The sequence below is a fragment of the Streptomyces sp. JH002 genome (assembly GCF_050916115.1).
In the GTDB taxonomy this organism is placed as follows: Bacteria; Actinomycetota; Actinomycetes; order Streptomycetales; family Streptomycetaceae; genus Streptomyces; species Streptomyces xiamenensis.
Map to the genome: position 1 here is coordinate 6128796 of NZ_CP087989.1, position 113952 is coordinate 6242747.

Annotated in this window: 99 protein-coding genes and 4 pseudogenes (1 of these 103 cut by a window edge); 55 read left to right on the forward strand and 48 right to left on the reverse strand. The window is 71.0% G+C overall.

Going from position 1 to position 113952, the window contains the following annotated elements:
• The 4 genes from H7827_RS28155 to H7827_RS28170 all read left to right on the forward strand — a co-directional run.
• A protein-coding gene (locus H7827_RS28155; protein WP_432747830.1) for a fatty acid desaturase family protein crosses the window boundary here: on the forward strand, positions 1-869 show its 3' portion. It extends 250 nt beyond the left edge of the window; 869 of the gene's 1119 nt are visible here — the last part of the coding sequence; the start codon falls outside the window, past its left edge; the stop codon is at positions 867-869.
• 43 nt (positions 870-912) lie between these two features.
• The gene (locus H7827_RS28160; RefSeq protein ID WP_386541893.1) at positions 913-1095 is read left to right on the forward strand and encodes a hypothetical protein; all 183 of its coding nucleotides are present in this window, start codon (positions 913-915) and stop codon (positions 1093-1095) included.
• A 201-nt stretch (positions 1096-1296) separates the two neighbouring features.
• Entirely contained in the window at positions 1297-1689 is a 393-nt protein-coding gene (locus tag H7827_RS28165; RefSeq protein WP_030738511.1) for a roadblock/LC7 domain-containing protein, read from the forward strand.
• Positions 1690-2594: 905 nt separating this feature from the next.
• On the forward strand, positions 2595-3374 hold the full coding sequence (locus H7827_RS28170) for a DUF6397 family protein (RefSeq protein WP_432747831.1): 780 nt from the start codon (positions 2595-2597) through the stop codon (positions 3372-3374).
• Between the two features lie 14 nt (positions 3375-3388).
• On the opposite strand, the gene H7827_RS28175 is transcribed toward H7827_RS28170, so the two are convergent.
• Positions 3389-5902 (reverse strand): DEAD/DEAH box helicase, encoded by a 2514-nt coding sequence (locus H7827_RS28175; RefSeq protein ID WP_386541890.1) that lies wholly within the window; start codon positions 5900-5902, stop codon positions 3389-3391.
• Positions 5903-6028: 126 nt separating this feature from the next.
• Between H7827_RS28175 and H7827_RS28180 the strand changes: the two genes are divergently transcribed.
• Positions 6029-6814, forward strand: coding sequence for a metal-dependent hydrolase (locus H7827_RS28180; RefSeq protein ID WP_432747832.1), 786 nt, complete (start codon positions 6029-6031; stop codon positions 6812-6814).
• 112 nt (positions 6815-6926) lie between these two features.
• Here the strand turns inward: H7827_RS28180 and H7827_RS28185 are convergent, their stop codons facing one another.
• Complete coding sequence (locus H7827_RS28185) at positions 6927-8744, reverse strand: ABC transporter ATP-binding protein (RefSeq protein WP_432747833.1); 1818 nt, start codon at positions 8742-8744, stop codon at positions 6927-6929.
• A complete protein-coding gene (locus H7827_RS28190) occupies positions 8741-10513 on the reverse strand; it encodes an ABC transporter transmembrane domain-containing protein (protein ID WP_432747834.1) in 1773 nt (590 codons plus the stop codon). Before H7827_RS28190 ends, H7827_RS28185 begins: the two co-directional genes overlap by 4 nt.
• Before the next feature lie 199 nt (positions 10514-10712).
• Here H7827_RS28190 and H7827_RS28195 point away from each other — a divergent pair, with 199 nt between their 5' ends.
• The 3 genes and pseudogenes from H7827_RS28195 to H7827_RS28205 all read left to right on the forward strand — a co-directional run bounded on the left by H7827_RS28195 (position 10713) and on the right by H7827_RS28205 (position 12973).
• A complete protein-coding gene (locus H7827_RS28195) occupies positions 10713-11081 on the forward strand; it encodes an ArsR/SmtB family transcription factor (RefSeq protein ID WP_030738523.1) in 369 nt (122 codons plus the stop codon).
• A 15-nt stretch (positions 11082-11096) separates the two neighbouring features.
• Positions 11097-11653: pseudogene (locus tag H7827_RS28200) on the forward strand (DUF6886 family protein).
• 720 nt (positions 11654-12373) lie between these two features.
• A complete protein-coding gene (locus H7827_RS28205) occupies positions 12374-12973 on the forward strand; it encodes a hypothetical protein (protein WP_432747835.1) in 600 nt (199 codons plus the stop codon).
• A 431-nt stretch (positions 12974-13404) separates the two neighbouring features.
• On the opposite strand, the gene H7827_RS28210 is transcribed toward H7827_RS28205, so the two are convergent.
• From H7827_RS28210 to H7827_RS28220, 3 genes are all read right to left on the reverse strand, one after another.
• On the reverse strand, positions 13405-13998 hold the full coding sequence (locus H7827_RS28210; RefSeq protein WP_432747836.1) for a lytic polysaccharide monooxygenase auxiliary activity family 9 protein: 594 nt from the start codon (positions 13996-13998) through the stop codon (positions 13405-13407).
• 202 nt (positions 13999-14200) lie between these two features.
• On the reverse strand, positions 14201-14503 hold the full coding sequence (locus H7827_RS28215) for a hypothetical protein (RefSeq protein WP_432747837.1): 303 nt from the start codon (positions 14501-14503) through the stop codon (positions 14201-14203).
• 360 nt (positions 14504-14863) lie between these two features.
• Positions 14864-15883: a hydroxyacid dehydrogenase gene (locus H7827_RS28220; RefSeq protein WP_432747838.1), complete on the reverse strand. Its 1020-nt coding sequence runs from the start codon at positions 15881-15883 to the stop codon at positions 14864-14866.
• A 156-nt stretch (positions 15884-16039) separates the two neighbouring features.
• Between H7827_RS28220 and H7827_RS28225 the strand changes: the two genes are divergently transcribed.
• Both H7827_RS28225 and H7827_RS28230 read left to right on the forward strand, forming a co-directional pair.
• Positions 16040-17137: a LacI family DNA-binding transcriptional regulator gene (locus H7827_RS28225; protein ID WP_432747839.1), complete on the forward strand. Its 1098-nt coding sequence runs from the start codon at positions 16040-16042 to the stop codon at positions 17135-17137.
• Between the two features lie 344 nt (positions 17138-17481).
• On the forward strand, positions 17482-19467 hold the full coding sequence (locus H7827_RS28230; RefSeq protein WP_432747840.1) for a glycoside hydrolase family 31 protein: 1986 nt from the start codon (positions 17482-17484) through the stop codon (positions 19465-19467).
• 189 nt (positions 19468-19656) lie between these two features.
• Here H7827_RS28230 and H7827_RS28235 read toward each other — a convergent pair whose 3' ends face one another.
• Positions 19657-21255, reverse strand: coding sequence for a phytoene desaturase family protein (locus H7827_RS28235; protein ID WP_432747841.1), 1599 nt, complete (start codon positions 21253-21255; stop codon positions 19657-19659).
• A gap of 122 nt (positions 21256-21377) precedes the next feature.
• Between H7827_RS28235 and H7827_RS28240 the strand changes: the two genes are divergently transcribed.
• From H7827_RS28240 to H7827_RS28250, 3 genes are all read left to right on the forward strand, one after another.
• The gene (locus H7827_RS28240; protein WP_432747842.1) at positions 21378-23225 is read left to right on the forward strand and encodes a DUF2264 domain-containing protein; all 1848 of its coding nucleotides are present in this window, start codon (positions 21378-21380) and stop codon (positions 23223-23225) included.
• Positions 23226-23319: 94 nt separating this feature from the next.
• Entirely contained in the window at positions 23320-25152 is a 1833-nt protein-coding gene (locus H7827_RS28245) for an ABC transporter ATP-binding protein (protein ID WP_432747843.1), read from the forward strand.
• 114 nt (positions 25153-25266) lie between these two features.
• The gene (locus H7827_RS28250; RefSeq protein WP_432747844.1) at positions 25267-26127 is read left to right on the forward strand and encodes an alpha/beta hydrolase; all 861 of its coding nucleotides are present in this window, start codon (positions 25267-25269) and stop codon (positions 26125-26127) included.
• Here the strand turns inward: H7827_RS28250 and H7827_RS28255 are convergent.
• A complete protein-coding gene (locus H7827_RS28255; protein ID WP_432748074.1) occupies positions 26124-26756 on the reverse strand; it encodes a TetR/AcrR family transcriptional regulator in 633 nt (210 codons plus the stop codon). The genes H7827_RS28250 and H7827_RS28255 overlap by 4 nt on opposite strands.
• Before the next feature lie 39 nt (positions 26757-26795).
• On the reverse strand, positions 26796-27197 hold the full coding sequence (locus H7827_RS28260; RefSeq protein WP_432747845.1) for an NUDIX hydrolase: 402 nt from the start codon (positions 27195-27197) through the stop codon (positions 26796-26798).
• Between the two features lie 96 nt (positions 27198-27293).
• Here H7827_RS28260 and H7827_RS28265 point away from each other — a divergent pair, with 96 nt between their 5' ends.
• Entirely contained in the window at positions 27294-27980 is a 687-nt protein-coding gene (locus H7827_RS28265) for an NERD domain-containing protein (RefSeq protein ID WP_432747846.1), read from the forward strand.
• Between the two features lie 21 nt (positions 27981-28001).
• On the opposite strand, the gene H7827_RS28270 is transcribed toward H7827_RS28265, so the two are convergent.
• Both H7827_RS28270 and H7827_RS28275 read right to left on the reverse strand, forming a co-directional pair.
• Positions 28002-28430 (reverse strand): PPOX class F420-dependent oxidoreductase, encoded by a 429-nt coding sequence (locus H7827_RS28270; RefSeq protein ID WP_046722618.1) that lies wholly within the window; start codon positions 28428-28430, stop codon positions 28002-28004.
• A 14-nt stretch (positions 28431-28444) separates the two neighbouring features.
• A complete protein-coding gene (locus H7827_RS28275) occupies positions 28445-29524 on the reverse strand; it encodes a DUF2332 domain-containing protein (protein WP_386539685.1) in 1080 nt (359 codons plus the stop codon).
• Positions 29525-29727: 203 nt separating this feature from the next.
• Between H7827_RS28275 and H7827_RS28280 the strand changes: the two genes are divergently transcribed.
• Both H7827_RS28280 and H7827_RS28285 read left to right on the forward strand, forming a co-directional pair.
• Positions 29728-30399, forward strand: a complete 672-nt coding sequence (locus H7827_RS28280; protein WP_432747847.1) for a ThuA domain-containing protein — start codon at positions 29728-29730, stop codon at positions 30397-30399.
• Positions 30400-30455: 56 nt separating this feature from the next.
• A complete protein-coding gene (locus tag H7827_RS28285; protein WP_030738566.1) occupies positions 30456-31448 on the forward strand; it encodes an aldo/keto reductase in 993 nt (330 codons plus the stop codon).
• A 124-nt stretch (positions 31449-31572) separates the two neighbouring features.
• On the opposite strand, the gene H7827_RS28290 is transcribed toward H7827_RS28285, so the two are convergent.
• From H7827_RS28290 to rhaI, 7 genes are read right to left on the reverse strand one after another with little or no spacing between them, the layout of a single operon-like run.
• The gene (locus H7827_RS28290) at positions 31573-32139 is read right to left on the reverse strand and encodes a TIGR03086 family metal-binding protein (protein ID WP_432747848.1); all 567 of its coding nucleotides are present in this window, start codon (positions 32137-32139) and stop codon (positions 31573-31575) included.
• A 43-nt stretch (positions 32140-32182) separates the two neighbouring features.
• The gene (locus H7827_RS28295) at positions 32183-32818 is read right to left on the reverse strand and encodes a LutC/YkgG family protein (protein ID WP_046722612.1); all 636 of its coding nucleotides are present in this window, start codon (positions 32816-32818) and stop codon (positions 32183-32185) included.
• Positions 32815-34269, reverse strand: a complete 1455-nt coding sequence (locus H7827_RS28300) for a lactate utilization protein B (protein WP_432748076.1) — start codon at positions 34267-34269, stop codon at positions 32815-32817. The genes H7827_RS28295 and H7827_RS28300 overlap by 4 nt, the downstream gene beginning before the upstream one ends.
• A gap of 26 nt (positions 34270-34295) precedes the next feature.
• Positions 34296-35051, reverse strand: a complete 756-nt coding sequence (locus tag H7827_RS28305; RefSeq protein WP_030738577.1) for a (Fe-S)-binding protein — start codon at positions 35049-35051, stop codon at positions 34296-34298.
• On the reverse strand, positions 35051-36559 hold the full coding sequence (locus H7827_RS28310) for a rhamnulokinase (protein ID WP_432747850.1): 1509 nt from the start codon (positions 36557-36559) through the stop codon (positions 35051-35053). Before H7827_RS28310 ends, H7827_RS28305 begins: the two co-directional genes overlap by 1 nt.
• 25 nt (positions 36560-36584) lie before the next feature.
• Entirely contained in the window at positions 36585-38624 is a 2040-nt protein-coding gene (locus H7827_RS28315; protein ID WP_432747851.1) for a bifunctional aldolase/short-chain dehydrogenase, read from the reverse strand.
• Between the two features lie 5 nt (positions 38625-38629).
• Positions 38630-39790: an L-rhamnose isomerase gene (rhaI, locus tag H7827_RS28320; RefSeq protein ID WP_386539678.1), complete on the reverse strand. Its 1161-nt coding sequence runs from the start codon at positions 39788-39790 to the stop codon at positions 38630-38632.
• A gap of 159 nt (positions 39791-39949) precedes the next feature.
• Here rhaI and H7827_RS28325 point away from each other — a divergent pair, with 159 nt between their 5' ends.
• From H7827_RS28325 to H7827_RS28335, 3 genes are all read left to right on the forward strand, one after another.
• Complete coding sequence (locus tag H7827_RS28325) at positions 39950-40270, forward strand: L-rhamnose mutarotase (protein ID WP_030738589.1); 321 nt, start codon at positions 39950-39952, stop codon at positions 40268-40270.
• A 56-nt stretch (positions 40271-40326) separates the two neighbouring features.
• Entirely contained in the window at positions 40327-41349 is a 1023-nt protein-coding gene (locus H7827_RS28330; protein ID WP_386539676.1) for a LacI family DNA-binding transcriptional regulator, read from the forward strand.
• A 93-nt stretch (positions 41350-41442) separates the two neighbouring features.
• Positions 41443-41865, forward strand: coding sequence for a secondary thiamine-phosphate synthase enzyme YjbQ (locus tag H7827_RS28335; RefSeq protein WP_432747852.1), 423 nt, complete (start codon positions 41443-41445; stop codon positions 41863-41865).
• 510 nt (positions 41866-42375) lie between these two features.
• Here the strand turns inward: H7827_RS28335 and H7827_RS28340 are convergent.
• Together H7827_RS28340 and H7827_RS28345 are read right to left on the reverse strand one after the other, a co-directional pair.
• Positions 42376-43032 (reverse strand): response regulator, encoded by a 657-nt coding sequence (locus H7827_RS28340; RefSeq protein WP_432747853.1) that lies wholly within the window; start codon positions 43030-43032, stop codon positions 42376-42378.
• Entirely contained in the window at positions 43029-44159 is a 1131-nt protein-coding gene (locus H7827_RS28345; protein WP_432748077.1) for a sensor histidine kinase, read from the reverse strand. Before H7827_RS28345 ends, H7827_RS28340 begins: the two co-directional genes overlap by 4 nt.
• 226 nt (positions 44160-44385) lie before the next feature.
• On the opposite strand from H7827_RS28345, the gene H7827_RS28350 reads away from it, so the two are divergent.
• The 11 genes from H7827_RS28350 to H7827_RS28400 all read left to right on the forward strand — a co-directional run bounded on the left by H7827_RS28350 (position 44386) and on the right by H7827_RS28400 (position 53659).
• Complete coding sequence (locus tag H7827_RS28350) at positions 44386-44934, forward strand: GlcG/HbpS family heme-binding protein (RefSeq protein ID WP_432747854.1); 549 nt, start codon at positions 44386-44388, stop codon at positions 44932-44934.
• A 33-nt stretch (positions 44935-44967) separates the two neighbouring features.
• Positions 44968-45567: an ankyrin repeat domain-containing protein gene (locus H7827_RS28355; protein ID WP_432747855.1), complete on the forward strand. Its 600-nt coding sequence runs from the start codon at positions 44968-44970 to the stop codon at positions 45565-45567.
• Entirely contained in the window at positions 45564-46661 is a 1098-nt protein-coding gene (locus H7827_RS28360; protein ID WP_432747856.1) for a hypothetical protein, read from the forward strand. The genes H7827_RS28355 and H7827_RS28360 overlap by 4 nt, the downstream gene beginning before the upstream one ends.
• 162 nt (positions 46662-46823) lie before the next feature.
• Positions 46824-47639 carry an ABC transporter ATP-binding protein gene (locus tag H7827_RS28365; RefSeq protein ID WP_432747857.1) on the forward strand — a complete coding sequence of 272 codons (816 nt, stop codon included), beginning with the start codon at positions 46824-46826 and terminating at the stop codon, positions 47637-47639.
• Positions 47636-48391 (forward strand): ABC transporter permease, encoded by a 756-nt coding sequence (locus H7827_RS28370; protein ID WP_432747858.1) that lies wholly within the window; start codon positions 47636-47638, stop codon positions 48389-48391. Before H7827_RS28365 ends, H7827_RS28370 begins: the two co-directional genes overlap by 4 nt.
• Positions 48388-49191 (forward strand): ABC transporter permease, encoded by an 804-nt coding sequence (locus tag H7827_RS28375; protein ID WP_432747859.1) that lies wholly within the window; start codon positions 48388-48390, stop codon positions 49189-49191. The genes H7827_RS28370 and H7827_RS28375 overlap by 4 nt, the downstream gene beginning before the upstream one ends.
• Positions 49192-49225: 34 nt before the next feature.
• Positions 49226-50305, forward strand: coding sequence for an ABC transporter substrate-binding protein (locus tag H7827_RS28380; RefSeq protein WP_432747860.1), 1080 nt, complete (start codon positions 49226-49228; stop codon positions 50303-50305).
• Between the two features lie 39 nt (positions 50306-50344).
• Positions 50345-51718: an allantoinase AllB gene (gene allB, locus H7827_RS28385; protein ID WP_432747861.1), complete on the forward strand. Its 1374-nt coding sequence runs from the start codon at positions 50345-50347 to the stop codon at positions 51716-51718.
• Between the two features lie 8 nt (positions 51719-51726).
• On the forward strand, positions 51727-52611 hold the full coding sequence (locus H7827_RS28390) for a hypothetical protein (protein WP_432747863.1): 885 nt from the start codon (positions 51727-51729) through the stop codon (positions 52609-52611).
• Positions 52608-53234, forward strand: coding sequence for a GntR family transcriptional regulator (locus tag H7827_RS28395; protein WP_432747864.1), 627 nt, complete (start codon positions 52608-52610; stop codon positions 53232-53234). The genes H7827_RS28390 and H7827_RS28395 overlap by 4 nt, the downstream gene beginning before the upstream one ends.
• A 23-nt stretch (positions 53235-53257) precedes the next feature.
• A complete protein-coding gene (locus H7827_RS28400) occupies positions 53258-53659 on the forward strand; it encodes an allophanate hydrolase-related protein (RefSeq protein ID WP_432747865.1) in 402 nt (133 codons plus the stop codon).
• 302 nt (positions 53660-53961) lie between these two features.
• Here the strand turns inward: H7827_RS28400 and H7827_RS28405 are convergent, their stop codons facing one another.
• From H7827_RS28405 to H7827_RS28440, 8 genes are all read right to left on the reverse strand, one after another.
• On the reverse strand, positions 53962-54663 hold the full coding sequence (locus H7827_RS28405; protein WP_432747867.1) for a class I SAM-dependent methyltransferase: 702 nt from the start codon (positions 54661-54663) through the stop codon (positions 53962-53964).
• A gap of 76 nt (positions 54664-54739) precedes the next feature.
• Entirely contained in the window at positions 54740-55249 is a 510-nt protein-coding gene (locus H7827_RS28410; protein ID WP_432747868.1) for an NUDIX hydrolase, read from the reverse strand.
• A 555-nt stretch (positions 55250-55804) separates the two neighbouring features.
• A complete protein-coding gene (locus H7827_RS28415) occupies positions 55805-56872 on the reverse strand; it encodes a hypothetical protein (RefSeq protein WP_432747869.1) in 1068 nt (355 codons plus the stop codon).
• Positions 56873-56909: 37 nt separating this feature from the next.
• Positions 56910-57452, reverse strand: a complete 543-nt coding sequence (dcd, locus tag H7827_RS28420) for a dCTP deaminase (protein ID WP_030738661.1) — start codon at positions 57450-57452, stop codon at positions 56910-56912.
• The gene (locus H7827_RS28425; RefSeq protein ID WP_432747870.1) at positions 57449-57982 is read right to left on the reverse strand and encodes a dCTP deaminase; all 534 of its coding nucleotides are present in this window, start codon (positions 57980-57982) and stop codon (positions 57449-57451) included. Before H7827_RS28425 ends, dcd begins: the two co-directional genes overlap by 4 nt.
• On the reverse strand, positions 57979-58917 hold the full coding sequence (locus tag H7827_RS28430; RefSeq protein ID WP_432747871.1) for a hypothetical protein: 939 nt from the start codon (positions 58915-58917) through the stop codon (positions 57979-57981). The genes H7827_RS28425 and H7827_RS28430 overlap by 4 nt, the downstream gene beginning before the upstream one ends.
• A gap of 30 nt (positions 58918-58947) precedes the next feature.
• Positions 58948-60015, reverse strand: a complete 1068-nt coding sequence (locus H7827_RS28435) for a cytidine deaminase (RefSeq protein WP_432747872.1) — start codon at positions 60013-60015, stop codon at positions 58948-58950.
• 15 nt (positions 60016-60030) lie between these two features.
• Complete coding sequence (locus tag H7827_RS28440; RefSeq protein WP_052385481.1) at positions 60031-60915, reverse strand: class I SAM-dependent methyltransferase; 885 nt, start codon at positions 60913-60915, stop codon at positions 60031-60033.
• A gap of 1060 nt (positions 60916-61975) precedes the next feature.
• On the opposite strand from H7827_RS28440, the gene H7827_RS28445 reads away from it, so the two are divergent.
• The 5 genes from H7827_RS28445 to H7827_RS28465 all read left to right on the forward strand — a co-directional run bounded on the left by H7827_RS28445 (position 61976) and on the right by H7827_RS28465 (position 68383).
• Positions 61976-62731 carry a tyrosine-protein phosphatase gene (locus H7827_RS28445; protein ID WP_432747873.1) on the forward strand — a complete coding sequence of 252 codons (756 nt, stop codon included), beginning with the start codon at positions 61976-61978 and terminating at the stop codon, positions 62729-62731.
• A gap of 52 nt (positions 62732-62783) precedes the next feature.
• A complete protein-coding gene (locus tag H7827_RS28450; protein ID WP_432747874.1) occupies positions 62784-64421 on the forward strand; it encodes a nucleotidyltransferase family protein in 1638 nt (545 codons plus the stop codon).
• Between the two features lie 36 nt (positions 64422-64457).
• Positions 64458-65687, forward strand: coding sequence for an MFS transporter (locus tag H7827_RS28455; protein WP_432747875.1), 1230 nt, complete (start codon positions 64458-64460; stop codon positions 65685-65687).
• Between the two features lie 166 nt (positions 65688-65853).
• The gene (locus H7827_RS28460) at positions 65854-66582 is read left to right on the forward strand and encodes a D-Ala-D-Ala carboxypeptidase family metallohydrolase (RefSeq protein ID WP_432747876.1); all 729 of its coding nucleotides are present in this window, start codon (positions 65854-65856) and stop codon (positions 66580-66582) included.
• 673 nt (positions 66583-67255) lie between these two features.
• Complete coding sequence (locus H7827_RS28465) at positions 67256-68383, forward strand: FAD-dependent oxidoreductase (RefSeq protein ID WP_432747877.1); 1128 nt, start codon at positions 67256-67258, stop codon at positions 68381-68383.
• Positions 68384-68471: 88 nt separating this feature from the next.
• Here the strand turns inward: H7827_RS28465 and H7827_RS28470 are convergent, their stop codons facing one another.
• From H7827_RS28470 to H7827_RS28480, 3 genes are read right to left on the reverse strand one after another with little or no spacing between them, the layout of a single operon-like run.
• Entirely contained in the window at positions 68472-69341 is an 870-nt protein-coding gene (locus tag H7827_RS28470) for a carbohydrate ABC transporter permease (RefSeq protein WP_432747878.1), read from the reverse strand.
• The gene (locus H7827_RS28475; RefSeq protein ID WP_432747879.1) at positions 69338-70285 is read right to left on the reverse strand and encodes a carbohydrate ABC transporter permease; all 948 of its coding nucleotides are present in this window, start codon (positions 70283-70285) and stop codon (positions 69338-69340) included. Before H7827_RS28475 ends, H7827_RS28470 begins: the two co-directional genes overlap by 4 nt.
• A gap of 38 nt (positions 70286-70323) precedes the next feature.
• Positions 70324-71607 (reverse strand): ABC transporter substrate-binding protein, encoded by a 1284-nt coding sequence (locus H7827_RS28480; RefSeq protein WP_432747880.1) that lies wholly within the window; start codon positions 71605-71607, stop codon positions 70324-70326.
• A gap of 284 nt (positions 71608-71891) precedes the next feature.
• On the opposite strand from H7827_RS28480, the gene H7827_RS28485 reads away from it, so the two are divergent.
• Both H7827_RS28485 and H7827_RS28490 read left to right on the forward strand, forming a co-directional pair.
• Positions 71892-73097 (forward strand): ROK family transcriptional regulator, encoded by a 1206-nt coding sequence (locus H7827_RS28485; protein ID WP_432747881.1) that lies wholly within the window; start codon positions 71892-71894, stop codon positions 73095-73097.
• A 269-nt stretch (positions 73098-73366) separates the two neighbouring features.
• Positions 73367-76510, forward strand: a complete 3144-nt coding sequence (locus H7827_RS28490) for a ThuA domain-containing protein (protein ID WP_432747882.1) — start codon at positions 73367-73369, stop codon at positions 76508-76510.
• Positions 76511-76682: 172 nt separating this feature from the next.
• Here the strand turns inward: H7827_RS28490 and H7827_RS28495 are convergent, their stop codons facing one another.
• Positions 76683-77909 carry an erythromycin esterase family protein gene (locus tag H7827_RS28495; RefSeq protein WP_432747883.1) on the reverse strand — a complete coding sequence of 409 codons (1227 nt, stop codon included), beginning with the start codon at positions 77907-77909 and terminating at the stop codon, positions 76683-76685.
• Between the two features lie 58 nt (positions 77910-77967).
• Here H7827_RS28495 and H7827_RS28500 point away from each other — a divergent pair, with 58 nt between their 5' ends.
• The gene (locus tag H7827_RS28500) at positions 77968-78717 is read left to right on the forward strand and encodes a TioE family transcriptional regulator (RefSeq protein WP_432747884.1); all 750 of its coding nucleotides are present in this window, start codon (positions 77968-77970) and stop codon (positions 78715-78717) included.
• A 52-nt stretch (positions 78718-78769) separates the two neighbouring features.
• Here the strand turns inward: H7827_RS28500 and H7827_RS28505 are convergent, their stop codons facing one another.
• Both H7827_RS28505 and H7827_RS28510 read right to left on the reverse strand, forming a co-directional pair.
• Positions 78770-79093, reverse strand: a complete 324-nt coding sequence (locus H7827_RS28505; RefSeq protein WP_432747885.1) for an SDR family oxidoreductase — start codon at positions 79091-79093, stop codon at positions 78770-78772.
• 154 nt (positions 79094-79247) lie between these two features.
• Positions 79248-80264, reverse strand: coding sequence for a zinc-dependent alcohol dehydrogenase family protein (locus H7827_RS28510; protein ID WP_432747887.1), 1017 nt, complete (start codon positions 80262-80264; stop codon positions 79248-79250).
• A gap of 210 nt (positions 80265-80474) precedes the next feature.
• Here H7827_RS28510 and H7827_RS28515 point away from each other — a divergent pair, with 210 nt between their 5' ends.
• Together H7827_RS28515 and H7827_RS28520 are read left to right on the forward strand one after the other, a co-directional pair.
• On the forward strand, positions 80475-81359 hold the full coding sequence (locus H7827_RS28515) for a helix-turn-helix transcriptional regulator (RefSeq protein ID WP_432747888.1): 885 nt from the start codon (positions 80475-80477) through the stop codon (positions 81357-81359).
• A gap of 292 nt (positions 81360-81651) precedes the next feature.
• Positions 81652-82464 (forward strand): hypothetical protein, encoded by an 813-nt coding sequence (locus H7827_RS28520; protein ID WP_432747889.1) that lies wholly within the window; start codon positions 81652-81654, stop codon positions 82462-82464.
• Positions 82465-82549: 85 nt separating this feature from the next.
• On the opposite strand, the gene H7827_RS28525 is transcribed toward H7827_RS28520, so the two are convergent.
• A complete protein-coding gene (locus tag H7827_RS28525; RefSeq protein ID WP_432747890.1) occupies positions 82550-83107 on the reverse strand; it encodes a TetR/AcrR family transcriptional regulator in 558 nt (185 codons plus the stop codon).
• A 95-nt stretch (positions 83108-83202) separates the two neighbouring features.
• Here H7827_RS28525 and H7827_RS28530 point away from each other — a divergent pair, with 95 nt between their 5' ends.
• The gene (locus tag H7827_RS28530) at positions 83203-84105 is read left to right on the forward strand and encodes an SDR family oxidoreductase (RefSeq protein ID WP_432747891.1); all 903 of its coding nucleotides are present in this window, start codon (positions 83203-83205) and stop codon (positions 84103-84105) included.
• Positions 84106-84108: 3 nt separating this feature from the next.
• Here H7827_RS28530 and H7827_RS28535 read toward each other — a convergent pair whose 3' ends face one another.
• Positions 84109-85173: a GNAT family N-acetyltransferase gene (locus H7827_RS28535; protein WP_432747892.1), complete on the reverse strand. Its 1065-nt coding sequence runs from the start codon at positions 85171-85173 to the stop codon at positions 84109-84111.
• A gap of 30 nt (positions 85174-85203) precedes the next feature.
• Here H7827_RS28535 and H7827_RS28540 point away from each other — a divergent pair, with 30 nt between their 5' ends.
• The 3 genes from H7827_RS28540 (at position 85204) to H7827_RS28550 (ending at position 88368) form a co-directional block, all read left to right on the forward strand.
• Positions 85204-85680, forward strand: coding sequence for a MarR family winged helix-turn-helix transcriptional regulator (locus tag H7827_RS28540; RefSeq protein WP_432747893.1), 477 nt, complete (start codon positions 85204-85206; stop codon positions 85678-85680).
• A gap of 1069 nt (positions 85681-86749) precedes the next feature.
• Positions 86750-87475, forward strand: coding sequence for a hypothetical protein (locus H7827_RS28545; protein ID WP_432747894.1), 726 nt, complete (start codon positions 86750-86752; stop codon positions 87473-87475).
• A gap of 11 nt (positions 87476-87486) precedes the next feature.
• Positions 87487-88368, forward strand: coding sequence for an aminoglycoside phosphotransferase family protein (locus tag H7827_RS28550; protein WP_432747895.1), 882 nt, complete (start codon positions 87487-87489; stop codon positions 88366-88368).
• Between the two features lie 140 nt (positions 88369-88508).
• Here the strand turns inward: H7827_RS28550 and H7827_RS28555 are convergent, their stop codons facing one another.
• Genes H7827_RS28555 through H7827_RS28565 form a run of 3 tightly spaced genes read right to left on the reverse strand, consistent with a single transcriptional unit; the run spans position 88509 to position 90422 of the window.
• Positions 88509-88916 carry an arsenate reductase ArsC gene (locus tag H7827_RS28555; RefSeq protein WP_432747896.1) on the reverse strand — a complete coding sequence of 136 codons (408 nt, stop codon included), beginning with the start codon at positions 88914-88916 and terminating at the stop codon, positions 88509-88511.
• Complete coding sequence (gene arsB / locus H7827_RS28560; protein ID WP_432747897.1) at positions 88909-90024, reverse strand: ACR3 family arsenite efflux transporter; 1116 nt, start codon at positions 90022-90024, stop codon at positions 88909-88911. The genes H7827_RS28555 and arsB overlap by 8 nt, the downstream gene beginning before the upstream one ends.
• The gene (locus H7827_RS28565; RefSeq protein ID WP_386539605.1) at positions 90021-90422 is read right to left on the reverse strand and encodes an ArsR/SmtB family transcription factor; all 402 of its coding nucleotides are present in this window, start codon (positions 90420-90422) and stop codon (positions 90021-90023) included. Before H7827_RS28565 ends, arsB begins: the two co-directional genes overlap by 4 nt.
• Positions 90423-90502: 80 nt before the next feature.
• On the opposite strand from H7827_RS28565, the gene H7827_RS28570 reads away from it, so the two are divergent.
• The 8 genes and pseudogenes from H7827_RS28570 to H7827_RS28605 all read left to right on the forward strand — a co-directional run bounded on the left by H7827_RS28570 (position 90503) and on the right by H7827_RS28605 (position 100268).
• Positions 90503-90976 carry an ArsI/CadI family heavy metal resistance metalloenzyme gene (locus tag H7827_RS28570; RefSeq protein ID WP_432747898.1) on the forward strand — a complete coding sequence of 158 codons (474 nt, stop codon included), beginning with the start codon at positions 90503-90505 and terminating at the stop codon, positions 90974-90976.
• Positions 90977-92686: 1710 nt separating this feature from the next.
• Positions 92687-93505: a peptidase S1 gene (locus tag H7827_RS28575; RefSeq protein WP_432747899.1), complete on the forward strand. Its 819-nt coding sequence runs from the start codon at positions 92687-92689 to the stop codon at positions 93503-93505.
• A 479-nt stretch (positions 93506-93984) separates the two neighbouring features.
• Positions 93985-94272 (forward strand): annotated as a pseudogene (locus H7827_RS28580) (dihydrofolate reductase family protein); the annotation flags it as partial.
• A gap of 889 nt (positions 94273-95161) precedes the next feature.
• Entirely contained in the window at positions 95162-95335 is a 174-nt protein-coding gene (locus tag H7827_RS28585) for a hypothetical protein (RefSeq protein WP_432747900.1), read from the forward strand.
• 385 nt (positions 95336-95720) lie between these two features.
• Entirely contained in the window at positions 95721-96281 is a 561-nt protein-coding gene (locus tag H7827_RS28590; protein WP_432747901.1) for a TetR/AcrR family transcriptional regulator, read from the forward strand.
• On the forward strand, positions 96282-97820 hold the full coding sequence (locus H7827_RS28595; RefSeq protein ID WP_432747902.1) for an MFS transporter: 1539 nt from the start codon (positions 96282-96284) through the stop codon (positions 97818-97820).
• A 74-nt stretch (positions 97821-97894) separates the two neighbouring features.
• Entirely contained in the window at positions 97895-99106 is a 1212-nt protein-coding gene (locus tag H7827_RS28600) for an FAD-dependent monooxygenase (protein WP_432747903.1), read from the forward strand.
• 748 nt (positions 99107-99854) lie between these two features.
• Positions 99855-100268, forward strand: coding sequence for a YunG family protein (locus tag H7827_RS28605; RefSeq protein WP_432747904.1), 414 nt, complete (start codon positions 99855-99857; stop codon positions 100266-100268).
• 25 nt (positions 100269-100293) lie between these two features.
• Here H7827_RS28605 and H7827_RS28610 read toward each other — a convergent pair.
• From H7827_RS28610 to H7827_RS28620, 3 genes and pseudogenes are all read right to left on the reverse strand, one after another.
• Positions 100294-100362 (reverse strand): annotated as a pseudogene (locus H7827_RS28610) (ATPase); the annotation flags it as partial.
• Between the two features lie 343 nt (positions 100363-100705).
• Positions 100706-100924 carry a hypothetical protein gene (locus H7827_RS28615; RefSeq protein WP_432747905.1) on the reverse strand — a complete coding sequence of 73 codons (219 nt, stop codon included), beginning with the start codon at positions 100922-100924 and terminating at the stop codon, positions 100706-100708.
• An 85-nt stretch (positions 100925-101009) separates the two neighbouring features.
• Positions 101010-103424 (reverse strand): Helicase associated domain protein, encoded by a 2415-nt coding sequence (locus tag H7827_RS28620; protein ID WP_432748078.1) that lies wholly within the window; start codon positions 103422-103424, stop codon positions 101010-101012.
• A gap of 1085 nt (positions 103425-104509) precedes the next feature.
• Here H7827_RS28620 and H7827_RS28625 point away from each other — a divergent pair.
• From H7827_RS28625 to H7827_RS28635, 3 genes and pseudogenes are all read left to right on the forward strand, one after another.
• Positions 104510-106930 (forward strand): Helicase associated domain protein, encoded by a 2421-nt coding sequence (locus H7827_RS28625; protein WP_432747906.1) that lies wholly within the window; start codon positions 104510-104512, stop codon positions 106928-106930.
• Between the two features lie 85 nt (positions 106931-107015).
• Positions 107016-107234, forward strand: coding sequence for a hypothetical protein (locus tag H7827_RS28630; RefSeq protein WP_432747905.1), 219 nt, complete (start codon positions 107016-107018; stop codon positions 107232-107234).
• A 343-nt stretch (positions 107235-107577) separates the two neighbouring features.
• Positions 107578-107646, forward strand: a pseudogene (locus H7827_RS28635) (ATPase); the annotation flags it as partial.
• A gap of 25 nt (positions 107647-107671) precedes the next feature.
• Here H7827_RS28635 and H7827_RS28640 read toward each other — a convergent pair.
• The 6 genes from H7827_RS28640 to H7827_RS28665 form a co-directional block, all read right to left on the reverse strand.
• Positions 107672-108085, reverse strand: coding sequence for a YunG family protein (locus H7827_RS28640; protein WP_432747904.1), 414 nt, complete (start codon positions 108083-108085; stop codon positions 107672-107674).
• A 748-nt stretch (positions 108086-108833) separates the two neighbouring features.
• Entirely contained in the window at positions 108834-110045 is a 1212-nt protein-coding gene (locus H7827_RS28645; RefSeq protein ID WP_432747903.1) for an FAD-dependent monooxygenase, read from the reverse strand.
• A 74-nt stretch (positions 110046-110119) separates the two neighbouring features.
• Complete coding sequence (locus H7827_RS28650; RefSeq protein ID WP_432747902.1) at positions 110120-111658, reverse strand: MFS transporter; 1539 nt, start codon at positions 111656-111658, stop codon at positions 110120-110122.
• Entirely contained in the window at positions 111659-112219 is a 561-nt protein-coding gene (locus H7827_RS28655) for a TetR/AcrR family transcriptional regulator (protein WP_432747901.1), read from the reverse strand.
• A gap of 385 nt (positions 112220-112604) precedes the next feature.
• Complete coding sequence (locus H7827_RS28660; protein ID WP_432747900.1) at positions 112605-112778, reverse strand: hypothetical protein; 174 nt, start codon at positions 112776-112778, stop codon at positions 112605-112607.
• Between the two features lie 889 nt (positions 112779-113667).
• On the reverse strand, positions 113668-113952 hold a 285-nt coding region (locus tag H7827_RS28665), incomplete at its 5' end, for a dihydrofolate reductase family protein (RefSeq protein WP_432747907.1).

Consider the following 113952-nt stretch of genomic DNA (forward strand, 5'->3'; position numbering starts at 1 on the left):
TGTTCTCCACCCGCACCGCCTTCATCGGGCACGACGCGGGCCACTCCCAGATCGCCGGCCGGCGTGCCGGCCGGGTGATAGGGCTGATCCACGGCAATCTGCTGCTGGGGATGAGTTCGGCCTGGTGGAACGACAAGCACAACCGGCATCACGCGAACCCCAACCACCTCGACAAGGACCCGGACGTGGGGGTCGGGGTGCTGGTGTGGACCGCCCACCAGGCGGAGAAGCGGGAGGGCTTCGGCCGCTGGCTCACCCGCAACCAGGCGAGGCTCTTCTTCCCGCTGCTGCTGCTGGAAGGGATGGCGCTGAAGGTCTCCAGTGTGCAGATGGTGCTGTCCTCCAAGGGCTGGGAGCGACAGGGGCCGCGGCCGCGACTGGTGGAGGGGCTGCTGCTGGCGGCCCACATCACCGGCTACGTGCTGCTGCTCGGCGCCGTGCTCTCCCCGGGGAAAGCGGTGGTGTTCGCCCTGATCCACCACGCGCTGTTCGGGCTGCACCTGGGCTCGGTCTTCGCGCCCAACCACAAGGGCATGGAGATTCCGGGTCCCGAGGACCGCTGGGGGCACCTGAAGCGGCAGGTGCTCACCTCGCGCAACGTGCGGGGCGGTCTGGTCACCGACTGGCTGATGGGCGGGCTCAACTACCAGATAGAGCACCATCTCTTCCCGAGCATGGCCCGCCCGCACCTGCGGCTGGCCCGCCCGCTGGTGCGGCACTACTGCCGCGAGGCGGACGTGCGGTACACGGAGACCGGGCTGCTCGACTCCTACCGGCAGGCGCTGGGCCACATGCACGCGGTGGGAGCTCCGTTGCGGGAGGGGCGTGTTCCCGCCGGAACGGGGGACACTGGGAGTGCGTTCAACTGAGGGGCGGCGACCGTCGCCCCTCGCGGCGGAGAGGAATCGGACGATGTCGACAGGTGGGAAGGTCGCGATCGCGGGGATCGCCGTGGGGCTCGTGCTGTGGTGGATGACCAGCTTCTGGATCGCGGCACTGGTGATCTTCGGGGTGCCGGCGGGCGCGTACCTGTTGCTGGACCCCTCCCAGCGGCGCCGGGTGCGCCGGGTGGGGCGCAAGGAGCTGGGCCGCTGAACCGGGGCGCCCGCCGGGCGCCTTCGGCCGGTGACGGTGTGAGATCCCTCATGGAGTGCCCGCCGCGGCACCCGCAGGTGCGGCGGCGGAGCGGAAGCGGTACGGTCCCTTCCGGATGGCGCTGAGAACAGGTGGTTGCCGACGGCCTCTTCCTGGGGAAGGCTGACACAGCAGTCGCCTTACGAGAAGGGGGAGCTGGGGATGGCACTGAGCACCACACTCGACTGGATGCTGGATGATCTGGTCAAGCGCCTGCCGCGGGTGCGGCATGTCCTTCTGCTGTCCAGCGACGGACTGGTGACGTCGGTGAGCAGAGGGCTGAAGCGCAACAGCGCCGAACATCTGGCGGCGGTGGCCTCCGGGTTGCACTCCCTCGCCAAGGGAGTGGGAGAGCATTTCCGCAGCGGCGGCGTACGGCAGACGATGATCGAGTTCGACGACGGAGTGCTGCTGGTGACGGCGGCCGGTGACGGCAGTTGTCTGTGCGTGCTGGCCGGCTCGGACGCGGACATCGGGCAGGTCGGGTACGAGATGACGCTGCTGGTGAACAAGGTGGGCGAACACATGGGCCTGCCGGCCCGGGAGACGCCCTAGTCACTCTGTGGAGTGATATCGCCACAAATTGTTGCAGTGGGTGATGGTGCGGCCTACTCTGATGACACAGCGTAGTCAGAGTTCAGGGAGAAGAGGCCGCCATGTCCCCCCACCCCATCACCCACCAGCACACCGAGACGGCGCGGATCCCGACGGCCACCGGGGCCAAGGGTCCGACGCCTGCCGCCGGCCGTCCTGGCCGGTCCATGGCCCAGGGGAGTTCCGGCGCCGTGCGAGGCCCGCACGACGGCGCGCCGTGTGCCGGGGAGGCCGCCGTGCCGACCCTGGCGGGCGAGCCGGCCACCGTGCCCGGATGCGTTCCGACCGCCCGCGCGGGGCGGACGCTCAACGGCACACCGGAGTCGGGGGACGGGCCTCCGGTCCCCTGCGCGGCGGCGTGTGCCGGAGCCGAGGAGCCGTCCGCCATCGCTCCGGGCCCGCCCGACGCTCCCGACAGCGCACTCGGCTCCGCTCTCCGCGCCCGATCCGCACCGGCTGAGGCTCTCCACGGTCCGCCGGGACGGGGGAAGGTCAGGCGGCATCCTGGTGACGCGTCGGCGTCGGCCCCGGCACGGATCGCCGAACCGGCCGCGCTCACTCCGCCGCCGGCCGGGGCGTGCAGCGGGGCGAACGTTCCCCGTGGCGGGGTCCCGGTGACGGACCCTGTCCACGGTGTGCCCCGCCCGGGAGCCGACGCCCTCCAACCGGCCGTGTGCTTTCGCGGTTCCCGTCGCGCCGCGGACGCCTGCGGGGCAACCGCCGATCGGCCACCACCGCTGCCCCGTGCCACCTGGCCCGGCGGAGGGCTGGCGCCCGCCGCTGATCCCGGCCACGATCCCACCCAGGCCCCTCCCGCACCGCCGCTGCTCCTCCCCGAGGACGACACCGGGCCGCGGGCCGGAGATGTGCCCGTCGGCCTCTGGAGCCGTGCCATCCGCACCACCGTCCGGGAACTGGGCTTCACCCGGCACGAGTTCGAGGCCGCACTCGATCTGGACGAGCTGCCCACCGTGGACTGCGCCGGCGCACCCTGGCGCCGCAGGGTGCCGCGCGCCGCGCTCGACCGGCTGCGCGGCGACCGCCGCACCCGCACCGGACTCCGCGACCGCGTCCACCTGGTCAACGCCTCCGGCGGTGCCGACCTGCTCGGCATCAGCACCGCCCGCTTCGCCCGGCTGGCCAGGGGCGGCTGCTTCAGCCCGGTCGGCTTCCACCTCAACCGCTACCACGCGCTCGTCTGGCGCTACGCCGCCGGCGAGTTGCGGGACCTGGCCGGGCACCGCCCCGAACTGCTGCGCGGAGCCGCACCCGAGGGACTGCGCAAAGCTCTCGCGGCCGGGCAGGACTGGCGGCCCAGGAAATGGCGCGGCCGCCGCACCGCGCTGCTGATGCGGCAGGCCGCCGGCCCCTGGGAGAAGGCGGCGGTGCCCGCCGCCCTCCTGGAACCCCCGGTGCTGCGCGAGGTGGTCCCGGACCCCGACGAGCGCGCCCACCTCGCCCTGCTGCGCCCGCCGCTGCTCAGCCTTCCACCGGGGGGCACCCGCAACGAACCGATCCGCGACGTGCTGCGGGCCACCGACCCGGAAGAGGTCCGCTGGTACCGGTCCCTGCTGAAGCGCCACCTCGGCGCCGCCAGGGCCGTCCGCCCCGCACCCGGAACGGGCCCGGCACCGTGCGGTGCCTGATGGGCGCGCACCGCTCAGAGCTGGCCGACATCCACGACCTGGAGCACCGCCCGCCCCTCGGCGTCCGAGGCGGTCAGATCCACCTCGGCGGTGATGCCCCAGTCGTGGTCGCCCGCCGGGTCGGCGAACGTCTGCCGCACCCGCCACAGGCTGTCCTCGGGCCGCTCCTCGATGCTCAGCAGCTTCGGGCCGCGGGCATCGGGGCCGGTACCCAGCTCGTCGTACTCGTCCCAGTAGGCATCCATCGCGCGCGCCCAGCGCTCCGCGTCCCAGCCGGCGTCGCCGTCCAGCGCGCCGAGTTCGGCGGTACGGTCCCAGGCCGCCAGCTCCACCCGGCGGAACAGCGCGTTGCGCACGAGCACCCGGAAGGCCCTGGCGTTCGCGGTGACAGGCTTGACCTGGTCGGCCCGCTCCTGGGCCTCCTCCGCGTCCTCCTCGGCAGGGTTGGCCAGCTGCTCCCACTCGTCCAGCAGGCTGGAGTCCACCTGGCGGACCAACTCGCCCAGCCAGGCCGTGATGTCCTGGAAATCCTCCGACTTCAGGTCCTCGGGGACGGTGTGCTCCAGCGCCTTGTAGGCCCCGGCCAGATAGCGCAGCACGATGCCCTCGGTCCTGGCCAGCTCATAGTTCGAGACGAACTCCGAGAAGGTCATCGCCCGCTCGTACATGTCCCGCACCACCGACTTGGGGGACAGGGGGTGGTCCCCGACCCACGGGTGGCTCCTGCGGTAGACGCCGTAGGCGTGGAAGAGCAGTTCCTCCATCGGCTTGGGGTAGCTGATGTCCATCAGCCGTTCCATGCGCTCCTCGTACTCCACGCCGTCGGCCTTCATGGCGGCGACCGCCTCACCGCGCGCCTTGTTCTGCTGTGCGGCGAGGATCTGGCGCGGGTCATCGAGCGTGGACTCCACGACGGAGACCATGTCCAGGGCGTAGGAGGGCGATTCGGGGTCCAGCACCTCGAAGGCGGCCAGGGCGAAGGTGGACAGTGGCTGGTTGAGCGCGAAGTCGGCCTGGAGATCAACGGTCAGCCGCACGATCCGGCCCTGGGCGTCGGGCTCGGGCAGCCGTTCCACCACGCCGCCGTCCAGCAGCGAGCGGTAGATGGCGATCGCCCGCCGGATGTGCCGCAGCTGGGCCCGGCGCGGCTCGTGGTTGTCCTCCAGCAGCCGCCGCATCGCCTCGAACGCGTTCCCGGGGCGGGCGATGACCGACAGCAGCATGGCGTGGGTCACTCGGAACCGGGAGGTCAGCGGCTCGGGCTCGGAGGCGATGAGCTTCTCGAAGGTGGACTGGCTCCAGTTCACGAAGCCCTCGGGGGCCTTCTTGCGGACCACCTTGCGCCGCTTCTTCGGGTCCTCGCCCGCCTTCGCCAGGGCCTTCTCGTTCTCCACCACGTGCTCGGGCGCCTGCGCCACCACGAACCCCGCCGTGTCGAAGCCGGCCCGCCCGGCCCGGCCGGCGATCTGATGGAACTCCCGGGCCCGCAGCACCCGTACACGATTGCCGTCGTACTTGGTCAGCGCCGTGAACAGTACCGTGCGGATCGGGACGTTCACCCCCACCCCCAGGGTGTCGGTGCCACAGATGACCTTCAGCAGCCCGGCCTGGGCCAGCTTCTCCACCAGCCGCCGGTACTTGGGCAGCATCCCGGCGTGGTGCACCCCGATGCCGTGCCGCACGAACCGGGAGAGATTACGGCCGAAGGCGGTGGTGAAGCGGAAGTTGCCGATGAGCGCGGCGATCTGGTCCTTCTCCGCCCGGGTGCACATGTTGATGCTCATCAGCGCCTGCGCCCGCTCCACCGCCTGTGCCTGGGTGAAGTGGACGATGTAGACCGGGGACTGATGCGTCTCCAGCAGTTCGGTGAGGGTGTCGGTGAGTGAGGTGGTCCGGTACTCGTAGCTCAGCGGTACGGGACGGGTGGCGGAGCGGACCACCGCCGTCGGGCGGCCGGTGCGGCGGGTCAGATCCTCCTCGAACCGCGACATGTCGCCGAGCGTCGCGGACATCAGGACGAACTGGGCCTGCGGCAGCTCGAGCAGCGGGATCTGCCACGCCCAGCCCCGGTCCGGCTCGGCATAGAAGTGGAACTCGTCCATCACCACCTGGCCGATGTCCGCCTCGGCGCCGTCCCGCAGCGCGATGGAGGCCAGCACCTCGGCGGTGCAGCAGATCACCGGCGCGTCCGCGTTGACCGAGGCGTCACCGGTGAGCATGCCGACGTTCTCGGTGCCGAAGATCTTGCACAGATCGAAGAACTTCTCCGAGACCAGGGCCTTGATGGGCGCCGTGTAGAAGGTCACCTCGTCCCGGGCGAGTGCGGCGAAGTGCGCGCCGGCCGCCACCAGGGACTTGCCGGACCCGGTGGGCGTGGACAGGATGACGTTCGCGCCCGAGACCACTTCGATCAGCGCCTCCTCCTGAGCGGGGTACAGGGAGATTCCCCGCTCTTCCGCCCATGACGAGAACGCGTCAAAGAGGGCATCGGGGTCGTTGGCGGCAGGCATCTGATCGATAAGGGTCACCGCTCCATACTGCCCGCACCCAGGCGCTAAACCGCAACCGGCTTCTCATCCCAAGATCACATGGGACTACGCTGTGCCGCCAACAGAACTCCACAGACGACGAGTAGAAGGCGGGGGCGCTACCAGATGATGGGACCGGCGCATTCACTGTCCGGCGCGATGGCCTGGCTGGGGGTGGGCCTGGCGGCGGCTGCCGCCGATCATCCGATGCCCTGGCCCGTCCTGCTGGCCGGAACGCTGATCTGCGCGGGCGCCGCCCTCGCACCCGATCTCGACCAGAAGGGCGCCACGATCTCCCGCGCCTTCGGACCACCGTCCAAATGGCTGGCCGGGCTGATCGACAAGCTGTCGGTGGCCGTCTACAACGCCACCCGGGCCAAGCGCGAGAGGCGCCGTTCCGGCGGCCACCGCACCCTCACCCACACCTTCCCCTGGGCGCTGGCCGTCGGTGTCGGCTTCTCCGCCGCCGCAGTCCTCTTCGGCCGGTGGGCGGTGCTGATCATCCTGTTCATCCACATGGTGCTCGCCGTGGAGGGACTGCTGTGGAAGATGGCCCGGATGTCCAGCGACGTCCTGGTGTGGCTGCTCGGTGCCACCAGCGCCTGGATCCTGGCCGCCGTCCTGGACGAGCCCGGCAACGGCTCCACCTGGCTGTTCAGCGAGCCCTACCTGTGGCTCGGCATCCCCATCGTGCTCGGTGCCATGGTCCACAACTTCGGCGACGCCCTCACCATCTCCGGCGTCCCCATGCTGTGGCCGCTGACCATCAAGGGCCGCCGCTGGTACCCCATCGGCACCCCCTCCGTCCTGCGTTTCAAGGCCGGCGCATGGGTGGAGAACAAGGTGTTGATGCCGGTCTTCATGGTCGTCGGCGCCGCCAGCGGCATCGGAGCCCTGGTCCTGGCCGCCTGAACCGGCTCCCGGAGGCCGGGCTGGCGGCCCCACAGGACCCGCCACCCCGGCCTCCGGGTCACCCGGCCGCCGCCCGGCACTCATCGACTGCCACGTTCCGCGGCCGGGCCCCTCAGCGCACCGTCCCGGCGTCCTCCTCCCGCGCCGGGGACCCGTGCCACGAGCGCCACAACGCCGCGTACGCCCCGCCGGCCGCCACCAGCTCGTCATGGCTGCCCAGCTCGCTGATCCGGCCGTCCTCCACCACCGCGATCACATCCGCGTCGTGCGCGGTGTGCAGCCGGTGCGCGATCGCGATCACCGTACGGCCGTGCAGCACCCGGCCCAGCGAACGCTCCAGATCACGTGCCGCCCGCGGGTCGAGCAGCGAGGTCGCCTCATCCAGCACCAGCGTGTGCGGATCCGCCAGCACCAGCCGCGCCAACGCGATCTGCTGCGCCTGGGCCGGGGTCACCGCCACCGCTCCGGAGCCCACCTCGGTGTCCAGACCCCGCGGCAACTCCCGCACCCAGCCGTCCGCGTCCACCGCGCCCAGCGCCGCCCACAGTTCGGCGTCCGTCGCCCCCTCCCGGGCCAGCCGCAGGTTGTCCCGCAGCGGTCCCACGAACACGTGGTGCTCCTGATTGACCAGCGCGACCTGCTCCCGTACCCGCTCCGCCGGCATCCCGGCCAGCCGCGCACCTCCCAGCGTGATGTCACCGCTGCCCGGCGCGTAGATCCCCGCCAGCAGCCGGCCGAGCGTGGATTTCCCCGCCCCCGACGGGCCCACCAGCGCCATCCGGGTCCCCGGCGGCACCCGCAGCGACACCCCGTGCAGCACATCGCGCCCGGCCAGATAACCGAACCGCACCTCCTGGGCCGTCAACTCCCGCCCGTCGGGCGACAGCGAGGCATCCGCGTCGGGGTCCTCGACCTCGCGCACCCCGACCAGCCGGGCCAGCGACACCTGCGCCACCTGGAGCTCGTCGAACCAGCGCACGATCATCCCGACCGGCTCCACCAGCATCTGCGCCAGCAGGGCCCCCGTCGTCAGCTGACCCACCGTCATCCAGTCGTTCAGCACGAAGACGCCGCCGATCATCAGCACCCCGGACAGAATCAGCGCGTGGTACACGTTGATCGTCGGAATCAGGATGGTGCGCAGCCACAATGTGTACCGCTCCCACTGGGTCCACTCACGCACCCGGCGTTCCGACAGCTCCACCCGCGCCGACTCCAGGCGGTGCACCTCGATGGTGCGCCCGGCGTCGACCGTCTCCGCCAGGGCGGCGGCCACCGCCGCGTACCCGGCGGCCTCCGCCCGGTAGCCGGCCGGTGCCCGCCGGAAGTACCACCAGCAGCCCGCCACCAGCACCGGCAGCGCTATCAGCACCCCCAGCCCCAGGGCCGGGGCCGTCACCACGATGCCGCCCAGCAGCAGCCCCGCCCACACCACCGCGATCGCCAGCTGCGGGACCGCCTCGCGCATCGCCTGCGCCAGCCGGTCCACGTCCGTGTTGATCCGGGCCAGCAGATCCCCGGTTCCCGCGCGCTCCAGCACCCCCGGCGGCAGTGCCACCGAGCGCACCAGAAAGTCCTCGCGCAGATCCGCCAGCATCCGCTCGCCCAGCACCGCGCCGCGCAGTCGCACCATCCGTACGAAGAACGCCTGCACCGCGAGCGCCACCGTGAACAGCGCGACGGTCCGCGTCAGATGCAGTTCCTCGGCGCCCGCCGCCAGATCCTGCACCACCCGACCCAGGAGGTACGGGCCCACCATGGAGGCCAGCACCGCCAGCGTGTTCACCCCCACCAGCAGGGCGAACGCGCCCCGGTGCCGCCGCAGCAACTCCCTGACGTACGCCCGCACCGTGTGCCGGCCCGCCACCGGCAGGATGGTGGCGTGCTCCACGGACGCCGGATCGTACTCGGGAGGCGAAACGCCCATCATGCCGTCTCCTCGGCGTAGTGACTCGTCTGCGGTTCCCGGGTGACAACCGCCCGGTACTCCGCGTGGGAGCTCAGCAGCTCCCGGTGCCCGCCGGTGGCGGCCACCCGTCCGTCCGGCACGAACACCACCTCGTCCGCGCGGTCGAGCAGCAGCGGCGACGAGGTGAACACCACCGTGCTGCGCCCGGCCCGCAACTCCACCAGCCCTTCCGCGATCCGCGCCTCGGTGTGCGAGTCCACCGCGGAGGTCGGTTCGTCCAGCACCAGCACCTCGGGGTCGGTCACCAGCGACCTGGCCAGCGCCAGCCGCTGCCGCTGCCCCCCGGACAGCGAACGGCCCCGCTCGGTGATCCTGGCCTCCATCGGGTCGCCCGCCGGGCCCGCGGACGACCGGGACAGCGCCGCCAGGACGTCCTCGCACTGCGCCGCCGCCAGCGCCGCCGTCACCTCGACCTTCCCCGAGGACGGCACCGCCAGCAGTTCCCGCAGCGTCCCCGACATCAGCACCGGATCCTTGTCCTGCACCAGCACGGCTGTACGCGCCGTGGCCAGCGGCACCTCGTCCAGGGGTACGCCGCCCAGCAGCGCCGAGGGCTCACCCCGGCCGTGGATCGGATGCCCGCCGAGCCGTTCGGCGAGCCGCTCGGCCGTGTTCGGATCCCCGCACACCACCGCCGTCAGCAGCCCCTCGCGGACCACCACACCGCTGGCAGGATCACTCAGGTCACCACCGAGCGGGCCCTGCTGCCCGGCCCCCGGGTCCGTCCCGCCGGTCTCCCGCAGCAGCCCCAGAACCCGCACCGCCCGCTGGGCGGAGGGCCGCGAGAATGTGAACGCCATCGCCGTCTCCTGGAAGAGCCGCAGCGGGAACATCAAGAACGTGGCCGCCCCGTACACGGTGACCAGCGCACCCGTCGAGATCCGGCCCTCACTCGCCATCCCGGCTCCCTGCCACACCACCGCGATCAGCAGCAGCCCCGGCATCACCACCTGCACGGCGTCGATCAGCGACCACATCCGCGCGCTGCGCACCGAAGCCGCCCGCACCTCCTGGGAGGCCCGGCGGTAGCGGTCCAGGAACAGCTCCTCGCCACCGATACCGCGCAGCACCCGCAGCCCGGCCACGGTGTCGGAGGCGAGTTCGGTGGCCCGCCCGGACTTGCCGCGCTCGGCGTCCGCGCGGCGCACGGCGGCCGGCAGCAGCGGGACGAAGGACAGCACCACGGCCGCCACCCCCGCGAACACCAGCAGCCCCAGCTGCGGCTCGAAGATGATCAGGCCCGTGCACACCGACAGGGCCACCACCACGGCGGCCCCGAACCGGGAGACCGACTCGACGAACCAGCCGATCTTCTCCACGTCACCCGTGGAGACCTTGACGATTTCACCCGCGGCGACCCGCTGGGTGAGCATCCCGCCCAGTTGGGTGGCGCGCCGGGCGAGCAGTTGCTGGACCCGGGCGGCCGCCGTGATCCAGTTGGTGACGGCGCGGCGGTGCAGCATCGTGTCCGCCAGCGTCATGGAGAGCGTGATGCCGAGCATCAGCAGGCCGGTGAGGGCCAGGTCCCGGCCCGATTGGTTCACCACCGCCTGGACCACCAGGCCGAGCGCCAGCGGCAGCATGGCGATGCTCGCCTGGTGCAGAATGCCCCACAGGAGGGCCTGTACCTGACCGCCCACCTGTTTGCGGAACAGCCACAGCAGAAATCGGAAACCGGACCGTACGTCGGGTTCGCCGGGGTCGGAATGCGGAAGATCGCGAATGTGCATGACATCCCAGAGTCAGTACGTGCGGAACTGGGCAACCTGCCAAGCCTCACGGCCCGCACCCGCCAAAATCAACGGGTTTTTCCCGGCCACCACCGCAATTCACCAGCACGCGCGGAAAACCACCGATAATCCCCCGGAAATGCTTTCTCCGCGACGGCCGCTCTCCCGGACCGCCGGGCCCGGCACGTACCATGCGGGGATGGGACATGGAGCCGACCGCCGGGACCCCCCGGCCGCCAAACTGGACGCGGAGAGCGCCGCATCCGTGGCCGCGACCCTCCAGGCGCTGGCCACTCCCTCCCGGCTGCTCATCCTCGCCCGGCTGCGGGAGGGGCCACTGCCGGTCACCGAACTCGCGGCGGCGGTCGGCATGGAACAGTCCGCCGTCTCCCACCAGTTGCGGCTGCTGCGCACCCTGAGCCTGGTCAGCGGCAGCCGGCAGGGCCGCCGGATCGTCTACAGCCTGCACGACCATCACGTGGCGCAACTGCTGGACGAGGCCGTCTACCACATCGAGCACCGGCGCCTCGGTCTGCGCGACCGGGACCCGTACCCGCAGCCCTCCTAGACCCGGCTCGCACGGATGCGTCCCGCTCCCGGTGAGGTGCTGCACTTCTCCGAGGACCCCACCATCGCCCGTTTCGTACCCCACGTGGCCCGCACCGCCCGGCAGCCGCAGCCGTACGTGTGGGCCGTGGACGCGGCCTGGGCCCCCGACTACTGGTTCCCCCGCCAGTGCCCGCGCGCCATGGTCTGGACGGTGCCCGGCGCCACCGTGGAGGACCGGGAGCGTCTGATCGGCCCGGGTGGCGGGGAACGCGTGCACGCCATCGAGTACGACTGGCTGGAGCGGATGCGCACCACCCGGCTGTACGCGTACCGGTTGCCCGCCGCCCTCTTCCGGCCCTTCGGGCAGCCGGTGCCGCACGCCCATGTCGCCACCGTCACGGTGGAGCCCCTGGGGCCGGCGGAGCCGGTGGGGGCCTGCTGGAGCTGCACCGGGCGGCCGGGATCCAGTTGCGGGTCCTCGACAACCTGTGGCCGTACTGGAGGGCGGTGACCGCCGCGGGCCTGGGATTCAGCGGTGTCCGGCTGCGCAATACGAAGCCGGCACCCCCCGATCCGCGTCCGGCGGGCTGATTCCCCTTCAGAAAAGTAATGCGCGAGGTGTTGACGCAGGACACCCGTGCTCCCACCATGAGGGGCATCCCCACTGAGTGGGAGCGCTCCCATCCGGGTCGCGTGGCGCGCTCCCACTCAGCGGTGGTTCAGCTCGCCGCGCACGATGGAGAAGGGCCGCAGCCATGCCATCCCCCACGTCACGCCGCACTCTGCCCCCCAGGGCCGTCCCATGATCACCGGGCCGGTGCCCCGGATTCCCTGTGAGCGCCCGGCCGTCCGGCCGTCCGCAGACCACCGCCCGCTGCTGCGGGCCCGGCTCCGCGAGGCCAACCGGCGCAGCGCGTTCAACCGCCGAAGCCGGGCCGAAGGGCTGTAGCCCCGGCCCCACCGACACGGCCGCGCCGCGACACGTGCGGCCGCCGTACCGCCCACCGACCTCCGCGCCCGCCGTCGTGCCGCCGCTCCGGACCCCTGTACGGGGGAGCCCCGGCGGGTCGCGGGTGCCGCGCCGCTTTGGTCCTGTCAGGGACGGCAGGGACCGAAGCGGACCTCGCCCCGGACGACCGCCGCCTCCAGCCGGGCGGCCGTCCGGGGCGGACGCGGCGCCGCTCCGCATGATGTGCCAGTAGTGCGCCGTCGTCTGGGAGCGCTCCCAGGCACGCAGGGCTCCGACGCTGTTCACGAGCCCCGGCCGACGGCCGCCCCCGCCACGACCATGACCGAGAAGGGCCTCTCGCCATGCCATCCCCCATCACCGCGGATCCTTCCGTCCGCACCTCCCGGCACTCCTCCCCACCACCGGCGGCCGACCCCCCGCTGCCGCTCACGGTCCGCCGCGCGCTGGCCGCGCTGCGGATCGCGACCGGCGTCATCTTCCTGTGGGCCTTCATCGACAAGACCTTCGGCCTCGGCTACGCGACCGCCTCGCAGAACTCCTGGCTGAACGGCGGCTCGCCGGCCCGCGGCTATCTGCTCAGCGTCAGTTCCGGGCCGCTGGAGTCGGTGTTCCACTCCTGGGCCGGGCAGGTCTGGGTCGACTGGGCCTACATGGCAGGCATGCTCGGGGTGGGGTTAGCGCTGGTGGCCGGGGTCGCGCTGCGGATCACCGCGCTGGCGGGTGGCCTGATGCTGCTGACGCTGTGGGTGGCCGAGTGGCCGCCGGCCCGGCATCTGTCGGACGGTTCGCCGAGCATGTCCCCGAACCCGCTGGTGGACCAGCATGTCGTCTACATCGCCGTTCTGGTGGTGCTCGCGCTGTGCTCGGCCGGCCGGACCTGGGGGCTCGGCGGCACCTGGGCCCGGCTGCCGCTGGTCGCCCGCCACCCCTGGCTGCAATGAGGGACCGCGGGCGCGCGGGGAGTGGGTGACGGCCTCCTCCCGCGCCCGCTCCATCCCCGGCCCGGAGCATCGCGCCGCCGCCCACGGGCGGCGCGCTGCACCGGGCCCCGGGGCTGTTCACGGCCCACGGCGCGGCGTTTTCCCCCGCCGGGCGCTGCCGCGATCCGGGGCGGGTGCGCGTGGTGCCGGGGAGCGCCGTCCGCCATCACCGAGCGACGCTCCGTTCGACGTGGTCGGCCGGCAGCCACCGAACGGTCCCGGCTCGCGGGCGGATCACGCTGTGCGTGGCGCCGCCGCCCGCCCGGCGCCTTGCGTCGCGTCGACTGGTGGCCGCTGCCGCCGGGGTGTCATCGCGTGGCACCCGGCGGCAGCGGCGGTCGGTGGGGGAGTGGCACGGAGGTGGACCGGTCAGCGACCGGTCACCGCTCGCCTCACAGGTCCACGTCCGCGCAGGAGTAGAAGGCGTTCGGAGTGTCGGCGACGTCCCAGACCGCGAGGATCATGTGGCGTCCCGACTTCTGGGTGGGCACGGTGCCTTGGTGCTGCTCGTTGGCGGCTGGGTGCCGGCCGCCCAGCGGCACGGTCATGAACGGCTGCGGTTCCAGGTCGGCCCGGGTCAGCGGCTGGCTGGGGTTGTATCCGTCGCGGGTGATGTAGTAGCGGAAGTCGCTGGTGCTGTGCGTGACCGTGAAGGTCCAGCTGAAGGTGTAGCCCTGACCCGGCGTCAGCCGGGTGGCCGGCCAGCTGCCACCACGCGGATCGTCCAGCTGGGCGAACCGCGCGTTGCCGCCGGCACAGATCTGTCCGTCGGCGGGGCCGCCCTGCGGGAAGCCTTTGGGGCCCTCGACGCTCTGCGGCTCCCACTGGATCTCGCCGCAGTTGCTGACCGCGCCCTGGGCGCAGAACGACTGACGGCTGGTCGGTGCCGTGCTGTAGCCGTGGGCGTGGGCGGTGCCGCCGGTGCCGAGCACCGTGATCGCGGCGAGCCCGAGCCCCGTGGCGGCGGCGGTGATCTTTTTGCGCATGCTTCGCTCCCGGAGATGTGGGGGGTGGAGAGCTCCGTGCACGGGTGCGAGTGCTGCGGTCTAGACCAACTCCGACGGTAGCGCCGGGCGATGCGTCATGTCCAGACCAATGTGCGGACCGGGGCGCGGATCCGGCGCGCCGCCGTACGGGTGAGGGAGTGCCGGGCCTCACCGGCACCGCCCGCCTCCCGTGGATCCTGGCTCAGACAACCTGGACGTTGTAGCGGCCCTTCACGTGCCGCCGGACGTCACGCGCCGTCCACACGTCGAACTCCGTCACCCGGCCTGCCGAACCCGCCCTCATCAAGAAATTCGGAACCCCTGTCGGCGTCCCGTCGTAGAAGTCGTCCGGCCCGGGCCGAAGCTGCGCGCTCACCGGCGCGTCGGACTCCCGGCGCACGCAGTAGTCGAGGTGGCCACCGCCGTCGGCCATCAGCTGGGAGGTCTGCTCCACGTGCTGCCAGACCTCGTTCAGCGGCCGGACGAGGTGCGCGGGGGATTCCACTCCGCCGCCGTGCCGATGTCCGACGGCGCCTGCCGGCCCGCCGTCGCCACCTGCGGCGCCGCGCTGCTCTCCCGCTTCACCTCCGGCTGCACGGCGGTCGGTGCGAGGCCGGGCCGCCGACGCGGGAGCCGTCAGCGCCGTACCCGGACCCGTGGCGGCCGCGGCCACCGCGATCACCACCGCGGCGCGCCGTCGTCGCCCGGACCTCAGGGGGACATGCCCTCGCCTGGAGTGAGAGGAAGACGGACAGGGGTGACGGACGGCGGCGTTCGCGCGGCCGTGCCGAACCCGGTCGCCCGAACGCCCCGTCCGCCTGTCCGTCGCCGCCCGCGAGGCGGAGGTTGCCGCCCGGACGGGCGCTCAGGCGATCGTGTCCAGATCCGATCGCCGCACCCGGTGCCGCAGCGGCCGGCCCGCGCACAGCGCTGCCGCCTCCTGCGCCACCACCTCGCCCAGCCGCTCCAGTTCATTGCCCAGCGCCCCGGCGATGTGCGGCGTGAGCAGGACACTCTCCAGCCCGAACAGCGGTGAGTCCACCGGCAGCGGCTCCGGTTCGGTCACGTCGAGCACCGCCGATATCCGGCCGGACACCAACTCCGCCTCCAGCGCGTTCTGGTCCACCAGCGACCCGCGCGCGGTGTTGATCACGGTGGCGCCGTCCGGCAGCAGCGCCAGCCGCCGGGCGTCCAGCAGGTGCCGGGTCGCGGGCACGGCCGGGGCGTGCAGGCTCAGCACCGTACTGACGGCGCACAGTTCGTCCAGCGGCAGCGCGGTCACTCCCAGCTCCCGCGCCTCCTCCACCCGCAGATACGGATCGTGCACCGCCACCTCGAAGTCGAAGGGGCGCAGCAGTTCGATCACCCGGCGCCCGATCCGGGACGCGCCCACGATGCCGACCCGCCGCCGGTAGTTGCCCATGGTGTGGGTACGTGCCGCCGCCGGCGGGCGGCGTTCGGCCGCGTACCTGGCCGCCGTGCCCAGCGCGTCCTTGCCGCTCAGCAGAATCGCACCCAGCGTGAACTCCGCCACCGGCAGCGCGTTGGCGGCGGCGGCCGAGGACACCGAAAGGCCGCGCTCCCAGCACGCCTCGGTGATGTGGTGCTTGACGCTGCCGGCCGCGTGCAGCACGGCGCGCAGCCGGGGCAGCCCCGACAGCACCGGCTCGGTCAGCGGCGCACAGCCCCAGCCGGTGATCAGGACCTCCACCTCCGCCGGGTCGATGCCACCGGCCGGCACCGGGAGCGGCGCGGCATCGTCCGGCAGCCGCAGCACACCCGACAGCCGCTCGCGCACACCCGGGGGGAAGAGCCGGGGGAGATGGGCCGGGTCCATGACGAACAGCGCGGCGGGCCGCCCCGCGCCGTTGTTGATGCTGGGCATTGGTGCTGGTCAGCTCCCCATGACAGAAAACGTTGTCTGCCCAGCCTGAACACCGGCCCAAGGGCACGTCAAGGGCGTGAAGCGGCGAAGTCACGTGCCGGCCCCTCCCGTTAGACTGCGCCGGATGAGGAGAAACGCTTTCTGCGGAGCGCTGCCATGACGCCGGCCGGCGGAGCGCCGGCCACGCTGCGCGATGTCGCGCTACGGGCCGGTGTGTCGATGGCCACGGTGTCCCGCGTCCTCGCCGACAACTACCCGGTCGCCCAGCGCACCCGCCAGCGGGTGCTGCGCGCCATCAAGGACCTCGACTACGTCGCCAACACCCACGCCCGCGCGCTGCGCGGCCGCGGCACCCCCACCGTCGCCTTCGTCCTCAACGACGTGCGCGGCGCCTCCTTCGCCTCGGTCGCACACGGCGTCGAGCAGGAAGCGGCCAGGCGCGGCCGGATCTGCCTGATCTGCACCACGCAGGGCGACCCCGAACGGGAACTGTCCGTCGTGCGCACCATGCGCGAACAGGGCGCCGGTGCCGTCATCCTCATCGGCGGAGTGGTCGACGACGCCGCCTACCGCGGTCAGATGACGGCCATCGCGCACTCCCTGGACGCCTCCGGGTCCCGGCTGGTGCTGTGCGGACGCCCTCCGCTGGGCCCCGATGTCCCCGCCACCGTCGTGGAGTACGACAACGAGGGCGGCGCGTACGCCGTGGTCAGCCGGCTGCTGGCCCAGGGCCACCGGCGCATCCTCTTCCTGGGCGCCGCAGCCAACGGCTCCACCACGGCTGCCGGCCGCCTCGCCGGCTACCGCCGCGCCCTGGCCGACCACGCCGTGGCGGCCGACGAAGCCCTCGTCGTCGCCACCGAGTTCAGCCGGGCCGACGCCTACGAGAAGCTGACCGCCCGGTTGCGGCAGGGCCGCGACTTCACCGCGGTGTGCGCCGTCACCGACACCGTCGCCGCCGGCGCCCTGGCCGCACTCGGTGACCGGGGTCTGCGCGTCCCCGAGGACGTCTCGCTCACCGGCTACGACGATGTCGACCCGGCCACCGACCTGCGCCCGCAGCTGACCACCGTGCACGTGCCGTACGAGGAGGTCGGCCGCACCGCCGTACGCCTGGCGCTGGGCCTGCGCGCGGGGGAGGTCTCCTCGGCCGCCCAGCACGCGGTGCTCGGCACCCACGTGGTCATCCGGGACTCCACCGCCCCGCCCCCGGCCCGCCAGGGCCCTTCCGCCCCGGCCGGGGAACCGGCGTGACCGGCACCCACCCGGTCCGGCCCAGCCACCATGCCGACCCCGGCTTCCCGTTCACCGCGGGCGGCCGGTGGCTCCACCCCGCCACCGACGGCTTCCCCGGCTGACCCACCGCACCCTCCTCTCCTCATCCGCCCCCGTCACGTGGACGGCCCACGGCGCCGCTCCCGGCCCCGGGCGACATCGAGTGCGACGGCTCCCACCGGACGTACCGCGGCGCGGACCTGCGGATCGGTGTCGGACGCGCCGGAACCCGAAAGTTTCGGCGCCGCCGACGCGGTTTCCCGCCCCTCCCTCCGGGGCCACCATGATCCACAGAAGGGCCCACACACCGGAGGACAGCACGTATGAGCACCACCGTCACCGTCCACCCACGGCATCTGGAGCGGCTCTCACCGGGGGAGGTGCTCCGGGTCGAGCCCTGGGGGAACGACGCCGTGCGGGTTCGCGCCGGCGCCGCCGGCATACGCGCCGCCACCCCCGGCGCCCTCGACACCCCGCCCTCCGACAGCGGGACCGCGTACACCGAGCCGGCCGACGCGGGCGGCGGCCGGCTCGTCAACGGCCGGATCACCGCCCACCTCGACGCCCGGGGCCGGCTCCGTTTCACCCGCACCGCCACCGGCGAGGAACTGCTGGCCGACGCCGAACCGTACAAGGGCTGGCCGCCGCCCCGTACCCACACCCCGCACGGCGACGGCGGCTACCGCCTCGAACAGCGCTTCGCCGCCCACCCGGACGAACGGCTCTACGGGCTCGGCCAGCATCTGCACGGCCGGCTCGACCAGAAGGGCCTGGTCATCGAACTCGCCCAGCGCAACGCCGAGGTCAGCATCCCGCTGCTGATCTCCTCCCGCGGCTACGGGCTGCTGTGGAACAACCCCGCCCTCGGCCGCGTCGAGCTCGCCCACGACGCCACCCGCTGGGTGGCCGAGCGCAGCGAGCAGATCGACTACTGGGTCACCGCGGGCGACACCCCCGCCGACCTGATGGCCTCCTACGCCGCCGCCACCGGCCACCCGCCCCCGCTGCCGCACTGGGCCACCGGCTTCTGGCAGTCCCGGCTGCGCTACCGCACCCAGGAGGAACTGCTGGAGGTGGCACGCGAGTTCGCCCGCCGTGAGCTGCCGCTGTCGGTCATCGTCAGCGACTTCTTCCACTGGCGCCAGATGGGGGACTGGAGCTTCGACCCCGTCGACTGGCCCGACCCGGCCGCCATGGTCGCCGAACTGGAGTCCCTCGGAGTCCGGCTGATGGTCTCCATCTGGCCCACCGTGCACCCCGAGGGCGCCCACCACGACGCGCTGCACGCCACCCGCGGCCTGGTCGGCGACCGGCACGGCGGACTGCTCACCCAGAACTGGCCCGCACCGGGCGGCTTCGCCCCCACCCATTACTTCGACCCCACCGACCCCGCCGCCCGCCGGCTGCTGTGGGACGCGGTGCGCGAGGGCTATCACCGGCACGGCATCAGCGTCTTCTGGCTGGACGCCTGCGAACCCGACATCGCCCCGCCCCTGCAGGAACGCGCCGAGTACGCCATCGGCGGCGGCCGGCAGACCGGAAACCTCTACCCGCGCGAACACGCCCGGGCCTTCCACGAAGGACTCACCGCCGAGGGTGAGGAGGAGATCATCACCCTCAACCGCTCGGCCTGGGCCGGAAGTCAGCGGTACGGGGCCGCCCTGTGGTCCGGTGACATCCCCGCCACCTTCGACTCGCTGCGCGTCCAGATCCGCGCCGGACTGAACGTCGCCCTCAGCGGCATCCCCTGGTGGACCACCGACATCGGCGGATTCCACGGCGGGGACCCCGCCGACCCCGACTATCAGGAACTGATGGTGCGCTGGTTCCAGTACGGGGTGCACTGCCCGCTGTTCCGGCTGCACGGGGACCGCGACCCGAACCAGCCCTTCGGCGTGACGATGACCGGCGGGCCCAACGAACCGTGGTCCTACGGCCCGGTCTACCCCCTGATCCGCGACCAGATGCTGCTGCGCGAGCGGCTGCGCCCCTACGTCCAGGAACAGATGGACATCGCCCACCGCACCGGCACCCCGCCGATGCGCCCGCTGTTCTACGACTTCCCCGAGGACCCGGCCGCCTGGGAGGTGGAGGACCAGTTCCTGCTGGGCCCCGATCTGCTGGTGGCACCCGTGGCCGAGCCGGGCGTCCGGGCACGGATCGTTTACCTGCCGGCCGGCACCCGCTGGCGGGACGCCCACGACGGCACGGTGCACGAGGGCGGGGACACGGTGCGGGCGGCGGCCCCGCTGGAGCGCATCCCGCTGTACGTCAGGGAGGGCCGCACCCTGCCCATCAACCCGGCCTGAGGGGTGGGTGTCCGGGGTCGCGACACGGCCGCGGACACGGTCACACCGCCCGGCATCCCGCAACCGGCCTGCCGCCCGCCACGACGACGGCGGGCGGCAGGCCGCCCCCGGCGGCGACGAGGCTCCGCACGACCCGCGCCGTACCGGGGCCGGCCGGGCGCCGCTTCCCACCCGCCACGCGCTCCCCGCCTACCGGCCGAGCGCCGCCATCGCCGCGTTGTGGCCCGGGATCCCGCTCACCCCGCCGCCCCTGGCGGCGCCGGAACCGCACACCAGGACGCGTTCGTGCCCGGTCCCCACCCCCCACCGGTCCGCCGGCCCCCGCGCACCGTCCTCCTCCTCCCGGAAGGGGAAGTCCAGGTCCCCGTGGAAGATGTTGCCGCCCGGAAGCCACAGGTCGCGCTCCAGGTCCAGCGGCGTCTTCACCTCCAGACAGGGCCGGCCCTCCCCGTCCACCGCCAGACAGTCCGCGATCGGCTCCGCCAGCTGCTCGTCCAACTGCGCCAGTGCCGCCGCCAGCAGCCGGTCCCGTACCTCCGCCTCGCTCTGCCCGCCCCCCGCGAACAGCCGCGCCGGGGTGTGCAGTCCGAACAGGGTCAGGGTCTGGTACCCGGCGCCGGCCAGCTCGGGGGAGAGGATCGAGGGATCGGACAGCGAGTGGCAGTACAGCTCACTCGGCGGTGCCGCCGGCCCCGTCCCGGCCACCGCCTCCCGATAGGCCGTCTCCAACTGGGCGTACCCCTCCGCCACGTGGAACGTCCCGGCGAAGGCGTCCCGCGGGTCGACCGAGGTGTCCCGCAGCCGGGGCAGCCGGCGCAGCAGCATGTTCACCTTCAGCTGCGCGCCCTCCACGGGCTCGGAGGGCTGCCCGGCGGCCTCCCCGAGCAGCCGTGCCAGTACCTGCGGAGACGCGTTGACCAGCACCCGCTCCGCGCCCACCGCGCCGTCGCGCCCCTCCTCGTCGGTGAAGCGCACCTCCGCGCGCCCGCCGGGACCGCCGTCCGGTGAGAGGCCGGTGACCTCGTGCCCGGTGACCAGCTCCGCCCCGGCCCGCCGCGCCGACGCCGCCAGCGCGTCGGTGACCGCGCCCATACCGCCGACCGGCACGTCCCAGTCGCCGGTGGAGCCACCGATCACGTGGTACAGGAAGCAGCGGTTCTGCCGCAGCGACGGGTCGTGGGCCGAGGTGAAGGTGCCGATCAGACCGTCCGTGAGCACGATCCCGCGCACCAGGTCGTCCGCGAACCGCTCCTCGATGGTCTCGCCCAGCGGCCGCTCGAACACCGCCTCCCAGGCCGCCTCGTCGCCCACCCGGTCCCGCAGTTCGGCGCGGGTGGGCAGCGGTTCGGTGAGGGAGGGGAAGACCCGCGCGGCCAGGCGCCGGGTCATCGCGTAGAAGTCCTGCCAGGCCTCGAACTCCCGGTCCGAGCCGGTCAGCCGGGCGAACGCCTCTCGGGTGCGCCCGGTGCCGCCCCCGACCAGCAGCCCGGTGGCGCGCCCCTGGCGGACCACCGGCGTGTACGAGGAGAACTCACGCTTGGCCGGGGTCAGCCGAAGCCCCAGGTCCCGCACGATGTGGTCCGGCAACAGGCTCACCAGGTAGGCGTACCGCGACAGCCGGGCGGCCACACCCGGGAAGGCGGTGGCGGAGACCGCCGCGCCCCCGGTGTGCGCCAGGCGCTCCAGCAGCAGTACGCGCCGCCCGGCGCGGGCGAGGTAGGCGGCGGCGACCAGACCGTTGTGGCCACCGCCGACGATCACGGCGTCATACGAGGAGTGGGCAGGCATGGGCTCTGACTAGCATGTCCGCCGCTTTCCGGCCAGTGTCCCGGCCGGGGTCTGGAAAGCGTTTGCTGTCCTGGCATAGGGTGCCGGGCGGACCGGCCCCCGAGCGATCAGGCGGCACACGCATGGCCAACCACCCCTTCATCCTTCCGGACGAGGACCGGGCGCTGAGCCCGTACACCGGCTGGACCCGTGCCCACTGGGAGACGGTCGCCGACGGCCTGCTGCACGCGGTCGCCCCGTACGCCACCGGGAGCGGGGCGCTCTACCACCTGCCCGGCGGCCCGCCCAGCGGCTCCGGGGCGCGCTCGGACGGACTGGAGGGGTACGCGCGGACCTTCCTGCTGGCGGCCTTCCGGGTCGCCGGGGCGGGTGGTGAGGACCCGCACGGCTTCCTGGAGCGGTACGCCGCCGGCCTGGCCGCCGGCACCCGCGCGCCCGGCGGGGACGGCCCCGAGGACTGGCCGCTGATCACCGACCGCAGCCAGCCGCTGGTGGAGGCCGCCTCCATCGCGTTCGCACTGCGCCTGACCCGGCGCCGGCTGTGGGACGAACTGCCCGCCGGCGTGCGCGAACGGGCCGCCCGCTGGCTGTCGGACGCGCTCACCGCCGAGGCATGGGAGTGCAACTGGGAGCTGTTCCCGGTCACCGTGGGCGGTTTCCTCGCCGAGGCCGGCATCGAGACGGCGGCCGCCGAGGCCGCCGTCGCCCGCGGCCTGGACCGCATCGAGCCCTGGTACCGGGGCGACGGCTGGTACAGCGACGGCCCGCTGCGGCACTTCGACTACTACAACGGCTGGGCCATGCACCTCTACCCGGTGCTGCACGCCTGGCAGTCGGGCGACCCTGCCCTCCTCGCCCGGTACGGCGGCCGGCTCGCCGCCCACCTCGCCGACTACGCACGGCTGTTCGGCGGCGACGGGGCCCCCGTGCACCAGGGCCGCTCCCTCACCTACCGGATGGCCACCACCTCCCCGCTGTGGCTGGGTGCACTCACCGGCCACACCCCGCTGGCACCCGGTGCGACCCGCCGGCTGGCCTCCGGCGCGCTGCGCTACTTCCTGGACCGGGGCGCGGTGAGCCCTCAGGGACTGTTGTCGCTGGGCTGGCACGGTCCCTACCGGGGAGTGCTCCAGCGCTACTCCGGGCCCGCCTCGCCGTACTGGGCGAGCAAGGCGTTCGCCGGACTGCTGCTGCCCCCCGGCCACCCGGTGTGGACGGAGACCGAGGAGCCGGGCCCTGCCGAGCGGGCCGACGCCGTCACCCCGCTGCCGGTGCCGGGCTGGCTGCTGCAGTCCACCGTCTCGGACGGGGTGGTGCGGCTGCACAATCACGGCAGCGAGGACGCCCGGTACGACCCGTACTACACCCGGCTCGGCTACTCCACGGTGACCGGCCCCACGCAGGGCGGCACCGGACCGTCCGCCGACAACCACTTCGGCCCGCTCGTCGGCGGCGAACCCGCCCCCCGTACCTCGATCGAGCCGCTGGGCGCGGGTGAGGGCTGGGCGGCCTCGGCCCACGAGGCGGGCGGGTGCCGGGTGATCTCCGTGGTGCTGGCCCACGGCGCCACCGAGGCCCGTATTCATCTGATGATCGACAGTGCGCCAGGGGTGGCGGTCCGCCACACCGGCTGGGCAGCGGGGGAAGGGCTGCGCTCCGAACTGCACCCGGTGCATGGTTACACCCTCGAACCCCCGCTGTCCGCACTCCCCACCGCCTTCACCCCGGAGGCCCGGCTCCCCGTCCTCACCGGAGACACCGGTACGGCGCCCGAGGACCGGCTCTTCATCGCCCTCGCCCGGCTGACCGGCGACGACGCGCCCCCACCGCTGTCCGCACAGGCCGGGGTACGGGTGACCACCCCCACCGATCCCGACGGTCAGGGGACCGTCCACGAGATCACCGTGGAGTGGACGGAGGGCCCACGGCGTCTGGTACGGATCACCCCGCACGCCGTGCGCGTCGGCTGAACCGGAGGCATCCGCCGGGCGCCACCCCGCCCGGCGGTGCCACCGCGCCGTAGGCTGGAGGGCTGTCCCCCCATGACACCCTCCGAAGGAGCACATGCCGCACGACACCGTACTGCGAACCGGCGATCCGGTCGGCGATCCGGCCGCCCCGCAGTCACCCGCTCAGATCCGCCGCATCCTCACTCTCTTCCGTCCCTACCGGGCGCGCCTGGCCGTCGTCGCCCTGCTCGTCGGCGCCTCCTCCCTGGTCGCCGTCGCCTCCCCGTTCCTGCTCCGCGAGATCATCGACACCGCGCTGCCCCAGCAGCGCACCACCCTGCTCGCCCTGCTCGCCCTGGGCATGATCGTCACCGCCGTGATGAGCAGCGTCTTCGGCGTGCTCCAGACGCTCATCTCCACCACCGTGGGCCAGCACGTCATGCACGATCTGCGCACCCAGGTCTACGCCAAGCTCCAGCAGATGCCGCTGGCCTTCTTCACCCGGACCCGTACCGGCGAGGTGCAGTCCCGCATCGCCAACGACATCGGCGGCATGCAGGCCACCGTCACCTCCACCGCGACCTCCCTGGTCTCCAACGTCACCGCTGTCGTCGCCACCCTCGTGGCCATGCTCGCCCTCGACTGGCGCCTGACCCTGCTCTCCCTGGCCCTGCTGCCCTTCTTCGTCTGGCTCGCCCGCCGGGTCGGCCGCGAGCGCAAACGCATCACCGCGCAGCGGCAGAAACAGATGGCCACCATGGCCGCGATGGTCACCGAGTCCCTGTCGGTCAGCGGCATCCTGCTGGGCCGCACCATGGGCCGTTCCGCCGGTCTGACCCGCAACTTCTCCGAGGAGTCGACCCGGCTGGCCGACCTGGAGATCCGCGCCTCGATGGCCGGCCGCTGGCGGATGGCCACCATCGGCATGATCATGGCCGCGATCCCCGCCCTGCTCTACTGGTCGGCCGGCGTGCTGCTGCAACTCGGCGGCACCCCGCCCTCCATCGGCACCCTGGTGGCCTTCGTCAGCCTCCAGCAAGGGCTGCTGCGCCCGGCCGTCTCCCTGCTGTCCACCGGCGTCGACATCCAGGCCTCGCTCGCCCTCTTCCAACGGATTTTCGAGTACCTCGATCTCCCCGTGGACATCACCGAGCGCCCCGGCGCGCTGGAGCTGCGGCACGCCAAGGGCGAGATCCGGCTGGAGGGGGTGTCCTTCGGGTACGAGCCCACCGCTCCGCCCACGCTCAGCGGTATCGACCTGACGATCCCGGCCGGCGCCTCGCTCGCGGTCGTCGGTGCCACCGGGTCCGGCAAGAGCACGCTGAGCTATCTGCTGCCCCGCCTGTACGACGTCACCTCGGGCGCGGTGCGGCTGGACGGCATCGATGTCCGGGAGCTGGACTTCGCCTCACTGGCCCGCGCGATCGGAGTGGTCTCCCAGGAGACCTACCTCTTCCACGCCTCGGTGGCCGACAATCTGCGCTTCGCCAAGCCGGACGCCACCGACGCGGAACTCGAGACCGCCGCCCGCACGGCCCGCATCCATGACCACATCGCGGCCCTTCCGCAGGGCTACGACACCGTGGTCGGCGAGCGCGGCTACCGGTTCTCCGGCGGTGAGAAGCAGCGTCTGGCTCTGGCCAGGACCATCCTGCGCGACCCCCCGGTGCTGGTGCTCGACGAGGCCACCAGTGCGCTGGACACCAAAACGGAACGCGAGGTCCAGCGGGCCATCGACGCCCTGTCGGCCGGCCGGACCACCATCACCATCGCCCACCGGCTGTCCACCATTCGCGATGCCGACGAGATCGTCGTGCTGGACGGCGGCCGGATCGCCGAGCGCGGCACCCATGCCCAGCTTCTGGCTCTCCAGGGCCACTACGCCGAGCTGGTGCGCCGCGACGGGGCCGCCGTCGGGGACCGGGAGGTGCTCGATCTGACCTCCTGACGGGTGCGGGCCCGGCCCGGGGAGGCCGGGCTGCGGCGGTGTCGCCGCGCCAGAAAACTGTGCGAACGGTCGTGCTAATATCTCACAATCGACCGTCCCACGAGGGGATTCAGCATGGCTCTGACCGCCGACCTGACCCGTACCGCCCTGCGCCTCACCTCCCGGATAGCCCCCTCCGTGGCCGTGAGCGCCGCCCTGCCCTCCTTCCGCCGGCCACACACCTGCGCCCGGCCACGCCCGGACGAAGAAGCGCTGATGCGAGCCGCACGCCGCGAAACCGTCAGCGTCGCGGGCCGGGACGTGGTCGTCTTCCGCTGGGGCAACGGGGAGCGTCCGGTCCTCTTCCTGCACGGCTGGATGTTCCGCACCTCGCGTTTCGTGCCGCTCATCCGGGCGCTGACCGAGCGCGGGTACAGCCCCGTCGGCTTCGACGCCCCGGGACACGGCGAGTCCTCGGACGGCGAGACCACGATCGTGCAGTACGGCGACATGGCCCGCCGCCTCGCACCGGACGACGGCCACTACGAGGCGGTTGTCGGCCACTCCCTCGGCGGGCTCGCCGCCTTCTGGGCACTCCGCGAAGAGGTCACCGCCACCCGGCTGATCACCCTCGCCCCCATACCCGACTTCACCTACCTCGTCGATTCCTTCTGCGCCGGGGCGGGCCTCACCGGGCGGGCCAAGGACGTGCTGCGCACCCACGTCGAGGAGGACATCTTCGCCGGCGTACCCAACGTCTGGGAGCGCTTCTCGGCCACCTACCAGCCAGCCCGGCTCACCCTGCCGATCCTCCTCGTCCACGACGAGGACGACGACGTGATCCCGGTCGCCCACGCCCGCCGCATCGCCGACACCTACGGCAGCCAGGCCGACCTGCTCATCACGCGGGGCCTGGGCCACCGGCGGATCCTCGCCGACCCCCAGGTCATCGAGGGCGTAGTGGACTTCGTCTCGGCGACCGACCCGGTCCGTTAGACCCCGGCCCCGGTCACGGCCGCCGCCCGCAGCCGCCCGCGGACGGCGGCCGCCGCCCGTTCGTACCCCGTCTCGTCCCCGAGCAGCGCGGATGTCGTGTTCGCCATGTCCAGCACCGCCACCAGCTCGAACGCCAGCTGCGCCGCGTCGGTGTCCGCCCGCAGCTCACCGGCGGCCCGTGCCGCCGTCAGCGCGTCCGTGATCAGCTGGTCCCACTCCTGACGGGCCAGGGCCACCGCGTCGCGCACCGCGCCCTCCCGCGCCGCGAACTCGGTGGCCACGGCGAGGAAGAAACACCCACCGGGGAACACCCGGCCCCGCGAGTACTCCAGATAGCCGTCGCACAGCCGCAGCACCCGCTCCACACCCTCGGGCATCTCCAGCACCGGCTGCACGATGGACTTCACGAAGACCGACCTCGCCGCCCGCACCGTCGCCAGCTGCAGCTCCTCCTTGGAGCCGAAGAGCGCGAACACCCCGCTCTTGCTCAGCCCCAGCTCGCCGGCGATCCGCCCGATCGAAAGCCCTCCCAGGCCCTCCACGGAGGCGACCTCCATGGTCCTGCGCAGCACCAGGCGGCGCGTGGCGTTCCCGCGCTCCACCCGCCCGTCGCTGTGCACCGCTTCCACCACCCGCTCACCCTCCTCCACGAACCGCCATGGTAAAGCTCAGCGCAGCCGTCCGGCCGCCGCGAGATCCTCGAAGACCGCGTGATCCACCGGCGCCGTGCGCTCCTTCTCCGCCAGCGAGAGCCAGGCCATCTCCTCGATCTCGCTGCTGGCGCTCAGCGTCCCGTGGAAGTCCGCCGTGTAACAGGCCATCCGCACCATCGTCCCGGCCGGATAGCCGTCCGCCTGCGCCTCGTACGTCCCCACATGGGCCACCGTCTCGGGCACCAGTGTCACCGTCAGCTCCTCGCGCACCTCCCGCAGCAGGGTCTCGTGGTCGCTCTCCGCGCCGTCCCGCTTGCCGCCGGGGATGTAGAACAGCCGCTTGCCGCGCGAACGCACCCCCAGAATCCGCCCCTGGTCCAGATGCACCCATGCCACGGTGTCGATCAGCCCCGCCACGATCCCGCACTCTCCTTCGCTGGTACCCGTCCCCGGCGGGATGCCTGTTCGCCGCCGGGCCGTGACGATGGTGTCATGGACCCGAGGGGGTGACGGATGGAGCCCGGTCAGGAACCGAACCCGGCCCGGCGCCGCGACAGCGGCCCGCTGTGGCTGCATCCCGACGACGATCTGGCCCCCAACCGGCCGGGCGAGACGCTGTACGGGCTCCTCGACCGCCGTCCCGCGCACCCCGCCCGCCGGCTGGCCCGCGCCCTGCTCGGCCGGGACGGTGCGGCCGTGGCGCTGCGGCAGCGGCTCGCCGGGGAACAGTCGGCCGGGGCCGCCCTCGACCGGCTCACCGGCGCCGGCTGGCAGGTGCTGCACTCCATCCCGCTGCCCGGCGCCGCCATCCTGCCCCACCTGGCGATCGGCCCGGCCGGGGTCTTCGGCTGCCACACCGTGGGCCACCGCGGCCGCCCGCTGCGCATCGGGGACCCGGACGAGGACCTGGTGCGGATCGGAGCCCGGCGGACCGAGCCCCACCTGCGGCACTGCCGACGCGGCGCGGCCCGTGCCGCGCACGCCCTGACCCGGGGCTGCGGCTTCCCGGTACCGGTGGTCCCGGTGCTGATCTGCGTGGCGGCCGGGCGGATCGGGTACGGCACGGTGCCCTCCGACGTGCGGATCCTGCGGGAGGGTGACCTCGACCGGCTCACCCGGTACGGGGCCGTCCTCACCCCGGAGCGGGTCAGCGCCATCCACGGGGTGGCCCGTGACCGCCGCACCTGGCGCGAGGTGTGAACACGCCGGCGCGTACGCCGCCTACTCCGCCAGATCGGCGACGGCGGACACATGCTCCACCCGCAGCCGCACCAGCAGTTCCCCCGGTACGCCGTTGCGCTCGCCGTACTCCTTCGCCCGGTCGGCCCCCATGTACCGCTCCGCGATCCGGGTGGCCCATTCCCGCAGCTGCCCCGGTTCCTCGCTGAGGCTCACGCGTCCGCGCACCACGGCGAAGCTGAACGGGGGGCGCTCGTCGTCGACGCACAGCGCCGCCCGGCCCTCCCGGGCCAGGTTGCGGCCCTTGACGGTGCCCTTGCCGGTGTTGAAGACGATGTCGTCGCCGTCCACCAGGAACCACACCGGCGCCACGTGCGGGCCGCCGTCCTCGCTCACCGTCGACAGCTTCCCGGTCCTGGTTCCCGCGCTGAGGAAGGTCCGCCACTCGTCCGCAGTCATCAGATGTCCCATGGGCCCATCGTGCGTCAGTCCTGACCCGGGGACCACGCGGGCAGACCGTGGGGCGCGGCGAACGCCAGGAATTCTTCAGGCGCCCGGCCCAGCCGCGCCGAGAGCGCGAACCGCTGCAGCTCACCCACCGTGCGCGGCTCGAACGACAGATGCACGAACCCCGCGTCCGCCGTGGACGCCGCGGCCAGCCGTTCCAGTTCCCGCTCCACCAGGGCCCATTCGGCGTCCGGCACGTACTGGCGCATCACCGAGTGCCACACCACGGTCATGGTGCCTGGCTCCAGCCGCACGCCGGACAGGAACTCCGCGGCGCCCGCCGCGCCCACCGTGGCGGGTACCTTGGCGGCGATCCGCAGGGCCCCGTCCAGCCGGCGCACCCGTGCCGCCTGGTCCGGCCACACGTAGGCGCGCAGGGCGAGTGCCCCGTCCGGGGACAGCGGATCGATCGGGGTCAGGTCGCAGCCTCTGCGCTCCACGATGCGCAGCGCCTGATGCCGCCGCACCCCCTCGGTCAGCCAGCCGGGCGCCTCGCCCTTCCACACCGGGTCCAGTTTCACGGCCGAGTCGGGGTTGCCCCAGGAGAAGTCCGGGGCCTGGTAGCGGAACTGCTCGGCCCGCAGATTCAGTCCCGCGCTGGAGCCCAGCTCGAACAGCCGGATCGGCAGCGCGGCGGTGGGAACGGCGTACAGCAGCCCGGCCAGCAGCAGGACCGCCCTTCCCACCTCGTTGGTCTGCGGTGGCCGTCCGAGCCACTCGCGCACCCAGCCGGGCTCCGCCGCCACGGTCGCCAGGAAGGCGGACCAGCCGGCGTCCGGGCGCCCGGGATCGAAGACCCCGCCCGCGCTGGGATAGTGCTCGGCCAGCTCCGGCGCCCGCCCGGTGAGCACCAGGGCGTGCACCGCGCCCATCAGCCGCAGCGGCAGCGCGTCGGTCTCGCCGAGGTCGCCGTACCCGTCGAGCACGTCCGCGCACGGGCCGCCCTCCCGGATGTCCCGGGCCACCCGTTCCAGCAGAGCCCCGTACAGCGGGGAGCCCAACCGGGCGCAGGCGATGGCCTGCTTGCTGAAGACGAGGGCAACCTGATCACGGGGCATCCGTACTCCTCACTCGGGAATGCCCAAGATCATGGGGCCCTGAAGGCGGTCAACGGAAGACACTTGGGCGGGTTGTTATCTGATTTCCCACGATCCGGCGGATCTGAAGCGCGGAGGTATGGCGCACACCCCCCAGCCGGCGAAAGCGCCCCCCCGGCGCCCGCGCCGCCCGTGCGGCGAAGCGCCTTCTAGCATAGGGATCCATGACCTCCGAGCCTCTCGTCGTGTTCACCCGCACCGCCGGATTCCGCCACGATTCCATCCCCGAGGGCGTCGACGCCCTGCGCGCGCTGGGCGCCGAGCGAGGCCGCACCGTCGTGGCAACCGAGGACCCGGACAGGCTCGCCGCCGCGCTGCCCGGCGCCGCCGCGGCCGTCTTCCTGTCCACCACCGGTGCCGTCCTCACCCCGCCGGCCCGGGACGCCCTGCGCGCCCACCAGGAGGCGGGCGGCGGCTTCCTCGGTGTGCACTCCGCCTCGGGCACCGAGTACGACTGGCCGTGGTACGGCGAACTGGTCGGCGCCCGCTTCGACGGTCACCCCGCACTCCAGCCGGGCGTGGTCCAGGTGGAGGACCACGACCACCCCGCCACAGCTCATCTGCCGGCGCGCTGGACCTTCACGGACGAGTGGTACCACTTCACCGCCAGCCCGCGCGGCCGGGTCCGCGTCCTGGCGTCCGCCGACGAATCCACCTACACCGGCGGCCGGATGGGCACCGACCACCCTCTGGTGTGGTGCCACGAGAACACCGGTGGCCGCTCCTTCTACACCTCGCTCGGCCACACCGCCGAGGCGTACGGGGACGAGGCGTTCCGGGCCCATCTGCGCGGCGCCCTGGACTGGGTCACCGAGCGCCCGGAAAAAGATCGATGATCTGATCGGTTCTGTGCCAGGATGAAAGAAAACGTTGAACCTCGCGAGGAGACCCGGTGCCCTACGCCGCAGCCGCCGACCGCTACGACACCATGCAGTACCGCCGCTCCGGCCACAGCGGCGTGCTGCTGCCCGCCGTGTCCCTGGGGCTGTGGCACAACTTCGGTGACACCAGCCCGCTGGAGACCCAGCGGGCCGTGCTGCGCCGCGCCTTCGACCGCGGCATCACCCACTTCGACCTCGCCAACAACTACGGCCCGCCCCCCGGTTCGGCCGAGATCAACTTCGGCACCCTGTTCGCCCAGGACTTCCGCCCCTACCGCGACGAACTGTTCATCGCCTCCAAGGCCGGCTACCACATGTGGCCCGGCCCGTACGGCGAATGGGGCTCGCGCAAGTCCATGATCGCCAGCCTCGACCAGTCCCTCACCCGCATGGGCCTGGACTACGTCGACGTCTTCTACTCCCACCGCTACGACCCCGACACCCCGCTCGAGGAGACCCTCGGCGCCCTCGACCACGCGGTCCGCTCCGGCAAGGCCCTGTACGCCGGCATCTCCAACTACCCCGCCGAGCAGCACCGCCGCGCCGTGCAGATCCTGCGCGAACTCGGCACCCCGCTGCTCATCCACCAGTCCCCGTACAACATGCTGCACCGGGCCCTGGAGGACGGCGTCCTGGACGCCATCGGTGAGACCGGAACCAGCCTCATCGCCTTCTCCCCGCTCGCCCAGGGTCTGCTCACCGACCGCTACCTGTCCGGCGAGGTGCCGCAGGACTCCCGGATGGCCGTGGGGCACTTCCTCAAGCGTGACGCCCTCCCGGCCGAGCGGCTCACCCTGCTGCGGTCCCTCAACGAGGTCGCCGAAGGACGCGGCCAGACCCTGGCCCAGCTGGCGCTCTCGTGGGTCCTGCGCGACCCCCGGGTGGTCTCGGTGCTGATCGGCGCCAGCAGCGTCGCCCAGCTCGACCAGAACCTCGCCGCCCTGGAGGCCGGTCCGCTCACCGAGGACGAACTGGCCCGGATCGACACCCTGCTGGCCGGCTGAACCACCGCACCCGGTGCCCCGCCCCACGACGAAGGGGGCGGGGCACCCTCCGGACGCCCGGTCCGGCTCGATCAGCTCGATCACCCGCAGCCCGGCTGTCGTCGCGAGCCCTCCCACCCGCCGATCAGGCCGGGTCACGTCCCAGCAGCGCCACCAGCCGCTCCTGCACCGGGGCGTCCGGCGCCACATCCACCGGCGGGTCGAAGATCCCGAACCCCTGCCAGCCGCCGATCTGCGGCTCCACATACGTGAACACCATCTCGGCCACCTCCTCGTCCAGCCGGTCATCGGTGTCCGTGCCGCGCGCCAGGTCCCAGGCGTGCACCGTCAGATCCAGCGTCATCTGCCGCGCGTAGTCCTCCGCCGGGGTCAGCCCGCCACTGGTGTGCACCGGGGCATCCAGCGCCCCAGGCCCGGTGAACGCCGTCCGGGCCTCGCGCGCCGCCCGCTCCCAGACCGCCACCGGGTCATCGCCCAGCACGTCCCCGTCGTAGCGGTCGCCCACCTCGGTCAGCGTCTCCCCGCGCAGCAGATGCGGCGCCCACAACTGCTCCCCGGTCACATGGTTGACCAGATCCCGCACCGACCACTGCGCGCACGGCGTGGGCGCGTCCCACTGCCCGGCGCCGACCATCCGCACCCGGCGGTCGAACCCCGCCAGGGCCCGCTCATAGGCTTCCGTCAGCCGCATGGGGTACCTCTTTCTCGCGTGTGTGTGATACCCCCCGCAAACGTCACCCCCGGACCAGCACCACCTCGAGCGTGCGCGGCCCGTGTACGCCCTCGACCCGGTCGAGTTCGATGTCACTGGTGGCCGAAGGGCCCGATATCCACGTGAGTGGCCGGCCCGGTACCAGCCGCGGCAGCGCCTGCCCGACCGAATCCACTACCTGCTCCGGCGCCCGCACCACCACCACGTGATGGTCCGGCACCAGGGTGATCCGGCGCCGCCCCTGGGCGGGCCCACCGTCCAGCACGATCGTCCCGGTCTCCGCGATCGCTACCGCGCAGCCCGTCACCACACTGTCCACCGCGTCCAGTTCGGCGGCGGTCAGCTCCGCGGTGTCCGGCACCTGCCGCACCCCGTCCACCGCCGTCCACGCGGCCGGCAGCCCCTGCGGTACCACCACCGACCGCGCGCCGCGCGCCGTCAGCAGCCCGCCGATCAGCGCCGGCAGCCCTGCCTCGTCCGTGTGGTGCACCAGCGCCCGGTAGTCCGCCAGATGCTCCGCCAGCATGCCCACCGGGTCGGCCGGGGAGTGGCTGGCCAGATAGTCCCGCACCACCGGCACCTGATCCGGCGTCTCCTCGCGCGGCACGTCCGCCAGCGCCCGCCGCACCCGCGCCAGAACCATCTCCCGCGCGCTCATTCCCCGCCCGCCTCTCGCGTCCGCCGCTGCCACCAGTCACGGAACGGCTCGGCCGGCACCGCCGGCACATCCCGGCTCGCCGTCCACGCCCGTCCCGGCCCCGGCAGCCGCCGCGGCACCAGCCGCCGCGCCCGTCCCGCCAGCCGCTGACCGGCCCGCAGCGCCCCCGGCCGGTCCAGCGCCCAGGTCGCCGCCCGCAGCGCCGCCCGCTCCGCCGCGTGCCCCTTCGCCGGACGGATCCGGGTCCGGGTGCCCCGCACCGTCACCGGCCCGCCCTGCACCACCCGTTCCCGCAGATGCACCAGCACCTCCGGGATGTCGATGGCCACCGGGCACACCTCGTAGCAGGCCCCGCACAGCGAAGAGGCGTACGGCAGCGACGCGTCCAGCTCACTGGCCGTCCCGCGCAGCTGCGGCGTGAGAATCGCCCCGATCGGCCCCGGGTACGGCGACCCGTACGCGTGCCCCCCGGCCCGCTCGTACACCGGGCACACATTCAGACAGGCCGAACAGCGGATGCAGCGCAGCGCCTGCCGGCCCACCTCGTCGGCCAGCGTGTCGGTGCGGCCGTTGTCCAGCAGCACCAGATGGAAGACCCGCGGCCCATCCCCGTCCGTCGTCCCCGTCCACATCGAGGTGTACGGATTCATCCGCTCCGCCGTCGAGGAGCGCGGCAACGTCTGCAGGAACACCTCCAGGTCCTGCCAGGACGGAATCACCTTCTCGATCCCCACCACCGAGATCAGCGTCTCCGGCAGCGTCAGGCACATCCGGCCGTTTCCCTCGGACTCCACCACCACCAGCGTGCCGGTCTCGGCGACCATGAAGTTCGCCCCGGAGATACCGACCTTGGCGCGCAGGAACTTCTCCCGCAGATGCAGCCGCGCCGCCTCCGCCAGCTCCGCCGGGGAATCCGTGAGCCCTTCGGGCGCCGCCCGCCCCCAGCGCGCCATCTTCTCCGTGAAGATGTCCCGGATCTCGCCCCGGTTGCGGTGGATGGCCGGCACCAGGATGTGCGAGGGCAGATCGTCGCCCAACTGCACGATCAGCTCGGCCAGGTCCGTCTCGTTGGCGCGGATGCCGGCCGCCTCCAGCGCCTCGTTGAGACCGATCTCCTGGGTGGCCATCGACTTGACCTTGATGACCTCCCGCTCCCCGGTCGCCCGCACCAGATCGGTGACGATCCGGTTGGCCTCCGCCGCGTCCGCCGCCCAGTGCACGATCCCGCCGGCCGCCGTGACCGACGCCTCCAACTGCTCCAGGTAGTGGTCCAGATGGCGCAGCGTGCGGTCCTTGATCGCCGCCCCGGCCGCGCGCAGCCGCTCCCAGTCCGGCAACTCGGCGACCGCCGCCGCCCGCTTGTCGCGGATGGTGTGCGTGGCGTGCCGCAGATTCCCCCGCAGCGTCGTGTCGCCCACCGCGTCCTTCGCCGCCCGGGGGAACGGCGGCATGCCCAGATACGTCCCCGTACCACCGCTCACCGGAACGGCACCTCCTCGGTGTTCGCCAGAATCTCCGCGATGTGCACCGGCCGCACCCGCGAACCCAGCCGGGACAGCGTGCCCCCGATGTGCATCTGGCACGAGTTGTCCACGGTGCACACCGCCGAAGCACCCGTCGTCTCGATGTTGCGGGCCTTGTCCGCGCCCATCGCCGCCGACACCGCCGCGTTCTTCACCGCGAACGTGCCGCCGAAACCACAGCACTCCTGCGCCCCGGGCAGCTCCACCAGCTCCAGCCCCCGCACCGCCGACAGCAGCCGGCGCGGCCGCTCACCCAGCCCCAGCATCCGCAGCCCATGACAGGTGGGGTGGTACGTCACCCGGTGCGGGTAGTACGCCCCCACATCCGTCACCCCCAGCACATCCACCAGGAACTCCGTCAGCTCCAGCGTCCTGGGCACCACCGAGGCCGCCAGCTCGGCCAGCTCCCCGCCCCGCCCCTCCGCCGCCGCCTTGCGGCCGATGCGCGGATAGTTGTCCCGCACCATCGCCGCACACGAACCCGAGGGCGCCACGATGTAGTCGTACCCCTCGAACGCCTTGGCGTAGCGGCGCACCAGCGGCTCGCTCTCGTACCGGTAGCCCGTGTTGAACTGCGGCTGCCCGCAGCAGCTCTGCTCGGAGGGGAAGTCCACGCTCACCCCCAGCCGCTCCAGCAGGGTGACCACCGCCCGCCCCGTCTGCGGATACAGGGTGTCGTTCACACAGGTGACGAACAGCGCGACCCGCATCACCGCCCCACCTCCCGGCCGCCGGAGATCCGGGCCGCCGCCCGGTCCCACGCGCCCGCGTCACCCATGGGCTCATGGTGCCGCAGCGGCGCGGTGGCACGCAGCAAGCCCCGCAACTCGGCGAGTCCACCACCGAGCACCCCCGCCGCCCTGGCCTGCACCAGCACATTGCCCAGCGCCGCCGCCTCCGCGGGACCCGCCACCACCGGCAACCCGCAGGCGTCCGCCGTCAACTGGCACAGCAACTCGTTCCTGGCCCCGCCGCCCACCACATGCACCGTGTCCACACTCCGCCCCGACAGCCGCTGCGCCTCACGCACCGTCACCCGGTGGGCCAGCGCCAGCGAATCCAGCACACAGCGTACGGTTTCGGCCGCGTCCCTCGGCTCGGGCTGACCCGTACGCGCACAGGCCCGCGCGATCCGCCCCGGCATGTCCCCGGGCGCGATGAACTCCGGATCACCCGCGTCCACCACCGAACGCAGCGGCTCGGCCCGGGCGGCGTCGCGCAGCAGCGGCTCCAGCTCGTACGGCGTGCCCGTGCGCTCCCACTCCCGCAGACACTCCTGGAGCAGCCACAACCCCATGATGTTGCGCAGATAGCGCACCGTGCCGTCCACGCCCAGCTCATTGGTGAAGTTCGCCCGCCGGCTCTCCTGCGACAGCACCGGCGCGTCCAGTTCCAGGCCGGCCAGCGACCAGGTACCGGTGGCGATGTACGCGAACCGTTCCCCGTCCGCAGGCACCCCGACCACCGCCGAGGCCGTGTCGTGCGAGGCCACCGCCCACACCGGCACCGGGCCCGCCAGACCCGTCTCCGCCAGCACCTCCGGCGTCAGCTCCCCGGCCTGATCACCGGGCAGCCGCAGCGGTGGGAAGAGCCCCTGATCGATGCCCAGCGCCTCGGCCACCACCGGCGACCAGGTCCGGGTCCGGGGATCGATCAGCTGCGTGGTGGAGGCGTTGGTCAGCTCGGTGCCGGCCCGGCCCGTCAGCCAGTAGGCCATCAGATCCGGTATCAGCAGCAGCCGGTGCGCCGCCGCCAGCTGCGCCGAACCCCGCGCCGCCACCAGCTGGTACACGGTGTTGAACGGCAGTTCCTGCAGCCCGGTGGCCGCGTACAGCTCACGCGGCGGGAGCACACCGGCCACCTGGGCCGCCACCCCGTCGGTCCGGCCGTCCCGGTAGTGCACCGGATTGCCCAGCAGCGCGCCCGAGGCGTCCAGCAGCCCGTAGTCGACCGCCCAGGAGTCGATGCCGACCCCGGCCAGCGGGCCGCCGGCCTCCCGGCCGGCCGCCCGCAGCCCGGTCAGCACCCCGTCCCACAGCGCCAGGACGTCCCAGTGCAAGGTGCCCAGGACCCGTACGGGACGGTTCGCGAACCGGTGGGCCTCGCGCAGCGACAGCTCACCGCCGCCGGCCCGCGCGAGCATCACCCGGCCGCTGGAGGCACCGAGATCCACCGCGGCGAAATCCCGCGCGGCGCCGGTGGGGGAAGAGGCGGACACAACTCTCCTCGGGGGTTGTCGGGACTCAGCGCAGGAACGCCGCGGCCACCCCGGCGTCGACCGGGATGTGCAGACCGGTGGTGTGGGTGAGGTCCCCGCCCGTGAGCGCGAAGACCGCCGCCGCCACGTGCTCCGGCAGCACCTCCCGCTTGAGCAGGGTCCGCTGGGCGTAGAACGCGCCCAGGTTCTCCTCGTCCACGCCGTACACGGCGGCCCGCTTGGCGCCCCAGCCACCGGCGAAGATGCCGGAACCGCGCACCACACCGTCGGGGTTGACGCCGTTGACCCGGATGCCGTGCTCGCCCAGTTCGGCGGCCAGCAGCCGCACCTGGTGCGCCTGGTCGGCCTTGGTCGCACCGTAGGCGATGTTGTTCGGCCCCGCGAACACCCCGTTCTTCGACGAGATGTAGACGATGTCACCGCCCATGCCCTGCGCGATCATGATCCGCGCCGCCTCCCGGGAGGCCAGGAACGAGCCGCGCGCCATGATGTCGTGCTGCAGGTCCCAGTCGGCCGCCGTGGTCTCCAGCAGCGGCTTGGAGATGGAGATCCCCGCGTTGTTGACCACCAGGTCCACCCCGCCGAACGCCAGCGCCGCAGCCTCGAAGGCCGCCGCGATCTGCTCCTCGGACGTCACATCGACGGCCACCGCGACAGCCCGGTCCGCGCCGCCCAGCTCCAGCGCCACCGCACGCGCCGCCGCCTCGTCCCGGTCGGCGACCACCACGCACGCGCCCTCGGCCGCCAGCCGCAGCGCCGTCGCCCGGCCGATGCCGCTGCCACCACCGGTCACCAGCGCGACGCGGGTCGCCAGCGGAGCCGGCGGCGGCATCCGCCGCAGCTTGGCCTCCTCCAGCTCCCAGTACTCGATGCGGAACTTCTCCGACTCCTCGATGGGGGAGTAGCGGGAGACCGCCTCGGCCCCGCGCATCACGGCGATCGCGTTCACATAGAACTCGCCCGCCACCCGCGCGGTCTGCTTGTCCTTGCCGAAGGAGAACATCCCCACCCCCGGCACCAGCACGACGGCCGGATCCGCGCCCCGCATCGCGGGCGAACCCGGCTCGGCGTGCCGCTCGTAGTACGCCCGGTACTCCTCCCGGTACGCCGCGTGCAGCTCCTTCAGCCGCTCCACCGCCTGCTCCAGCGGGGCGTCCGCCGGCAGGTCGAGCACCAGCGGCGCGACCTTGGTGCGCAGGAAGTGATCGGGACAGGAGGTGCCCAGCGCCGCCAGCCGCGGGTGCTCGGCACGGGCAAGGAAGTCCAGTACCGGCTCGGAGTCCGTGAAGTGACCCACCTGCGGCCTGTCGGTGGAGGCGAGCCCGCGGATCACCGGCGCCAGCGCGGCAGCCCTGGCCCGGCGCTCGTCCCGCGGCAGCGCCCCGTACCCGGGCAGCTCGGCCCCGAACGGCTCCGCCGCGCCGCGCTCGGCCAAGAATGCCTCGGCGGTCCTGATGATGTGCAGCGAGTTGCGCTCGCACTCCTCGCTGGTGGCGCCCCAGGCGGTGATCCCGTGCCCGCCCAGGACGCAGCCGATCGCCTCGGGGTGCGCCCGCCGTACCGCCGCGATGTCCAGACCCAGCTGGAAACCGGGCCGCCGCCACGGCACCCACACCACCTTGTCGCCGAAGCACTCCTTGGTCAGCGCCTCACCGTCGGCCGCACACGCCAGCGCGATCCCCGAGTCGGGGTGCAGGTGGTCGACGTGCGCCGCCTCCACCAGACCGTGCATGGCGGTGTCGATGGAGGGGGCCGCCCCGCCCCGGCCGTGCAGGCAGTAGTCGAAGGCCGCCACCATCTCGTCCTCCCGGTCCACACCGGGATACACGTCCTTCAGAGCCCGCAGCCGGTCCAGGCGCAGCGCCGCCAGACCGCCCTCGGCCAGGGTGCCCAGATCACCGCCCGAGCCCTTGACCCACATCAGTTCCACGTCGCCGCCGGTGACTGGGTCACTCGCGGTGCCCTTGGCGGAGGTGTTGCCACCCGCGTAGTTCGTGTTGCGCGGATCGGCGCCCAGCCGGTGCGAACGCTCCAGCAACTGCGCCACGATGTCCGAGTGCGTCATGCTGATCAGGCCCCCCATCCGGCCTGCTGACCGCCCTGGCGGTCGGCGACGATGCGCTCGGCCCAGCCCGAACGGGCGTAGGCCCCCATCGGGTCCGGGTCGAGTCCCTGTTCCTCACGCAGTTCGGCCAGCAGCGGCCGCACGTCGGTGTTGTAGGCGTCCATCAGCACGGCGTTGGCGGCCAGCACATCACCGGAGGTCTGCGCCGCCGCGAGGGCCGCCGCGTCCACCAGCAGCGCCTTGGCCGTCGCCTCCTGGACGTTCATCACCGAGCGGATGATCGCGGGGATCTTCGCCTCGATGTTGTGGCACTGGTCGAGCATGAAGGCCACGTCGCTGGTGAAGCCGCCGCCCCGCACCACCTCGTACATGATCCGGAAGAGCTGGAAGGGGTCGGCCGCCCCCACCATCAGGTCGTCGTCGGCGTAGAAGCGGGAGTTGAAGTCGAAGCCGCCCAGCTTCCCCTCGCGCAGCAGCAGCGCGACGATGAACTCGATGTTGGTGCCCGGGGCGTGGTGCCCGGTGTCCACCACCACCTGCGCCTTGGGGCCCAGCTTCAGGCAGTGCGCGTACGCGGTGCCCCAGTCCGGCACATCGGTGGTGTAGAAGGCGGGCTCGAAGAACTTGTACTCCAGCAGCATCCGCTGGTCGTCCCCGAGCCGCTCGTACACCGCGGCCAGCGCCTCGGCGAGCCGGTCCTGGCGCAGCCGGATGTCGTCCTGCCCCGGGTAGTTGGTGCCGTCGGAGAACCACAGCTTCAGATCCCGCGAGCCGGTGGCGTCCATGATGTCGACACAGGCCAGGAGGTGGTCCAGGGCTTTGCGGCGCACGGCGGCGTCGGGGTGGGTGACACTGCCGAGCTTGTAGTCGTCGTCCTGGAAGACGTTGGAGTTGATGGCGCCGAGCCGCAGCCCGAGATCGCCCGCGTACGCGGCGAGGCCGGCGTAGTCGTCGACCGTGTCCCAGGGGATGTGCAGTGCCACGGTGGGCGCCACACCGGTGAACCGGTGCACCTGGGCGGCGTCGTCCAGCTTCTCCCGCGGGGTGCGCGGCACTCCCTGCTGCGCGAACACCTTGAAGCGGGTGCCGGAGTTTCCGTAAGCCCACGACGGGGTCTCGATGGACTGCGTGGTCAGGGCCGCCTTGACGGCGGATGGAGCGGTCATGCGATCAGGGCTCCCGGGCAGCTGTGAATCGTTTCATAGAGACGCTATGAGGCGCCTCGATCGCTGTCAAGGGAACGGCAGGCCACGATCTTGACGCCGGCGGAGCGGATGACTAGCTTGCCGAGGACCAATATGAAACCTTTCAGGAGGGCCGGGTCCATGCCACGAGTGTGCTTTCTGCTGAAGGTGCGCGCGGACCGCACCGAGGAGTACCGCGAACGGCACGCCGACGTGTGGCCCGAGATGAAGCAGGCGCTGTCCGAGTCCGGCTGGCACAACTACTCCCTGTTCCTGCGCGAGGACGGGCTGCTGGTCGGATACCTGGAGACGGACGACTTCGCGGCGGCCCAGCGCGCCATGGCGGCCACCGAGGTCAACGCCCGCTGGCAGGCGGCCATGGGGGAGTACTTCGAAGCGCTGGACGGCGCCCGGCCCGACGAGGCGATGCGCCCGCTCACCGAGGTATTCCACCTCCCCTGAGCACATACCATGGCCCGGCGGCAGGGAGCGGCGGAGCGAAGAACGGGGCAGGTCGGATGGCACAGACGGTGGGCATCAAAGAGGTCGCCCGGCACGCGGGGGTGTCGGTCGGCACCGTCTCGAACGTGATCAACCGCCCCCACATGGTCGCCGAGGAGACCCGCGAGCGGGTGCTCGGCGCGATCAGCGAGCTGGGCTACGTCCGCAGCGAGTCCGCCCGCCAGTTGCGGGCCGGCCGCAGCCGCATCATCTCGCTGCTCGTGCTGGACATGGCGAACCCGTTCTTCGTGGACGTCGCCTCCGGCGCCGAGCGCGTGGCACGCGGCGCGTCGCTGGGCGTGATGCTGTGCAACAGCGCCCAGAGCGTCACCGAGGAGGCCGACTACCTCTCTCTCTTCGCCGAACAGCGGGTGCGCGGCGTCCTCGTCACCCCGGCCGATCTGACCGGCCGCAACCTCACCGAGTTCCGCCGGCACCGCATTCCCTTCGTTCTGGTGGACCGCGTGCTGCCCAGCGCCGAGGGCTGCTCGGTCTCCGTCGACGACGTCCTGGGCGGCCGGCTGGCGGCCCAGCACCTGCTCGACCAGGGGCACACGTCGATTGCCTACGTGAGTGGGCCGATGTCGCTCCAGCAGTGCCGGGACCGCCGCGACGGCGCCCTGGCCGCGCTGACCGACGCCGGCCTCGACGCGTCGGCGCTGCACGTGCTGGAGGCCGACCGCCTCGATGTCCCCGAGGGCCGCGACGCCGGCGCCCGGCTGCTGGGCATGGACCCCCGGCCCTCGGCCGTCTTCTGCGCCAACGACCTGCTGGCCCTGGGCGTGCTCCAGGCCCTGTTCGCCGAGGGCGTGCGGGTGCCCGAGGACATCGCCCTGGTCGGCTACGACGACATCGAGTTCGCCGCGGCCGCCGCCGTGCCGCTCACCTCGGTACGCCAGCCCGCCGTCCGGATGGGCCGCCAGGCCGCGGAACTCCTGCTGGAGGAGACCGGCGACGAGGCCGACCGGCACCGGCACCAGAGCATCGTTCTGGAGCCCGAACTCATCGTCCGGGACTCCACCCTGGCGCCCCGTCACTGAGACCCCGCGTCCGCGCCCGGCGTACGCCCCCGGTACTCCGAGCGCTTCACCCGCCTGTCCCGCGCCGGGCGCGCAGGCTCTAGCGTGTGGATCATGAGCGACTACTTCCACACGAGCGTGCTCCAGCTGACCACCGGATCCGCCGAGGCGGTGATCGACCTGACCCACCGCTGCCACAAATTCCTCGCCGATGTCGCACCGGGCTCGGACGGACTCCTCAACATCTTCGTCCCGCACGCCACCGCCGGCGTCGCCATCCTGGAAACCGGCGCGGGCAGCGACGAGGACCTGCTCGCCGCCCTCAGCGACCTGCTCCCGGCCGACGACCGCTGGCGCCACCGGCACGGCTCGCGCGGGCACGGCCGCGACCATGTGCTGCCCGCCCTGGTCCCGCCGCACGCCACCCTCCCGGTCGTGGCGGGCCGCCTCCAACTGGGCACCTGGCAGTCGGTCTGCCTGGTGGACACCAACAAGGACAACCTCCACCGCCAGGTCCGCCTGACCTTCCTGGGGTGACCTGGATCGTTCCGGGTGTTGCCGCCGATTCCTCGCGCACGAAGAGCTCCGATGGGCTCTTGCCCCAAAGCGGGAGCCTGGAGGGGGCGTTGGACCGACCGGAGCGTTGTGTGCCCACCGAGGTGGCACTTCGCGGCCTGTGTCGCCGTCGGACCTGTACGCAGACCTCTGCGGGAGAGCCTCCGCGCTGCGTCTGCACGGCACGAAACACAGGGTGGCCGAGCGCCGTGCACGGCGAAAGGGGTTTGTGACCCGGGGAACGGAGATCAGGAGCGAACGGCTGAACTGCGCGTACCGGGAACGTCCGCGTACCGGTCGACAGTGCGGCCTCTGATGCGGGGCGGGTGGGACTCGACCCCATGGCCGACGGGTGACGAGGCCCGCGCCGGACCGATGGGCGGGCGACCTGCGCGGTCCTTCCGGTACCTCGGACCACGGGCGGAACACCGGGAGCGAACGGCACACGGGCCGGCGACCGCCGGACCGTACCGCGCCACAGAGCCGCGGCGGTCAGGGGAGGATCCGCTGTTCCTTGGCCACCGCCACGGCGCCGGCGCGCGTGTCGACGCCGAGCTTGTCGTAGATGCGGCCCAGGTGGGTCTTGACCGTGGACTCGCTGATGAAGAGGGCGCGGGCGATGTCCCGGTTGCCCAGGCCCTGGGAGAGCTGGGCGAGGATGTCGCGTTCACGGGCGGTGAGCGGCGGACGCGCGGCCCGGCCCCGGCCCGCGGCGCGGCCGGGACCGGGACGGGACAGGACGGTGCCCCCGGTGGCCGCCGCGTGGATGGCGGCGAACAGTTCCTCCGGACGTTCGGCCTTCAGCAGGTAGCCCGTGGCCCCGGCCTCGATGGCACGTGCCAGGTCGGCGTCGGTGTCGTAGGTGGTCAGCACCAGGACGCGGCCGTGGCCGGGGACGGCCGTGATGCGGCGGGTGGCCTCGGTGCCGTCGATCCCGCCACCGAGCTGAAGGTCCATCAGCACGACGTCCGGCCCCAGCCGGGCGGCCACCGCGACGGCTTCCTCGCCGCCGGCCGCCTCACCCACGACCTCCAGCCCGGGCGCGCTGCCCAGTAGGGCGAGCAGCCCAGCGCGTACCACCGCGTGGTCGTCACACACCAGAACGCGCACGCTCGTCCCTGACACGGCAGCCGGGGGCCCGTCGCTCACCGCGTCCCCTCCAGGGGGACGGCGACGGACACGACCGTGCCCCGGTCCGGCGCGGACTCGATGGTGAGGGCGCCGCCGAGCCGCCCGGCCCGGGCCCGCATCGCGGGAAGACCGTGGCCGCGCGGTGCCGGCCCCTCGCCGGGCCGGGCGAGGGCGGGGTCGAAGCCGCGGCCGTCGTCAGCCACGTCGAGCAGCACACGGTCCTCCAGGAAGGTGAGGGTGAGCACGGCGGTGGTGGCGCCGGCGTGCTCGCGGACGTTGGCGAGAGCGCCCTGGGCGATGCGCAGCAGCGCGGACTGCGCGTCTTCCGGGAGGTCGCGGGCGCCCTCGATGTGGCAGTGGACGCTCAGCTCCGGCCCGCTCGTGCGGGCGGCGAGGGCGCCGAGCGCCTCGGGCAGGCCGTCGGCCCGCGCCAGGTCGGCGGGGGCGAGGTCGTGGACGAAGCGCCGAGCCTCGGTGAGGCCGTGGTCGGCGACCGTCCCGGCGGTGCGGAGGTGGGTGCGTGCCTGGGCCCGGTCGGTGTCCCAGAGGCGGTCGGCCGCCTGGAGCAGCATCCGCTGGCTGGACAGGGACTGGGCCAGGGTGTCGTGGATCTCCATGGCGAGGCGCTGGCGTTCGGTGAGGATTCCCTCCCTGCGCATGGTCGCGGCCAGGTCGCGGCGGGTGCGGAGCAGCGTGTCGATGAGCTCGCGCTGCCGGACGGCCTGTCGCCGCATCTGCTCGAAGACGGCGGTGGCGACGGCGGCGATCGCCGGCGGTGCCAGCAGCACGGTGGGGTCGAGCCGGTCGGCGAGCCGGAGCTGCGCGGCGACGACGAGCGCGGTCAGCAGGCCGACCAGGGCGAGCGCGGGACGCGGCGGCAGTACGCGCAACCCTGTGTACAGCAGCGGCACCGCGCACCAGGCGAAGCTCGGCGCCAGGACGACGAGCACGGCCCAGACCGCCACCACGGCGGCCAGCCGGGCCAGCCGGCTGCCCGCGGGCAGGCCGCGGAGCGAGCCGAGCACGTACAGAATGGCCAGTGCGAGCGAAAGCGCGATGATCCACGGCGTGCGCGGCTCGCCGGGGTGGCGCAGCAGGAACCGGACCAGCGAAGCGCTCAGCAGGAGCGCGAAGGCCGTGTGCATGACGGCCGCGAGTCGGCGGGTGTCCGCTTCCGCGGCGGCCTCCTCGTGCGTCACCGGTTCCTCCGCCCCACTCGCCCGAACTGCGCAAACACTTCCATGGTGCCGTGTGCCGCGCACCGCCGGGTCATCCGATCGGACGACCCGGCGGGGGTGGGAAGGGCCGGAGGATCGACGGCGGGCGGACGGCAGCGGGCCGCCGCCGCGCAGGACGAGGAGAGACCCCGACATGAAGCGTGCGCTGACCGTCACCGCCACCGTGGTGGCCCTGGCCGCCGGAACCATGGGCGTTGTGGCCGCCCACACCGATGCCCCGGCCGACGCCGCCTCACCCGCGACCCTTCAGGGTGACGGGGCCGACGACCGGCACCTCAGGGAGAGCGACCGACTGACCGTCGGTGCGGCCACGCGCGCCGCCCAGGCCGCCCTGGACGCCGCCGAGGAGGCGGACCAGCGAGTGACGGTCGCGGTGGTCGATCGCGACGGCAACACCGTCGTGACGCTGCGGGGCGACGGCGCGGGGCCGCAGTCCTACGAGTCCGCGGAGCGGAAGGCGTACACGGCGGTGTCCTGGAACGCCCCGACCTCCGATCTCGTGGAGCGCCTGGAGGGTGCCCCCACGCTGCGGGACATCCCGGGGACACTGTTCCTGCCCGGTGGCGTGCCCGTCACCGCCGACGGGAGCCCCGTCGCCGGCATCGGCGTCGCGGGCGCGCCCAGCGGCGATCTCGACGAGGAATTCGCGCGCGCCGGCGCCGCCGCGCTCGGTCTCCGCTGAGCCCGGTTCCACCCGCACCCGAAGGGACGTCCTGTGCACGCCGAAGGCCATGACCTGCTCCAAGCCGCTCACCGCGGAGACATCGCCGCGGTGAGCGCGGCGATCCGCTCCGGTGCCCCGCTGGAGGTCACCGACGATCACCGGCGCACGCCCCTGCTGCTCGCCGCGCTCGCCGACCACGTCGACGTGGCACGGGCTCTGGTGGCGGCAGGGGCGGACCCGGACGCGCAGGACGATTGCCGGGACAGCGCCTGGCTGGTCACCGGGGTGACCGGCAGCGTCGCGATGATGCGGACCCTGCTGCCGGCCGGACCCGACCTGAAGCGGACCAACCGCTTCGGAGGCATCGCCCTGATCCCTGCGTGTGAACGCGGTCACACGGCGTACGTACGGGCCGTACTGCGGGAGACGGACATGGATGTCGACCACGTCAACCGGCTGGGGTGGACCGCTCTGCTGGAGGCGGTGATCCTCGGCGACGGGGGTTCTGCGTACGAGGAGATCGTCGGCCTGCTGCTCGCCGCCGGCGCGACCCCAGGCCTGCCCGACAGCGAGGGGCGCACCCCCCTGGAGCACGCCGAACACCGGGGATTCGCCTCCCTGGCGGCCCTGCTGCGCGAGGCCCGCGGATGAAGCGGGCACTGCTCCTCGCCGTGGCCGGAGTGCTGCTCGCCGGATGTGCCGGGGAACCACCGCGCCCGGTGATGCCCGCCGACCCGCCCTCGGCGGCCGGCCCGTCCGCACCGGAGGAAACGGCCGCCGCTGGCACGCTGCTCGTCACCGATTTCGGGAGCGACAGTGTGTCGTTCGTCGACCCCGTCACGGGAGACAGCGACTCCGTGCGTGTGGGCACCGCGCCGTACGGCCTGGCCGTCGGCGGCGACGGCCGGGCCTGGGTCGCGACCGCGGCGGGAGTCGCCGTGGTCGACACCCGTGACCGGGAGCGGCTGGCCCTCGTTCCGTACCGGACACCGACCGGGCCGCCGGCCACCGGGGAGTACCGGGGTGGCGGCATGGGCATCGCGCTTTCCCCCGACGGGTCGCGGGTTCACGTCGGAGTGAACGTGCCCGGCGACAGCGGCGCCCTGGAGACGATCGACACCGCCTCGCTCCAGGTCACCCGCGTCGCCCCGGTCGGCCGGCGACCCTTCGACGTCGACGTGGCGCAGGACGGGTCGCAGGTGTACGTCACCAATCACGACTCGTTCGACGTGACAGTCGTACCTGCGGACGGTTCCCCTCCGCGCCGCGTCGAGGTCGCGCCCTACGGCACCGAGGGCGGCCTCGCCTCCTGGCTCAAGCCGCACTACGCCGCAGTGCGCCCCGGTGACGGACATCTGCTGCTGCCCTTCGAGGGCGAACGGCTCGTCGTCGTCGACCCGCACACCGGGGAGTCGACGGTCGAGCCGATGACCGCCGCCACGCACCAGCACGGCGTCACCGTGGCACCGGACGGCACCCTGCTGGTGGTGGGCACCGGTCCCATCGGTGCCGCCACGGGCGGGCCGAGCCTCACCGTCCGCGCACCGGACGGACGCGAACGGCTGATCCCGCTGGAGGGACCGCACGAGAACGTCGTGCTCTCGGCGGACGGCGGCACCGCGTTCGTCACCGGCGGCTTCACCCGCGACGGCTACTGGGACGGCATCACGGTCGTCGACCTGGCCGCCGGCACCACCCGGCGACTTGCGGCCGGCCACCGCCCCCTGGACATCGCGGTGCTGTAGCCGGCGGTGAGGGGCGAGCCCACCGGGTCCCCTCACCTCGCTCCCGCGCCGGTCATGACCGCACGCCAGAAACCGTTACACGCACCGCTCGCCGCGTCATCCGCCCGTAATACGCGCCTCGTAGCTTTTGGATCCAATCTTGGATCCAAAGCGAGGAGGGACATGGTTCCGCCAACGGCCCCCGGGATTCACCTCGAGAACCTCACGAAGACGTTCCGCGCCGGACGTCGCGAAGTCCGCGCCCTGGACGGCGTCCGCATCCACTCCCGGGAGGGAGAATTCGTCTCCCTGCTGGGGCCGTCGGGGTGCGGGAAGAGCACCGTCCTGCGCATCCTGGCCGGGCTGGAGTCGCAGTCGTCCGGCGAGGCACTCGTGCACGGCGAGACCCCTGCCGAGATGCGCAAACACCACCATCTCGGCATCGCCTTCCAGGACAGCGCCCTGCTGCCATGGCGGTCCGTGCGCTCCAACATCCGGCTGCCGCTGGAGATCGCCCGCCGCCGGGAGGACGACGGCCTGATCCAGGAGCTGATCGACCTGGTGGGCCTCACCGGATTCGAGGACGCCCGTCCCGGCCAGCTCTCCGGCGGCATGCGCCAGCGGGTGGCGATCGCCCGTGCCCTGGTCGTGAAGCCCCGGATCCTGCTGCTGGACGAACCCTTCGGTGCACTCGACGACATGACCCGGCAGAACCTCAACCACGAACTGCTGCGCATATGGACCGAGCGCCCGGCCACGACGCTGATGGTGACCCACGGCATCGCCGAGGCGGTGTTCCTCTCCGACACCGTGGTCGTGATGTCGGCCCGTCCGGGGCGGGTTCAGGAGGTGGTACGCATCGACCTCCCCCGTCCGCGGACGGCCGGGCTGACGCGCACCCCGGAATTCCACGCCTACGTGGACCGGCTCTCCGCCCTCCTGTTCCAGGACTCGGGCGACGCCCCCCGCGCGGTCGCAGGGGCGGGCGGTCCCCGGTGAGCGCGGCACCGGCGCTGCGCGTGGCCGGCACCGCACTGGTGCTCCTCGCCTGGCAGGCCGCCGGGGCGACGGGCGTCATGGGACCGGCGATCGCGCCGCCCACGCAGATCGTCTCCGGCATGCTGTCCGACGGCGCCGCCTTCTACGGTGCGCACATCCCCATCACGCTCCAGTCCGCGGCCGCCGGCTACCTGTGGGGCAATCTGATCGCCATCGCCTGCGCCGCGACGGTCATCGCCGTCCCCTGGATGGAGAAGGTCATCCTGCACGTGGGGATCGCCTCGGCCTGTATCCCGCTGATCGCCGTGGCGCCCATCCTGGCGGCGATGTTCAGCGGTCCGGGGACCTCGGCGATCATGGCGGGGCTGTCGGTCTTCTTCACCACCCTGGTCAGCACCGTCAACGGTCTCCGGCAGGCGGACCGCACCAGCGAGGACCTGGTGCGGGCCTACGGCGGCGGGCGATATCTGGTGCTGCGCAAGGTCCAGTCGCCGGCCGCGCTGCCGGGCATTCTCACCGCCCTGCGCATCGCGGTGCCCGCCGCGCTGCTGGGCACGGTGATCGGTGAGTTCATGGGCCAGGAACGCGGCCTGGGCGCGGCACTCGTCGTCGCTCAGCAGACCAGCGACGTGGAGCGGACCTGGGGCATCACGCTCGTGTGCGCCACGGTGGCACTGATCGCGTTCCTCGGGGTCGGCTTCGTGGAACGCCTCGCCACCCCGTGGGCCGCGCAGGCCCGGGAGGCGTCATGACCACCCCGACCTTTCCGAGCCGGCACCGCCGGCTCGCCGGCCGGGCCGCGCGCGGCGCGCTCGTCCTCCTCGGCAGCCTGGCCGCCATCGTCGCCGGCTGGATGATCTTCCTGCAGACGGTGGACGTGAGCCCGTTCGTCGCCAAGTCGCCGCTCGACGTGTGGAACTACCTGTCCGTCGCGGAGCACCGCGCGGCCATGTGGCCACTGCTGGGGCGCACCCTCACCGACGCCGCGCTCGGTTTCGCGTCGGGGTTGCTGCTGGCCGCCGCCGTCTCCACCCTCCTGGCCTTCTCCCGTCCCCTGGAGGAGATGTTCCTCCCGACCCTGACCACGCTGCGCGCCATACCCATGGTGACGCTCGCCCCGATCATCGTGCTGGCCCTGGGGCGCGGCACGGCGGGGACAGCGTTCATCGGTGCCGCGGTCGTCTTCGTGCCCGCCCTGCTGACGATGCTGCAAGGGCTCCGGTCCGCCCCGCGGGCCGATCTGGACGTGTGCCGGGCGTTCGGCGGCTCCGTATGGACGGCCTACGTCAAGGTCGGCCTTCCGCACGCCGTCCCCACCTGGTTCACCGCCGCGCGCATCACCGTGACCACGTCCATCGTCGGCGCGCTGCTCGCCGAATGGCTCGCCTCCGGCGCCGGCCTCGGCGGCCAGATGATGCGGGACGCCAACGAGTTCCAGTTCGCCCGCCTCTGGTCCTCGGTGGTCGTCCTGACCGCCGTCTGCGTGGCGGTCCACCAAGTGCTCGCGCTCCTCGAACGTGCCGTCTCCTCGCGCATGACCACCACGCGTTGACGCCCACCGCTCAGCCCACGGAACGGAGCACACCATGACCGCATCCACCCGCGGACCGTCCGGTCGGCGCCAATTCCTCACCGGTGGCCTCGCCCTGGGCTGGCTCGCCCTGGCCGCGGGCCCGCTGGCCGCCTGCGCCCCGGCGGAACCCGGCAGTCCCTCCCAGGATCCGGGCACGGCGGGCTTCGGCATCGCCTCCCAGCGCCTGGCCTGGGTGAAGAACACGCAGTTCGCCGGAAGCTTCCTGGCAGACCGGAACGGCTACTACAAGGAGGAGGGCTTCAGCGGCAGCGACCTCATCTCGGGTGGGCCGACCGCCCCGCCGATCGAATCCGATGTCCTGAGCGGCACCTTCGCCGGCGTGTCCCAGATAGCGGGGGTGGGTGCCGCGATCGCCGAGGGCGCCCCTCTGAAGATCATCGGTGCCGTCTACCAACGCAACGCGAGCTGCGTCATGTCCATGGGCGACCGCCCGATCCGCACTCCGCAGGATCTCTATGGCAAGACCATCGGCTGCTCCTCGTCCAGTGAACCGCTGTGGCGGCTGTTCCTCGCGGCGCTCGGCCTGGACGAGTCCCGGATCACCACAGTGCCCGTGCAGGGTGACCCCATCGGCATGACCCAGGGGGAGATCGACGGCTACCTCGGCTACACCAACAACCAGCCCATAGAGCTGCGCAACCGCGGCTTCGAGATCGAGGAGATGCTGCTGGCCGGCGTCGGCTTCCCCCTGGTCGGCCAGACCTACGTCACCACGCAGGAGAACATCGGTCGCAACCGCGAGAAGGTCAAGGCGTTCCTGCGCGCCGAGATCCGCGGCTGGAAGGACGTGCTGGCCGATCCGGAGCTGGCGGCCCGGGTCACCGTGGAGGAGTACGGCCGGGATCTCGGCCTCGACCCCGGCATCACCCTGACCGCCTGCCGGACCGGCAACGAGCTGATCCTCGACGGCGATCCCGCCCAGCACATCCTCGCGCTCCCGGAAGAGACCGCCGCCGCAAATGTCCGCGCCGCCCGCGCGGGCGGCCTCGACCTCGGTGTCGAGGAACTGTTCGACCTCGGCCCCATCAGGGAGGTCTACGAAGAGGACCCCGCCCTGGCCCTGAACGCCTGACGCCCCGCTGTCACCCGCTCCCACCAAAGGAGACGCTCCATGCCCCACCCGGCACCGTACGACCTGCTTCTCACGGGCGGAACCGTCGTCTCGCACGACGGCCGCCACCGACACGACATCGCCGTCCGGGACGGCCGGATAGCCGCCGTCGGCGAAGGCCTGGCGGCCCGGGCAGCCGCAGACGTCCGCGTGGTCGACGCCGGCGGGCTGCTCGTACTGCCCGGCCTGGTGGACGTCCACGTCCACTTCCGCGAGCCCGGCATGACCGAGAAGGAGGACTTCGCCAGCGGTACCCGAGCCGCTGCGGCCGGCGGCGTCACCACAGTCGTGGACATGCCCAACACCGTTCCCCCGGTGGCGACCGCGGAGGAGTTCCGGCGCAAGCTGAGCCTGGTGGCGCCGAAGGCACATGTCGACTTCGGGCTCTACGGCATGCTCGGCCAGGACAACGCCGAGGAGATGACCGCCATGGCCGAGCTGGGCGCCATGGGCTTCAAACTCTTCATGGGGCAGACCACCGGCGACAACCGGTGCCCCGACGACGCGGCGATCTTCCGCGGCCTGGAGGCCGCCGCGGCGGCCGGACTCGTCGTCGGCGCGCACGCGGAGAACGACCACCTGCTCCGCATGTTCATCGACCGGCTGCGGGCCTCCGGCCGTACCGATCCCCGGGCGCACCTGGTCAGCCGGCCGGCCTTCGTCGAGGTGGAGGCCGTGACCCGGATCGTCACCATGGCCACCGAGGCGGGCACCAAGCTCCACATCCACCACCTGTCCACCGGTGCCGGGCTGCGCCGCGTGCGCGACCTGCGCGCCGACGGCCACCGGGTCAGCGTGGAAGCCCTCGTGGCCCACCTGCTGTTCGACGACAGCGCCTACGACACCCACGGAAACCTCATCAAGCTCAACCCACCGATCCGGCCGGCCGAGAACGTCGCCGAGCTGTGGGCCGGAATCGCCCGCGGCGACGTGGACGTCATCGCCACCGACCATGCCCCCCACACCCCCTCCGAACAAGCCGAAGGCGACGTCTGGTGCGCGCACGGCGGCTTCATCGGGGTCGAGACGATGCTGCCGCTGCTGCTCACCGCCGCCGCACAGGGCCGCCTGTCCGTCGAGGACATCGTCAGGCTGTGCTCCTACACCCCCGCCCGGCGCTGGTCGATGCCCGGCAAGGGACAGCTGGCCCCCGGCTTCGACGCCGACTTCGTGCTCGTGGACCCCGACGCCACCGGGGCGGTTGACCCCGCCACGATGCACTCCCGGCACAACGTCACTCCGTACGAGGGCTGGCCGCTGACCGGTGAGGTGGTCGCCACCTACCTGCGCGGAGAATCGGTGTACGACAAGAGCGGGATCGTCGGCGCACCGCGTGGCCGCCACGTGCGCCCGGCCCCGGCAGGCAAGAGGTGAGGAGCCACGTGACCACGGCAGAACACAGAACGCGGGTGGACGGCATGGGCGAGGCGGTGAGCCGCTGCCTGGCCGAGGCCGGGCTGCGGGCGGAACCGCCGCCCGGCCCGGAGGGGCGGCCCCCGGTTGTCCTCGCCGGCATCGGCACCACCGCGCGGCACGCCCTGGACGGCCGGCTGCTCCGGGATGCCCTCGACGCGGAGCACCTCACGTGCGAACACCACCTCCCGTTCGAGGACCCCGCGGCGCTGCTCGCCCACCCGGCCTGGCAGCTCGCACTCGTCCTGAGCCCGTGGAAGAAGGCCGTCGCCTCCCGCTTGGGGGGTCTCACGCACTCGGCCACCGCGACCGGCGTCGTCGACACGATCCTCCGTAACGGTGACGGAGGACTGCTCGGCGTCAACACCAACTCCTGGGCGGCGCAAGCCGCGATGGAGATCCTGATGGGCGGAGCGACCCCAGCCGGTGTGCTGGTGCTCGGCTCGGGAGGCTCGGCCGGCTCGGTGGCCCTGGCGGCCCGCCGTGCCTGGCCGGACGTCCCGCTCCTCGGCAGCGCCCGCAACGCCGCGGCGCTGTCGGCCTGGGGCGCGGACTTCGACGCCCTGACCGCCGCCCCGGAGGCGCTGCCCGAGGTGCCCTTCTCCACCCCCGGGCCCACGCTGATCGTGAACACCACGACCTGGGGCGAGACGGATGCCTCGGAAGAGCAGTCCTTCGCCTTCCCCCTGCACCGGCTGCTGACCCCCGGCAGCAGGTTCTTCGACCTGAACAACCGGGTCTCGGCGCTGCAGCACGCCGCGCTCCAGGCCGGGATGAGCGTGATGTCGGGCACGTTCATGCAGCGGGTGACCAACCGGTGCCGTGCCGCCCTGCTCACTGCCAGGGCCTCATGACGACCACCACTCGGGAACGGGTGTACCGCTTCCTGCGGCAGCAGATCACCACCGGGGAGTACGCGGGAGGCATCCGCCTGGTCGAGGAGCAGATCGCGGAGGAACTGGGCGTCAGCCGCACTCCGGTGCGCGAGGCGCTGCAGCGGCTCACCAGCGAAGGGCTGGTCATGCGGATCCGACGCGGCCAGCTCGTCGTCGTCAGCGTCGACGCCGAGGCACGGGCCGAGCTCCACCTGCTGCGCGTGGCCTTCGACGAAGTGGCGGCCCGCGGCCTCACCGCCAAGGCGGCGCGGGTGGACTGGGCGCCGCTCTACACGCTGCTGGACCCGCTGGAGGAGGCCCTGCGGAAGCACGGCATCGGCAGCCCCCAGTTCTCCATGGCCCACCTCGATCTGCACATGGCGATCAACCGGGCGGCCTTCTCCGAGACCACCTCGTCGTTCCTGCAACGGCAGGCCTTCCTCTACCCGACGGACGACTACGTCCAGCAGCCGGGACACGAGCCGGTCTCCCAGCACCGGGCGCTGCTCGACGACCTCGCGAGCGGCGACCCGGAACGCGCCGTCACCGCCGTACGCGTCCACGCACTGCGCGGCCATGGCAACACCACCCTCACGGAATGACTCACCGACCACAGGAGCCCCGCATGCACGACACCGTCACCATGTTCGTCAACGGGCAGGCCATGAGCGGCGGCGAGCTCAACGACGCCCTCACCGGTGCCCGTTTCCTCGGCCCCGTCCGCACCGCGCCGCGCTACCGCTTCTACTCCTTCCACGACCGCTTCCCCGGCCTTGCGCCGACTCGGGAAGGCGGGTGGCCGGTCCCCGGCGAGATCTACGAGATCTCTTACCGCGACCTGCGCGAGAAGCTGCTGCCCCGGGAACCGGCGGAGCTGGAACTCTCCGCCATCGAACTGGAGGACGGCCGCGGCTCGCTCAGCATGGTCTGCCGTCGGCCCCCGGCCACCGGACCCGGAATCCACGAGATCACCGCTCCCGGCGGCTGGCGCGCCCACCTCGCGGCTTCCGCCCCGCGAGAGGCCTGAGCCCCGAGGCCCTGGCGGCAACCTTCCGGGAGAAGCGGCAGGCCAGGAGCGGCGCTCCTGGCCTGCTGGGGGGTGGGGCGGGTGGGACTCGAACCCACGGCCAGCGGTTGAGGAGTCCGAAACGCATGCACCACCCCCGGCACGGGTGGTCGGGCTTCGAGGTGGAGATGCTCCACGACGCCGAGCGGGACCACTGGGTCATGCTCTGAACGCCGCACGAGGTGACGGCGGACGAAGCCGGGACACCGTGCACGTGACCCGGCCATGGCGAGGACCGCGCCCCGCCGCGAGCACCCGGAGGTTCAGGGGCGGCGCAGTCGCAGGGCCAGGAACTTGGGCTCCGTCGACAGCTTGCGGAAGTGACGCTCGCTGATCTCCGCCGCCCGTGGCGTCGGCCGGGGCTCCCGGAGTTGTTCCAGGATGAAGCCCGCGTCCAGCAGTTCGGTCATCAGGACCTCCAGCGGCATGCGCCACACCGGGGCCGTCCAGCGGTCGAGGAAGTCGGCCTCGACCTTCTCCGTGGTGAAATAGGATCCGCCGAACAGCTCCCAGTACCGGGTGGGGTGGAAAGTCGACATGACGAGCCACCCGCCCGGCCTCACCACCCGGAGCAACTCGTCCAGGAGTGTGCGGCGCGCCTCGATGTGGTGGAGGACCAGGGCCATCAGCGCTCCGTCGAACGACGCGTCGTCGAGGAAATCGAGGGGCGTCTCCAGATCGTGCTGCCGGAGCCGCGCCGCCTCGCCCAGCCGGTCCCGGGCGCTGGAGAGCAGTTCCGCACTCCCCTCGATACCGGTCACCTCGGCGCCACGGGCGCCGAGTTCCGTCATGTAGTGTCCGGCGCCGCAGCCGACATCGAGAATGCGTTGCCCCTCGCACGGCCCGATGAGATCCAGCACCGCGGGGCGATCGTAGTGGGCGTTGTAAATGCTGTCCGTCGCGTGCTCGGCGTACCACTTTCCCATGTCCCCGTCGAATACGCCGTTGGCTTCGTCGATGGTCACCGTGCCTGCCTTCCGCAGTCGTTCGGCCGGCGGGGTCGACCCGCCTTCCGTTCGGGCACGCCGAGGGCCGTGGGGGCTATCGGTCCAGGGCGATGGGCTGGTCGGGGTATGCCCCGCTGATGAGTCGCGGAAGGAGACCGGGAAGTGCCGGCGGCAGGATGGTCTCCTGCGTCTCCCGCAGTTCCTCGGCGCTCCACCAGCGCATGTCCATCAGTTGCTGCCGTTCCTCCGCGGTCCAGGCCACCCGCCCGAAGTCCGGGGACGCGGTGTGCCCCACGAAGTAGAACTCCTCCTGGTACAGGTACTGGTCCTTCATGTAGGGATGCTCGACGGACCGGGTCCAGATCAGGGGGCCCAGCTCGACGTCCCTGATGCCGGCTTCCTCGTACAGTTCCCGCCGGGCGGCCTGCTCCAGGGTCTCCTCCGCCTCACAGCCGCCCCCCAGCGGAAACCACCAGCTGCCGGCGGCCCGGTTGTGCGGATTGCATCCCTGGACCAGCAGCGTGCGGGATTCCGGGTCGATCAGCACCACCCGGGCCGCCGTGCGCCGCAGAATCCTACGTCCGTCCCTGTATTCAGCCGCCATGCGTCTTTCCGGTCATTGGTGCGGATATGCGTGGCCATGGAGTGCCGCACTCGGGAAGAAAAGCTGCTGCCCGTGCTCGTACCCAGGTCACGACGGGTGAACAGGCAGCCTAGGAGCGGCGCGGTTTACGTGTCAATCAAGCCCTCTTTCGAAAAGGGCGCCGCCAAAGACTTTCCTTTTCCGTCGCCATCCGCAGGAATTGTCGTACTGGTGAAGCGATATCGCTCGCGGGCACCGGCGAGAAACTGCCCGACCCCCCGCTTCGCGGGCCGGTACGCGCCGGCGACAGCCCTGCGGCCGGGAAGTCCTCGACCTCTCCGCACACCTCCGGAACGAACCGGGTGGCGCCGGCAGCCGCCGGCGACCCGGGACCCGGGCTCCGGGGACGTCCCGCTGGTGGGCGGCCGCAGATCTCCGCCGGGGGAGCGGGTGAGCAGGACGCCACCCCCCTGCTTCCGTGACGAGCGCCGCGCTGTCGACGCGCGGCGTGCCCGGGTCAGGGTGCATGGACGTGCTCCGTCCACGGCGGCGCGGATCCGCATGACCGAAGGGGCATCACGCCGCCGCACCCGCCGTCCTGACGGTCCGCAGCAGGATCGACGTCGCCTCGCCCAGCCGCTCCATGTCCTGGGTGAGGCGGTAGCAGGGGGTCCGCTCGGCGAGCCGCCGCAGCAACCGGGTGCGCCGCTCGCCATCCGTGTGCGGGTACCAGGCGGCCAGGAACGGGTCGTACTTGGTCGCCTCCCCCTCCACATGCTCGCTCAGCGCCCGCAGCGCTTCCTCCGGTCCGATCCGGCTGATGGCCGGCCCGCCGTCACCGGAGCCGAACCGGGGCAGGACGACCACGCCGACCCGGGCCTCCGGCACCAGAGGGCGACCGGTGACGCGGGCGAGTTCGGCGCAGCGCACCCAGACCGACCCCGGCAGCCGCGTGCCCTCCCCGGACCGGATGGCCTCGCGGGTGTGGTGCCGGCCGGGGAACGCGTTGGTCGGATGGCCGGCCTCCGTGAGCAGGTCACGCAGCGCCGGGGCGGTACGGGCCAGCTCCAGCAGGACGTCCGTGCGGATGTTGATCGTCCGGGGCGAACCGTAGCCGGTGAGGGCGGCGGGGGAGTCGTCGTCTTCGGTGAGGACGAGATCGTCGTTGGAGACGAAGTCGGCGCCGCCGTTGAGCAGGGCGCTCAGCACGCTGGAGGTCTTGCCGGAGCGTTTGTGACCGAGGAAGGCGATACCGGTGCCGGCGGCGCGGACCAGCCCGCCGTGCAGGAACAGGTCGCCCCGGGCGTAGGACTGCCAGCGCAACAGATGCCGTACCGAGCGCAGCAGTTGCTGCAGCGTCCACTCCCCGGACGCGCGCGGCAGCGCGAGGTGCCGGCGGGTGTCGTCGGCCCACAGCACCCGGTCCGGTTCGTACTCCGAGCGCAGCGCGATCCGCCGCCAGCCCTCCCCGGTGGGCGCGTCGTCGACCACCCTCACCCGCGGAGCTGTCACGGGGGCGTCGGCCGGCTCCATCGCGATGTAGGGGGCCATCACCCGGGCGAGCGCGTCGAGCAGTTCGGGGGAGGCGGTCACCGGGACGACCGCCCCGCGCGCGGACGCGATCGCCGTTCGGTCGCGGTTCATGGGCATTCCCTTCCGGAGCATGCGGGGATCCCTGCCGTCACCGGCCGACGGGCAGCGACTGCCAGAAGGGATCGCGGAAGATCATCGACTTCTTCGGCCCCTTGGAGCCCTGGTACTTCCCCGTGTAGAGGGTGATGTCGCCCTGGGGCCGCCAGAAGGTCATCTGGGCGATGCGCATCCCCGGGTACACCGTGAGCGGCAGGGTCGAGAAGAGCTGGAACGTGACGGTGCCCAGCGACCCGATGTCGATGAGATCGGCCGTCACATGGACGAACAGCCCGGCCCTGGCCGTACTGGACTTCGCGTGCACCATGGGTACGTACGCGGTGCTGCCCACGGTCTCGCGGGACGCGCCCAGGCAGAAACCCAGCGGGTCCAGCAGCAGTCCGGTGGAGGGAATGGTCACCTCCTCGACCTCCTGCTCCTCCCGGGGGTCGATCACCGGGCTGCGGTAGCGCAGGACGGTGTTCTCCAGGGTCAGATCGATGCTGTTGGGGTTGAGGTGATCGGGGTTGAACGGCGTGACGGTGATGACGTCGTTCTTCACCTGCCGTCTGATTTCGGGTCCGCTGAGAATCACGGCGACTCTTCTGTTCTCGTGGGGGGTGTGTGGAGTTTCGAGGGCATTGGCACGTCGTGGCGCCCGTACCAGCCGGCGTACGGGGCCGGGACGCCCTGGATGTTCCAGAACGAGACCTGGCCGATGACCTGGCCCGGGTACACGTAGATGTCCATCGCCGGCAGCAGTTCCAGCGTCCAGCGGTGAACGGCGCCCTGATGGCCCAGATCCGCCGAGAGCTGGACGAACAGCCCCAGCCTGCCGATGGAACTGCGCCCGATGAGCGAGGTCACGTACCGCCGGCTGCCGATGCGTTCCAGGGTGTGCCCGAGGTAGAGGTGCCCCTTGAGCAGCAGACACCGGCCCTCGTCCGGTACGAGCGGTACGTGGCGGGCCACCGGCACGGCCTCGCCGGAGGTCACCACCTCGTGGATCTCCGCCCCGAGGCGGTAGTTGTAGCTGTTGGGGTTCACCCGTGCGCTGTCGAACGGATCGACCACGATGTCTCCGGCGTGCACGGCCTCCGTGATGGCCGCGCCGGTGAGGATCACCGGGTCGCCCGTTTCGGCAGCAGGTCGTGGACCAGGCCGCGGAAGTCCTCGTCCAGCAGGACCGGCGACCCCCAGTCGCGCCAGGTGTCGCGCTCCAGGGGGTGGCGCACGGCGTAGAAGGACAGGATGCCGAGCAGGGCCCACAGTTCGAAGTGCGGCACCATCTCCGCGTCCGCCGGGCACTGGCTCGCCAGCACCTCATCGAGGAAGGCCGCGTGGTACGGACGGTGCCGCAGATGGGCGCCGACCGCCGCCACCGCGTGCGCCGGGGTGGACACGGCGGCGATCGGCACATTGAGCGCGATGATCCGCCGGTCGGGGGTGAGGATGAAGTTCTTGAGGTTGGCGTCGATGGGGACGACGGCGTGCGGGGCCGGATTACGCCGCAGCGCCGCGCGCAGCCCGTGCTCCACCCAGGCGTCGACGGCGTCGCCGGTCCGCGTGCCCTCGTAGAAGGGCCGGGCCCGCCCCCAGTAGCGGGCGGCGTACCCCACGACGAACTCCTCGTGCGAGGCGAGCTCCGGCGCCGTCCGCTTGTACGGGCCGTAGCCGTCGTGCATCCGCGGCAGCTGACGGCACGCCAGCAGGAAGCGTCCGAGGTAGGCGGCCAGTTCCTGCGGCGACGGCGCCCGCCCGTTCCCGGCGAGCACGGTGGCCAGGTCCGTGCCGGGCACGTACTCGGCCAGCGTCCCGTCGAACGGGTCTCCCTGCGCCCGGTCGAGGACGTGGTGGATCCGCTGCACCGGGACCGAACGGGCGAGCGCCTCATTGGAGTCGGCCAGGTAGGAGAGCGGGATATCGGTGTCCGTGAGGTGCTTGGCCACGAGCTGCCGGCCCGCGTCGTCCACCAGGAAGACGGAGTTGTTCGACGTGCTGAGCCGGCTCACGCGCGCCCGCGGGTACCGGGCCACGAGATACCTCTCGAAACTGGACATGGACTCCCACTCTCCTGTGCGTACCGCCGGTCAGCCGTGCCGGAGCACGGGTGCGGCCGGCGCGGTGCCGGGCGTATTCCACTTGGTCCCCACGTACTTGGACGGCAGCAGCTGCTTCATCGGGACGACGCTCAGGTCGTCGGGTGCCCCGATGACCGCCCGGATGTCCGGACCGTAGTCCAGGAGCAGTTCCCGGCAGAGACCGCAGGGCGGGACCGGACGGATGCGCCGGTCCTCCTCACCGGGTTTGGGGTGGCGTACCGCGAGCACCAGCCGCAGGTCCGTCGCACCCGCCTCCCGCGCCTTGCCGAGTGCGACGGCCTCGGCGCACACCGAGGCCCGCCCGACCATGGCCTCGATGTGCAGGCCGGTGAAGGTCCGGCCGTCCGCCGTCAGGATGACCGCGCCGATCTGGTGGCGGTTCTCCGCGTAGTGCGGGGTGATGAGGCGCGCCGCCCTGTCGAACAGGGACCGGAGCCGGTCCCGCTCACCGGACGGCGCTGGCGCGCCGAGCCGGCCGCCGGCCGGGTCGCCGTCCAGGTCCGCGAGCAACGAGGCGATCAGACGCTCCAACTGCGCGAGGTCACCGTCGTTGACGATCCGGTGGTCGGGCTCGACATCGAGAACCCCGGCTTCCGTCGGGTGGACGTCGTCCCCGCCGGTACGGTCGCCGCGCGCGGACTTCCGGGCCCGGCGCAGGGCGTCCGGCGCGCTGATCCGCACCAGGGTGAACCCCTGCGCGGACAACTCGCCCAGATCCACGGGGCGGGCGTCGTCGCAGATGAGGACATCGGCCCCCGCCGCGAGAGCGTCCGCGCAGCGCTGCCGGAAGTCCTCCAGCAGGAAGCCCGGCGCGGTCCGCCGGAAATGTGAGCCGAGGAAGTTCAGCAGGGCGCCGTCCTGGCGGTCCTCCGCCAGTGGGCTGCCGATCCGCTCGTGGAACGCGTGCTGCACGTCGTACAGCGGAGCGGCGATCCGGACCACGGCGGTACGCTCGCCGCGCTCCTGCAGTGCGTGCCGCAGCAGGGCGGCCGTGGTGGACTTGCCCGCGCCGGGGAGCCCGAACAGCGCGATGCGTGGGGGGTGAGGGGTGGTCATGGCCGTCTCCAGCGGTCAGGAGCAGACAAAGACGGAGTTGTGCTTGGTCAGCTCGAAGTACCCGCGCTCGGCGATGCGGGCGCTGACCTGACGTTCCACATCGGCGTGCAGCGCGTCGAACAGTTCCCGCGGGATCGTGTCGTCGGCCTTGGGCAGGGCCCCGCAATACCGGTGGCCCGCGACGTAGAAGTTCATGAACGGCTCGGGCGTGGCGAAGCGCAGGGCGTCGGCATAGGGCCGCTCCTCGACCGAGGAGAAGTGCTTGGCGGCGTACTCCGCGGTGTTGTCCAGCGTCATGACGCCGCGCCGGCCGCGGGGGAGCCGGCCGATGAAGTCGGCGGGGAAGCCGACCCGTTCCATGGCCTCGAAGTGCATCGCGTACATCTCGGGCATCGAGTGGCGCGCCTCGATGGTCACCAGCGCGCGCCCGTCGGCGGCGGTCACCCGGCGCAACTCGGAGAGCACGGTGTCCGGTTCGTCGATGTAGTGGAAGATGTAGTTGGCCATCACCCGGTCGAAGGCGCCGTCGGCGTAGCGGGAGAGATCGTTGGCGTTGCCCTCGGTGAACTCCAGCGGGACCCACGCGACGGTCACGTTGCGCTTCGCCAGCTCCAGCATGGCCGGGGAGATGTCCAGTGCCACCACGCGCCCGCCGTCGCGCATCCTGCTGACGATGTCGCGCAGGATGAAACCGTTGCCGCATCCGACGTCGAGCAGGGACTCACGCCCGGTCAGCTCCAGGGACGCGAAGATGTGGTCGACCAAGGGCTGGAGGTTCGACCGGTAGCGGTTGTGGGCCATCTGCTGGGTGGCGAGTGCCACGTTGCTGCCGAAGTGCTCGCGGATGTAGTCGATCCCGAAGTGGAACTGCTCCGGCGGGGCGGTCATGCTCTGCGTCATCTGGCTGCTCTCCCGGTTCGGCGAAGCTGATCGGACGGACACGGGGCACCGGCCGTGCCGGCGGGCGGCACGGACACGGGAAGCGCGCCATGTCGAATCGCGCTGTACGAGATGGAGGGATTCGGCGGAATTCCGGGCGGCGGCCGACCGCGGTTCCGTCGCAACCAAGGGCGGCATTCAGCTGCCTCGTCGCCCTATTGACCGCCCATTTGGGACGGGGTTGCGAACGCCCGGGAAAACGATTGCTCTGCGGCGAGCCATGACACTAGAAGCGGCATTGGCAGCCGTCAACCACGCAAGCGTTTGATGCGCCCGTCTTCCGTTGCCGGATGTGGCGCAAAGTCTTCTCCGGCCGCGTGCCCCCGCTGCGCGGAGTGACTTTTTCCTTCTCGTCGACGGAGCCACACTGTGGCCAGATTTACGACATCGCCGGTTTTTGTGCGGCCGTGCGGGATCCGGGGATCCGCTGGGAAGTGGTTCAGAACTGCTCAAATCGTCCCGGCAGGATGACGTGCCGCGATCCGGACGGAATCGGGTTCATGAACGCCTGGTGTCCCCTTCGTTCCATCGCTGAACAGGATGAATGCGGCTGACGCGCCGCCCTGTCGGTGCCGGCGGACCGACGGTGAGGGGCGGTGGTGTGGTCGGCGCCGCAGGTGACGGGCGGGTGCAATCGATTGTTCGACAATAGGTGGGGGTATCGGTGAACACCGGAACGAACGGGCCAGCGGACCGGCCCTCCTGCGGATCACTCATGGAATGCGGCGGTCACAATGGCCCGGGCGGCCGACTATTGGTGAAGCGCTTCCGCCCCGAGGCGTTCTTGACACCCCCAGGAGCGGAACCTAGGCTCCCGCCGAGCAGTTGCTGCTTACAGGTAACCGGGATGCCCGCGTTTCACCGCGCCGCTCCTCGGGGATCCCTCTTTTCATGCGCAACCCGGAATGATGCCGTCGCACGCCGCCGAACGGACGCGGACGTGCCGGGCCAGGAAAGCGCATTCCGGAATGCGGTCCGGCGGACGGCGTTCTGCCGAACCTCGATTGCAGGGGAGAAAAGCGTGCGCGTGATCGAACTCGGTCCACCCCATCTGGTGCACGATGTGGGCGGGCAGGAGATCCGGGGTGCACCCCTCACCCGCGGCAGGCTGCTCAGGGGAGGCTTCACCACCCCCTACGCCCCCTCCGCCGTCGACCTGCTGCGCGGTCAGGGCCTGACCGCCGTCCTGGACCTGCGCAGCGACCGCGAAGCCGGCAAGGTACCCCAGACGCTGGCCGCGCAGCCGGACATGAGCTACCGGCGTCTGCCCATCGGTGACGAGGCGTCACGCCCCCAGCCCGGCCGGTGCGCCTCGCTCGCCGAACTGTACCTGCGGCACCTCGAACGGCACGGCCGGGCGCTCGCCGAGGCGGTGACCTTCGTCCTGGAACCCCGGGACGGCGCGGTGCTGGTGCACTGCCGCACCGGGCGGGACCGCACCGGTCTCGTCGTGGCGCTGACCCTCGGCCTGGCCGGCGCCCGGCCGCAGGACATCGTGACCCACCACGCCCGGGCCGCCGAGTCCGTCGCCCCGACCGTGGCCAGGCGGCGCGCCTCCTGGCTCGCGAAGGGCAAGGACACCGGCTTCTTCGACGCGATGAACAGCGGAGCCGTCCCCGCCATGGAACAGGCACTGAGCTGGATCAGCCGGGAGCACGGCGACATCGCCGGCTACCTCACCGCACACGGAGCACCCGGATCGCTGCGGGAGCGGGCGGCCCGGCGGCTGCTCCCGCCGGCGACGGACGCCGCACCACGCGGCGGCGCCCGGCACTGACAGGGGCACGGCTCCCCGGAAGACCTGAACGAGGATCAAGACAAGGAGTGCGATGGGTAACCCGGTGCTTGACGCGGTGCTGTGGGCCGGTGGATTCAGCGACGACGCGACGGCTCTGTCGGGCGGGCGAATCGAGGACATCGCCGGCGCGCTGGAGATCCATCGCGTGGCCGGACGGTTCCTGGTCCGGATGGCGGAGAACCCCACGATCCCCGTCTCCGACGGGCTGCTGGACGCCGTGCGCCGCTCGCACGCGCACCACGCGGGAGCGGCGGCACGCGTGGAGACGGACGCCGCATGGGTCGAGAAGGGCCTCAGGGGCCACCCCGCCTGGGACGGGCGGCCGGTGCTGCTGCTGAAGGGCAACAGCGCCGCCCACCTCTTGGGCGCCGCCGGTTTCCCCCGGCTGACCTCGGACCTGGATCTGCTGACACCGGACCCCGTGCGGTACGGCCGCATCTTCGAGGACCTGGGCTATCACCGGCTGGCGAACAGCGCCTGCCACGAAGAGGCCACCTTCTCCTCGCCGGACAGGTCCCCGCTCGACCTGCACGGGTACTTCCCCGTCTGGCGCTATCCGCGCGGCGACTACCAGGCAGCCAACGGCGCCGGGGGCCTGGTCATGGCCGACTGGGTCTCCACCCGGAAACTGGAGTACGGCACGATCCTCGCGGGTTCCGTCACGCACCCGGCCTCCGAAGCCGGGACGCTCAGAATCCCCGACGTCACCACGGCGACGTTCCTGCTGTGCGCGCACGTGTTCAAGGACTACGTCGAAATGCCCTTCGTCCAGCCGATCGCCAAGGTACGGCTGGCCGAACTGTGCGAGATCCGTGACCTCGCGCACCACCCGGACTTCGACGCCGGCCGCTTCGCCGCGCTGGTACGCGATCACGAGGCCCAGGACATCCTTGCGTTCGCACGCCACGTCCTGAGCGGCCTGGACGCACTGCCCGCCGCGCTCGCCGGAGCCGGACGGTCCGCCGATCGCGACAGCTTCCCCCAGGAAGCCGGCTTCGGCCTGCTCGTCGATGTCGGGACCGAGGTGGCCGACATGCTCGTCAGGCGGGACACGCTCGGCTCCGCACCCGAGGGCATCGGCACCACCCGCGTCGAAGTGGGCGCCACCCCGGCGACGTTCTCCGTCCGGGCCGACGGGAAGGAAGGGAGTGTTCCGGCACTGTGGTCGACCCCGCCGGCCCACCCCGAGGAGGTCTTCGCCGTCGAGTGCGGCGTCTCGGAGGCGGACGGCGAGATCCTCTTCACCTTCCACTCCTCGCGCGGGCTCGGCGTCTACCTCGACGAGATCGCCGTGTGCCTGGGCAACGAACTGCTCCACACGGCACGGGATGTCCACGAAGCGGGCTTCCGGGTCTTCCCCTACGCCTCGGCCACCGCGTCCGCCTGGCACGTCGACGCCTCCGGATGGCGGGTGACGCTGCGGGTGCCCGCCGAAACCGTCCGGCGTCATCGCACGGCGGACGGACACATACCGGCACTCATCTGCTGCACCCGCTTCGTCGAGATGCCGGCCTCGGACTGGGACGCCTTCTACCGCCGCTGCATCAGCAGCGTCCTGATCCCCGTGAGACTCTCGCCGGCCACGCCGGCCACGCCGGCCACGCCGGCCACGCCGGCCACGCCGGCCACGCCGGCCACGCCAGCACCGCAGGGGAGCACCCAGGGGTGACCCGGGCCCGGAACCCGAGCGGAATCGCGGGTCACGATGGCGACTGAGGTCACCCGGGAAGCCCCCGCCGTGCCGTCGGTGTGGCGCAACCGTCATTTCCTGCTCTTCTTCTCGGCGCAGACCATCTCCTTCGTCGGGGACATGATGCTGCCGGTGGCGCTCACCGTGGCCATGCTCTCGGCCGGTTTCGGAGCCAGTGAGGTGGGCCTGGTCCTGGCCGCCCACATCGCCCCCATGGTGGTGCTGATGCTCGTCGGCGGTGTGCTGGCCGACCGCTTCCAGGCACGGCGGATGATGATCGTCGCCGACCTCGTCCGGCTGGTGGCGATCGGTCTCATGGCGGTGGACGTCGCCGGCGGGCGGCCCTCGCTGTGGCTCCTGATCGCCACCCAGACGGTGACCGGCGCCGCCACGGCGCTGTACCAGCCCGGCGTGGCCGGCATGGTGCCGGCCGTCGCCCCCGGCCATCTCAAAGAGGCCAACGCCGCACTGCGGATCGGGATATCCATCGGCGCGGCCCTGGGGCCGATGGGCGCCGGAATCGTCGTCGGATTCGCCGCACCGGCCACCGCCATCGCCCTCGACGCCGTGTCGTTCGCCGTCAGCGCCGTGTGTCTGTCCGTCATCCGGCTCGTGGCCGTGCCCACTCCTCGCCGGGAGAATCTGTGGCAGGGGATGCGGCACGGCTGGTACGAGTTCCGCTCCCGTACCTGGCTGTGGCCGGTCATCGGCGTGTTCGCCCTGCTCGGCCTCACCCTCTACGGGCCGTTCCAGGTACTGTCCGCCACGGTCCTGACCGACCGGGACGGGGCGAGCGGGTACGGCCTGATGATGTCGCTCTTCGGCACCGGCGCGGCGGCCGGCGGGCTGGTGGCGATGCGGATGCGTCCCCGTTTCCCGCTGCGGACCGGGATCATCGCCCTGCTCGGCTACCTCCCGGTCCCGTTCCTCGTCGGACAGGGCGCGCCACCGGTGCTGCTCGCGCCCGCCTTCGCGGCCGCCGGCGCGGGGGCGTCGGTCTGGGCGGTGATGTGGGCGACCACGGTCCAGACCCAGATCCCCGCCGACGTGCTGAACCGCATCTACGCCTACGACCAGACGGGTTCGCTCATCCTGCAGCCCGTGGGACGTGCCCTGGCCGGCCCCGCCGCAGGCCTGCTGGGGACCGGGGCCGTCCTGGCCACCTCGTCCGTCTTCCTGCTGGCCGGCTGCGCAGCCCTGCTCGCCATCCCCGCCTTCCGCCGCCTGCCGGCCGGCCCGCCGTGAGGAGGCTCCGGGAAGACGCCCAGGGGCCGGCGGGGCGCTCCCCAGCCGGACAGCGGCCCGGGAAACCTCCGAAGGAGGGGAGAAAGCGGCACCCGCGCGGCAGGCTCCGGCCGTACGGTTGACGCGCCCTTGTCAATTCGGCGGATCACCGCCACTGTGCTCCCCCATGAGACGAGTGATGCGCTCCCTGGCCGCCCTTGTGCTGCTGACCGCCGCCACCCTGGTCGGCGCAGGCACCGCTTCCACGGCAGCGGCCGACAGCTGCTACACCTGGAATCGCACCCTCTCCGAGGGCTCTTCCGGGGAAGATGTGCGCCAACTGCAGATAAGAGTCTCCGGCTACCCCGCCTACGGCGAGGTCCTTGCCCTCGACGGCTCCTACGGCCCGGCGACCCGGGCGGCCGTGACGCGCTTCCAGCAGGCGTACGGCCTGGCCGCCGACGGAGTGGCAGGACCGAACACCTTCAACCGGATCTACGCGCTGCAGTCCCCGGACTGCTCGCCGGCCCACTTCAGCTTCGCCGAGCTCAACCGCTGCAACACCACCTGGGCCGGAGGCGCGGTCAGCGCCGCGACGGCCCGGCAGAACGCCCTGGTCAGCATGTGGAAGCTGGAGGCCCTGCGCAAGGCGCTGGGCGACCGGCCCATCACGGTCAGCAGCGGCTTCCGCTCGGTGGCCTGCAACAACGCGGCCGGTGGCGCCGCCAACAGCCGTCACCTGTACGGCGACGGCGTCGACCTGACCGGCACCCCGTCCTTCTGCACCCTCGCCCAGCGCGCCAGGTACCACGGCTTCAACGAGATCCTGGGCCCGGGATACCCCGGCCACAACGATCACACGCACGTCGCCCACCGCTCCAGCCGCTTCTGGTCCGCCCCGACCTGCGGCATCTGACCGACCGACAGCCGCGCCCCCGCCCGTACGGTGACGGGCGGGGGCGCGTGTCGTTTTCCGCGGTGCCGGGACGAGCTCGGCCTCTGTGACCAACGTCCTTAAATCCAGGCGCAGATGGTGGATTCCGGAGAATCCGGTTCGGTAGGCTGGGCGTGGCAGAGGACAACCGCTCGGTGGAGGGTGTTGTGCGTTCCCCGCTGCACCACGGCTCCCACCCCTCGGCACCCGACCGGTGTCGCGAGGCATCGGTGCGAGGGCCCCTGGAATGGCGTTCCGCGGGCACCAACGGCTATGTGAGCGCCTGGGGCGCGCTGATGAATCTCTGCCCGCCCGGGAACGAGTGAGACCCCCCGGCCGTTGCGCCGGGTAACACCCGCCGGAGTCCTCGTTCCGGCCGGAGGAGATGGACCATCGCCCGGGCGTTCTCCCGGGATCAGCCGCGCGCGCCGTGACGGACGGCTGCCGCTCCGCGCTCCGACGGTGCTAACGCCCCGCTCGCCCGCGCCGTGCGGCGCCGAACCGTGAGCCGCACCTGCCCGCACGGTTTTCCCGGGTGATCGGTCGCCCCGCCTCCCGCACCGGAACGACGCGCTCCGCCGTGCGCGGCCCCAGCTATCACGCCGCGCCTCACGCGTCCCCCGACAGCACGTCACATTTCCGCAAGGAGAGCGGCATGCCCCGCCACGAAAACATCGCCATCATCGGAGCCGGCCTCGGCGGCCTGACGCTGGCCCGCGTCCTGCACACGGCCGGCGTCCCCGCCGCGGTGTACGAGCTCGACGCCTCACCCCGGGCCCGCCCGCAGGGCTGCGTCATCGACCTGCACGAGGACACCGGGCAGGCGTCCCTGCGAGCCGCAGGCCTGCACCCGCGGTTCCGCACCCGGGCCCGTACCGGTACCGCCGCGGTGCGCATCCTCGACAAGAACGCCGTCGTGTGCCGGGAGGACGGCGCGGCGGCGGACACCGTCCGCGCCGACATCGAACGCGGTCCGCTGCGTGATCTCCTGCTCGACTCGCTGCCCGGGGACACGGTCCGCTGGGGCGCGAGGGTCGCGGGAGCACGGGCACTGGGAGACGGCCGGCACGAGGTGCGGCTCGCCGACGGTTCGGTGTTCACGACCGGTCTGCTGGTGGGAGCCGACGGTGCCTGGTCCAGAGTCCGCCCCCTGCTCTCGGGCGTCCGGCCGCGCTACACGGGCATGACGCTGGTGGAGACCGACCTGTACGAGGCGGACATCCGTCACCCGGAGTGCGCCGCGCTCGTGGGCGACGGCCTCTTCTACGCGCTGGGGGAGGGGCAGGGCCTGCTGACGCATCCCCGACCCGACCGCAGCCTGCACCTCTACGTCGCGCTGACGGTTCCGGAGGACTGGCCGGCGGGCATCGACACCACGCGCCGTGATGCGGTGGCCGCGGCGGTACTGGAGCACTTCCAGGGCTGGGATCCGGCGCTGCGCGCACTGATCGGTCAGGCCGACGGACCGCTGACGCCGCGGCCCCTGCACGCGCTGCCGGTCGGTCACCGCTGGGAGCGCTCGCCCGGTGTCACCCTGCTCGGCGACGCGGCGCACATGATGCCGCCGTTCACCGGGGAGGGGGGCAACCTCGCGATGCTGGACGGGGCCGAACTGGGCACCGCGCTCGCCGCCCGGCCGGGCGACACCGAAGGCGCCCTGGCCGCCTACGAACGGGCCATGTTCCCGCGCGCCGCGGCGTACGCGGCCGAAGCGGACGCCGTCCTTGACCTGTGCTTCGGCCGCGACGCGCCCCATGGTCTGCTCGCCCGGCTGCCCGTGTGAGAACCGGTCTCCCCGGCCGGCCGGCAGCGACGTCGAAGCCGTACGTGTGCCGGCCGGCCGGTGAGGCGGCCCGTTCGCGGGTTGCCGTTCAGCCCTTGAGGCTCCCGCTGATGAGGTCCAGCCGCCAGAAGCGCTGCAAGAACAGCAGCAGGATGATCAGCGGGATCACGGACACGGCGGTGCCCACGATCGCGATGCCGTACAGCGCCGGTTCGCCCGACCCCTTGGACAGCAGGGTGTAGAGACCCAGATTGATCGGGTACTTGTCCTCGTCCGAGAGCATGATGAAGGGGAGCAGGAAGTTGTTCCAGTTGCCGACGAACTGGAGCATGAAGATCGTCACCATGCCGGGCAGCATCATGGGCAGCCCGATCGAGGTGAAGATGCGGAACTCTCCCGCCCCGTCGATGCGCGCCGACTCGATCGTGGCGTCCGGTACGGACGCCTCCGCGTACACCCGGGCCAGATAGATGCCGAACGGCGAGATGAGGCCGGGCAGCAGCACGGACCAGTACGTCCCGACCATGCCGATCTCGGACATGATGATGTACTGCGGGATGGCCAGCGTCATCCCCGGCAGCAGTACCCCGGCCAGGATGAGGTAGAAGAGCGGGGTGCGGCCGCGGAACGTGTACTTGGCGAAGGCGTACCCCGCGGCTGTCGACACCAGGGTGCACAGCAGGGAGCCGATGCCGGCGTAGTAGAGGCTGTTCAGCGCCCACCGCGTGAACTGGCCGTCGCCGTACGCGAAGAGATCTCCCAGATTGTCCAGCAGCCCGGTGCCGGGCTGGAAGGTGAAGGTGGAGAACAACTGCGCGTTGGTCTTCGTGGCGGCGACCACGATCCACACGATGGGGACCAGCGAGTAGAACGCGCCGATCAGCAGGATCGCGGTGGGGAGCGCACCGGGGCGCCGGGGGGATCCCGCCGTGCGCGGCCGGGCCTGGGGGTCCGTCACTTGAAGCCTCCGAAGGCGCGGCGCTGGGTGGCCTTCAGCAGGGCCAGCGACAGGATCAGGGTGCCGACGGCGAGAATCACGGAGCCGGCGGCCGCCATGGGCAGGTCGTCCCGGATGAAGCCGTCGCGGTAGATGTGCATGAGCGGCACCCAGGTCTGGGATATCTCCGTCGTCATGGGCCGGAGCATGGTGGGCTCGCCGTAGACCTGGAGCGTGCCGATGAGGGCGAAGAGCCCGGTGAGGACCAGCGCGGGGGCGACCAGCGGGATTTTGATCCGCCGGGCGATCTGCCACTCGGTGCAGCCGTCGATGCGGGCGGCGTCGCACAGTTCGGCCGGGATGCCGCGCAGCGAGGTGTAGATGATGATCATGTTGAAGCCGGTGCCGCCCCAGATGGCGATGTTGGCCAGCGACGGATAGATGGCGTCGCCGTCCAGGAAGGGGATCGCGCCAAGACCCAGTTCCCGGGTCAGGTAGCTGAAGGGACTGGTCGAGGGGAGGTACATGAACCCCCACATCAGGGAGGCCACCACGCCGGGGATGGCGTACGGAAGGAAGATCGCGATGCGGGTGAACCGCTTGGCGCGGGAGGCCCGGTGGTCCAGCAGCAGCGCGAACAGCAGAGCCAGCCCGAGGGTGAGAGGGACGGCGATCAGCCCGTACAGGCCCAGCCTGCCGAAGCCGGCCCAGAAGGACCCGTCGGTCAGGATCTCCCCGTAGTTGGCCAGGCCGACGAACACCTCGTCGCGGATGCCGAAGACGCCTTCGTCGACGATGCGCAGCCCTTGGGTGCTCAGGTGCAGCGCGTAGAGGATGGGTATCGCCATGAAGGCGGTGAAGAGCACGAGGGCGGGGGCGATGAGCACGTACGGGGCGATCGTGCCGCGCCGTCGCCGGGTGCGGGGCGCGCCGTCCGGCTGCGGGCTGGTGGCTGCGGTTGCCATGGGCGGGTCACCTGTCGGGGAGGTCGTGGGGCTGCCGGTCACTGGGAGAGCCTGAAGCCGATGCGTCGCATCTCCTCGACGACGACCCGCTGGGTCTCGTGGAGCGCGTCGGGAAGCGGCGTGCCGTCGCGGACGGCGGCGGACATCGCGTCGCGGAAGGCGTCGCCCGCGGTACTGACGTTCGGGCCCCAGGTGATGTCGGAGACGGTGTGCGCCGCCGCGTGGGCGGCGACCTCCCAGTAGTCCTCCTGTCCTGCCGTCAGGGCGGGGGGAGGTCCCTGGGCCGCGGCGATCTGGCCCTCGACGCAGGCCGGGTACTGGCCGGCGGCGATCTGGAGTTCGTAGGCGGTCTCGGCCGTGTTCATCCAGATGGCGAACCGCGCGGCGGCCTCGGGGTGTTCGGAGTTCTTGGTGACGGACAGCGCGGTGCCGCCCTGCAGAGCGACTTCGGCACCCTCGCCCTCCCAGTGGGGGAGGGGCGCGATGGCCCAGTCACCGGCCTGGCCCTCGGCCACCCCGTGGATCACGTCGGGCGCCCACAGACCGGCCGGCCAGGTCATGACCTGTCCCTGGTTGACCCGGTTGTTCCACTCGGGCGTCAGCAGCGGTTCGGACATGACCAGATCACGGTCGATCAGGTCCTGCCAGTAGGCGGCCACCTCCAGCGTCCGGTCGTCGCTGATGGCGACCGTCCACTCCCGGTCCTCCACGGACCACCAGGAGGCCCCGGCCTGCTGCGCCAGCCCGGCGAAGCTGCCGAACTCGCCGGGGGCGAACGTCGTCAGATACGAGGCCGGGTCGCGTTCCCTGACCTCGGCCGCCACCTCGGCGAACTCCTCCCAGGTGGCCGGGACCGCGATGCCCAGTTCCTCGAAGCGCCGCTCGTTGTACAGCAGGACCATGGGGCCGATGTCCTGCGGGATGCCGTAGACCTGGCCCTCGAACCGGGTCATCTGCCACACCTCGGGGGTGAAGGCGTCCTCGATGTCCGTGGTGAACTCGGAGATGTCGGCGAGCACATCGGAGACGATCATGGAAGGCACGGTCGGGTACTCGACGCAGGAGACGTCGGGGGCGTTGCCCGCCCGGCTGGCGGTCAGCAGCTTCGTCGAGGAGTCCACGCTGCCGCCGGCGTCGGTGTGCCGGACCTGGATGTCGGGGTGCGCCTCGTTGAACGCGGCGACCTTGGCCGCCTGGGATCCGCTCCAGCACCAGTAGTCGAGGGTGATGACGCCGTCGCCGGCGCCGCCCCCGGAACAGGCCGCGACCAGGGACAGTGCGCCCAGCAGCGCACCGTATCGGGTATGTCCGCGCAGTTGCATGCGTTCCTCTTCTCCGGCTCGCGCGCGGCCCGCACGCGCGTCCCGGGTGACACGCCAATGACGCCCCGTCCCGGCGAAGTTGGCTTTGAGATGGAGCCAAGCTAGGTCACTCTCGTCGACTTGTCACGAGATATTGCGCGAATCCTTTGGAATTTGTGGAGTTGACGCGCCCCATCGCCGCCCCCTTAGCTTTGCCACGAAGCCAAGTAGGCGTGTGCATCGCCTGGTTGCCCCAGGCGTGCGGCCCGTCACCCACCGAGGATCCGCCGAGGACGGGAGTCGCCGTGCCCCCCGCCACGCACACCCCACCGGAGCCCGCCGCCCCCGGCCCGCGTCCCCCCGTCGGCGCCTGGGGGACGGTCTCCCGCGCCGCCCGCCCCGTCGTGCGCGAACTGCTGGTCAACGGCCCCAGCACCCGCACCGATCTCGCCCGGGTGCTCGGTCTGTCCACCGGCAGCCTCACCCGGCTGACCAAGCCGCTCATCGCCGCCGGCCTCGTGGTGGAGGGCGGAACCGTCCATGACCGGGCCAACGGCCGTCCCACCCGCCCGCTGGACGTGGTGGCCGCCGACCACCACTTCCTGGGCGTCAAACTGACGTCGGACCGGCTGTACGCCACCGTCACCGACCTGCGGGCCCGGGTGATCGCCGAGACCTCCGAACCGCTCGACGCCACCACCCCCGAGGCCGTCAGCGCCCGGATCGCCGGGGTGCGGGAACGGCTCACCACCGCCGACACGGCGCCGGTCGCCGCCGGGGTCACCCTGGGCGGCGCGGCCAGCCCCCGCTCCGACGCGGATGCCGCGCCGCGCTTCGACGCCCCCTTCCTGGGCTGGGTCGACGTCGAGCTCTCCGAGCGGCTGACGCGTCGTACGGGCGTGCCCTGCGTCGTGGAGAACGACGTCACCGCCCTGGCACACGCCCAGCGATGGTTCGGTGCCGCGCGCGGCCTGACCGACTTCGCCCTGCTGACGGTGGGGGCGGGCATCGGCTACGCCCTGGTGCGGCACGGCCGCATGGTGCCCGCCGACGCGGTGGACCTGAGGGAGTTCAGCCACCATGTGCTGGACCCGGGCGGCCCGATGTGCACCGAGGGCCACCGCGGTTGTCTCGCGTCCTACCTCTCCACCCGCTCGATCCTGGCCGCCGCCGCGCACGGTCTGCGCCGGGGCGTGACCCTCGAGGAGGTGGCGGCCCTGGCCCGCGCGGGGGATCCGGTGTGCCGGAATGTGCTCCGCCCGGCGGCCTGGGCGCTGGGGGCGGCCCTGGCCACCGTCGCGAACCTCTGCATGGTCAAGGACTTCGTCGTCGCGGGGGAGGGCCTGGTCCTCATCGCCGCCGAAGAGGGGTGTGTGGAGGCGGGGATCAGGGAACGGCGGCATCGCGACCACGGCTCCCTGCGGGTGACCACGCTCGCACCGGATTTCGGCGAGTGGGCACGGGCCGCCGCGGTCACCGCCATCAGGGCCTTCGTCCTGCGGGAGGAGTGACCGGGCCACCGTCCGGAGCCCGGTGGACCCCGCGGGCGGCCCGTACCCGGTGCGCAGGAGACCGGGCCTCGCCGAGAAGAGCCCCGACACCCGGTCCGCGTCGAATGGGTTGACGTGTACGCCTTCCATTTCTAATTTGTCATCCAGTCTTACAAATCAGGTTGGCGTGGCGGCCGGGACGCCGCCACGCCACCCGCCACTCCGACAGCTCCGCCGCGGCCCCTGGCCCGGCGGCACCCCCACGCACGCTGTTCAGTGAGGAGCACGTGGTGACAGCCGCACCCCCACCCCCACGCAGACTGGCGGCACGCATCGCCGTCGCCGTTCTCGCCGTCCTTGCCCTGCTGCTGGCGGGCGGACCCGCCACCGCCCACCCCGACTCCGCGGACGACACCTTCCACGCCTTGGTGTTCAGCAAAACGGCGGGCTTCCGCCACGACTCGATCCCCGCCGGGATCGCCGCCATCGAGCAACTCGGTGCCGAGAACGGGTTCGAGGTCACCGCCACCGAGGACGCCGCCGTCTTCAACGACGAGGACCTTGCCGGCTACGAGGTCGTCATCTGGCTCTCGACCACCGGGGACGTCCTCAACGACACTCAACAGGCAGCTTTCGAACGCTACATCGGAGCCGGTGGCGGCTACGCGGGCGTCCACGCCGCGTCCGACACCGAGTACGACTGGCCCTGGTACGGCGGACTCGTCGGCGCCTACTTCGCCGGCCACCCCGCCCCCCAGGACGCCACGATCAAAGTCGAGGACCACGCCCACCCCTCCACCGCCCATCTCCCCGTGCGCTGGGACCGTTTCGACGAGTGGTACAACTACGACCCCAATCCGCGCGGCGACGTCCACGTCCTCGCCTCCCTCGACGAGAACACCTACACCGGCGGGACCATGGGTGACGAACACCCCATCTCCTGGTGCCACGACTACTCCGGCGGCCGCGCCTGGTACACCGGCCTGGGCCACACCATCGAATCCTTCGCCGAACCGGAGTTCCTGGAGCACCTGCTCGGCGGCATCACCACCGCCGCCGGCGTCGTCCCGGCCGACTGCGGAGCCTCCCTGACCACCGGGTACGAGAAGATCACACTCGACGACAACACCAGCAACCCGATGGAACTGGCCATCGCCGAGGACGGCCGGGTCTTCTACATCGACCGCAACGGCGCCGTACGGGTGGTGCACACCGACGGCACCGTGGCCACCATCGGCACCCTCCCCGTCTACACGGGGCAGGAGTTCGGCCTGCTGGGCATCGCCCTGGACCCCGGCTTCACGGACAACGGCCACCTGTACCTGTACTACTCGCCGACCGGCACAGACCCCGTCGACCGGGTCTCCCGCTTCACGGTCAGCGGCGACACCCTCGACCTCGCCGGCGAGGAGGTCCTGCTGGAGATCGACGTCCAGCGGGAGCAGTGCTGCCACGCCGGCGGGGCCCTGGAGTTCGACGGACAGGGCAACCTGTACATCGCCACCGGCGACAACACCAACCCCTTCGGATCGCCGACCGACGGCTACGCCCCCCTGGACGAGCGGCCCGGACGGGCCGCCTGGGACGCCCAGGCCACCTCGGCCAACAGCGCCGTCCTCAACGGCAAGATCCTGCGCATCACCCCCCAGGACGACGGCGGCTACACCGTCCCGGAGGGCAACCTCTACGCACCGGGCACCGCCGACACCCGTCCCGAGATCTACGCCATGGGCTTCCGCAACCCCTTCCGGATCGGCCTCGACCCCAGCACGGACGCCCTGTACGTCGCCGACTACGGTCCGGACGCCGCCGCCACCGATCCCACCCGCGGCCCCGACGGCCGCGTCGAGTGGAACATCGTGGACGAGCCCGGCTTCTACGGCTGGCCCTACTGCGTCGGCGACAACACCCCCTACCACGCCTTCGACTACGCGACCGGCACCGCCGGAGCGGCCTTCGACTGCGCCGCACCGGTGAACGACTCCCCGCACAACACGGGCGTGCGCGAACTGCCCCCGGCCGTCCCCGCCGAGCTGTGGATGGGCGCCTCCAGCACCGGCGTCCCGGAGATCGGCACCAGCGGCGCCCCGATGACCAGCGGCGCGTACGCGTACGACGCCGACCTGGACTCCGACCGCAAGTGGCCCGCCTACTTCGACGGCAAGGCGGTCCTCGCGGACTGGAACAACAGCCGGATGTTCTCCGTGCAGCCCGACGCGGAACGCACCGGGGTCTCGGACGTCTCCCGGATCCTGGAGGAGATGGACTTCACCCGCCCGCACGCCCTGCGGTTCGGCCCGGACGGCGCGCTCTACGTCATCGAGTGGGGCAGCGGCTTCGGCGGTGACAACGCCGACTCCGGCGTGTACCGCGTGGACTACGTGCTCGGCAACCGCGCCCCGGTCGCCCGGATGACCGCCAGCCGAACCTCCGGCCCCCTCCCGCTGGAGGTCACCTTCGACGCGGCGCAGTCCCACCACCCGGACGGCACCCCGATCACCTTCGCCTGGGACTTCGACGGCGACGGCACCACGGACAGCACCGAGACCGCCCCCACCCACACCTACACCCAGGCGGGACGCTTCACCGCACGGCTGACGGTCACCGACGCCGACGGCCGCACCGCCGTCTCCAACCTCGACATCACGGCCGGCAACACCGCCCCCGCCATCGAAGTCCACGCGCCCCTGAACGGCGGGTACTTCTCCTTCGGCGACACCATCGCCTACCAAGTGTCCGTCACCGACGCCGAGGACGCGCAGATCGACTGCGACCGGGTGATCGTGCAGCCGGGGCTCGGCCACGACGAACACTCCCACGGCTACGAGCAGTACCGGGGCTGCTCCGGAACCTTCCCGCTGCCCGGCGACGAGGGCCACACCGGGGCCAACATCTTCGGCACCGTCACCGTGACCTACACGGACGACGGCGCCGGTGACGCCCCGCCGATCACCAGCCAGGAAGTGCTGGTCCTCCAGCCGAAGCACCGCGAGGCCGAGCACTTCGACGCCACGGGCCGGGTCCCGTCCGCTCCCTCCGGCGGCACCCCGGGCGTGGAGATCGAGCCCACCGGCGACACCGCGGGCGGCGGCCAGAACATCGGCTTCATCGAGGACGGCGACTGGTGGGCGTGGGAGCCCGCCAATCTCACCGGCATCGACGAGATCAGCCTGCGGGCCGCCTCGCCCTCCGCGGGTGCGACGGTCGAGGTCCGCACCGGTGATCCGGAGGGGCCGGTGGTCGCCACCGTGCAGGTCGAGCCCACCGGCGGCTGGCAGACGTACGAGGACTTCGCCGGCCCGGTGAGCGGTGAGAGCGCCGGTCACAGCGGTCCGCTGTACTTCGTGAAGACCACCGGTGAGCTCAATGTCAACTGGGTGACCTTTGTCGGAGGGGGCATCAGCGAGCCGGACGCACAGGTCGGCAGCCGCTGAGCCGTGCTCCCCGACGGAGAAACCGCCCGCCCCGTTCAGGGGCGGGCGGCCACTCCTCCAAACCCGTGGTCGTGACGCCGAGGTCGGCGCGCAGGGTGGCGGCGGGCTCCCGGAGGACCACCGCCTCACCCTCCACAGCGCCGGACCACGACCGCCCCGGCCGGGACACCGGTCAGGCGCCCCGGTCACCGCCCGCACACCGCCGCACGTCCTTCACGAACACCATGCCGTCGAGCCCGCCCAGGTGCGCCGGGTCGAGTGGCGCGTACCCGAACCAGGACGACGTGCGAGCGGCGGGCCGCGGCTCGCCGAGAACGGAGTTCAGCCGCCGGACATCGACGACGTACCGATCATCCGGCAGCGCGTACAGCAGCCCCTCGACGCTCTTCGGCGGCGGCTCCTCCACACCCCGGTGCCGGATCGTGCCCAGCGCCGTGGCCACGAAGGCGTACTCCGCGCCCAGGTGCGCGCTCACGATCGCACCGGCGCTCCACCACTCCACCAGCGGCTGGTCCCACATCCGCATCGAGCTCCGGTCCCGCTGGAGATGGGAGTTGTGGGCGTGGACCAGCACCGGTCCCCGTTCGGCGAGCGCCAGCAGATTGTCGGCCATCATCCGGTCCCGCAGCTCCACCAGCCGGTTCATCCGGCCGGCCGAGCTGTCTGCCATCCAGAAGTGGTACCGCAGCAGACCGGTGGCGGTGCGCCCGTACAGGCGCGCCCGGTCCCACTCCTCCCGTGACCCGGACGCGGTCGACCCGGGAGCCCGAGCGTCCAGGAGCGCCACCAGGTCGTCCGCGAGCAGCATCAGTTCCCTGGCCCGCGCCGACTGCCCCACGGACCGGGAGGCGTCCGTCATCGCGGCCGGCTCCGTCCACGGCTCGTCCGCCCCGAGCAGCCGCTCCAGAGTCTCCGTTGTGCAGGGCAGCAGGTCCGGGGCGACCCGCGCCGCGAGGTAGTCGTACAGCGCCACCAGGGCGTACCGGGGACTCGCCGCACCGGTGATCTCCAGTGGCCCGTCGAAACCGGCGAACCGCACACACTCGGCGACCGGCCGCCCCTCGTTGTACGCCCGCATCCAGCGCACCAGTTCACGATTGGCCCCGGAGGATCCCCACCCGTGGCTGAACCCCCCTTCCATCGCCCGGTCGAGATCGTCCGTGCCCCCTGTGACGTACTCGTCCACCACCGGGCCCAGCAGGCAATCGCTCTCGATCGCGATCGTCCGGTACCCCTCCCGCTCCACGAACTGCCGGAACAACTCGTTGCGCACCTCGAGCAGCGACTCCTCACCGTGAGTGGGCTCCCCCAGGGCGAGCACCCGCGGCCGGGCCGGAAGCAGCCGCATGACGGAGGCGGCGTCGACGGCATGAGCGCTGTCCTTGACATCCATAGCCATGGCTTCAACGCTATCGTTGAAGCTCCGGTTGAAACTTTTGCGCGACAACGGCAGGAACATGGGAGCAAACCCTCAAACTGCGGAACGGCTCAGGCCGATCGACCTGGCCCGCCGGCACGGTCTGTCCACGCAGGCGGTCAGGAACTACGAGGAGACCGGCATCCTTCCGCCGGCCGCCCGCACCCCGCACGGCTATCGCCGCTACACCCCGCTCCACGCCCAGGCCCTGCGCGCGTTCCTGGCCCTGGTGCCCGGGCACGGCCACCACGCGGCCGCATCGATCATGCGAGCGGTGAACGAGGGGAGAGCCGAAGAGGCCTTCCGGCTCATCGACGAGAGCCACGCCCAACTCCGCGAGGACCGGCGGACCCTGCACGCCGTCCGCGCCGCCCTGCACGACCTGACCTCCACCCGGCAGCCCGCGCACGACGCACCCGCGGGGCCGGAGGGCGCGCTGATCGGGTCCTTGGCGGGCCGGCTCGGCATCCGCCCCGCGACGCTGCGCACCTGGGAACGCGCCGGACTCCTCCACCCACGGCGCGACCCGCACACCGGATACCGCGTCTACGACGAGGCCGATGTACGCGACGCCCGCCTCGCCCACCAGCTCAGACGGGGCGGCTACCCACTGGCACGGATCGCTCCACTGCTGGACCGGGTACGGCAGGCGGGGGGCGTGGAACCACTGGAGGCCGCACTGCACGACTGGCGCCGGCGGGTTACCGCGCGCGGCCGGTCGATGCTGGCCGGCAGCGCCGCGCTGGAGGCATACCTCCAGGACCGCGCACGGGCCCCGGAGTCCGCGTGACCGCTCCCTGAGTGCCGGAGAGGGGACACGCGTCGTGCGCGGCCGTTGAACGTCACCGGGCGGTGCAGCCGCCGTCCACCGGCGAAGCGATGCCGGTGACGCAGCCGGCGCCGTCGCTGCTCGGCCGGAGGACGACTTGGGCGATCTCCTCGGCGGTGCCGAGGCGTTCGATGGCCTGGCCCGTTTCGGCCTGAGCCCGGTCGCGTTCACCGCTGGTGATCATGGCGTCGACGATGGAGGTGGCGATGGTGCCGGGACAGGCCGCGTTGATGCGCACGCCACGTGGGCCGTATGCGAGGGCGGCACTCCTGCTCGGGCCGAGCACGCCGTGCCCGTGCCCCTCCCCGGCCTCGCACAGGACGCGGTCGCCGGGCATGAGATGAACCAGATTCGCGGTGACGCGGGACGGGGCCGGCGCGGCGGCGACGGCGTCGATGCAGACATCGCCGGCGAACCGGTCGGCCGGGCCCTTGACGGTGTCGATCGAACTGCGGGTGATCTGCTCGGCTGCTCCTTCGGGCGGGCGCAGGTCAGGGCTTGAGGAGGGCCTTGACGGCGCGGCGCTCGTCCATCGCCCGGTACCCCTCGGCGACCTCCTCCAGCGGCAGCGTGAGGTCGAAGACCTTGCCCGGGTCGATCCGCCGGGCGAGGACGCGGTCGATCAGGTCGGGGAGGTAACGCCGCACGGGGGCGGGCCCGCCGCGCAAGCCGACGTGGGAGAAGAACAGCTCCTGCCCGTCGATCGCCACCTCGTGGGGGACACCGACGAAGCCGACGTTCCCGCCGGGCCGGGCCGAGCGCAGGGCCTGCCGCATGGCCTCGGCGGTACCGACACACTCCAGCACGCTGTCCGCGCCGATCCCGCCGGTCATCTCCTTGATCCGCTCGACGCCTTCCGCACCGCGCTCGGTGACGATGTCGGTGGCGCCGAACTCCCGGGCGAGGTTCTGTCGGGGCTCGTGCCGGGACATGGCGATGATCCGCTCCGCGCCCATCTCCTTCGCCGCGATCACCCCGCACAGGCCGACCGCGCCGTCCCCGACGACCACGGCCGTCGAGCCGGGCTTCACCTCGGCGGCGTCCGCGGCCCACCAGCCGGTCCCCATCACGTCGGAAACGGCCAGCAGACCCGGCCAGAAGGTCTCGTCCGGCACCTCGTCGATGCCGACCAGGGTGCCCTGGGCGTTGGGTATGCGCACGTACTCCGCCTGGCACGTGGACATGAACTCGCGGCGCAGGCAGTTCGACGGGAAGCCGTTCGCGCAGTTCGCGCAGGTGTTGTCGGAGGTCGCGAAGGAACCGACGACGAACTGGCCCGGCCTCACCGAGGTGACCTCGGAACCGACCTCCTCCACGAAGCCGACGTACTCGTGACCCATGGGATGCGGGTCGCCGATCGGCTCGGCACCGCGGTACGGCCACAGGTCCGAGCCGCACACACAGGTCACCGCCGTCCGGATGACCGCGTCGGTCGGATGAAGGATCCGGGGGTCGTCCACGGTCTCGAAACGGACGTCGCCGGGAGCATGGATCACTGCGCCGCGCATGAGGGGGTTTCCTTTGCGTGCTGAGGCGTGCGGCCGCCGGATGACCGGGACCGCCGCCGTGTACGGAGCGGGTGCGCTCGCCGTGCCGAGACGGGCGGACAGCACCACGTCATCCAGGCAACCCGCTCCTCGCGCCCTTAGCGAGACACCATCGAGGGGTGTACCGCCAGTACATCCCTGTGCACCTGGGCAGGACGTACCGTCGAGGGTGTGGACAACCAGGCAGAGGTCCGCGAGTTCCTGACCTCGCGGCGCGCGAAGATCAACCCCGAACAGGCGGGACTGCCTCCGGGCAGCCGCCGGCGGGTACCGGGCCTGCGCCGCAGCGAGGTCGCCGCGCTCGCCGATGTGAGCGTCGAGTACTACGCCAAGCTCGAGCGCGGGAACCTCGCCGGAGCCTCTCCGGCCGTCCTCGAAGCCGTCGCCCGCGCCCTGCGGCTGGACGATGCCGAACGCGCGCACCTCATGAACCTGGCGCAGGCCGCCGACGGCTCCGACGCCCTCACCCGGCCCCGTCGCCGCACCGCCCGGACCTGGACCGCCCACCGCAGCCTGCAATGGGTACTGGACGCCGTCACCGCCGGACCGGCCTTCGTCCGCAACGGCCGTATGGACCTGCTCGCCACCAACCAGCTCGCCCGCGCCTTCTACGACGACGTGTACGCCACGGACGGCAACCAGGACAACCTGGCCCGGTTCCAGTTCCTCGACCCCGCCTCGCGCCGCTTCTACCCCGACTGGGATCTGGCCGCCGACATGTCCGTGGCCATCCTGCGCACCGAAGCCGGCCGCGACCCCCACGACAAGGATCTGCACGACCTGGTCGGCGAGCTGTCCACCCGCAGTGACGACTTCCGCACACGCTGGGGAGCCCACGACGTCCGCCGGCACGGCACGGGCACCAAGCGCTTCCACCACCACGCCGTCGGCGACCTGACCCTCGCCTACGAGGGCCTGGAGATGGCTGCCGAACCCGGTCTCACCCTGACCATCTACACCGCGGAACCCGGCTCGGCCTCCGAGGAGGGACTGCGCCTGCTCTCCTCCTGGTCCGCCACCGCGGAGCCCGAGCACGCCACCCACCAGTCCGACTGACCGCCCCGTCACGTACCGCCGCGTGTCACACCCCGGCCGGGAGGGGCGCGCACGAGTGAGGCCGGGGCGGGGCCGCCTGCCGTTGCCGGGCGGCGTGGGTCTGCCTCATCTCGTTGTTCCCGATCTCCACCGTCGCCGAGGCCGCCGGGCGCTGAGAGGAAATCAGGCGTCCGCCACAACCAAGCGGGGGTACAGTCAGCGCTGTGAAGTGATCTCCCCGGTGGCGCTCCCTGAGCCGTCACATACGCGAAACCGTCAGTTCCCCACAGCTGTTGGCTGTGCACGTTTCTGCATGGAGATCATCACGGTGAACGACATCACGCCCGCTTCCTCCGCCCCTCCGTCTCGCGGCGCCACGTCCGAGGCGACGGTGGCTGCCTTCGTGTCCCGGGCCGAGGCGGATCCCGCCGTTGTCGGGCTGGTCCTCAGCGGATCCCAGGCACACGACGGCATGACGACGGGGCACTCCGACTACGACATTCATGTCATCACACAGGATCAGGGTCACTCCGCAGTACGTGAGCTCGACGGTTTCTGCTCCGAGCACCTCGACATCGTGGTCATGCCCCTCGCGGACTTCCGGATGCGCGGGCTGCCCGGCGATCCGCAAGGCTGGCACCGGTATGCCTACGTGCACGCGCGTGTGCTGCTCGACCGGCTCGACGGGACGATCGCCCAGATCCTCGACCGGAAGCGGAGGCTGGAGCCCGGGGAAGCGTGGAATGCGGCCAATGGATACCTCGATGCCTACATCAACCAGACCTTCCGATCACTGAAGAGCCACCGTGACGGCCGCGCCGCCATGAGTCACCTCGATGCCGCCGAGAGCGCGCCGTTCGCGCTGGAGGTGATCTTCGCCCTGCATCAGCGCGTGAGGCCCTACAACAAGTACCTCCGGTGGGAGCTGGAGCGGTACCCGTTGAGCGGACCGCAGTGGGAGGTTGACCACCTGCTGAACACCCTCCGGCGCATCATCGCCGACGGCGATCCGGACACGCAGCGCGCACTGTTCACCGAAATCGAAGCGGCAGGCCGCCAGTCCGGACACCACCAACTCCTGAACTCCTGGGGCTCCGATCTGAACCTGCTGCGTCGGCAGACCTGAGGGACAGCTGACACCGTCGCGGCTTCGGGTGATTGCACGCGCACCGGTGGTGCCAGGTGTCCTGGCTCCTTCCCCGGTGATCTGGTCACCTACGGTCCTGTGCCCGAGGGGCGAGTCCGGCGAGGGAGACGGCGAGAAGGCGGTCGGCTTGCTCGCGTGGCACCCGGCCGTGCAGCCAGGCGGCGGCGCTGATCAGGGCGAAGACATCCTCGGGGGTCACGTCGGGGCGCACTGTTCCCGCTTGCTGGGCGCGGGTGACCAGGGTGGCGCCGGTGGCGGCGTTGTGGGTGCAGCCTGCATGGAGTTCGGAAGTCGTGTCCGTCAGGCTGTCCAGGGACTGCTCGGCGAGCCCCAGGTAGGTGGCGCTGTACTCGGTGGCGGCACGGATCCAGGCGGTCAGGGCAACGCCGGGATCAGGTGCCTCGGTGAGTTCGTCGCCGAGCCTGAGAAGCGCCGCCTGCCGGTCGTGCAGCAGCGCCTTCAGCAGGGCGCGGCGGGTGGGGAAATGGCCGTAGAGGGTGCCGATGGCGACTCCGGCGCGGCGGGCGATGGTGTCGAGGGGGGCTTGGACACCGTGTTCGAGGAAGGCGTTTTCGGCCTCGGTCAGCAGGCGTTCGTAGTTGCGGCGGGCGTCGGCACGCATAAGTTGAGAGTCTCTCAGGTTAAGCTATCGAAGGCAGAATTCGAGATCTTCTCAGGTTAATCGAGAGGGCCGAGGACAAGGACGGGTGATCGTGCGTGATAGTGGTGACCGGGGCCACCGGCTCCATCGGGCGGGAGCTGGTACGGCGGCTGGATGAGGCGGAGGTCCCCTTCCGCGCGCTGGTACGTGATGAGGCCAGAGGCGAGGCGCTCGGCTGCCCGTATGTCGTGGGGGACTTCGACCGCCCCGAAACCCTCGCGGCAGCCTTCGCCGGGGCGGACCGGCTGCTCCTCAACAGTGCCGGAGCCATCCCGCTGGCGGAGGGCGAGGGGCCGCAGCCGATGATCCGGCAGCAGAACGATGCCATCGACGTGGCCCGGGCGGCCGGGATCCGCCGGGTGGTCAAGATCTCTGTGCTGCGCCCGGCCGAGGGCGCCGGGCTCTCGGTTGGGGCGCACTGGGAGATCGAGCGCCATCTGAAGGCATCGGGCTTGGAGTGGACGATCCTCCAGCCGAGCGCTTTCCTGCAGAACATGGTGACCGGGGACGGCGGGATGGCCGCCGAAGGCCGGATCGCCGGACCGTACGGAGCGGGGCGGGTGGCCTACATCGACGCGTACGACATCGCCGCGTCCGCCGCCGTACCGCTGACCGGGGAGGTGGGCGCGGGCCGGACTTATGTACTCACCGGTCCCGAGGCGCTGACCCATGGCGAGATCGCCGAGCGGCTCGGTATCACCTACCACGACATCCCGCCCGCACAGGCCGCCGCCGGGCTGCGGGCCAACGGGCTGCCGGAACGTTTCGTCGCGGAGCTGCTGGCTCTGTGGGCAGACATGGCGGCCGGCGGCCTCGCAGATCTGACCGAGGACGTACAGGAACTGACCGGTCGGCGCCCGCGCACACTGGAGGAGTTCCTCCGTGCCCATCCACATGTGAGCAAGCTCTTCAGCATGTTCGAGACGGGAGTTGAAGCCGGGCGGGGTACGGACCGGTAGCGCTCAGGCACGGACAGTTTTGGCGAGGTGGACCACGCCGTCGTCCGCTGCTCCGGGAAGCGGAGCATATCCCTGACTCTCGTAGAGGGTGATGTTCCGGCTGCTGGCGGCGCCGGTGGACAGGACGATACGCCGGCAGTCCTGCCCGGCTGACTCTGCCAGGCGGAGCAGCCATCGGCCCATACCGAGTCCGCGCAGGTCGGGGACGACGGCGAGCCGCCCCACGTTCAGGTCGGCGCCGCTGCGACGCGTCCGTACCATCCCGAGAAGCCGCCCGTCCTGCCACAGGCCCGTTGCATGCCAGTCGGCCAGCCATGCGCGCACCTGGTGGGGCGACTCGTGCAGGGCTGGTATCGCGAGGGTGCTGTTGGCAACCGCCTCCTCGGCCCAGCAGCAGCGCTGCAGCACCGTTACCTGCGGCGCGTCGTCCGGGGTGAGGCGCCGTGCGTACGAGCCGGCGACGGGTCCTGCCACCGCGCTCGCGCGCCCGCGCTCGCGAAGCGGGGTCAGGGCGTGAGCGACCGGCACCAGTTCCGCAAGCAGCCCCTCGGCGGCGTCGGCGAAGGGCGCCCCGGGGTGGAAGCGGCCCTCTCGCGTCGCGTCCGCGATCCGGATCGCGACGGTCGAGCCCAGGGGGACGAGGCGAAGGGTCGTCATCACCTGCTTGGCGTGCTGGACCGCTCGGGTGCCCGCCGAGGTGTTGCCATAGCTGACGAACCCGACCGGCTTCCAGGCCCACTCGGGACCAAGATAATCGAGTGCGTTCTTCAGGGTCGCGGGCATCCCGTAGTTGTACTCCGGCGTCACGACGATGAAGCCGTCGGCCTCATCGACGATCGCGCTCCACCGGCGCGTGTGTGCGCGGTGGTAGACGCCGGTCGAGGGGTGCTCCTCCTCGTCCAGGAAGGGCAGCTGCATATCGCCGAGGGCCAGCGGCGCCAGCGCCACATCCAGCGTGAGGGCGCTCGATGCGAGCGTCTCGGTCAGCCATGTGCCGACTGCCGGGCCGAGCGCGCCGGGACGAGTACTGCAGGTCAGTACGAGAACGCGCAGTGTTTTCGTTGACATGGAAATGAAGCTAGCTGGTAAGTTGATTACATGTCAACGAGAGCGTCGGACGCTGCTACCCGCTGGCTCGGTGCAGAAGAGGAGCGCGCCTGGAGGGCATACCGGCGTATGGTGACGGCCGTGCAGGCCCGCACCGCACAGGACCTGGCCGAACTCGGGCTGTCCGAACCCGACTACGAGGTGCTCAGCACCCTGTCCGAGCGCACCGACGGCACGAGCACCCTGCGTGAGCAAGCCGCGAAGATGGAGTGGTCCCGAAGCCGTTTGTCCCGCCACGCCACCCGCATGGAGACACGTGGACTCCTCCGCCGTGCACCGGACCCGGCTGACGGCAGGGGCTGCCTCCTCGTTCTCACCGAGAGGGGACTGGATACTCTCCGGCAAGCCGCTCCCACTCATGTCGCATCGGTGCGCCGCCACTTCGTCGACCAGCTCGACGCCCAAGAGCTCGCGGTCCTCGGCCGCATCGCCGCCAAACTCGCCGGCGAGCCAAAGGAATTCCCGTGAGGGCGGCGACCCCGAGGTGCGGGGCCCCGCTCGCAGCACGTCAACGCCCGCTACGGATCGGACCAATGATCGAAGCGCCGCCACGGTGATGGTGCGAAGAGAACAGCATTCAGGAGTAAGGAAAAGGGGCGAGTCCGCCGCCTGCCCCTGGATGACAGCTGCTTCGGCTGCTGGTGCTCCGTCCATCGACGGTGTCGTCGGAGCCGGTACCACCGCTGCCTTCAAACACATGGCGGCACGATGCGGCGGCGACGCAGTTTGCTGAACCATCCCGATAGGACGAAGCGCCCCACCGTACGGTGGGGCGCTTCGCGTGAATGGCCTGTATGGGCGTCGAGCGGATCGCATCCACGGTTCCGGTGGTGTCCCCCTCACACATCGCACTGTGCTGTCGGGCGCAGGGCCAGGAGTCGGGTTGCATCCACGGCACGGGGTACGTCCCCGGGCGCAGATCGCCGAGTCAGCGGGTGCTCTCGTGGAGCACGAGCCGCAAGCCATCGGGCCCGCGACATCGTGCGCCGTGTCGCCGACCATGGGCCAGGTATCGCCGTCGACCGGGTACTCATCGAGCCAGTGGCGAGATCCGGTGGCGACGAGGTGCTCGTCGGCTACCGCAGAAGCGCCGATCTCGGCCCGCGCGCGTTGTTGAGCGTCTGGCCCGATCTGCGGGCCCGATGTCGGCGCGGTCCTGACCGAACTGCCGTCCGAATGGCACGTTGAGTTCGTCCGGGAGACGAAGGATGGATCGATCAGAAACGTGGTCGCCGATGAGACCCAGTACCAGGAGCTCGCTGCCCTGATCGCCGACGCACGAGCAGCCACTGCCCTGCCCCTCTGCCCCGATGAACAGCCCACTGTTCCAAGCCGTCCTGCCCGACAGCGAAGGTGTGCTGCGCGCACGATGGTGACCAATTCATGACGCCTTTGACGGTGGCGGTGGGAGGCCCGGGCCGGCGCTCACCGCGGAGGCGGGTGAGATCCTGAACGGGTGAAGGAGACATCAGCTGCTCTTGCGGCCGCTCGGTGGCCGCTGACCGCGGGTGAGGCTGCGGCTGAGGAGATTGGTTGGTTGCGGGGTCTGGCCGGCGATGACGGGCTCACCGGCTTCATGCCGCCGGCACTGCCCGACGCCGCCTGGGTGCTCCACTCCATGTACGAACACGAACTCGGGCCCACCGACATGTCCTACGTCGCCTACCGACGAGCCGTGCGCAACGGCGGCGGGACCGAGATCATCCCCGGCCTCGACCCCGCGGACGTCATCGGCGGGACCCCGGGCGAGCACCCCGGCCCCCGTTGGCGCCGACTGCGCTGGGCCGAGCTCTCGCAGCGGACCGGTGATCCTGTGGCACTCGAGGGCCAGCTTCCCTGCTACCGTTCCTTCCCCTCGCTCCGGAAGCCGAACGGCTGGCCGGTCGGCATCGCCGGACCGTCGGAGGGAAGCCTGGACCGCGCCGACTGGAACCGCCTGGTCGACATCCTCACCCAGCACAGCCCGCAGGGCGCCAGGACCAGCTGCCTGGCCTACTACACCCCGCTCCTGCACGGGGCCAAGGAGTTCGACGCCCTGCACGTAAGGGCGGGCACCCTCTCGGACGCCAAGGCGCTGTACGACCACCCGGATGAAGACGGCTGGACCCCCTCCAACCTCTGGGCCCGAAGCCGGTCCTGGGTCCTGTGCACGGACTACGACCTCTGGGCCACCAAAGTGGCCGGCCCCACCCCGCTCATCGACGCCCTCCTGAACGACACACACATCGAGGCCCGGCGCGAGCGACAGACTGGGCTCGGGTGAAAGGACTGTTGGTGGATACGGACAGCGTGACCACGCGCTTGGTGCGTCGATTCGGTCCACAGGTTGCCGGATGGTGTTCTGACCTCCCGGAAACCGTTGTGCGGCTGACGTCCCGTTGGGGACTTTCGCTCGGTGACTCCCTCCCCGACGGTGGTTCGTCGGTCGCGTTGCGGTGTCAGTGGCCCGACGGCACGCCTGCGGTGCTGAAACTCAGTCCAGATCGTGCCCTTCTGGGTGAACAGGCCTGCATGTTGGCGTGGTTCGCCGCTTCGGGGCGGGTGCCCTCGGTACTGGCCGTCGACGAGGACGCGGGTGCAATGGTGCTGGAGGAGATCGTGCCCGGGACGCCTGCGGAGGACCTGCCGGCTGCTTCGCTTCCGGGACAGTGGTCGGCTCTCCTCGCCGCGCTGCACGGGGTCGCGCCGCCGCCCCCGCCGACGCGTATGCTGCGCGAGCGGTGCGAGGAGGCCTTCGCCCGGGTCGGCAGACGGCTGTCCGAGCCGGCGATCAGTGCACGTATCGATGTCACTGCGTGGGACAGGGCCATCCAGCGGTGCGAGCGGCTGCTGGACACGGAAGCGACCACCGTGTTGCTCCACGGGGACCTGCACCTGGGCAACGTGCTCGACGGTGGCGCGGAGCGCGGTCTGATGGCCATCGATCCCAAGGCATGTGTGGGTGATCCGTGCTTCGACGCTGTGGACTACGTCGTGGCCGGCGCCGGGTCGGAGGGTGTCGAGACCCGCTGCGCGCGCGTGGCGACGGCGTGCGGGCTCGATGGCGACCGGCTCCATGCCTGGAGCCAGGTGATCGCCCCGTTCGCGGCCGTCGCCCACCTCGGTAGCGGCGGTGAGGAGCCGGTGATCGATGAGCTACTCGCCATGATCCGGTGAGGACCCCCCATGTTTCCGATCGCTTGACGTCCGCGCTCCGCCAGGACGGACCCCCTCGCTCAATCGTCCATGAGATTGCTCAACCTTCGGTGAGACGGGACACCTGTGCCAACGAACTTGGAGTGGGTGCCATCGACGTTTCAGTGGGGCCGGAGCTCGGTGAGCAGACTGCGGACGTGTCGCTCGATCTGGTCACGGATCGGCCTGATGGCCTCGATCCCCTGGCCGGCGGGGTCTTCGAGTGCCCAGTCGAGGTACTTCTTGCCGGGGAACACGGGGCAGGTGTCTCCGCACCCCATGGTGATCACCACATCGGATGCCTGTACGGCGTCGGTGGTGAGCACCTTCGGGGTCTCGCTGGAGAGATCGATTCCCACTTCCGCCATGGCCGCAACGGCGGCCGGGTTCACGCAGGCCGCGGGTGCGGATCCGGCGGAGCGGACCTCGACGCGTCCTTGTGAGAGGTGGGTCAGGAAGGCGGCGGCCATCTGCGAGCGGCCGGCGTTGTGGACGCACACGAACAGCACGGACGGCTTGGATTCAGACACGGGCAGGGCTTTCCGGAGAAGCCGCCGGGCCGGCGGCGGATGGGGGCCGGGGGAAGAAGCGGCGTGCCGCCAGGGCGACGTGGACGAGGCCGATCAGGACCGGCACTTCGATGAGGGGGCCGACGACTCCGGCGAGGGCCTGGCCGGAGGTCGCGCCGAAGGTGGCGATGGCGACGGCGATGGCCAGTTCGAAGTTGTTGCCGGCGGCGGTGAACGCCAGAGTCGTCGTCTTCGGGTAGTCCAGCCCGACGGCCCGGCCGGCGGCCATGGACCCGGCCCACATGACGGCGAAGTAGACCAGCAGGGGCAGCGCGATCCGGGCGACGTCGAACGGCTTGGAGGTGATCGCGTCACCTTGGAGAGCGAAGAGCACGACGATGGTGAACAGTAGCCCGTACAGGGCGAAAGGTGCGATCCGGGGGATCAGCTTCGTCTCGTACCAGATGCGGCCCCTGGCCTTCTCGCCGAGGCGGCGGGTGAGGAACCCGGCCAGTAGCGGGATGCCGAGGAAGATCAGCACGGAGCGGGCGATCTCCCACACGGATACGTCCAGTGCGGTCTGCTCCAGATCGAGCCAGCCCGGCAGGACGGACAGGTAGAACCAGCCCAGCGCCGCGAAGGCCATCACCTGGAACAGCGAGTTGACGGCGACCAGGACGGCAGCGGCCTCGCGGTGGCCGCAGGCAAGGTCGTTCCAGATGATGACCATGGCGATGCAGCGGGCGAGCCCGACGATGATCAGGCCGGTGCGGTACTCGGGCAGATCCGGCAGGAAGATCCAGGCGAGCGCGAACATCAGAGCCGGGCCGACGATCCAGTTCAGGACCAGGGACATCATGAGGAGCGGGCGGTCGCGGGTGACGGTATCGAGGCGGTCGTAGCGGACCTTGGCCAGAACGGGATACATCATCACGAGCAGGCCCAGGGCGATTGGCAAGGAGACGCCCGTGACGGTGATCGCGGCCAGCATGTCCCCGAGGCCGGGTACGAAACGGCCCAGGCCGAGCCCGGCCGCCATCGCGAGCAGAATCCACACGGCCAGGAACCGGTCGAGGAACGACAGCTGCCCGGCGACCGGCGCTGCCGCAGTGGCGGGCTCCGCCTTCACGAGGTGGCCCCGGCCGACGTGGCTGCGGGCAGCGGCTGTCCGGTGGGACGGGTGAGGATCGTGGCGAGGCGGTCGGTCATCTGCGGCAACAGGCGGTAGTACACCCAGGTCCCGCGCCGCTCGGAGTCGATGAGGCCGGCCTGCTTCAACAGCTTCAGGTGATGGGAGATCGTCGGCTGCGACAGGTCAAAGGCCGGAGTGAGGTCGCAGACACAGACCTCCCCGCCCGCCCGGGAAGCGATCATCGACAGCAGACGCAGCCGCACCGGGTCACCGAGCGCCTTGAACACCTTCGCCAAATCGGCGGCCTGCTCCTCATCCAACGGAGCTGTCAGCAGCGCTGGGCAGCATCCTTCGACGCCGTCTTGGCCGAGCACCACAAGCTCTTGTTTAGACATACCTCTATGTTGACGTTTTTCGATTCAAGGCGCAAGGTTGCATCGACAGACATCGAATCAACAGTCCGCGGAGGACCGCCATGTCCCGTGTGCAACTCGCGCTCAACGTCGCTGACCTCGAAGCCTCGGTGACCTTCTACTCCAAGCTGTTCGGCGTCGAGCCCGCCAAGCGCCGACCCGGCTACGCCAACTTCGCTCTCACCGAGCCCCCGCTGAAGCTCGTCCTCATCGAAGGCGAGCCCGGACAGGACACCCGCCTCGACCACCTCGGCATCGAGGTCGAATCCACCGCCACGGTCACGGCGGCGACCGATCGTCTCAAGGAGGCCGGGCTCGCCACGTTCGAGGAGAACGACACCTCCTGCTGCTACGCCCTCCAGGACAAGGTCTGGGTCCACGGACCCGGCATGGAGCCGTGGGAGGTCTACGTAGTCAAGGCCGACGCCAACCACATGGGCAAGAGTCCCGCACACGAAGGCGGTGACGCCTGCTGCGCCGACCAGCCCGGGGCAGAAGCCATGCAGACGGCTGCGGGCTGCGCCTGCGGCAGCTGAGGCATCGCCCTACACAGCGCGGGCCGGCAGGCCCACCGGCCCGCGCTGGCATACCTCGTTAGTAACCGTCCGCACAGCCTGCGGCCAACCCTGGTCACGGCACGCGCCGATGATCGCTCTCACCCAGCACCGCAACTTCGCGAAACGGCTGCCCCGTTCCTGCGTGTTGGCCAGGGCGGGTGGCCGCTGCTGAACAGCTACCGGTCACCCCCGAGATGTGCGCCGCTGGTCAGCGCGCGCGCCCGCAAGGGGCGGCGGACTTCCAGTACGGGCACGGGGATTGGGGTGCTCCAACGGACTGGAACGCTGTGGGTGCTCTGCGCCTGGCCGTGGAGCGGGGGCCGGACCATGTGCGGGTCGAGGACACTTCCGAGGCGGTCTGGGTGCGCCGCGCACCTACAACGACGACGTCGCCAGCCGCGAGCAGGCGATCGTCTCCGCCGTCACCGCTGACCGGGAGGCGCACATCGCGGCACGGGTCGCAGCCCGGCCCACGGGCGTGCGTCTGGCCGAACGCCGTGACGGAAGCAGTGATCGCGCACACGGGGTGCTGCTGTTGATCATCAATGGGCCCGCACCGCGCGAGGCGTTCCTGCGACCACCGCCGACCTCGAGTCTCCTCTCACCACGGTCATCACCGAACGCCTGCCTGACACTGGCGTCCCCACGGCTCGCGTGCCGGCCGCGAGCGCGGCCGCGGCGGTGCGCATCGTGACTGGAATCCTGGCTTCGGCCGGCCAGCGCCGCGAAGACCGCTGAGAGGCCACGGCTGCAGCGGTGCGCATCCCCTCAGGCTCGCCGTCCGGTCACCTGCGCACGGCCCTGGCCCTCTTGCCCCCGCGTTCGACGCCGCCGAGCGGAACACCCGGCCATAGCGGTTCCGGTCGGAGTCGCCGCACTCGGCACATCCACCGCCCGCTCCGTGAGAGCACCGCGTCTCAAGCAACCGACGGGCGTGTGCAAGACCGGGGGCAGGGTGCCGACGCCCGGTGGGCTCGCGGAGTATGGGTGTACAGCTCAACGAAGGAACACTGCGACGACCGAGGTGCGCGCGCACTGCGCAAGAGGACGACTCCGGGCGGGGGCGACGAGTCTGCTTCCGGGCAACCCACCGCCGGGACGGCAACCTCCGTCTGGTCCCCGTGGGAGTCACCTTCGACCCCGAGGCGGGCATCATCGGCAGCGCGAGCGGTACGAAGGTCCACGACGACCGGGCAGTCGCCCCCCTGAGGCGCAGGTCGCCGTCAGCCAGGTCGCCGGACGCCACTGGTGCATCCCCGAAGGCCCCGTGCTCGTGCAGGAAGCCCCGGGAGTCCGCCGCCGAGGGCGAACACCGCCACGCACAGCGTTACCGGCCGCCCGGCCCGATCCGGAGCGCGTGGGCATCCAGACCACCGTGTCCCGGGTGATGGGGAACGTTTCGACCACCGGGCCGCTGAAGCGCTGCCGGGCTCGGGGGTGTGCGTCGACCTTCGGTTCCATTGGGCCAGCCGGTCCTGGCCCGCTGCCCACCGGGCGGAGCGAGCCCCCGGCCAAGCCCGGCTGGCCCTACCCGATGGTGCCGGTGCGGTGTTCCGCGAAACCGGTCACGGTGACATTCGGATCCACCGCCAGCGCCGCTCGCTACGATAAGTGACTTTATGGATACCCTTTGCATTGGCGATGCGTGACTGTCACGCACACGTGCCACCCCCCATCGAGAGGAAGGCCATGTCCTCCGTAAGCACCCGCATCGGCATCATCACCAGCGAAGGTACCGCGAAGGTCAAGGAAGGCGACCTCTCCGCGGGCTGGACCAGCGTGCACGACAACGTTTCCCAACTGGTCCTCGATGGCACTCGCATCGGCGTCGTCACCAGGGAACGCACCGCGAAGGTCAAGGAAGGAGGTCTCTCCGCAGGCTGGACCAGCGTGCACGACAACGTTGATCAGCTGGTGCTTTCCGGCTCCCGCATTGGCGTCGTCACCAGCGAGGGCACGGCGAGGGTCAAAGAAGGGAGCCTCTCCGCCAGCTGGACCGACGAGTACAACGGCATCGGCTGGCTGGCCCTCGGCGGTGCGCGGATCGGCGTCGTCAGCAACACTGGCACAGCGCTGGTCAAGGAGGGTGATCTTTCCGCGGGCTGGACCACGGTGCACGACAGCGCCTACCGTCTGGTACTGGCGGGCTCCCGGATCGGCGTGCTGACCGTCACGAAGACGGCGCTGGTCAAGGAGGGCGGTCTCTCCGCCGGCTGGACCTCCGTCGCCGACAGCGTTCAGCAACTGGTGCTCGCGGGTTCCCGCATCGGCGTGCTGACCGAACGGGGCACGGCGAAGGTCAAGGAGGGTGGCCTCTCCGCCGGCTGGTCGGACGTGCAGGAGGATGTCGTACTGCTCGCTCTGGCCGGCACCCGCATCGGCATCATTACCAACAACGTCATGGCGAAGGTGAAGGTGAAGGTCAAAGAAGGCGATGTCTCCGCCGCATGGACGAACGAGTCCGAAAACAGCGCCATGGTCGTGACACTTCCCTCGGGAACGTATTAGGCCCCTCGTCCGGTGCGCCCAGCCCGAAACCGCGGGGCCTGGAGCCCTCACCCGAGGGTTCCGAGTTCCGCACCGTCATCGCCCACACGCCAAACGGCCCGTTCGCCCCGCCCTGCGCCGATGAGGCGCACGGCGGTCCCGCCCGCGCGCCCAACCCTTACCTGGAACGAATCCGACGATGTCCTCGGCGATCACAATGCGCGGCGGCCCCGCGGTGATGCGGTCCGACCGCCCGGCGGGCTGCTGCTGGTCATGACGCCGCCCAAAAGGCAGCGCACCCCGTCCAGGAAGCGTTCTGGGCGAGGTCCGGTCCGCCCAGCAGCCCAGTGTGAGGTCGGAAAGGATCACTTTGACAACCGCCGTGTCGGTGGTGCCGTGGTCAAGCCAATCGCTGGGGCGCCCCAGGGGCCGCGATGAAGCGGTGCCCGGTCGCTGCCGCCGTGCCGGGAACCACTCCGGGCCCCGAGGTTCGTCACGTCCTGGAATCGGTGTCCAGTGTGAGGACCAGGATCGAGGGGACCTTCGACCCGGACGCGGTGCGCAAGCTCAAGGCCGGGTCCGATCACGACCTCATCGTCGATGGCCCGACCCTCGCGGCCCAGGCGATCGCGGCGGGCCTGGTGGACGAGTACCACTTGTTCATCACCACGAGCGTGGTCGGTGGCGGCAAGCGTTTCTTCCCGGACGGAGTTCGCCTTGATCTCGAACTGGTCGAGGAGCGTGCCTTCAGCAGCGGAATGATCTACGCGCGCTACCGGACCCGCTGAGCCTCACCGGCCGGTGTCTCGTCTGCCCGCGGCCGGGCCGGGGCAGGCGAGAAGCGGCGGTTGTGCCTCCGGGCTCATCTCGCGGTTGTATGACCCCAGCACCGCCCGCCGTCAGCTGCTGCTGCGCCCTGGGCCGCTTGTCCCGTCCCGGCCAACCCGTCCGCGGCTGGCTGCTGGGGGAGGGTTCCTTGCTCCTGCCTCCTCCGTGCCGGCCGTCGTGCTGTTCCTGGCTGGCTGTTGTGCCCGTCTTCCCCAGGTCTTGTGTTCAAGGATGCTGTCGTGCTGCGTTTCCGGGGTTTGCCGTTGGGGTGCCCCGGGGCTGCTTTCCCGTCGTCCTGGGCGGGTCCGGTCTTGGGCTGAGTGGTGGGGGAGTGGTGCTGACCTGTGGTTGACCAGCCTGGTCAAGCCCTGGCACGGCCCGCTCCGCGGTGCCGCGGTTGAGCGGTGTCCGGTCGTGGCCGCTGTGCGGCGTGCCCTTCCGGGGCCCGGGGTACGTCACGTCCAGCAGCCTGGGGGCCCGGCATCAGGGGGTGTGCGAGCAGGCCATCATCCCCGCTCCTGCGATGTCACGGGGGCGGCGCCGGGACGCCGCCCGTGGGGCCGCTGTCGCTGCTTGCAGGGCAGTTGCTGTTCGTGACGGCTGCGCCGGTGGCACTGCGCGCCAGGCCCTGGACCAGCCGGTGGCACTTCTTGGGTCTGGGCAAGGGGCCGGTTGCCGTGCTCTGTTCGGATGCCGCTGACCATGACGCCCGGCATTTTCTCTGTTGGTGGTGTGGATGGCTGTTCGGGGCGATCGGGGGATCTTCCGCGAACGGGTGCCTGCTGGCGTATTGGGTCCGGTGGACGGGGGCCTCATGAGATGGGGTCCTGGAAGTGGAAGAGGTGCCGAATGCGTGCCCGGTCCGCTTTGGCCGCTGGCGCGCTGGCTGCCGCCGTTCTTGCCGGCACGGCCGCGACGGCCACCGCCGACGGCATCGACATCGACTTCGAGAACAACATTCCTGTGGCCCTGTTCAGCGGCGACACGACTGTGATCGCGATCCCGATCAACGGGCCGAGCTGACAGGCTTCGGCTGTCTGAGGCCGTCCGGAACCCATTGCTGAGGACGCTGAGGATCACTCCGTCGGGAACTGGTCGTGCCGCGCCCGACCGCTGGGTCTGGAGACCCGCTCTGCCCGCATCCGGTCCTGTCCACTCTCGCGGTGCGCGCGTGCCTCCACCTGCGCCGCGCGGTCGGCCTCATCGTCGCCTGGACGGTGGCCCGTGTGCCGGCCGTGTCCAGGCAGACGGCGGCGGCCAGGCCCACCGCCCCCGCTTTGACGTCCAGCGGGAGCTTCGTCCTGTCCGTGTTTGCTCCCTTCCGGGCGCGGCAGCGCCCTTGTCCGGGGGATGCGTCTCACACGTTTCGAGTGAGACAATATCGTCTCACCTGAGGTAGGTTCATCTCATGACGAATGAACGGGAAGCCATGCTGCTCGCAGCGGCCGATTTCTTGGGCAGGCGGCCGAACGCCACCATCCCCGAGATTGCCAAGGCGATGGGGGTCAGCCGGGCCACCCTCCACCGGCACTTCGCCGGCCGCACTGAACTGCTGCAGGCCCTGTCCGACATGGCCGCACAGAAACTCCTCGACGCGGTCACCGGCGCCCGCACCACCGAGGGCAGCGGCACCAGCGCGGTGCGCCGCCTGGTGATCGCCGTCGAAGACAGCGCCCCCTTCCTAGCGCTGCTCTACAGCTTCAGCCAGGACGACGTCCCGCACGTCCACCCGGTCTGGGACGAGGTCGACGCCACGATCCGGGCGCTCTTCGAGCGAGGACAGCGGTCCGGCGAATTCACCCTCGGCCTCACCGCGACCTGGCTCACCGAAGCCTTCTACAGCCTCGTCGCAGGCGCGGCATGGGCCGTGCAGAGCGGCCGCTGCGCCCAGCGTGACTTCATCCGCATGGTGACCCAGATGGTGCTCTCCGGAGCCCGCAACAACGACCAGGACGCGCAGGACACGTAGATGACCACCACTTCCGACCACACCTCCATAACCACCCTGCGGCGCTGGCTCGGCTTCGGCGTCCTGGTCCTGACCGTCCTGCTGATCGTCATCGACGGCACCGTCCTGGCGATGGCCATCCCCTTCATCAGCCAGGACCTGGGCGCCACCTCCACGCAGATGCTGTGGATCGGCGACGTGTACTCCTTCGTCCTGGCCGGCCTGCTGGTGAGCATGGGCACCCTGGGCGACCGCGTCGGCCGCAAGAAACTACTGCTGATCGGCGCGGGATTCTTCGGCGCCGCCTCACTCCTGGCCGCCTACGCCCCCACCGCCGAGATGCTCATCGTCGCCCGCGCCCTGCTCGGCGTGGCGGGGGCGACCCTGATGCCCTCCACCCTCTCCCTGATCCGGGCCCTGTTCCCCGACCCGCTCCAGCGCCGCACCGCGATCGGCATCTGGACCGCGGCCACCGCCGGCGGCGGCGCCCTGGGCCCCCTCGTCGGCGGCGTCCTGCTGGAGCACTTCTGGTGGGGCTCGGTCTTCCTCCTCAACATCCCCGTGGTCCTGCTGCTCATCCCGGCCGGAGCCGCGCTCCTGCCCGAGGCCAAGAACCCCGACCCGGGGCCGTGGGACCTGCCCAGTGTCGGCCTGTCCATGATCGGCATGATCGGCGTGGTCTACACCGTGAAGGAGGCCGCGGCCAACGGATTCCACCTCAGCGTGGCGATCGCGGCCGCGTTGGGCATCACCGCGCTGTGGCTGTTCGTCCGCCGCCAGCAGCGACTGCCCAGGCCGCTCATCGACATCGACCTGTTCCGCAACCGGGCCTTCTCCGGTGTGATCGGCGCGAACATGCTCTCCGTCCTCGGCATGGCCGGCCTGATCTACTTCATCTCGCAGTACTTCCAGCTCGTCCAGGGCTACAACCCGCTCAAGGCCGGCATGGCCGGACTGCCCTCCACCATCGGTGCCATCGCCGTCAGCCTGCTCGCCGGCTACCTCGTCGCGCGTACCTCCTCACGCTCCGTCCTCACCGCCGGGCTCGCGATCATGGGAGTGGCGCTGGCCCCGCTGGTCCTGCTGACCCCCCGGACGCCCTATCCGGTGATCGCGGCCTGCCTGCTGCTGACCGGTGTCGGCATGGCGATGGCGTTCACCACTGCCAACGACATCGTCCTCTCCAGCGTCCGCAAGGAGGAAGCGGGCGCCGCGGCCTCGATCTCCGAGACCGGGTACGAACTCGGCATGGCGCTGGGCATCGCCACCCTCGGCTCCGTCGTGATGGGCATCTACCAGCGCTTCCAGGTCCCCGCCGGAACCCCGGACGACCTCTCCGCCACCGCCCACGACTCCCTGGCCGGCGCCGTCCAGGCCTCCGAGCAACTCCCCTCCGCCCAGGGACAGGAACTGCTGACAGCAGCCCAGGACGCGTTCACCTCCGGACTCGCCACGGCCGCCGGCGTCGGCGCGCTCCTGCTCCTGGCCGCGGCCACGCTTGCCTGGCACCTCCTCAAAAGCCTCAAAACCTCCGAGAACGATACGCCGGCCACCCACTGACCCCGGTTGCCTGCCGACACCACGACCACGGTTGGCGGCTTCACCGCCAGGCAGGGAAGAAGGAAACCACTCACATGAACAAGTCACGTGCCCTGATCGTGGGCATGGGTATCAGCGGCCTGGCCACGGCCATGCGCCTGCACGAGATCGGCTGGGAGCCCGTGATCGTCGAGCGTGCCGCCGGGCGCCGCGCCGCCGGCTACTTCATCGCACTGTTCGGGACCGGCCTTGCCACCGCGCAGCGGATGGACGTCCTCGACGCCATCGGCCACCGGGACGACCCCACCACCCTGAGGTACGACATCGACCGCAAAGGCAGCCGCCGGCCCAATCCGGACTTCGAGGACGTACCCGGCAGCCCTCGCGTGATCCTCAGGGGCGACATCGAGGCCGCCTTCCACGACACGGTCGCCCCCCGCACCGAGATCCGCTACGGCACGACTCCGGTGGCCCTCGAAGAGCACGCCGACGCAGTCAACGTCACGCTGCGCACCACCACGGAAGGGAACACCACCGAGACCACGGAACGCTTCGACCTCGTGGTGGGAGCCGACGGGCTGCGCTCAACCGTCCGCCGCCTGGTCTTCGGGCCGGACACGCAGTACATGAAACCGATGAACCACATCATCGCCGCAGCCTTCTTGAAGGAGCAGGTCCCCGGCCTGCGGCAGCAGGACGGCCTCACCTTCTCCGAACCGGGCCGCTCCGCGTGGGTCTTCCCCTTCGCCAACCACCAACCGGGGCTGCTGGTCAGTTACCGCACCCATGACGAGGACGCCCAGTTCCGCCGCCCGCCCGCCGAGTCCCTGCGCCGTGCCTTCGGCCCCGAACCCACCGGCCCCGTTCTCGAGCACCTTTTCCAGCAGTTCGAGGACGCCGATGACTTCCTCTTCGACTCCACCCACCAAATCATCATGCCCACCTGGCACACCGCCCGCGTCGTCCTGGTCGGGGACGCCGCCTGGTGCATGACCCTCTACTCCGGCATGGGCGCCTCCACCGGCATGGCCGGCGCCGATCTCCTCGGCACCGTCCTGCAACGCAACCCCGGCCAGCTCCCCAGGGCGCTGCGCGAGTGGGAACAGCGGCTGCGGCCCTTCATCACCACCGAACAGAAGTCGGCACTCACCGTCGGCCTGCAGATGTTCGTCCCTCAGACCCGACGCGACATAGCCCTGGGCCGCATCACTCAGAAACTGACCGGCAACCCGGTCACCGCGCGCGTGATGAGGACCGTGATGGCCAACGCTCTCAAACACAAGTCCATCGACATCGCCGCGCCCTGACCACGGTCGTACCACAGCCCCCCGCTTCCCCGCGGGCCTTGGCGCCCACGGGGAAGCCGGGCGGGGGCCCGACCTGGTGCTCTGCCCGGCAGAGCCGCGTTATTCAGGTCATGACCTGGCCTACCACATGCCGAGTGTGATCACCGGACGGTTGCCATCGCGGATGCGGCGGCGATGCCCGTGTGAACGGGCGAGCCGAAAGGCGCCGATGGCCAGGCCACATGGAAGCACTCAGCATGCCGGCAGCCGCCCGTGACCACGGCGTCCGTCGCGGCGCGATCCGTACCGCCCTCGCCGACCTCATGCCCGACCACACCGCCATCGAGGAGGACGCCCCGGCCCCAGAGCGGCCGGTCACCCCCCGACGTGCTGGGCAAGTTCGCCGACTTCCTCCGCACCCCCACCGTCAAACCAGACAATGTGCCGAGTTGAGATCACGGGTCTGATCGTTCTGCTCCCGAGACGTGGCTGTGACGGTAGGCAGTTGGGACGGACCGCGGCCGGCTGCGCTGCCCGACCAACACGATCCTCGGAGCCCGGCACCCGGCCTACGCGATGCTCACCCACGCCGCCGCGAACCGGCCCCTGTCGACCAGTACCGGCAGCCTGCCCGACAGGTGCGGCACCGTGGTGACGACGTCCTGGACACCCACGCCCTTTCTCCACCGCCCTGACGACCCGGCTTCCCATCGGGCCCCGCAGCACCAGCCCCTCAGCGGTGTCAGTGGCCGATGTGAGGATGACGGGCATGACACCGCTGCTCTTGATTGATATCGAACGTGCTGTCCGCAGCAGTTGGGGTGCCGATACCTGTCCGTCGGAGACTCGCGCTCAGTGGAGCCCGGAGAATCCGGCCCGATGGCAGTGCCTTGTCACCACTCTGGTGCTCAACGACCTGCTGGGAGGCGAACTGGTCCGTGGCGAGGTGCGGGAGAACGGCGAGCGCACCGATTATCACTGGTGGAACCGCCTGGGCGTGGGGGTCGACATCGATCTCACCCGAGAGCAGTTCGGGGCGGACGTAATCGTCACCGAGGGGGTGATCATTCCCCGGCCGCCGACGTTCGTACGGCCGCGCGAGGAGTATGAGCTTCTCCGCGACCGGGTGGCGGCAAAGCTCGGCCAGCAGCCAGCGGTGGATGCTGCGTCCATTCCTCGTTAGCCGGCCTTGGTGGGCTCCTCGACCCGGCCCTGGCACTGGCGAGACGGTAGGAGTCGGTGCCGGTTTCGACGATGGTGCCGTTGAAGATGAGGCGACGGCGATCACCCGTCGTTCCTCGCGTCTGGTGGAGGGTGGGTGCCTTCGGCTGGGTGTTGATGCTTGAGGTCTGGTGCTGCGTCACCTGGTGCACTGGGTGGCGGCTGAGCGCCGGGTTCGGCCTGGTGGTGTGGTTGCTGTTCATGGCTTGTTTCCTTCTCGGGTCGGGGTGTTGGAGTCGACGGCGGCGGGCTTCTGGGGCTCGCGGCCGGGATCTGGTGTACTTACCGGTCGTTGGGTGTGTTGCTCACCCAGGCGGTCGGCTGGTCTTCGCTGTTGGGGCCCCAGTGGGGTTCTTCCATCGAGGCCTCGTGCCCGTTGTCCAGGACGCAGGTCCGTCTTCAGCGGCCGTGTTTGTCCGGGCAGATCCTGGTGAGGATGGCCGTGTCGCTCTCGCGCAGGGCTTGCTCGTAGTGGTCCTGGGCGGGCTGGGGGCGGGCGCTCAACTCGGTTCCCAGCTTGGTTTCCGCTGCCTCGGTCCGCGCCCGCACCTGCTGCACCTGCGGTTCCTTGTCCAACAGAGCGTCGGCGGACGCGAACAGCTCTTCCTCAGACGCCACCTTTTCCGTCTTCGCTGAGGGGGTGTTGTGCTTGTGCCGTTGTATGGCTTCCGGTATCCGCTGTTCCTCTCTGCGCCCCCGGCCGTCACGCCGCTGCTTCTTCCTTCGCTGCCCATTTGAGTCCGAGGTCGGCCAGTGTCTGGAGCCTGTCGGTGGTCAGCTTCGCGCGACGGGTCTTCTGATTGGTGATCCATACGCCGAGACGGATCTCGCCCCCGTCCTCCAGCCGCTCCACATGGCCCCTTGGGACGGTCACCGTGCCCTCGCGGGCCTTGTACTGCGCCAGGGCGGCTACGCCTCGTTCGAAGGGGCCCTGGGGTGCTACAGCGGGCTTGGCGGGTGCTTTCGGCTCTGGGGCGGGCGGGGTGATGCCGATGGCGGTCAGGCGTTGGCGCTGCTTCTCGGTCAGGGCTGTCCAGGTGCTGGGTTTGCGCTGCTTGGCGAGCCATTTGCCGATGTCCATGCCGTGGACGGTGACTCCTGGTGGGACTTCTACCGGCCCTTGTTCTTCGCGTACGAGTTCGCGCAGCGCGGCGAAGTGCCGCTGCCATTCGGCCGGCCAGGTCGGGTTCCAGTCCTCATCGATCTCAAGCAGTGCGGCTTCCCATTCCGGCTTGCCTGCGAGAGCCCCCGGGCGGCGGAGGTTGGCTAGCCACTGTCCGATGGGTTTGTCGAGCGCGGTGGCGGTGGCGGTGCGGGGCGCGCACAGGGTCCAGTGTTCGGCGTAGTAGACGCGGGCTGCGGCGAGGTTTTCCTGGAACCGTTCATCAGCGATCGACCAGACCATGCCGAGTTCCTCGAGGCGTGCCGCGCGTTTGCTGGTCATCTGCCCGGCCCCGAACGCCCGTCGCTGTTCGGCGACCCACGTCCCGAGCGGGTGTGCGCCCTCCCGGTGTTCGTACGGCACTCTCGCGTTGCCGACCCGCTCGACGTACGCCTTCAGTTTCGCCCAGCCGCGTGCCCAGTCCTGGCGTTCGGTGTCGATGACGTTGAACCTGACCCAGTCGGCGACCATCGCGGGATCACGGGGAGAAGAGAAACGAAGGAGAATACGGGCTTCTTCCTCACCTTCACCGGGTTCCGGGCCGATATATTGGGAGGGCTGCACAACGTCTTTCTGTGGCTCCTGTGGAATAGCCAGCAATTCGACGGCCTCTTCATCGTGAGCCCGCAGCCCTTCAAGGACCTTGACCAAAGGCCGGTAAGAGCCGGAGGTGAACATGTCCTCACGGTTGTCATCGGGCCCGAGGAATACCGGAACGATCAGTGACGCTACTTTCCCCTGGCCCGGTTTTTGTCGCAGGGCGCGTCCGATGGCTTGCACGATGTCGTGGGGGGCGGCTTTGGAGTCGATGAACGCGACACTGTCCACTGCTCTGATGTCGACGCCCTCGCCCAGGACGCGGCAGTTGGAGAGCACGGCCCGCCGGCCGGTGGTCCCGAAGCTGCCCAGGACCTCCCGCCGGTGTTCGGGGAGGTGTTCCCCGCACAGCCAGTCGGTCCACATCTGTCTGGGGTAGGTCTCGGGCTGGTCCGCGTGGAGCTTCGCCGCCACGCCCCCCAGGCCCTCCGCGAATGCCTGGGCCTCTATGGTCCGGTGATGGAAGGTGATACAGGTCTGCAGGCCGTGCTGGGCCATGGTGTGCAGGACGGCGGCCTGCAAAGTTCCCAGGCGCTGTCCGCGGACCTCCTCGCCGTTCCGCTCCTCGCCCATCAGCTGCCCGGGGGTGACCACCGGGTCCTGGAGTTCGAGCACGATGACCTGATACCGGGCCAGCAGACCCCGCGTGACAGCTGACGCCAGGCTGAGCTTGTACAGGACGGGGCCGAACACCTCTTCGTCGTCCATGGACGCCGCCATCTCCCTGGGCAGCGGATCCCGCACCCCCTCCGCGACCTCCCAGCGCTGCTCCCGTTCCTGCCAGATCCGCGGTGTCGCTGTCAGGTACAGCCGGCGTGCCGCCGGTACCTTCGCCTGGTCGTGGATGGCGGCCCAGGCCTTGCCCATCGACCCACTGGTGCGGTGCGCCTCATCGACCACTGCCAGGTCCACCGGCGCCAACTGCTGGCCGTAGGCGCCTTCGAAGGCTTCTGTGAGGACGCCCAACGACGCGTAAGTGGCGTAGATCGTGACCGGGCCTTCGCCGTGCCACAGCGCGAGCTGCACGGGGTTCGTTGTGGAGCGCACTCGCATGTTCCACAGATCCGGGTCGTCCTGGAGCGAGCACACCGCGACCGCCGGCCCCCTGTGTCCGACGCGGCGCCACTCCCGAGCCGTCTGCGTCAGAAGATCCAGGGTCGGCACCAGCACGAGAATACGTCCTTTCGGAAGCATCTCGCGAGCAGCGAAAGCCGCCGTGATGGTCTTCCCGGTTCCACACGCGGAAATCACCTGACCTCGCAACCCGTTGACCGGAATCCCACCGGGCGGGACATCGAGACCGCGCACGATAGCGGCGACAGTCTCAACCTGGTGAGCGCGCAGATCACTTTTCTTCATGACCATAATACAGAACCCCTTCTTCGGAATATGGCGCGCAATGAGAAAAGAAATTCAGTGCGACGAATGATGATCGGCACAAGTAGCTCCATACCCCAAACCCTACACGGCAGGGAAGCATGATGCACATTCCACGCAACAAGCCCCACACCGAAGCTGGCAGCGACCGACTCCCGCCCCACAAGCCCAGCCACCGCGCCATGTACCGCCCCCCGGCACGGACCATGACAGGTGCAGACCCGAAACAGGAAGAGGTTCGGGTGAAGCGCAGCGGAGCCCGTCAACACAGTGAGGCCAACCCCACCAAAACCCGACAACCCATCAACCCCACGGCACAGACAGCAGCCAGAAATCCCAGCCACTACACAGCCCGACACGCGATGCACCCCCTCACCGCCGCCGCCCTGCGGTGAAGCGAAGCGAAACCGCAGAATTCCGCGAAGCGGAATTCCAACACTCCATCAGGAATTCCCCGCGAAGCGGAGAATTCCATCCGGCGCAACGCGCCGGACCCGCCCGCGAAGCGGGCGGCCATCCTGCGCGCGCAGCGCGCAGGATGGCCGCCCGCTTCGCGGGCGGGTCCGGCGCGTTGCGCCGGATGGAATTCTCCGCTTCGCGGGGAATTCCTGATGGAGTGTTGGAATTCCGCTTCGCGGAATTCTGCGGTTTCGCTTCGCTTCACCGCAGGGCGGCGGCGGTGAGGGGGTGCATCGCGTGTCGGGCTGTGTAGTGGCTGGGATTTCTGGCTGCTGTCTGTGCCGTGGGGTTGATGGGTTGTCGGGTTTTGGTGGGGTTGGCCTCACTGTGTTGACGGGCTCCGCTGCGCTTCACCCGAACCTCTTCCTGTTTCGGGTCTGCACCTGTCATGGTCCGTGCCGGGGGGCGGTACATGGCGCGGTGGCTGGGCTTGTGGGGCGGGAGTCGGTCGCTGCCAGCTTCGGTGTGGGGCTTGTTGCGTGGAATGTGCATCATGCTTCCCTGCCGTGTAGGGTTTGGGGTATGGAGCTACTTGTGCCGATCATCATTCGTCGCACTGAATTTCTTTTCTCATTGCGCGCCATATTCCGAAGAAGGGGTTCTGTATTATGGTCATGAAGAAAAGTGATCTGCGCGCTCACCAGGTTGAGACTGTCGCCGCTATCGTGCGCGGTCTCGATGTCCCGCCCGGTGGGATTCCGGTCAACGGGTTGCGAGGTCAGGTGATTTCCGCGTGTGGAACCGGGAAGACCATCACGGCGGCTTTCGCTGCTCGCGAGATGCTTCCGAAAGGACGTATTCTCGTGCTGGTGCCGACCCTGGATCTTCTGACGCAGACGGCTCGGGAGTGGCGCCGCGTCGGACACAGGGGGCCGGCGGTCGCGGTGTGCTCGCTCCAGGACGACCCGGATCTGTGGAACATGCGAGTGCGCTCCACAACGAACCCCGTGCAGCTCGCGCTGTGGCACGGCGAAGGCCCGGTCACGATCTACGCCACTTACGCGTCGTTGGGCGTCCTCACAGAAGCCTTCGAAGGCGCCTACGGCCAGCAGTTGGCGCCGGTGGACCTGGCAGTGGTCGATGAGGCGCACCGCACCAGTGGGTCGATGGGCAAGGCCTGGGCCGCCATCCACGACCAGGCGAAGGTACCGGCGGCACGCCGGCTGTACCTGACAGCGACACCGCGGATCTGGCAGGAACGGGAGCAGCGCTGGGAGGTCGCGGAGGGGGTGCGGGATCCGCTGCCCAGGGAGATGGCGGCGTCCATGGACGACGAAGAGGTGTTCGGCCCCGTCCTGTACAAGCTCAGCCTGGCGTCAGCTGTCACGCGGGGTCTGCTGGCCCGGTATCAGGTCATCGTGCTCGAACTCCAGGACCCGGTGGTCACCCCCGGGCAGCTGATGGGCGAGGAGCGGAACGGCGAGGAGGTCCGCGGACAGCGCCTGGGAACTTTGCAGGCCGCCGTCCTGCACACCATGGCCCAGCACGGCCTGCAGACCTGTATCACCTTCCATCACCGGACCATAGAGGCCCAGGCATTCGCGGAGGGCCTGGGGGGCGTGGCGGCGAAGCTCCACGCGGACCAGCCCGAGACCTACCCCAGACAGATGTGGACCGACTGGCTGTGCGGGGAACACCTCCCCGAACACCGGCGGGAGGTCCTGGGCAGCTTCGGGACCACCGGCCGGCGGGCCGTGCTCTCCAACTGCCGCGTCCTGGGCGAGGGCGTCGACATCAGAGCAGTGGACAGTGTCGCGTTCATCGACTCCAAAGCCGCCCCCCACGACATCGTGCAAGCCATCGGACGCGCCCTGCGACAAAAACCGGGCCAGGGGAAAGTAGCGTCACTGATCGTTCCGGTATTCCTCGGGCCCGATGACAACCGTGAGGACATGTTCACCTCCGGCTCTTACCGGCCTTTGGTCAAGGTCCTTGAAGGGCTGCGGGCTCACGATGAAGAGGCCGTCGAATTGCTGGCTATTCCACAGGAGCCACAGAAAGACGTTGTGCAGCCCTCCCAATATATCGGCCCGGAACCCGGTGAAGGTGAGGAAGAAGCCCGTATTCTCCTTCGTTTCTCTTCTCCCCGTGATCCCGCGATGGTCGCCGACTGGGTCAGGTTCAACGTCATCGACACCGAACGCCAGGACTGGGCACGCGGCTGGGCGAAACTGAAGGCGTACGTCGAGCGGGTCGGCAACGCGAGAGTGCCGTACGAACACCGGGAGGGCGCACACCCGCTCGGGACGTGGGTCGCCGAACAGCGACGGGCGTTCGGGGCCGGGCAGATGACCAGCAAACGCGCGGCACGCCTCGAGGAACTCGGCATGGTCTGGTCGATCGCTGATGAACGGTTCCAGGAAAACCTCGCCGCAGCCCGCGTCTACTACGCCGAACACTGGACCCTGTGCGCGCCCCGCACCGCCACCGCCACCGCGCTCGACAAACCCATCGGACAGTGGCTAGCCAACCTCCGCCGCCCGGGGGCTCTCGCAGGCAAGCCGGAATGGGAAGCCGCACTGCTTGAGATCGATGAGGACTGGAACCCGACCTGGCCGGCCGAATGGCAGCGGCACTTCGCCGCGCTGCGCGAACTCGTACGCGAAGAACAAGGGCCGGTAGAAGTCCCACCAGGAGTCACCGTCCACGGCATGGACATCGGCAAATGGCTCGCCAAGCAGCGCAAACCCAGCACCTGGACAGCCCTGACCGAGAAGCAGCGCCAACGCCTGACCGCCATCGGCATCACCCCGCCCGCCCCAGAGCCGAAAGCACCCGCCAAGCCCGCTGTAGCACCCCAGGGCCCCTTCGAACGAGGCGTAGCCGCCCTGGCGCAGTACAAGGCCCGCGAGGGCACGGTGACCGTCCCAAGGGGCCATGTGGAGCGGCTGGAGGACGGGGGCGAGATCCGTCTCGGCGTATGGATCACCAATCAGAAGACCCGTCGCGCGAAGCTGACCACCGACAGGCTCCAGACACTGGCCGACCTCGGACTCAAATGGGCAGCGAAGGAAGAAGCAGCGGCGTGACGGCCGGGGGCGCAGAGAGGAACAGCGGATACCGGAAGCCATACAACGGCACAAGCACAACACCCCCTCAGCGAAGACGGAAAAGGTGGCGTCTGAGGAAGAGCTGTTCGCGTCCGCCGACGCTCTGTTGGACAAGGAACCGCAGGTGCAGCAGGTGCGGGCGCGGACCGAGGCAGCGGAAACCAAGCTGGGAACCGAGTTGAGCGCCCGCCCCCAGCCCGCCCAGGACCACTACGAGCAAGCCCTGCGCGAGAGCGACACGGCCATCCTCACCAGGATCTGCCCGGACAAACACGGCCGCTGAAGACGGACCTGCGTCCTGGACAACGGGCACGAGGCCTCGATGGAAGAACCCCACTGGGGCCCCAACAGCGAAGACCAGCCGACCGCCTGGGTGAGCAACACACCCAACGACCGGTAAGTACACCAGATCCCGGCCGCGAGCCCCAGAAGCCCGCCGCCGTCGACTCCAACACCCCGACCCGAGAAGGAAACAAGCCATGAACAGCAACCACACCACCAGGCCGAACCCGGCGCTCAGCCGCCACCCAGTGCACCAGGTGACGCAGCACCAGACCTCAAGCATCAACACCCAGCCGAAGGCACCCACCCTCCACCAGACGCGAGGAACGACGGGTGATCGCCGTCGCCTCATCTTCAACGGCACCATCGTCGAAACCGGCACCGACTCCTACCGTCTCGCCAGTGCCAGGGCCGGGTCGAGGAGCCCACCAAGGCCGGCTAACGAGGAATGGACGCAGCATCCACCGCTGGCTGCTGGCCGAGCTTTGCCGCCACCCGGTCGCGGAGAAGCTCATACTCCTCGCGCGGCCGTACGAACGTCGGCGGCCGGGGAATGATCACCCCCTCGGTGACGATTACGTCCGCCCCGAACTGCTCTCGGGTGAGATCGATGTCGACCCCCACGCCCAGGCGGTTCCACCAGTGATAATCGGTGCGCTCGCCGTTCTCCCGCACCTCGCCACGGACCAGTTCGCCTCCCAGCAGGTCGTTGAGCACCAGAGTGGTGACAAGGCACTGCCATCGGGCCGGATTCTCCGGGCTCCACTGAGCGCGAGTCTCCGACGGACAGGTATCGGCACCCCAACTGCTGCGGACAGCACGTTCGATATCAATCAAGAGCAGCGGTGTCATGCCCGTCATCCTCACATCGGCCACTGACACCGCTGAGGGGCTGGTGCTGCGGGGCCCGATGGGAAGCCGGGTCGTCAGGGCGGTGGAGAAAGGGCGTGGGTGTCCAGGACGTCGTCACCACGGTGCCGCACCTGTCGGGCAGGCTGCCGGTACTGGTCGACAGGGGCCGGTTCGCGGCGGCGTGGGTGAGCATCGCGTAGGCCGGGTGCCGGGCTCCGAGGATCGTGTTGGTCGGGCAGCGCAGCCGGCCGCGGTCCGTCCCAACTGCCTACCGTCACAGCCACGTCTCGGGAGCAGAACGATCAGACCCGTGATCTCAACTCGGCACATTGTCTGGTTTGACGGTGGGGGTGCGGAGGAAGTCGGCGAACTTGCCCAGCACGTCGGGGGGTGACCGGCCGCTCTGGGGCCGGGGCGTCCTCCTCGATGGCGGTGTGGTCGGGCATGAGGTCGGCGAGGGCGGTACGGATCGCGCCGCGACGGACGCCGTGGTCACGGGCGGCTGCCGGCATGCTGAGTGCTTCCATGTGGCCTGGCCATCGGCGCCTTTCGGCTCGCCCGTTCACACGGGCATCGCCGCCGCATCCGCGATGGCAACCGTCCGGTGATCACACTCGGCATGTGGTAGGCCAGGTCATGACCTGAATAACGCGGCTCTGCCGGGCAGAGCACCAGGTCGGGCCCCCGCCCGGCTTCCCCGTGGGCGCCAAGGCCCGCGGGGAAGCGGGGGGCTGTGGTACGACCGTGGTCAGGGCGCGGCGATGTCGATGGACTTGTGTTTGAGAGCGTTGGCCATCACGGTCCTCATCACGCGCGCGGTGACCGGGTTGCCGGTCAGTTTCTGAGTGATGCGGCCCAGGGCTATGTCGCGTCGGGTCTGAGGGACGAACATCTGCAGGCCGACGGTGAGTGCCGACTTCTGTTCGGTGGTGATGAAGGGCCGCAGCCGCTGTTCCCACTCGCGCAGCGCCCTGGGGAGCTGGCCGGGGTTGCGTTGCAGGACGGTGCCGAGGAGATCGGCGCCGGCCATGCCGGTGGAGGCGCCCATGCCGGAGTAGAGGGTCATGCACCAGGCGGCGTCCCCGACCAGGACGACGCGGGCGGTGTGCCAGGTGGGCATGATGATTTGGTGGGTGGAGTCGAAGAGGAAGTCATCGGCGTCCTCGAACTGCTGGAAAAGGTGCTCGAGAACGGGGCCGGTGGGTTCGGGGCCGAAGGCACGGCGCAGGGACTCGGCGGGCGGGCGGCGGAACTGGGCGTCCTCGTCATGGGTGCGGTAACTGACCAGCAGCCCCGGTTGGTGGTTGGCGAAGGGGAAGACCCACGCGGAGCGGCCCGGTTCGGAGAAGGTGAGGCCGTCCTGCTGCCGCAGGCCGGGGACCTGCTCCTTCAAGAAGGCTGCGGCGATGATGTGGTTCATCGGTTTCATGTACTGCGTGTCCGGCCCGAAGACCAGGCGGCGGACGGTTGAGCGCAGCCCGTCGGCTCCCACCACGAGGTCGAAGCGTTCCGTGGTCTCGGTGGTGTTCCCTTCCGTGGTGGTGCGCAGCGTGACGTTGACTGCGTCGGCGTGCTCTTCGAGGGCCACCGGAGTCGTGCCGTAGCGGATCTCGGTGCGGGGGGCGACCGTGTCGTGGAAGGCGGCCTCGATGTCGCCCCTGAGGATCACGCGAGGGCTGCCGGGTACGTCCTCGAAGTCCGGATTGGGCCGGCGGCTGCCTTTGCGGTCGATGTCGTACCTCAGGGTGGTGGGGTCGTCCCGGTGGCCGATGGCGTCGAGGACGTCCATCCGCTGCGCGGTGGCAAGGCCGGTCCCGAACAGTGCGATGAAGTAGCCGGCGGCGCGGCGCCCGGCGGCACGCTCGACGATCACGGGCTCCCAGCCGATCTCGTGCAGGCGCATGGCCGTGGCCAGGCCGCTGATACCCATGCCCACGATCAGGGCACGTGACTTGTTCATGTGAGTGGTTTCCTTCTTCCCTGCCTGGCGGTGAAGCCGCCAACCGTGGTCGTGGTGTCGGCAGGCAACCGGGGTCAGTGGGTGGCCGGCGTATCGTTCTCGGAGGTTTTGAGGCTTTTGAGGAGGTGCCAGGCAAGCGTGGCCGCGGCCAGGAGCAGGAGCGCGCCGACGCCGGCGGCCGTGGCGAGTCCGGAGGTGAACGCGTCCTGGGCTGCTGTCAGCAGTTCCTGTCCCTGGGCGGAGGGGAGTTGCTCGGAGGCCTGGACGGCGCCGGCCAGGGAGTCGTGGGCGGTGGCGGAGAGGTCGTCCGGGGTTCCGGCGGGGACCTGGAAGCGCTGGTAGATGCCCATCACGACGGAGCCGAGGGTGGCGATGCCCAGCGCCATGCCGAGTTCGTACCCGGTCTCGGAGATCGAGGCCGCGGCGCCCGCTTCCTCCTTGCGGACGCTGGAGAGGACGATGTCGTTGGCAGTGGTGAACGCCATCGCCATGCCGACACCGGTCAGCAGCAGGCAGGCCGCGATCACCGGATAGGGCGTCCGGGGGGTCAGCAGGACCAGCGGGGCCAGCGCCACTCCCATGATCGCGAGCCCGGCGGTGAGGACGGAGCGTGAGGAGGTACGCGCGACGAGGTAGCCGGCGAGCAGGCTGACGGCGATGGCACCGATGGTGGAGGGCAGTCCGGCCATGCCGGCCTTGAGCGGGTTGTAGCCCTGGACGAGCTGGAAGTACTGCGAGATGAAGTAGATCAGGCCGGCCATGCCGAGGACGGAGAGCATGTTCGCGCCGATCACACCGGAGAAGGCCCGGTTGCGGAACAGGTCGATGTCGATGAGCGGCCTGGGCAGTCGCTGCTGGCGGCGGACGAACAGCCACAGCGCGGTGATGCCCAACGCGGCCGCGATCGCCACGCTGAGGTGGAATCCGTTGGCCGCGGCCTCCTTCACGGTGTAGACCACGCCGATCATGCCGATCATGGACAGGCCGACACTGGGCAGGTCCCACGGCCCCGGGTCGGGGTTCTTGGCCTCGGGCAGGAGCGCGGCTCCGGCCGGGATGAGCAGCAGGACCACGGGGATGTTGAGGAGGAAGACCGAGCCCCACCAGAAGTGCTCCAGCAGGACGCCGCCGACGAGGGGGCCCAGGGCGCCGCCGCCGGCGGTGGCCGCGGTCCAGATGCCGATCGCGGTGCGGCGCTGGAGCGGGTCGGGGAACAGGGCCCGGATCAGGGAGAGGGTGGAGGGCATCAGGGTCGCCCCCGCCACGCCGAGCAGGGCGCGGGCGACGATGAGCATCTCGGCGGTGGGGGCGTAGGCGGCCAGGAGTGAGGCGGCGCCGAAGAATCCCGCGCCGATCAGCAGTAGTTTCTTGCGGCCGACGCGGTCGCCCAGGGTGCCCATGCTCACCAGCAGGCCGGCCAGGACGAAGGAGTACACGTCGCCGATCCACAGCATCTGCGTGGAGGTGGCGCCCAGGTCCTGGCTGATGAAGGGGATGGCCATCGCCAGGACGGTGCCGTCGATGACGATCAGCAGGACGGTCAGGACCAGGACGCCGAAGCCGAGCCAGCGCCGCAGGGTGGTTATGGAGGTGTGGTCGGAAGTGGTGGTCATCTACGTGTCCTGCGCGTCCTGGTCGTTGTTGCGGGCTCCGGAGAGCACCATCTGGGTCACCATGCGGATGAAGTCACGCTGGGCGCAGCGGCCGCTCTGCACGGCCCATGCCGCGCCTGCGACGAGGCTGTAGAAGGCTTCGGTGAGCCAGGTCGCGGTGAGGCCGAGGGTGAATTCGCCGGACCGCTGTCCTCGCTCGAAGAGCGCCCGGATCGTGGCGTCGACCTCGTCCCAGACCGGGTGGACGTGCGGGACGTCGTCCTGGCTGAAGCTGTAGAGCAGCGCTAGGAAGGGGGCGCTGTCTTCGACGGCGATCACCAGGCGGCGCACCGCGCTGGTGCCGCTGCCCTCGGTGGTGCGGGCGCCGGTGACCGCGTCGAGGAGTTTCTGTGCGGCCATGTCGGACAGGGCCTGCAGCAGTTCAGTGCGGCCGGCGAAGTGCCGGTGGAGGGTGGCCCGGCTGACCCCCATCGCCTTGGCAATCTCGGGGATGGTGGCGTTCGGCCGCCTGCCCAAGAAATCGGCCGCTGCGAGCAGCATGGCTTCCCGTTCATTCGTCATGAGATGAACCTACCTCAGGTGAGACGATATTGTCTCACTCGAAACGTGTGAGACGCATCCCCCGGACAAGGGCGCTGCCGCGCCCGGAAGGGAGCAAACACGGACAGGACGAAGCTCCCGCTGGACGTCAAAGCGGGGGCGGTGGGCCTGGCCGCCGCCGTCTGCCTGGACACGGCCGGCACACGGGCCACCGTCCAGGCGACGATGAGGCCGACCGCGCGGCGCAGGTGGAGGCACGCGCGCACCGCGAGAGTGGACAGGACCGGATGCGGGCAGAGCGGGTCTCCAGACCCAGCGGTCGGGCGCGGCACGACCAGTTCCCGACGGAGTGATCCTCAGCGTCCTCAGCAATGGGTTCCGGACGGCCTCAGACAGCCGAAGCCTGTCAGCTCGGCCCGTTGATCGGGATCGCGATCACAGTCGTGTCGCCGCTGAACAGGGCCACAGGAATGTTGTTCTCGAAGTCGATGTCGATGCCGTCGGCGGTGGCCGTCGCGGCCGTGCCGGCAAGAACGGCGGCAGCCAGCGCGCCAGCGGCCAAAGCGGACCGGGCACGCATTCGGCACCTCTTCCACTTCCAGGACCCCATCTCATGAGGCCCCCGTCCACCGGACCCAATACGCCAGCAGGCACCCGTTCGCGGAAGATCCCCCGATCGCCCCGAACAGCCATCCACACCACCAACAGAGAAAATGCCGGGCGTCATGGTCAGCGGCATCCGAACAGAGCACGGCAACCGGCCCCTTGCCCAGACCCAAGAAGTGCCACCGGCTGGTCCAGGGCCTGGCGCGCAGTGCCACCGGCGCAGCCGTCACGAACAGCAACTGCCCTGCAAGCAGCGACAGCGGCCCCACGGGCGGCGTCCCGGCGCCGCCCCCGTGACATCGCAGGAGCGGGGATGATGGCCTGCTCGCACACCCCCTGATGCCGGGCCCCCAGGCTGCTGGACGTGACGTACCCCGGGCCCCGGAAGGGCACGCCGCACAGCGGCCACGACCGGACACCGCTCAACCGCGGCACCGCGGAGCGGGCCGTGCCAGGGCTTGACCAGGCTGGTCAACCACAGGTCAGCACCACTCCCCCACCACTCAGCCCAAGACCGGACCCGCCCAGGACGACGGGAAAGCAGCCCCGGGGCACCCCAACGGCAAACCCCGGAAACGCAGCACGACAGCATCCTTGAACACAAGACCTGGGGAAGACGGGCACAACAGCCAGCCAGGAACAGCACGACGGCCGGCACGGAGGAGGCAGGAGCAAGGAACCCTCCCCCAGCAGCCAGCCGCGGACGGGTTGGCCGGGACGGGACAAGCGGCCCAGGGCGCAGCAGCAGCTGACGGCGGGCGGTGCTGGGGTCATACAACCGCGAGATGAGCCCGGAGGCACAACCGCCGCTTCTCGCCTGCCCCGGCCCGGCCGCGGGCAGACGAGACACCGGCCGGTGAGGCTCAGCGGGTCCGGTAGCGCGCGTAGATCATTCCGCTGCTGAAGGCACGCTCCTCGACCAGTTCGAGATCAAGGCGAACTCCGTCCGGGAAGAAACGCTTGCCGCCACCGACCACGCTCGTGGTGATGAACAAGTGGTACTCGTCCACCAGGCCCGCCGCGATCGCCTGGGCCGCGAGGGTCGGGCCATCGACGATGAGGTCGTGATCGGACCCGGCCTTGAGCTTGCGCACCGCGTCCGGGTCGAAGGTCCCCTCGATCCTGGTCCTCACACTGGACACCGATTC

Excerpts from the sequence above, each read along its gene's own strand:
- H7827_RS28160 (WP_386541893.1), top strand. The coding sequence starts at position 913 with ATGTCGACAGGTGGGAAGGTCGCGATCGCGGGGATCGCCGTGGGGCTC.
- H7827_RS28165 (WP_030738511.1), top strand. The coding sequence starts at position 1,297 with ATGGCACTGAGCACCACACTCGACTGGATGCTGGATGATCTGGTCAAG.
- H7827_RS28180 (WP_432747832.1), top strand. The coding sequence starts at position 6,029 with ATGATGGGACCGGCGCATTCACTGTCCGGCGCGATGGCCTGGCTGGGG.
- H7827_RS28185 (WP_432747833.1), bottom strand. The coding sequence starts at position 8,744 with ATGATGGGCGTTTCGCCTCCCGAGTACGATCCGGCGTCCGTGGAGCAC.
- H7827_RS28190 (WP_432747834.1), bottom strand. The coding sequence starts at position 10,513 with ATGCACATTCGCGATCTTCCGCATTCCGACCCCGGCGAACCCGACGTA.
- H7827_RS28195 (WP_030738523.1), top strand. The coding sequence starts at position 10,713 with ATGGGACATGGAGCCGACCGCCGGGACCCCCCGGCCGCCAAACTGGAC.
- H7827_RS28205 (WP_432747835.1), top strand. The coding sequence starts at position 12,374 with ATGCCATCCCCCATCACCGCGGATCCTTCCGTCCGCACCTCCCGGCAC.
- H7827_RS28210 (WP_432747836.1), bottom strand. The coding sequence starts at position 13,998 with ATGCGCAAAAAGATCACCGCCGCCGCCACGGGGCTCGGGCTCGCCGCG.
- H7827_RS28220 (WP_432747838.1), bottom strand. The coding sequence starts at position 15,883 with ATGCCCAGCATCAACAACGGCGCGGGGCGGCCCGCCGCGCTGTTCGTC.
- H7827_RS28225 (WP_432747839.1), top strand. The coding sequence starts at position 16,040 with ATGACGCCGGCCGGCGGAGCGCCGGCCACGCTGCGCGATGTCGCGCTA.
- H7827_RS28230 (WP_432747840.1), top strand. The coding sequence starts at position 17,482 with ATGAGCACCACCGTCACCGTCCACCCACGGCATCTGGAGCGGCTCTCA.
- H7827_RS28235 (WP_432747841.1), bottom strand. The coding sequence starts at position 21,255 with ATGCCTGCCCACTCCTCGTATGACGCCGTGATCGTCGGCGGTGGCCAC.
- H7827_RS28240 (WP_432747842.1), top strand. The coding sequence starts at position 21,378 with ATGGCCAACCACCCCTTCATCCTTCCGGACGAGGACCGGGCGCTGAGC.
- H7827_RS28245 (WP_432747843.1), top strand. The coding sequence starts at position 23,320 with ATGCCGCACGACACCGTACTGCGAACCGGCGATCCGGTCGGCGATCCG.
- H7827_RS28250 (WP_432747844.1), top strand. The coding sequence starts at position 25,267 with ATGGCTCTGACCGCCGACCTGACCCGTACCGCCCTGCGCCTCACCTCC.
- H7827_RS28265 (WP_432747846.1), top strand. The coding sequence starts at position 27,294 with ATGGAGCCCGGTCAGGAACCGAACCCGGCCCGGCGCCGCGACAGCGGC.
- H7827_RS28270 (WP_046722618.1), bottom strand. The coding sequence starts at position 28,430 with ATGGGACATCTGATGACTGCGGACGAGTGGCGGACCTTCCTCAGCGCG.
- H7827_RS28275 (WP_386539685.1), bottom strand. The coding sequence starts at position 29,524 with ATGCCCCGTGATCAGGTTGCCCTCGTCTTCAGCAAGCAGGCCATCGCC.
- H7827_RS28280 (WP_432747847.1), top strand. The coding sequence starts at position 29,728 with ATGACCTCCGAGCCTCTCGTCGTGTTCACCCGCACCGCCGGATTCCGC.
- H7827_RS28290 (WP_432747848.1), bottom strand. The coding sequence starts at position 32,139 with ATGCGGCTGACGGAAGCCTATGAGCGGGCCCTGGCGGGGTTCGACCGC.
- H7827_RS28295 (WP_046722612.1), bottom strand. The coding sequence starts at position 32,818 with ATGAGCGCGCGGGAGATGGTTCTGGCGCGGGTGCGGCGGGCGCTGGCG.
- H7827_RS28300 (WP_432748076.1), bottom strand. The coding sequence starts at position 34,269 with ATGCCGCCGTTCCCCCGGGCGGCGAAGGACGCGGTGGGCGACACGACG.
- H7827_RS28305 (WP_030738577.1), bottom strand. The coding sequence starts at position 35,051 with ATGCGGGTCGCGCTGTTCGTCACCTGTGTGAACGACACCCTGTATCCG.
- H7827_RS28315 (WP_432747851.1), bottom strand. The coding sequence starts at position 38,624 with ATGACGCACTCGGACATCGTGGCGCAGTTGCTGGAGCGTTCGCACCGG.
- rhaI (WP_386539678.1), bottom strand. The coding sequence starts at position 39,790 with ATGACCGCTCCATCCGCCGTCAAGGCGGCCCTGACCACGCAGTCCATC.
- H7827_RS28325 (WP_030738589.1), top strand. The coding sequence starts at position 39,950 with ATGCCACGAGTGTGCTTTCTGCTGAAGGTGCGCGCGGACCGCACCGAG.
- H7827_RS28330 (WP_386539676.1), top strand. The coding sequence starts at position 40,327 with ATGGCACAGACGGTGGGCATCAAAGAGGTCGCCCGGCACGCGGGGGTG.
- H7827_RS28335 (WP_432747852.1), top strand. The coding sequence starts at position 41,443 with ATGAGCGACTACTTCCACACGAGCGTGCTCCAGCTGACCACCGGATCC.
- H7827_RS28345 (WP_432748077.1), bottom strand. The coding sequence starts at position 44,159 with ATGCACACGGCCTTCGCGCTCCTGCTGAGCGCTTCGCTGGTCCGGTTC.
- H7827_RS28350 (WP_432747854.1), top strand. The coding sequence starts at position 44,386 with ATGAAGCGTGCGCTGACCGTCACCGCCACCGTGGTGGCCCTGGCCGCC.
- H7827_RS28360 (WP_432747856.1), top strand. The coding sequence starts at position 45,564 with ATGAAGCGGGCACTGCTCCTCGCCGTGGCCGGAGTGCTGCTCGCCGGA.
- H7827_RS28365 (WP_432747857.1), top strand. The coding sequence starts at position 46,824 with ATGGTTCCGCCAACGGCCCCCGGGATTCACCTCGAGAACCTCACGAAG.
- H7827_RS28375 (WP_432747859.1), top strand. The coding sequence starts at position 48,388 with ATGACCACCCCGACCTTTCCGAGCCGGCACCGCCGGCTCGCCGGCCGG.
- H7827_RS28380 (WP_432747860.1), top strand. The coding sequence starts at position 49,226 with ATGACCGCATCCACCCGCGGACCGTCCGGTCGGCGCCAATTCCTCACC.
- allB (WP_432747861.1), top strand. The coding sequence starts at position 50,345 with ATGCCCCACCCGGCACCGTACGACCTGCTTCTCACGGGCGGAACCGTC.
- H7827_RS28395 (WP_432747864.1), top strand. The coding sequence starts at position 52,608 with ATGACGACCACCACTCGGGAACGGGTGTACCGCTTCCTGCGGCAGCAG.
- H7827_RS28400 (WP_432747865.1), top strand. The coding sequence starts at position 53,258 with ATGCACGACACCGTCACCATGTTCGTCAACGGGCAGGCCATGAGCGGC.
- H7827_RS28410 (WP_432747868.1), bottom strand. The coding sequence starts at position 55,249 with ATGGCGGCTGAATACAGGGACGGACGTAGGATTCTGCGGCGCACGGCG.
- H7827_RS28415 (WP_432747869.1), bottom strand. The coding sequence starts at position 56,872 with ATGAACCGCGACCGAACGGCGATCGCGTCCGCGCGCGGGGCGGTCGTC.
- H7827_RS28430 (WP_432747871.1), bottom strand. The coding sequence starts at position 58,917 with ATGTCCAGTTTCGAGAGGTATCTCGTGGCCCGGTACCCGCGGGCGCGC.
- H7827_RS28435 (WP_432747872.1), bottom strand. The coding sequence starts at position 60,015 with ATGACCACCCCTCACCCCCCACGCATCGCGCTGTTCGGGCTCCCCGGC.
- H7827_RS28440 (WP_052385481.1), bottom strand. The coding sequence starts at position 60,915 with ATGACGCAGAGCATGACCGCCCCGCCGGAGCAGTTCCACTTCGGGATC.
- H7827_RS28450 (WP_432747874.1), top strand. The coding sequence starts at position 62,784 with ATGGGTAACCCGGTGCTTGACGCGGTGCTGTGGGCCGGTGGATTCAGC.
- H7827_RS28455 (WP_432747875.1), top strand. The coding sequence starts at position 64,458 with ATGGCGACTGAGGTCACCCGGGAAGCCCCCGCCGTGCCGTCGGTGTGG.
- H7827_RS28460 (WP_432747876.1), top strand. The coding sequence starts at position 65,854 with ATGAGACGAGTGATGCGCTCCCTGGCCGCCCTTGTGCTGCTGACCGCC.
- H7827_RS28465 (WP_432747877.1), top strand. The coding sequence starts at position 67,256 with ATGCCCCGCCACGAAAACATCGCCATCATCGGAGCCGGCCTCGGCGGC.
- H7827_RS28475 (WP_432747879.1), bottom strand. The coding sequence starts at position 70,285 with ATGGCAACCGCAGCCACCAGCCCGCAGCCGGACGGCGCGCCCCGCACC.
- H7827_RS28480 (WP_432747880.1), bottom strand. The coding sequence starts at position 71,607 with ATGCAACTGCGCGGACATACCCGATACGGTGCGCTGCTGGGCGCACTG.
- H7827_RS28495 (WP_432747883.1), bottom strand. The coding sequence starts at position 77,909 with ATGGCTATGGATGTCAAGGACAGCGCTCATGCCGTCGACGCCGCCTCC.
- H7827_RS28500 (WP_432747884.1), top strand. The coding sequence starts at position 77,968 with ATGGGAGCAAACCCTCAAACTGCGGAACGGCTCAGGCCGATCGACCTG.
- H7827_RS28505 (WP_432747885.1), bottom strand. The coding sequence starts at position 79,093 with ATGCCCGGCGACCGCGTCCTGTGCGAGGCCGGGGAGGGGCACGGGCAC.
- H7827_RS28510 (WP_432747887.1), bottom strand. The coding sequence starts at position 80,264 with ATGCGCGGCGCAGTGATCCATGCTCCCGGCGACGTCCGTTTCGAGACC.
- H7827_RS28520 (WP_432747889.1), top strand. The coding sequence starts at position 81,652 with ATGGAGATCATCACGGTGAACGACATCACGCCCGCTTCCTCCGCCCCT.
- H7827_RS28525 (WP_432747890.1), bottom strand. The coding sequence starts at position 83,107 with ATGCGTGCCGACGCCCGCCGCAACTACGAACGCCTGCTGACCGAGGCC.
- H7827_RS28535 (WP_432747892.1), bottom strand. The coding sequence starts at position 85,173 with ATGTCAACGAAAACACTGCGCGTTCTCGTACTGACCTGCAGTACTCGT.
- H7827_RS28540 (WP_432747893.1), top strand. The coding sequence starts at position 85,204 with ATGTCAACGAGAGCGTCGGACGCTGCTACCCGCTGGCTCGGTGCAGAA.
- H7827_RS28565 (WP_386539605.1), bottom strand. The coding sequence starts at position 90,422 with ATGTCTAAACAAGAGCTTGTGGTGCTCGGCCAAGACGGCGTCGAAGGA.
- H7827_RS28570 (WP_432747898.1), top strand. The coding sequence starts at position 90,503 with ATGTCCCGTGTGCAACTCGCGCTCAACGTCGCTGACCTCGAAGCCTCG.
- H7827_RS28575 (WP_432747899.1), top strand. The coding sequence starts at position 92,687 with ATGTCCTCCGTAAGCACCCGCATCGGCATCATCACCAGCGAAGGTACC.
- H7827_RS28585 (WP_432747900.1), top strand. The coding sequence starts at position 95,162 with ATGCGTGCCCGGTCCGCTTTGGCCGCTGGCGCGCTGGCTGCCGCCGTT.
- H7827_RS28590 (WP_432747901.1), top strand. The coding sequence starts at position 95,721 with ATGACGAATGAACGGGAAGCCATGCTGCTCGCAGCGGCCGATTTCTTG.
- H7827_RS28595 (WP_432747902.1), top strand. The coding sequence starts at position 96,282 with ATGACCACCACTTCCGACCACACCTCCATAACCACCCTGCGGCGCTGG.
- H7827_RS28600 (WP_432747903.1), top strand. The coding sequence starts at position 97,895 with ATGAACAAGTCACGTGCCCTGATCGTGGGCATGGGTATCAGCGGCCTG.
- H7827_RS28605 (WP_432747904.1), top strand. The coding sequence starts at position 99,855 with ATGACACCGCTGCTCTTGATTGATATCGAACGTGCTGTCCGCAGCAGT.
- H7827_RS28620 (WP_432748078.1), bottom strand. The coding sequence starts at position 103,424 with ATGAAGAAAAGTGATCTGCGCGCTCACCAGGTTGAGACTGTCGCCGCT.
- H7827_RS28625 (WP_432747906.1), top strand. The coding sequence starts at position 104,510 with ATGGTCATGAAGAAAAGTGATCTGCGCGCTCACCAGGTTGAGACTGTC.
- H7827_RS28640 (WP_432747904.1), bottom strand. The coding sequence starts at position 108,085 with ATGACACCGCTGCTCTTGATTGATATCGAACGTGCTGTCCGCAGCAGT.
- H7827_RS28645 (WP_432747903.1), bottom strand. The coding sequence starts at position 110,045 with ATGAACAAGTCACGTGCCCTGATCGTGGGCATGGGTATCAGCGGCCTG.
- H7827_RS28650 (WP_432747902.1), bottom strand. The coding sequence starts at position 111,658 with ATGACCACCACTTCCGACCACACCTCCATAACCACCCTGCGGCGCTGG.
- H7827_RS28655 (WP_432747901.1), bottom strand. The coding sequence starts at position 112,219 with ATGACGAATGAACGGGAAGCCATGCTGCTCGCAGCGGCCGATTTCTTG.
- H7827_RS28660 (WP_432747900.1), bottom strand. The coding sequence starts at position 112,778 with ATGCGTGCCCGGTCCGCTTTGGCCGCTGGCGCGCTGGCTGCCGCCGTT.